The sequence below is a fragment of the Bradyrhizobium sp. 141 genome (genome assembly GCF_023074055.1).
Classification (GTDB): domain Bacteria; phylum Pseudomonadota; class Alphaproteobacteria; order Rhizobiales; family Xanthobacteraceae; genus Bradyrhizobium.
Genome location: NZ_JADPKR010000016.1, coordinates 1 through 87385, shown reverse-complemented (window position 1 = coordinate 87385; position 87385 = coordinate 1). Strand labels below are relative to the sequence as shown.

Genomic DNA, 87385 nt, shown 5'->3' with positions numbered 1-87385 from the left:
CCTCCATCGACCTTTGAAAGCAGAGAATCATTCGGCTCACCGTTCGGCAAACGGAAACGCGCCAAATCACATAGATTCACAGCCTCTGAGGTGCGAGGCATGGGACGCATCGCGTCCCATGGGGAGCCTCGAGGGATGAGCGGCCGGGATGCAGCGGGGCCGCTCATCCTTCGAGGCTCGCTTCGCTCGCACCTCAGGATGACGGTTGGAGCGCACTGCTTGTGGCTTGACAGATGCTGCTGTTCCATCGCTGGTGAACCTGCCGGACCACAGAACTGAGGACACTCCATGCGCACCACATCGGTCGGCGTCTTCAAGCTCGCCACCAAGGGCCCCGGCGACGTCTCCAGCCTCATGGCTATGATCGGCTCCGGCGCGATCGATCCCAAATCGATCCTCGCCATCCTGGGCAAGACCGAGGGCAATGGCGGTGTCAATGATTTCACCCGGGAGTACGCCGTTGCCGCGCTGTGCACGGCGCTGGCGCCGCAACTCGGCCTGACGGCGCACGAGGTCGAGCAGCGGATCGCCTTCGTGATGTCAGGCGGTACCGAGGGCGTGCTCAGCCCGCACATCACCGTGTTCACACGCCAGGATGTCCCGCAACGGCCGGCGGGCATCGCAGGCAAGCGCCTGAGCATCGGCATGGCGCACACCCGCGATTTCCTTCCCGAAGAGCTCGGCCGCTCCGCGCAGATCACGGAGACGGCGAGGGCCGTGAAAGCCGCGATGGTGGATGCCGGCCTCACCGATCCCGCCGACGTCCATTTCGTGCAGATCAAGTGCCCGCTGCTGACCAGCGATCGCGTCGCGGCGGCAAACGTGCGCGGCAACAAGACGGTGACGACGAGCGCCTACAGGTCGATGGCCTATTCGCGCGGTGCGTCCGCGCTCGGCGTTGCCGTTGCGCTCGGCGAGATCGCACCAGCGGTAAGCGACGAAGACGTGCTGCGGCGCTACGATCTGTTCTCGAAGGTGGCTTCGACCTCGTCCGGGATCGAGCTGATGCACAACGTCGTCATCGCGCTCGGCAACTCGGCGGCGTCGGTGAGCGAGTTCGAGATCGGCCATGCCGTGATGGACGATGCGATCGACGCCTCGGCGGTGATGTCGGCATTGACGAGCGTTGGACTTGGCGTGGCGCCGCAAGCGAACGCAGGCCGCGAGCTCGTCAACATCTTTGCCAAGGCGGAGGCCTCGCCTGATGGCAGCGTGCGCAGCTTCCGCCACACCATGCTGGAGGATACCGACATCAGCTCGACCCGCCACGCGCGCGCCGCGGTCGGCGGCCTGATTGCAGGTCTCGCCGGCACCGGGGCGATCTATGTTTCCGGCGGCGCCGAGCATCAGGGGCCGGCGGGCGGCGGCCCGGTTGCGGTCATCGCACGGCTCTCCGATTGAGCGGCCACCCCTCCGCCCCGCGCAACCCTGCCCCTCGCGCCGCCTCGGTTGATTAAGGCGGCCCCTTGCGAAAAAGGTGGCCCGCTATTCAAGGGGATTTGGACGTCATGACTTTGCCGATGAGCTGGACGGAATGGGCGCAGCACGACGGCGTCGCGCTGGCGGGGCGCGTCCGCAAGGGCGAACTGACGGCGAAGGAGCTGGCGCGCCAGGCTGCCGCGGGTGTCGCCAAGGTCAATCCGGCGCTGTCCGGCGTGGTCGAGCTGTTCGAGGACGTGATCGCCGATCCCGCCAAGGACGGCGCCAATCTCGCAGGCCCCTTCGCCGGCCTGCCCTTCCTGATGAAGGATTTGGGGCCGACCATGAAGGGCCGGCTGCAGGAAATGGGCTCGCTGTTGATGCGCGGCAATCGCCCCAGTGCCGACACGTTCCTGACCGGCAAATTCCGCCAGGCCGGGCTCAACCTGATCGGGCGCACCACGACGCCGGAATTCGGCGTGTGCTCTTCGGCCGACAATCCCGCCGTCTACGTCACCCGCAATCCCTGGAATACCGACTACACCACCTGCGGCTCGTCCGCGGGCAGCGCTGCGATGGTCGCCGCCGGCGTGGTGCCGATCGCGCATGCGACCGACGGCGGCGGCTCGATCCGCATTCCCGCCGGCGTCAACGGCAATATCGGACTGAAGGTCTCGCGCGGCGTGTTCTCGCTGGCACCGCACATGTCCGACCTCACCGGCCTCGTCTCGATCCAGGGCTGCCAGTCGCGCTCGGTGCGCGACACCGCAGCGTTCGTCGATCATGCGAGGGGACCCGCGCCCGGTGAGTTCATGCCGTTCTGGACCACGGCGCAGCCTTATTCCGAGATGATCAAGCGCGATCCGTCAAAGCTGCGCATCGCGCTGTCGCACACATGGGGCGATTACACGGCAACGCCGCAGCTCGCAGCCGAGCTGGAAAAGACCGGCCGCTTCCTCGAAGGCCTCGGCCATCACGTCGACTACGCCCTGCCCGAGCTCGATTTCCGCGCCGCCTTCGCCGCGCAGACCACCTGCTACATCTCGAACTTCGCGGTGGTGATCTCCAACATGCTCGCCGCGCGCGGACTGGACAAGCCGCCGGAAGACCTGATCGAGCCCATGAACATCCGGATCTGGGAAGCCGGCCGCCACACCACCTTTGCCGAGCGGGCGAAGATGCAGGGCGTGTTCAATACGACGTCACGCGGCTTCGGCGCCTTCTTCGAGCAGTGGGACGTGATCCTGACGCCGATCACCGCGCTGCCGACGCCGAAGGTCGGCACCAGGGAATATCTCACCATCTCCGACAATCCCGACGTGCTGGACTGGTTCGGTAATCTCTGGCGCTTCTTCGCCTTCACGCCGCTCGCCAACCTGTGCGGCATGCCCGCGATCTCGATGCCGATGGCGACCCAGGAGCACGGCCTGCCACTCGGCATCCAGGCCATCGCCAAGCAGGCCAATGACGGCCTCCTGCTGCAGCTCGCCGCCCAGATCGAGCGCGCGCTCGACGGCAAGTGGAACGGCGGCCGGAAGCCGAAGGTGCATGTGGGCTGAGAAGCTAGCGATCGCAGTGACATGCGATCGCACAATCAGCCTCAGTTCTTCACCGCCGGAATCTCCTCGTTCGGCTGTTGCTGCCCCTGCTTGAACATCGCCAGAGCCTTGTCGAGCGCTTCGCGCAGTGCCAGCGCTGCGGCCACGCTGCAACGTAAGTGCGCGGTCTGGATCACGTCGACCCTGACGGCGGCGCCGATCGGCATCAAGAGGTTCGCGGCGAGTTCGATCTGGATCGCGCCGTTGTGATGGCCGAAGCAGGACGCGCCGTCGAAATAGATGATCGGCGCCCGCTCCGAGCTGGAGCTCGAAATGGTGACGGGCCCCTGATTGGCGGTGGGCGTTTCGGGGTCGGCCATGGGCGCTCCTTGCAGCTAAACGACGAACGAAGCGCCCACCATCGGTGCTTTGGCCCGCTCTGTCGAGGCCCCTTCGGGGATTTTGCGCAGCGCCCGACACTGGTCTAGAACGTCATCATGAGCACCATTCCGACCATGCTTCCCTTCGAGGAACTCGCCGAGGCGATCAAGGGCCGCCGCTCCGATTACGGCCATATCAGCGGGCTCCAGCTCGACCGTTTCGCGCCGGGTGAGGCATGGTCGAGCCTGCCCTACCGGCCCGTCTTCGTCGGCGACACCGAGACCGGCGTGCTGCACGGCGGCGTCGTCACCGCCATGCTGGACGAGAGCTGCGGCATGGCGGTGCAGCTCGCGCTCGACGGCACGCGCGCGATCGCGACGCTCGATCTGCGCATCGACTACCAGAAGCCGGCGACCCCGGGCCTCGACATCAAGGCGCATTCGGTCTGCTACCGTACCACACGCTCAATCGCCTTCGTGCGCTCCACCGCCTATCAGGAGTCCGAGGACGATCCGGTGGCGACCGCGACCGCCTGCTTCATGATCGGCGCCAACCGCACCAACATGCTCGCGGACCGCAGGATGGGTGCACTGAGCATCCCGACGCTGGAGGCGCCGGAGGATCCGGACGGGCCGTTCGCGAGCAGCCCGTTTGCGCGCTGCCTCGGCATCCGCGCCAACGATGACGGCACGCTGACGATGCCGTTTTCGCCTGTGATCATCGGCAACCCGATCCTGCCCGCAATCCATGGCGGCATGACCGGGGCCTTCCTCGAGACCACCGCGATCGTCGGCGTGGCGCGCGAGCTCGGCATCGCCGCGCCGCCCAAGCCGATCGGCCTCACCGTCAATTATTTGCGTTCCGGCCGCGCCCTCGACACGTTCGCCGATGTCTCGATCGTGAAGCAGGGACGGCGCATCGTCGCCTTCGAGGCGCGCGCCTGGCAGGACGATGCGGAGAAGCCGATCGCCACGGCTTTCGGTCATTTCATGCTGCGCCCGACGCCGGGAAGTGACGAGGAATAAGCGCCTTTTGACTTGACGGCCGCAGTTCCGGCCACAACGATAGCGCGTCACTGCGAGAGGTATTGGATTGCGGCATCCGCTCGACATCGTCGCCATGTTCGCCGCACTCTGGCTGCTGGCCTCGATGATGCTCGACGCGCTGACGCCGAAGGAGCTGACCGCGATCATGATCGGCGTTGCGATCGGCCCCGCGATCGTCATCACTGCCGTGTTCTACTATTTGCGCTGCCCGCGAACCGACTTTGCAGTGATGTTCGCAGCGCTCTGGCTGATCTCGGACATCGCCATCGCCTTCGTCTCACCGACGCAGCTGCCGCTTTTCCTGATCGTGCTCGGCTTCCTGCCGGCCCTGCTGATCGGCACCGTGCTGCGCTGGCAACGCTTCCAGCGCCGCGACGAGCGGCTGCCTGCGCCCTCGGTGAAGCGGGGTTAGCCGCGCACGAAGGGCTCTTTCATCTCTCCCACGTGCGGGAGAGGGAGCGCACCTGCGTCGTTGCAGCGATTAAGCCTCATCTCATCACGCTTTAGCGCGGCAAGAGGTTCGTCTTCGCGAGATCCAAGACCTCGTCGCCGCGGCCGTTCATCACCGCGCGCAGCACCCAGAGGCTGAAGCCCTTGATTTGCTCGGTGGTGATGGTCGGCGGCATCGACAGTTCCTGCTTGGCGGTGACGACGTCGAGCAGCGCTGGCCCGTTATGCGCGAGCATCTCCTTCACCGCACCCGGAAGCTCGCCGGGATCCTCGACGCGTTTGGCAAAGATGCCCATCGCGCGCGCCATCGCCGCGAAATCGGGATTCTCCAGGTCGACATTGGTGTCGACGAAGCCGGCCGCCTTCATCTCCAGCGCGACGAAGCCGAGCACGCCGTTGTTGAAGACGACGACCTTCACCGGCAGCTTCATCTGCGTCAGCGTGATCAGATCGCCCATCAGCATCGTGAAGCCGCCGTCGCCCGAGAGCGAGATCACTTGCCGGCCGGGCTGGGCGGCCTGCGCGCCGATCGCCTGCGGCATCGCGTTGGCCATCGAGCCGTGCACGAAGGAGCCGATCAGCCGGCGGCGGCCGTTCATGTCGAGATAGCGCGCGGCCCACACCGTCGGCGTGCCGACATCGGCGGTGAACACGGCATCGTCCGCCGCGTGGTCGCTGAGGACTTTTGCGAGATATTGCGGGTGGATCGGCTTGCTTCCCGGCGTACCCTTGGCGAGCGAATCGAGCCCTTCGCGCGCCTTCTTGTAATGCGCGACCGCATCGTCGAGATGCTTGCGCTGCGTCTTGGCCTTGAGCAACGGCAGCAGAGCTTCGATGGTGAGCTTGACGTCGCCGACGAGGCCGAGATCGATCTTGCAGCGCCGCCCGAGATTTTCCGGGCGGATGTCGATCTGCGCGATCTGGCAGTCGGTCGGGAAGAACTGCTTGTAGGGAAAGTCGGTGCCGAGCATCACCAGCGCGTCGCAGGCGTGCATGGCCGCGTAGCCCGAAGAGAAGCCGATGAAGCCGGTCATGCCGACGTCGTAAGGGTTATCGTATTCGACATGCTCCTTGCCGCCGAGGGCATGCACGATCGGGCTCTTCAGCGCTTCCGCGAGCTGCATCAAGGGGGCGTGCGCGCCGGCGCAGCCGCGGCCGCAGAACAGCGTGATGCGCTCGGCACCGTTGAGGAGGTCGGCGAGCGCCTGCAGCTCATCCGCCTGCGGCACAATTTTCGGCGCCGGCACGTTGAGGCCGCGCGTCGTCGACAGCGCGCGCTTTGGGGGACTGCGGAACGCGACGTCGCCGGGCATGGCGACGACGGCGACGCCGCGCAGGCCCACTGCTGCGCGAATGGCGTTCTCCAGCACGAAGGGAAGCTGGCTCGGGTCGGAGACCAGCTCGCAATAATGGCTGCATTCGCGGAACAGGTTTTGCGGATGCGTCTCCTGGAAATATCCGCCGCCGATCTCGGCCGTAGGGATCTGCGCGGCGATCGCCAGCACGGGAACGCGGCTGCGATGCGCGTCGAACAGCCCGTTGATCAGATGCAGATTGCCGGGGCCGCAGGAGCCCGCGCACACCGCAAGGCTCCCGGTCATCTCCGCTTCGCCGGCGGCGGCGAACGCGGCGACCTCCTCGTGGCGGACATGGATCCATTCGATCGTGCCGCGGCGGCGCAGCGCCTCGGTCAGCGCGTTCAGGCTGTCGCCGACGATGCCATAGATGCGCTTGACGCCGGCCTGTTCGAGCGTTGCCACGAACAGATCGGCCACGTTGTTGATCGCCATGTCGGTCTCCTGATCTCGCTGCTGCAGCAAGATAGGATAACGCGCGACCGTGACGGCATCACGGCTTGTTTATTGCCGGCTCAGTCTTTCGCAATCGCCCGATCATAAGCCGCGATCGTCAACTTTGCGCGAGCGGCCACATCACTTGCCGTCATGCCGGGCTTGTAGAGGCTTGAGCCGAGCCCGAAGGCGGTCACGCCGCCCTTGATGTACTCGGCAAAGTTCTGGTCGGAGACGCCGCCGACAGCGGCGATCATCACGCCTGATGGCAGCACCGCCTTGATCGCGGCAATGCCGGCGGCGCCGAGCACGCTCGCGGGAAAGAACTTCAGTCCCGATGCGCCGGAGCGCGCGGCAAGCAGCGCCTCGGTCGGCGAAAACACGCCGGGCAGCGTGACCATGGCGTACTGATGGGCACGCACGAGCACCTGCGTATCCACGTTCGGCGAGACCATCAGCTTGCCGCCGACGTCATTGAGGCGATCGACATCCGCGGTGGTCAGCACCGTGCCGGCGCCGATCAGCACGCCTGAAGGCGCCTGCTTCACCGCCATTGCGATGGAGCGGAATGGATCGGGCGAGTTCAGGGGGATCTCGATCACGGTCATACCGGCTTCGATCAGCACGCCGACGATGGCCTCGGTCTCCTCGGGCTTGATGCCGCGCAGGATCGCGACCAGCGGCCGCTTCATCGGCGGAAAGGGAACGGTCATCTCAAAGATCCTTCTATTTCGTCCAGATCGCCGCAGCCGCCATCGACAGGCCGCGGCGGACGGCTTCATCCGCATCGACCGGCTTCGCGTTGACCGACAGCGCTTCGAACGCCAGCCGGTACAGCATCGCGAGCCGCCCCGAGGCAAGCAACACGACGCCCGCTTGCGGCACGGTGCCGGAGAGCCCGGCCGCCAGTTCGACACCGATCAACGTGCCCGACAGCGTCTCGCGCGCCGCGGCCGGCGTGCCGCCGAACAACAGCTGGCGCGACCGCGCACCGAACAACAGATTGGCGGCGAAGGCCGGCTTCGCGTACGCGGCCTTGACCGCCGCCTTGAAGCTCGCGACATCCTCGGCCTCGTCGGCGCCCGCGACCGCGAACGACAGGATGGTCTCGCGCGAGACCACGCTGAAGAGCTCGCCGGTCATGAAGGTGGAGAAGCGTTCGACAATGCCGCCCTTGACGCGCACCCATTTCGAATGCGTGCCGGGCATGCAGACCAGCGCATCGCCGGCGGCATCGAGGCCGAGCGCGCCGAGCAGCTGCGTTTCCTCGCCGCGCATGACGTCCGGCGCGGTTGCGTCGCGCTGCGCGATGCCCGGCAGGATCCGGATGTCGCGCGCCTGCCCGGGGACGCGCACGGCCTGTTTCAGGACCGCCGAGAGCGGCGCCGGCGTGTCGACATAGCCGGCTTCGACCCAGCCGGTCTTCGCACCGGCCATGCCGCAGACGAGAACCGGTAGATGATCCGGCGCTTCGACCGCCGCAAGATGCGCTTGCAGCACGGCGGGAAAGCCGGTCTTCGCCGCCGCCAGCATACCCTCGTCGCTGCGTCGTTCGGCCAGCATCTGGCCGGCAAGATCGACCAACCACAGGCGAAAACTGCTGGTGCCCCAGTCCACCGCGACATAAGCGGGTTCGGTCATCTCAACGCGTATCCTCGTCTCAACGCCAAGACACCGTCTCGCGACAATGAGACGACGCTTAGCAAATCTGCCCCGAGATATCGGCTATTGCCGCCGCAAACCAGCCTTTTCTCGCGGGCCCGAGATGCTGCCCGCGCTGGCACACCGCTTGCTCATGGATCGGCACTTCACATCCGTCAACGCGCGACAAGACGCGTCAACACCAGATGAGGAAACCCATGGAGATCGGCTATTTCACGATGCCTTCGCATCCGCCGGAGTGCGGCCTGAAGGAAGGGAACGACTGGGACCTGCAGGTCATGCGCTGGCTCGACGAGCTCGGCTATCAGGAGGCCTGGGTCGGCGAGCACCACACCGCGCCCTGGGAACCCAACCCCACGCCGGACCTGTTGATCGCGCAGGCGCTGATGCAGACCAAGAAGCTTCGCATCGGGCCGGGCGGCTTCCTCTTGCCCTATCACCACCCGGCCGAGCTCGCCAACCGTGTCGCGATGCTCGACCATCTCTCCGAGGGCCGACTCAATTTCGGCGTCGCCGCATCTGGGCTGCCGAGCGATTGGGCGATGTTCAACGTCGACGGCATGAGCGGACAGAACCGCGACATGACCCGCGAGGCGCTGGAGATCATCCTGAAGCTCTGGTCTGATCCCGCACCCTTCACCTACAAGGGCAAGTTCTGGACGGTGACCAAGCCGGACACGATGTTCGACTTCCTCAAGCCCCACATCAAGCCGCTGCAGGCGCCGCATCCGCCGATCGGCGTTGCCGGATTGTCGAAGAACTCCGACACGCTGAAGCTCGCGGGCGAGCGCGGCTTCATCCCGATGAGCCTCAACCTCAACCCGGCCTATGTCGGCAGCCACTGGGATTCGGTCGAGATCGGCGCCGCCAAGACCGGGCGCAAGCCGAACCGCGCGGACTGGCGTCTCGTGCGCGAGGTGTTCGTCGCCGACACGGACGAAGAGGCATGGAGGCTCTCGACCGGCGACATGATGGGCCGGATGATGGGTGAGTACTTCCTGCCGCTGCTCGGCCATTTCGGCTTCAAGGACTATCTGAAGCACGCGCCCGACGTGCCGGACAGCGACGTCACCGTCGAATATTGCGCCAAGCGGAACTGGATCGTCGGCTCGCCTGCGACCGTCGCCGAGAAGATCGAGAAGATCTACGACGAGGTCGGCGGCTTCGGCGTGCTCTTGGTGTTCGGCTTCGACTACAAGCACAAGGCCGAAGCCTGGCATCACTCGCTCTCGCTGCTGAAGAACGAGGTGATGCCGCGCCTTGCGCATCTCGGCTCCGCGAAGAAGGCGGCTTGACCCGATGCGGGTGCGGCGCGATCGTGCCGCACCCGCAGCGATTTTCGGAGATTTCCGTGGACGCCAAACCTCTCGACGCCAAGGATTTCAAGCAGGCGATGCGCCAATGCGCCGGTGCCGTCGCGCTGGTCACTGTGGGCGCCGAGCACGGCAAGCGCACCGGCCTGACGGTGACGTCGGCCTGCTCGCTTTCCGACAATCCACCCTCGCTGATCGTCTGCGTCAACCGCAACGCCAGCGCGCATGCGCGCATCCGCGAGGAAGGCGCCTTCGCGATCAATTTCCTGCACGAGGACCACGCGCTGCTCGCGCTCACCTTCAGCGGCCAGAAGGGCGTCAATGGCGACGACCGCTTTGCTTTCGGCCAGTGGACGCGCGGTGCGACCGGTGCCCCGGTGCTGACGGATGCGGTCGCCGCGTTCGACTGCGTGCTGGCGCAGGAGTTCGAGACGACAACGCATTCGATCTTCGTCGGCGAGGTGCGTGGCGTGTCGCATGCGGATGCGGCGAGACCGCTGGTCTACCTGCGCAGCAGTTTTCACACGCCGCACGAGATGCGCGAGACGGTGACGGTCGGCGACCTCGATTCACGCCATCTGAGCTGGACGGATTTTTCGTAAGCCTTGCGCCGAGATTGTAGGGTGGGCAAAGGCGCACTTGCGCCGTGCCCACCATCGACATCGCAACAAAGGTGGTGGGCACGCTTCGCTTTGCCCACCCTACGATATCTGCGATCGCGGAAAGAGTCCCCTCTTCCACAAGGAGAAAGCGTGCCGCACGCGATTGAGCGCTACTGCGCTGTGTCGATCTTCAGCTGCTTGATCCTGCGATACAGCGTCGCGCGGCTCAGCTTCAGTGCGCGCGCTGCTTCCGTCACGCGGCCGCCATGCTTGCGCAGCGCCTCGACGATCGTGGCGCGCTCGGCCGCGCCGAGATCCGGCTCCGCCCTTCCGCCGAACGGCGGCAGATCGAGATCGGCATCGGTGATGACGCCGTTCTCCGCGGTGCAGCCGGCGAGCCGCAGCACGTGGCGGAGCTGGCGCATGTTGCCGGGATACGGATAGGCCGCAAGCTGCGACCATGCTTGGTCCGAAAGCCTGCAGCTAGGTGCTTCCTCGCGCGCAATCTGACGGATGATATCGTCCCGGTCGGCACGCTCGCGCAGGGCCGGCAGCCGCACCGCGAGGCCGCGCAGACGGAAATAGAGATCGGCGCGGAAGGTGCCTTCCTCCGCCATGCGGCCGAGGTCGCGGTGGGTGGCGCTGATCAGACGGATGTCGACGGCGACTGGCTTGAGCGCGCCGAGCGGCCAGACCTCGCGGTTTTCCAGCACGCGCAACAGGCGCGTCTGCAGCGCGATCGGCATGTCGCCGATCTCGTCGAGGAACAGCGTGCCGCCATCGGCCTGCACGATCAGGCCCTTCGAGCCGTCGCGGCGCGCGCCGGTGAAGGCGCCCGCCTCGTAGCCGAACAGTTCGGCGTCGATCAGGCTCTCGGGCATCGCGGCGCAATTCAGCGCGACATAATTGTTGCGCGCCCGGTTGCTCGCCGCGTGAATGGCGCGCGCGAACACGTCCTTGCCGACGCCGGTCTCGCCCTGCAGCAACACCGGCAGATTGTGGTCGCCGATGCGCTTGAGCCGTTTCACGCTTCTGACCAGGCCGGGATCGCCGCCGGCGAGCCGGTGCAGCGCATCGAAGCGATTGACGGGCGGATCGCGGCGCTTGGTGAGCGGCCGCGCGCGCTGCGGCGGCGCGATCTGACCCTGCCCCAACGGACTGCCATCGGCGCGGCGCAGCTGGACGATGTCGCCCTCGTCGCGCGCAGTGTGACGATCGAACTTGATGTAGCGCGACAGGTCGATGCCGGAAGCGATCAAGCCGTCGGTGAGGCCCAACAGTGCCCGCGCGGACCGGCATGCGCCGACGACGCGGCGATCATCGTCATAGGCGAGCAGGACGCTGCCGCCGTCCCCGGGCACGGTCGCGATCCAGGCGTTACGGAAATGGTCGCGGAAGATCGCGCCCTCGATGCGGCGCGTCGCCTGCATCGTGATCGCGAGCGCAAGCTGGTGCGCGGCGCGGCTGAGGTCATCACGACAAGAGGTGATGTTGACGGCGCCCGCGATGCGGCCGGCCTGGTCGAACAGCGGCGTCACCGCACAGGAGAAGATGCCCCACTGCTCGCGAAAATGCTCGTCGCGATGAACCAGGATCGGCTTTTGCTCCGCAAGGCACGTGCCGAGCCCGTTGGTGCCTTCATGGGCCTCCGAAAAATTCGAGCCGGTATAGACCTTCCAGCGCAGGAACATCTCGGTGTCGGCCTCGCCCGGCAAGCGGCTGAACAGCATGGTCGCGTTCGCATCAGCGAGATTGACGCAATAGCCGGCCTCCCGCAGCACGCGGGCGAGATCCTCGAGCTCGGACGTGGCGAGCCGGATCGTCTCCTCCATGGGCTGGCGACGTGGCGGATCTCGGCTGCGGTCAGCGTCTGCGGCGGTCCCCGACGGGCGGGATCGAGCTTGTGGCTGATCAGGGAGCGCCGCCAGGAATCGGCTATGCGCGAAGAGGCATCGACGTCGGCCACATGATTGGCGACGGACAAGACCCGGGCGACATGGTTCGAGGCCGACAGGCTGGCCATCGCGGACGTCTCCACCCTGTATTATTGTGCAAAGTCTGGCACCACAGGCGGGGATGTCAATCGGGAACCGGGACTAGAGGTGGAGTGACGTTCTCTCGCAACCTCGTCATGGCCGGGCTTCGTCCCGGCCATCCACGCCTTTGCCGCGCGTGCGAAAGGAACGTGGATGCCCGGGACGAGCCCGGGCGTGACGATGCAGGAGCAGATTGCCCTAAGCAGCGCTGAATTGCTGCACTGCCCTCACCACGTATCGATACACGGCCGCTTCTTTCCCGCCCTCACCGGCGGCTTCGGCACGGACCGCAGGCCCGCCATGATCCAGCGACGCGTCTCGGCGGGGTCGATGACGTTGTCGATCTCGAACACCGAGGCGATCGAGACCGCCTTGCCGTTGGCATAGAGCTCGGCGACCTTGTTGCGGTAATAGGTCTCGCGCTCCTCGGGATCGGCGATCGCCTCCATCTCCTTGCGGAAGCCGAGCCGGACGTAACCCTCCAGCCCCATGCCGCCGAACTCGCCGGTCGGCCAGGCCGCGGTGAAGAACGAGGCGTGGAAGCCGCCGCCGATCATCGACTGCGCCCCTAACCCATAGCCCTTACGCAGCACGATGCCAAACAGCGGCACGGTGAGGCTCGCGCCCGTTACGAACATGCGCGAGACGTGGCGCACGATCGCGGTCTTCTCGGCCTCCGGGCCGACCATGAAACCGGGCGTGTCGCAGAGCGAGACGATCGGCAGATCGAAGGCATCGCAAAGCTGGAGGAAGCGCGCGGCCTTGTCGCCGGCATCGGCGTCGATCGCGCCGCCGAGATGGCGCGGGTTGTTGGCGATCAGGCCGAACGGCTTGCCCTCGATGCGGATCAGCGCGGTGATCATGCCGACGCCGTAGTCGCGGCGCAGCTCCAGTACGCTGTCCTTGTCGGCGACGAGATCGATCACGCTGCGGATGTCGTAGACGCGGAGCCGGTTCTCAGGGATCGCGCGGCGGAGCAGGCGCTGGTCCGCGGCCTGCCACTCCGTGACCGCGCCCTGGAAATAGGACAGGTATTTTTGCGCGACGGATGTCGCTTCCTCCTCGTCCTCGACCAGGATGTCGATGACTCCGTTCGGCGACTGGAACGTCACAGGGCCGACCTCGGCCGGATGATAGACGCCGAGGCCGCCGCCCTCGATCATGGCGGGACCGCCCATGCCGATCGAGGCGTTCTTGGTCGCGATGATGACGTCGCAGCAGCCGAGCATCGCGGCGTTGCCGGCGAAGCAATAGCCGGAAACCACACCCACGACCGGGATGAGGCCGGAGAGCCTTGCGAACTGCACGAAGGACGGGCCGTCGAGCCCGGTCATGCCGAGCCGGTCGGTGTCGCCGGGCCGGCCGCCGCCGCCTTCGGCATAAAACACCAGCGGCACGCGCCAGTCTTCCGCAAGCGTCAGCATGCGGTCGATCTTCTTGTGGTTCATGTGGCCCTGCGTACCCGCGAGCACGGTGTAGTCGTAGGCCACGACGATGCAGCGCGCCCCTTCGGGTCCGAATTCCCCGGCATTCACCGTGGCAACGCCCATGACGAGGCCGTCGGCCGGCGTGTTCTTGATGAGATCGTCGAGCTTGCGCCGGCGCCGCTGCGCCGCGATAGCGAGGCTGCCATATTCCATGAACGAGCCGTCGTCGACGAGCTGGGCGACGTTCTCGCGCGCGGTGCGCTGGTTGGTGTTGCGGCGACGCTCGACCGAGGACGGGCGGTTCGCATCCAGCGTGTTGGCCTGACGCGCGATCAGCTCGGCGAGGTCCGGCCGGATGTGATCGAGATCGATATCGGCTTCCGCGGCCGTGCTGTCGGCCGCAACGTCGAGCGGCTCCAGATACATGATCGGCTCGCCATGCATCAGCGTGGCGCCGTCGCCGGCGCCGAGCTTCATGACCCGGCCGCCCTGCTCGGCCATCACGAGATGCTCCATCTTCATGGACTCGATCACGGCAAGCTGCTGGCCGGGGCGCACGATCTCGCCTTCCTTCACCTGGATGGTGACGATGGTTCCCTGCAAGGGCGCGGCGACCATCACCGCGCCTTCCGGCACGATTTGCGCAATTTGCGCCTCCGCGCTGTGGCCACCGCTTCGCTCGGTCGCGGCGAAGTAGAGCGGCTTGGCCGCGCCGTCGGCCGCGTCGACGAGCTTGGCAATATTGCGATCGACAAAGTCGGTCGCGATACGGTTGGTCCTGAAATCGGGATGCGCGAGCACGGCCTGGAGAAAGGCGATGTTGGTGACGACGCCGTCGATCCGGAACTCCCGCAAGGCGCGCGACGCCTTGGCGACGACGTCATGCCAGGCCTCGCCCGGCGTATGCACGATGACCTTTGCCAGCAGCGAATCGAAGGCCGCGCTGGTCTTGTAGCCGGCGTAACCAAAACTATCGACGCGCACGCCAGGCCCCGACGGCGGCTCGAACACGGCGAGCACGCCGCCGGTCGGATGCGTCGCGCCCGTCTCGTCCAACGTCTCCATGTTGACGCGAAGCTGCATGGCATGGCCGCGCGGTTTCGGGATCGAGGCTTGCGCAAGGCCGAGCGAGGCCAGCGTGCTGCCCGCAGCAACGGCGAGCTGGGCGCGGACGAGGTCGAGCCCGAGCACCTCTTCCGTGACGGTGTGCTCGACCTGAAGCCGCGGATTGGCCTCGATGAAGGCAAAGCTGTCCTCGGCGCTGCCGTCGACCAGGAACTCGAAGGTGCCGAGATTGTCGTACGACGCTGCCGTCGCGAGCTGCCTCGCCGCGTCGATGATGCGGCCGCGCAAGGGATCGCTCAGCGAGGGGCTGGGCGCCACCTCGATCAGCTTTTGGTGCCGGCGCTGGATGGTGCATTCGCGCTCCCAGAGATGAGAGATCGCGCCGTGATGGTCGCCAATGATCTGCACCTCGATATGGCGGGCCTGCCGGATCAGCCGCTCGGCATAGACCCCGTCGAAGCCGAACGCGGCCTTGGCCTCCGACTGGCAGCGCGCATAGGCTTCCGCAAGATCGGACGCGTTCTCCACCACGCGCATGCCGCGGCCGCCACCGCCGGCCATCGCCTTGATCACGATCGCCGCATTGCCACCGAGCGAGGTGAAGAACGCCGAAATCTCCTCCAGCGAGGACGGCCCGCTGGTTCCGGCGATGATGGGGACGCCGCAGCGTTTTGCCAGTTGCCGTGCCGCAACCTTGTCGCCGAACAGCTCCAGCGCCGCAGCCTTCGGCCCGACGAAAACGATGCCCGCATCGCCGCAAGTCTTGGCAAACGCCGCGTTCTCGCTGAGAAAGCCGTAGCCAGGATGTACGGCATCGCAGCCGACGCTCTTCGCCGCCTTCGCCACCGCATCGATATCGAGATAGGCCCGGGCGCCGCGGCCGGGGATTTGGACTGCTTCGTCGGCAACGCGCACGTGCAGCGACAGCGCATCGTCGGCGGGATGGATCGCAACCGTCGCGATGCCGGCATCGGCCGCCGCGCGCGCGATGCGGATGGCGATCTCGCCGCGATTGGCAATCAGGAGTTTCTTGAACGACATCGTCTCTCTCACTCAGACAGCAGCAGGCAGGTTTGGATCGAGGTCCTGCTTCTTCACCTTGCCCGTGGCCGTCAGAGGCAGGGCTTCAATGATGCGTATCTCCGGGACCTTGTACACGGCCATGCGCTCGGCGCACCAGGCGCGCAGGTCTTCCGCAGAGATGGCGCCGACCGCCTCCGGCTTGAGCTGGATATAGGCCACCGGCACCTGCCCTTTGTCAGGGTCGTCGCGCCCGACCACGCCCGAGCCCAGCACCTTCGGATGCTGCCCCAGCAGCGCCTCGATCTCCGGCGGAAACACGCTCATGCCCTTGACCTTCAGCATCTCCTTGCGGCGGCCGAGGAAGTGCAGGAAGCCGTCCTTGTCGATGTTGCCGATGTCGCCGGTGCGCAGCCAGCCGTCGACGAGCGACTCGGCGGTCGCCTCCGGCTTGTTCCAGTAGCTCTTGAGCAGCGATGGCGTGCGCACGCGGATCTCGCCTTCCGCGCCGAGCGGCAACAGCGCGCCGGTCTCGAAATCGGTGATCTTGAATTCGGCGCCGGGGACCGGCAGGCCGACGAAGATCGGCTGATTGTTGAGGTCGAAATCGTCGTCCTGGAAGCCCGCCGTGAAGGTGTTCGAGGTGTGGGTCTCCGTCATGCCCCAGGCGGCCTCCATCAGCACCGTCCCGGTGAGATCCTTCCAGCGTTTGCGATAGTCGGCGTTGAGCTTCTTGACGAAGGAGACGACGCGCACCTGGCTCAGCGAGGACAGATCGAACTCGCTCCAGCGCGGATGGTCCATCAATTCGACCGCGCCGTCGACCGGCATCGCGGTGATCGTGACCTTGTATTTGTCGATCGCCGCCATTGCACCGACGGCGTCCCAGCGCGCGAGCAGCACCAGCGTCGCGCCGGAGAACAGCGGGAAGATCAGGCCGAAATTCTCACCCGCAATCCAGAACTCGGGAAAGAAGGACAGGAACCCGCTGCTCTCGTCCGACAGCACCGAGATGCCGTAATTGGCCGCGGCCGTGTAGACCATGTCGCGATGGGTATGGACGCAGCCCTTGGGCATGCCGGTGGTGCCGCCGGTGTAGTTGAGCGCCGCGACATCATCGAGCCCGGGCGCCGGCAGCGGCGATGGTGCGGGCATCGCGGCAAGCGCGGGCAACAGATCGGTCGCGCCCGCGACCGCGACGCGCGGCGCACGGATCGAGTCCGGTGCGGGGAACGCGGGCGTTGCCGGCACGACGTCGGCGAAGCTGGTGACGATGATCTCGCGCAGCCGCACCTCGCCCTTCACCTGCTCGACGACGGGGTCGAGTTGATCGAGAGCGACGATCACCTCGGCCTGCGTGTCGTTGAGCTCATAGGTCAGCTCGAACGCGCGCGACAGCGGGCTGACGGGGACGTGGACCGCGCCGAGCTTCAAAATGCCGAAGAACACGATGTGGAATTGCGGGCAGTTCGGCAGGAACACGGCGACGCGGTCGCCCTTGCCGACGCCCTTGGCCTGCAACAGCGCCGCAAAGCGGTCGCTCTGCCGGTCAAGATCCGCGTAGGTCGTGACGTGACCGTAGAAGATCACCGCGGGGCGCTCCGGACTGCGCCTCGCCCAGGCGCGCAGATATTCCGTCAAGGGAACTTCGCCGTGCAGATAGTTCGGCGAACGCGGCATGCCCTTCGGCCAGGCCTTGTCCCACAGGCCGCGCAAGGTGGCGAGATAGTCCGTCTCGTTGAGGGGCGCGCTCCTGACGTCCTCCCGTGTTGCTTTTCTTGTCGTAAGGCACGCACGTGCCGTCACGCGACGTCGTTACACGTCGAGCACGGCAGAGGTCATGTCAAGAAAAACAGCATCCGCATCGCGGCCGATGCCGCGACGCGGAAAAATGCAGTCGTGTTGCAGCGCTTTACGCTACGCCGCGCGCACGCCCGCGACGAAGGTGCTGACCTCGTTTTCGAGGGATTGCAGCTTCTGTGTCAGCCGGCCGCTCGATTGCAGCACGAGGCCGGCGGCCTGGCCGGTCTCCGCGGTCGCATCGGTCACGCCGGAGATGTTTTGCGAGACCTGGTCGGTGCCGGAGGCCGCCTCCTGCACGCTGTGGGCGATCGCCTGCGTGGCTGCGCCCTGCTCCTCGACGGCGGCGGCGATCGAGGAGGAGATCTCGTTGACCTCCATGATGGTCTTGCGGATGCTCTCGATGTTGCCGACGACCTGATTGGTCTCGGCCTGGATCGCGGTGATCTGCGCGCCGATCTCGTCGGTCGCCTTTGCGGTCTGGCTCGCCAGCGACTTCACCTCGCTCGCGACCACTGCAAAGCCCTTGCCGGCTTCGCCGGCCCGCGCCGCCTCGATGGTGGCGTTGAGCGCGAGCAGATTGGTCTGCGAGGCGATCTGGTTGATGAGGTCGATGACCTCGCCGATCTTGTGCGCCGCCGCAGCCAGCCCCTGCACGGTGTCGTTGGTGCGCTGACCGTCGGCGGCGGCCTTGTCGGCCACCGTCGCGGCCTGCGCGACGCGCTGGCTGATCTCCGAGATCGAGGACGACAATTCGCCGGCGGCAGAGGCCACCGTTTGCACGTTGCTCGAGGCCTGCTGGCAGGCGGATGCGACGAAGCTCGCGCGGTCGCTCGCCCTGTTCGCGGTCTCCGACATGCCTTGCGCGGCCTGCTGCATCGCGCGCGCCTCGTTGAAGACGTCGCGGACGACGGCCTGGACACTCGCCTCGAACTTGCCGGCGAGATCGGCCATCGCCTTGCGCTTCTCTTCGTCGGCCCGCTGCTTCAGCTCCTGCTGCTCGGCATGCATCCGGCCGACCGCCGATGCATTGTCCTTGAATACGGCCAGTGCCTTGGCGAGCCCGCCGACCTCGTTGCTGCGATCGGTGTAGGGTACCTCGAAGGCGCGGTCGCCGGCGGCAAGTCGCTCGGTCAGCGCGGTGATTTTTGCGAGTGGCCGGGTCACGCTGCGACCGATCACGAACGACGCGCCGAGCACCAGGACCAGCACGGCCAGACAGACGTAGCCGAACGTCGTCGCGGCCTGGCGGAAGACGGCGTCGACGTCGTCGAGATAGATGCCCGTGCCGATGATCCAGCCCCAGGGCGCAAAGCCCTTCACATAGGAGATTTTCCCGACCGGCTGGTCGAAGCCGGGCTTCGGCCAGAGATAGCCGTAGAAGCCCGCGCCGTGCTTGTTGACGACGTCAACGAAGCCGGTGAACAGCGCGTTGCCGGCAGGATCCTTCATGCCGGAGAGATCCTTGCCGTCGAGCTCGGGCTTGATCGGATGCATGACCATCTTCGGGGTCATGTCGTTGATCCAGAAATACTCGACCTTGTCGTAACGCAGGCTCTTGATTTCAGCCATGGCCGCGGCCTGGGCCTGCTCGCGCGGGAGTTTCCCCTCGCTCTCGAGCTTCTGATAGTGCGCGAGGATGCCGTAGCCGACATCGACCATATGCTGCGTCTTGGCCTGGCGATCGGCGACCATCTGCGCGCGCAGGGTCGACAGCGCGATCGGCGCCAGCGCGATCATGCCGAGGAGGCTGATGCCGACAATCAGAACCAGCTTGAAACTGATGCGGGAGAAAATCATCGGGACTCGCAAAATTGGCGATACAGATATGCCAGTTTATCCTGATCCCCTTAGCAAAGCCTTAAGCATTCGGGTTCCCCCAAACGGCCGCCGAAGGCGCCCTGCTTTGGTCTTCCTCCGACGCGGCCTCGCATTCGAGATGCGAACTCTTCAAATCTAGAACACCTCGATATCGCCTTTCCGCGCGTTGACTTGGAGAGGGCTCTGGCAGAACGATCGATGCAGACAATCAGCGCCAGCTGTGGCGTGCGCGCAGCCAAGGGCCAGAGGCTTCATGCATTCATCGACATCACCGGGGTCTCTCGACCTTCCCGCCCTCAGCGCCGCGGAACGCCTCTTCATCTGGGGTTTCAGGGCCAAGGCGCGCAGCGGCGGCGCCGTTCCGACCGCTGCCGACATCCAGCAGGTGTACGACCATTTTCGCGTGGGCGATGCCGTGCTCTCGCTGGAAGCCCTCATCGAGATCTTCGCCTGCACGGCCCATACGGCCATCGAGGTGCACTGCCCGACTTGTCCGCGCATGTCGGACAGCGAGCACGGAATCTTGCACGCCATTGCCGCGGCACAACAGGATCGCATCGAAATCGTGCGCGAACGGTTCGAGAGCTGGCTGCCGCCGGTCGGCGCCGACTGGGCGCTCGCGCCGGTGCGGGGCCTGGCGACGATCTTCCGCATGGCAGGTCTCATCCTGCCCGACCGGCACGTGCGCTCCTTCGACCATGACCGGACCATGGCGATGAAGAGCTGGCTGGTCGGAAGCCCGACGTTGCATTGACGAGATCGTTCATGATCCCAGAAATTTGCGGTTCTGCGGCGATCCCGGACGCCGGCCCATCGCGGCTCTGTCCGCTCCAGGCCGCGCTTGCGGCGCGCCCCTGCGTCGACAGCTATGATGATTTCTGCCGCGTCGCGCTGTCGCTGTTCCGATTCATCGGAGCGGCTTATACGACCGGCGCATCCGATTGCTGGGAAGCGGCCTATCGCTTTGCCGACGAGGCGCCGGGCATTTCCGACAGTCCGCTGTTGGTGGCACGGGCGGCCGCGCTCGTCAGGATCCTGCGCAGCGGCCGGCCATGCGCGCTGTGCTTCATGCCGCCGTCCTGCCGCCGCCTGTCGAACGACGAAGCGGAGTTGATGCGATTGCTGGCGGTCGCGCGCCGCAAGCAGCCGGGCGAACTCGAATCCATCGTCTGCCAGCTCGTCGGCGCCGGCAAGGAAGACGCGACGACGCGGGCGGTCAACGCGCTCGCCTTGTGCTGACATCTAGCCACCTTTCCTGCCGAGCAGGAGATCGATCGTGTGCGCGGCGATCTTGCGCAACTGCGGCTCGTCGCCAAAGGCACGTTCGAGCACGGCGAGGCCGCGCGTCACGGTGATGATGTGCAGCGCCGCGGCCGCAGGATTGCCGTTGAACTCGCCCCGCTCCGCGCCTGCCGACAACGTGTCCTGAACCAGTGCGGTAATGCGCGAGATGAGGTCCGCGAAAGCCTGACGCGCTTCTTCATCAAGCCCCTCGCCTTCGGCGGCGCCGAGCTCCATCAAGCCGCGCGTGGTCGGACATCCGCGCGGCGGCGTGCCGGAGCGGAAGTTGGTAATGGTCAGATCGAAGAAAGCCGTGAGGCGTCTGCGCAATGAGCCGGCACCGAGCGCCTTTTGCAGGGCGAGGAGATAGTCCCCCGCATAGCGCTCATAGGCCTGCAGGAACAGCGCCTCCTTGCTGCCGAAGGCGTTGTAGAGGCTGCCGCGCTGGACGCCGGCATCGCGCCCGATGTCCGACAACGAGGTGCCGCGTACGCCCTTGCGCCAGAACTGGTCGAACGCAATGCGCAGGACCTCGTCGTGATCGAATTCGCGCGGCCTCAAGCCCTGCTCCTCTGGAAGGTATTTGACATGCTGTCAAAAACATGCTTTCTAGACATCGTGTCAAAAACTGATCGGAATTGATAGCCCCGTTCGACACCGGACCGAACAGTGGCCGGACCGCATGCAAAGGGACGCGCGATGCCTCTCCTCCACATCTCAATGCGTGCCGGCAAGTCCGAAGCCTACCGGCAGGCGATTCTCGACGGCCTCTACCGTGCCATGCGCGAGGCGCTGAACGTGCCCGAGGACGACGCGTTCATGGCCATCACCGAGCATGAGCCGGCGAACTTTCGCTGCGGCAACGCCTACGGCGTCGACCGCAGCGAGGATGCCGTGCTGATCCAGATCACCGTGTTCGCCTCGCGTACAGCAGAGCAGAAGAAAGCGCTGTATCGCCGGATCGCGGATCGTCTCGGCGAGAACCCGGGCATCCGGCCCGAGGATGTATTCGTGAACGTGCTCGATGCGCCCAAGGAGAACTGGTCCGTGGGAAACGGCATCGCGCAGTTTGCGTGAGGCGGATGCAGCTTCAATCCGCAACGCACGCCTCCATGATTTCATCGAGCTCCGCCTTCGACAGTACCCCGAGTTCGGCGATGAAGACGATGCGCGCGCGCGGCACGCCCGCTGCGGGCGCATCGCCCGGGGCCAGCGTGGCGCGGCCGGCGGCGAACTGAAACACCATCTGGCGGCCGGGCTGCTCGACGGTCTCGAACAGGCCTTTTGCGCGCGCAAGCTTTGGCGCAAGCTTGCCAATCGCCTGCTGCAGGCGCGGCAGTGAGAGCGGATGATCGGAGGTCCAGCTCAGCGTCTCGAAGCGGTCCTCTGCCGGCCGTTTCGGCCCCGGCTCGCGCGGCGCGGGCGCGCGATCGCGATGCGCGGGAAACAGTAGCGCGGACGGAATCTCGCCATGTGGCGCATCGACCACGACGGCGGGAACGCGCTGGGCGCGAATGGCCGCGCGCATCCGCACACCCGCGCCCTCGTCCGCCAGATCCAGCTTGCTCAGCGCCACGATATCGGCGACACGCAATTGCGAGCGCTGGAGCGCATTGTCCAACTCGGCCGGCGGTGTCGCCGCGTCCATCACGCAGAGCACCGTCTCCAACGGCGCCTCGCGCAGGATCACGGGGTCCATCAAATTGCGGACGATGTCGGCGGGATCGGCGACGCCGCTTGTCTCGATAACGATGTATTCGGGCTTCGGGTCGCGCCGCAGCAGGCTCGAGAGCGTGCGCAACAGATCGCCTTCGAGCGAGCAGCAGATGCAGCCATTGCTGAGGTTGACCACGCCGTCGCTGGCGCCCGCGATCAGCTCCGCATCGATGTTGATGGCGCCGAAATCGTTGACGACGGCAGCAATACGCCGTCCCTCCGCGTGTGCCAGCAGATAGTTCACGACCGTGGTCTTGCCCGCCCCCAGAAAGCCCGTCACCAGGAGAATGGGGACCGGCATGGGTCAGCGCTCGACGACGGGGCGGCGCACGGGTTTTCCGGGCCGCGCTGCAACATCGAGAATACCGTCGCTAATCAGCACCTGGCCGCTGACAACGAGGTGCCGCACGCCTTCCGACGGACGGTTCATCGCGGTGAAGGTGGCGCGGTCCGAGAGTTTTTCGTAGTCGAACACGACGATGTCGGCATCGGCGTCCTTGGTGAGCCTGCCCTTGGCGCGCATCGCGGGCGTGCTCTGCGAGAGGATTTCCGCCGGGATCAGCGCGCATTTGCGCACGCCTTCCAGCAGCGAGACCGCCTTGCGCTCGCGCACCCATTCGCGGATGAATTTCGTGAAGCAGCCGGCCGAGCGCGGATGCGAGGTGGCATCGTCAGGCAGCGGCCAGGCATCGCCGGTGTAGGTCTTGCCGTCAGACGTCGTCCACGGCATCGCGTCGGAGGCGATGGCGCCGCCGGGATAGAGCACCGACATGTCGAGCAGGTCGCGGTGATGCGCATTGTTCTCGGTGTCGAGGATGTGCCAGAGCACCAGCGAAGACGGCTCTTCGGCCTGCGCCTTCAACAGCTCCTCGCGGTCGTGGAAGCGATAGCCGTCGGTGACGCGCTGCACGGAATCGTAAGCAGTGCCGTTGCGCTCGACGAATTCCGGATCGCTGAAGAAGGCGGCGGCGAGCACGGTGGAGCCGGTGCCGTAGGGATAGGCCTCGACGGTGATCGGCAGGCCCTGCGCCTGCGCCTTCGCGATCAGCACGCGGCAACGCTCGACGTCGGTCTTGCTCGACGAGTTGAAATGGCAGATGTGCATGTGCGCACCGGTGGCGCCGGCATAGCCGATCAGGCGGATATAGGCTTCCACCGCGCTTTCAGGATCGATCCGCGACATGAAGGCGACATGGGTGAAGGTCGGCACGTCCTTGACTGCCGCGAGCTGGCAGACCGCGGTCAGCTCCTGCACGCCGGCCCCCGGCGCGTAGGCGTTCAAAATGCCGACGCCGATGCCGCCTTCGTCGAGGCCGCGCGAAAGGCGCTCGAGAATGCCGGCGACTTCCGCATCGCTCGCGACGTTGTCCATCCAGCGTCGGTCGCGCATGGCATTGCCGAACGCCTCCAGCGAGCTCTCCGCATTGGAGCCGGTCATCGCGCCGATGCGCGCAAAGGCCCAGTTGGTGGCGGCGCCGTAGTTCAGCACGCGACCTTTCCTGGCCTGACGATCATACCAGGACGCGACCGGCAGCACGCCGGCCTCGAGATCGAGCGTCGTCGTCACCCCGTCGAAGGCCTGCATGCGGTCGGCCGGAAGCGACTGGCCGTGTGCGTGCAGATCGATGAAGCCGGGCGCGACCACGAGCCCGGTCGCGTCGATCACCCGCTCGGCACCGCCGAGCGAGGCGCCGATTGCGGCGATCCTGCCATTCACCACCGCCACGTCGCCGATAGCGTCCATCCCGCTCGCGGGATCCACCACCCGGCCGTCAGAAATCACCAAGCCGCTCATCCGAAAACTCCTCCGCGCTGAATTCGCATTGAGGCAGATTCTGGGAGCAACGACCACCTCCACCGATGCCGATGCATCATGCTCGCAAGGGAGGTCAATTCGCGGGCAAATCGCGAACACGCGTTCGCGGCCTCGCGGCATCGTTTGCCCGAGTTTTGCTTTTCTCCTCGCCCTCCCGGAAAGAAAGGGCGCAGGGAAGGCCGGGCACCGGCTGGCACCCGTAAAGACCCCCGTGCTGAACAGATGCACACGCAATGCACAGGGGAGACACAGGGCAGCCGAAATCCGGCCTTCCCTGCGCGATGGTTTGACGGCCTATGCCGTGCTCTCCCCGGAGACGAGTTCCTTCTTGCCTCCGTCACCTCCGCGAAATGCACGGCAGCGCGCCGGTTGACGCGATGTCGCCTTCGCCAAGGCTTGGCCGTAGCAACGACGGCCAGGACCACACGGTTTCGCCGTACGCAGGGGCGCCGTTCGCCTTCACGGATCACGCCATGCTCACGAGATCATCTCGCCCTGCACGCGCAAGCTCCGCCCTTAACGCCGCCCGCGTCCACCGCAACTCCCAGCCCGCGCTCGAAACGACGTACGACCGCCCCTTTGGTGGGCTGGGATGTCCGACACATACGACAAATCCGAATTTCGGTAAAGTGGAATATTTTTTAGATAATGGCTTGACTCGGGTGGTTTGCCCGACGGCCGGGAGAGGGTAGATTAACAGGCGGAACCAACTCCCGTGAAATAACCTATAAATCGTTCGCAGATGGCAAGGAAACTTCCGCCGATTCATCCCGGCGAAATCCTCCGCGAGGAATTTCTCGTTCCACTCAAGCTGACGCCCTACGCGGTCGCTGCTGCTCTAAACGTGCCGCGCACGCGGATCGAGCGCATTGCGCGCGAAGAAAAACCGGTCACGGCCGATACCGCGCTGCGGCTGGGAAAATTCTTCAAGACAGGCGCGGCGTTCTGGATGAATATTCAGACTCGCTTCGACCTCGAAACGGCGGAAGACGTGCTCGCACCACAGATCAAGAAGATCGCGTCTTACGAGGCGGTTTGAGAGTGCTACAGTTGCGGTGATATGGCGCCAACCCCGATGCCCGTGAAGTTCCAAGACATCGCCACCGCGTTCGAGTTCGCCAACACCAATGGCGACACGGGGGAATTTCGCGCCTTCGTCTGCAAACAGACCGGAAGGATCTATTACCAGTTCGAGGATGTCGACCTCGAGGATTTGGAGGACGACAAGCTGCCTGACGACATCGAGGACGAGGACAAATACATCCCGCTCCCGGACAAGCGTGAGCTCGACCTCGGCAAGCCCCTAGTGCTCGATTTTGCCCGCGAGTTCCTGCCAGACGATTTCGACGACGTGCGCTATTTCTTCAGCAAGCGGGGCGCCTATCCGAAATTCAAGTCCCTGCTCGCCCGGCGAAGAGCGATCGACCGCTGGCATGCCTTCGAGAATGAGGCGACAAAGCGGGCCTTGCGCGATTGGTGCAAGCTCCACTCCATCGAAATCACCGACTGACCGGCGCGCGTTCGGACTCCGTGACTTGGACCAACGGTGACGCAGCTCCGCCGTCTTCTCGCCCCCATTGTCATTCAGGGGATAGGCGGGGCGGCGTTACGGTGGGCAAGTTCCCGAGGTTCCGTGTGATCGTCCGACATCTTCTGCAACGCGACTCCCGTCATTCTGTTTCGCGCCGCGCTTTCCTCGGCGGACTTGCGTCGGCAGGCAGCGCCCTCGCGCTCGGCGGATGCGCCGGCCTGGGTGCGACCGGCGCGCGCTTCGACGCCTCGTCGCTCTCCGTCGACCCCACATTGCTCGTCGTCACTACGCGCAAGCCCGTGAACGGCGCCCGCGCCAAGCCCTGGTTCGGGCCGGAGCGCGCGACCAGCATGACGGTCGCGCGGGCGAAGCTGGCGGCGCCGGACGAGAGCCGTCTGTCTCTCGCCTCGGTTGGACTTGGCGATTGGCGCCTCGATCGGGTCGAGCCGATGCCGGCCGACGCCGGCGATCTCGCTGCGCAGGCCGGCGCGGGAGACGTGCTGATCTATGTGCACGGCTTCAAGCAGACATTCGAGACGGCGGTGCTGGATGCCGCCCACCTCTCCGATGGGATCAAGTTCCGCGGCCGGACCATGGCGTTCTCCTGGCCCTCCAAGGCTGGACTGTTCGACTATGCCTATGACCGCGACAGCGCGATGTGGTCGCGCGACGATTTCGAGCGCGTGCTCTCCGCGCTGGTGTCGGCGCCAAGCGCCGGCCGCGTGCACATCGTGGCGCACAGCATGGGAACCATGCTGACGCTCGAAAGCCTGCGTCAACTCTATGCGCGCTACGGCGACACCGTGACGAGCAAGATCGGCAGCGTCGTGTTTGCCGCGCCCGACATCGACATGGACGTGTTTACGTCCGCGATCCACCGCATCGGTCCGCTCGCCGGCAAGATCACCGTGATCGCCGCGACCAACGATCGCGCGCTCGCGCTGTCCGGGCAAATCGCAGGCGGAATGACCAGGGTCGGCGCTGCCGAGAAGGCTGTTATCGCGCAGCTCGGCGTGCGCGTGGTCGACGCCTCCCAGGAAGGCTGGGGCATCATCAACCACGATCTGTTTCTGTCGAATGCGGAAGTGCAGCGGGTGATCCGCCGCTCGATCGACGGCACGACGGCGTAAGGGAGCGCCAGTCTCGACCCAAAAGGCGCTCCGCGCAGAATAAAACCGCGAACGCTGAATTGCAGCTTGCGGATGGAAGACCTATGTTGGGTCTCTAGTCAGGCAGCCGCCCATCGTATGGCGAGAGTCTGCAGGGGTCGACCTCACGGTGGATGGTTTGCATTCCGCATCGGAGGTGATGCCATGGCCATTGCTCCCACGCTCCAGAAATACCTCGCCGCTGAGAACATCCAGTACGAGGTGATCCCGCACGAACTCAGCATGACGTCCGCTCGAACGGCCGAGGCATGCCATATCTCGGGCGACCGCCTCGCCAAGGGCATCGTGTTGCGACGCGACGGCGGATACATGCTGGCCATCTTGCCCGCATCGCATCACCTCCGCCTGTCGGACCTGAGAACAAGCCTCGGCGACAATGTCCACATGGCCAATGAAACCGAGGTCAATCGGCTGTTCAGCGACTGCGCACACGGTGCGGTTCCCGCCGTCGGCAAATGCTACGGGTTGGACATGATCGTCGACGACAGCATCGAGGCACAGCCAGACGTCTATATGGAAGCCGGCGATCATGAGACACTGCTCCATATGGGTCACGCGCAGTTTGCGCGCCTGACGGCCAACACACCGCACGGGCGCTTCAGCGCGCATGACTGAGGGTTTTGTAGACCGCCCATTGCCGTTGCAATCTTGGGCGTGAACTCTGGCCGCGAGGTCGCCGTCATACTGTTTCGCAGGGTGGCGGCGAGAGTGTCTGCGCTTGTCTGGTCGGAGATCGGAAGATTGGGGGGCCGCATCGCATCAACGCACTTGAAACCCACGAACTTGAAACCCACGAACGGAGGCTCGCCATGAAAGTCAAAGACGTGATGCACAAGGGTGTCGACTGGGTCAGCCCCAACACCCCAATCACCGAGCTTGCCAAACTGATGCGGGCGCATGACATCGGCTGCATTCCGATTGGCGAGGACGACAAGCTGGTCGGAATGGTGACCGACCGCGATATCGTCTGCAAAGGGCTCGCAAGCCACAGCTTCGATGCCGGCCGCGCGACGGCGCGCGACGTGATGACCGAGGGCATCCATTGCTGCCGCGATGACGATGACCTCGCCAAGGCGATGCATCACATGGAGAAGCTGCAGGTCCGCAGGCTGCCGGTGATCAACAAGAGCAAGCGGATGGTCGGCATCATTAGCCTCGGCGACGTCGGCCATTCCGCGTCCGGTGATATGCTCACCGAGACCGTCAGGAGCATTTCGGCGCATCACTGAACTTGCGGCCAGGACTTGCGGTCAGGACTTATGGCTAGGGCTCCTCTCGCGATCGCCGCTCAAACGGGCGTTGAGGAAGCCCGAGCCACGCGCTCGTCATGCAACCATCGCGCGGCACAGAAGCGACTGCGCGATGCGACTTACTTTGCGCCGGAGTGAATGTCAGGGCGGGTTCACTCGATCGCTTCATCAGCATCAGCGTCGACGCTGCGGCGCGCAACCTATGACCGAGCGAGATCGCGCGGCCGGACGGGGACGCCGTCGGATGGGGTCGCAGAAAAAAGTCGAAGAATATCGCGGATTTGGCGCTCCCTAGGGGAATCGAACCCCTGTTTCAGCCTTGAGAGGGCCGCGTCCTAACCGCTAGACGAAGGGAGCGTGAGGGCTAGCCAATAGCCTCGAAATTTGTCCGCCGCAAGGACCCCGACGGGCCTTTTACGGCTCATTGGCGAATTTCAGCCGTCCGGCCGGCTTCAGGGTATGGGCGTCGAAGGTGCGGATCTCGATGACCCCGCCGAGATCCAGCGTGACCACGAGGCGGTCGCCGGCGACCCCGGTCGAGACGATTTTGGCGCCCTTGGGCAGCGTGGCGGTGATGTCGCCGACGGGCTCCGCCGCCCTTCCCTCCGACTTGAAAAGGCGGTAGCCCACCGCGATCAGCACGGCGCAGATCCCCAGCGCCGTGGTCAACCCCGCGATCAGCATCATCCGCCGCACCCGCGCGAACAGCGCGGCCTGCTCGGGGGTCGGTTCGGGAACAGCGGTATCAGACGTCGTCATGGAAAGCTCAGGCTCTGCGCAAAGGTTGGAGGTTGTCGTTGCCGGCGACGAGGGCTCGGCCCGGCTCGACCGCGTGCTGGCGGCGCGTCTGCCGGAGCTGTCGCGATCGAGGCTGAAAGCCCTGATCCTGGCGGGCGCAGTACACCTGAAGGCCTCCGCGGTCCGCGACCCCGCTTATCACGTCGCATCCGGCGATACGATCATAATCGACGTGCCGGAGGCGGCTCCGCCGGAGCCGAAGGGGGAGGATATCGCCCTCGACATCGTGTTCGAGGACGACGACATCGTCGTTCTCAACAAGCCGAAGGGGCTGGTGGTGCATCCCGCCGCCGGCCACGAGACCGGCACGCTGGTGAATGCGCTGATCGCCCATTGCGGCACCTCGCTCTCGGGCATCGGCGGGGTGCGCCGGCCCGGCATCGTGCACCGGCTCGACAAGGACACGACAGGGCTGATGGTGGTCGCCAAGAACGACCTCGCCCATGCCTCGCTGACCGCGCAATTCGCCGACCACGGCCGCACCGGCGAGATGCGCCGCGGCTACATGGCCTTCGCCTGGGGCGTGCCCGGCCGGCATCGCGGCACCGTTGATGCGCCGATCGACCGCCATCCGCATGCGCGCGAGAAGATGGCGGTGCGCCAGGGCGGCCGCGAGGCGGTGACGCATTGGGACATCCTGGAGAGCTTTGCCGGGCGCGACGGCAAGCCGATTGCGACGCTGCTCGCCTGCGAGCTCGAGACCGGGCGCACCCACCAGATCCGGGTCCACCTCGCCCATATCGGTCATCCCCTGATGGGCGATGCAGTCTATGGCCCGCATTTCAAGACCAAGGCGAACCAGCTTGGCCCCGAGTCGCAAGCGGCTCTGGCCGCGCTGGGGCGGCAGGCCTTGCATGCGTATTTGCTGGTATTGGAGCACCCGAGGACCGGAGAATTACTCCACTGGGAGGCGCCTTTGCCGGAGGATTTGCTTCTCCTTCAGGGCGCGCTGAAAGCGGCGCAATGACGCAGGAGCTTTAAGAAAAGCGTTACATTACAAAAGATTATAGCTGCCACACGGGGACGTGACGTCAGCAATCCTTCCCTTTTTGACCCCCCATAGGGTATATTGCGCCTGCGTTGGAAATGACCAACGCGGAACATCGCAGCTACGGCCGGCTTTAACACAGCGGTCGTCTGCCTGGCCCGCCGCTATCGGGGGCCTGAACCTTTGGAGGGCTTCAGTATGGCCCGTACCGCTGCTTTGCCGGTCCTCAATGGAGAATCCGGCCTTTCCCGTTACCTCGCTGAGATCCGCAAGTTCCCGATGCTGGAACCCCAGCAGGAATACATGCTCGCCAAGCGTTGGCGCGAGCATGACGATCGCGACGCGGCGCACCAACTCGTCACCAGCCATCTCCGGCTCGTGGCCAAGATCGCCATGGGCTATCGCGGCTACGGCTTGCCGATTTCCGAGGTCGTCTCGGAAGGCAATGTCGGCCTGATGCAGGCGGTCAAGCGCTTCGAGCCCGAGAAGGGCTTTCGTCTCGCCACCTACGCGATGTGGTGGATCAAGGCGTCGATTCAAGAGTACATCCTGCGTTCGTGGTCGCTCGTGAAGATGGGCACCACCGCGAACCAGAAGAAGCTGTTCTTCAACCTGCGCAAGGCGAAGAGCAAGATCAACGCGCTGGACGAAGGCGATCTGCGCCCCGACCAGGTCAAGATCATTGCCAAGCGCCTCGGCGTCACCGATCAGGACGTCATCGACATGAACCGCCGCCTCGGCGGCGACGCGTCGCTGAACGCACCGATCCGCGACGACGGCGAAGCCGGCGAATGGCAGGACTGGCTGGTCGACAATACGCCCAACCAGGAAGCCATGCTGGCCGAGCACGAGGAATATGACGAACGCCGTGACGCGCTGAACGGCGCCATGGGCGTGCTCAACCCGCGCGAACGCCGCATCTTCGAGGCCCGTCGCCTCGCCGATGAGCCGATGACGCTGGAAGACCTCGCGGCCGAGTTCGGCGTGTCGCGCGAGCGCGTCCGCCAGATCGAGGTCCGCGCCTTCGAGAAGGTGCAGTCCGCGGTCAAGGGCACGATCGCAAGGGCCGAACAGGCCGCGCTGGAAGCCGCGCATTAAGCGGGGCGTTTCCGCGGCAAGAGATTGGCGGATCGAGACAGAAAGCCGGCGGCAACGCCGGCTTTTTTGTTGGCTGGGTGATGTCCAGCATGTGCGCGGAGACGCGGGGCCAGGCATCTTGAACCCGCATCGCCGCTCAACCGACCCAAAAATGAGAGCGATCAGCATCAAGCCAACGGACACCCACCCGTGTCGATCATCCTGCAATCCACCGTCGGCGGCTTCGAAGCCCAGTTCATGCGCAAGCTGCCGCTGGTCGAGCAGGCGATGCGCGAGCACGGGCTCGAGCCGTCGGAGTTCGTGATCTCCAAGGACTATGCGGGCACGGCGACGATCCCGCTCATGGGTCCCTTCTTCTATAGTTACAGCGTGTTCTTCGGCGAGGAGCAATTCACCGTCACCGAGCCGAACGACATGGTGTTCCTGGATTACTTCTTCAAACGCGTGCTGGCCGTGGACGAACCGCCGGAGCTGCCGCGGCGGCCGGGATTGATGCAACGCTTCTTCGGCTGGATGTCGCAGGCGGTGTAACCGGCTCCCGTCATTCCCCCCACACCCGCGCCAGGGTCGCGAGCCAGCAGCCTTCGCAATAGCGCGCGTCCTTGTAGTCGATCCAGTTGTGCGCATAGACGCGGTCAGGCGGGATGCCGTAGCGCGCGCGCAGCAGCTTGACGAGGATCTTCCACGCCGCGACCTGCGCCTCCGTGGGGCCCGCCGTGACATCGGGATAATTGCCGGCGAACTCGACGCCGATCGAGTTGTCGCGCACGACCTGGCGATAGGTCGAGCTGTTGTCGATGTACTTGTTGTCGTTGCGGTTGGCGCCGTCGCCATGGGTCGGCACCAGATTCTCCGCCACCGCCCAATAGACCGTGCCGTCGGTCTCGACCCACACCGTGACGCCGCGTCGCGTCGGAGCCTTCGCTTGCGCTTGCGCGCCGCCACGCGCCGAGCCCGCCGGCCCTTCGGTCTGGTGCACGATGATGTTGCGCCAGGGGTTTGCGTCGCGGACGTCGCCCCATGGCGCCAACCAGACGATCTTCAAGCCGGGAATGTCGGGCGTGCCGGAGGCGCGCGCGAGTTTTGCCAGTTCGGCGTCCTCGGCAATGGCGGGGACGATCAGACAGAGAGCGGCGAGAACGGCTACGAGCAGGCGAGACATCATGATGCAAATCCCATCACGGACGCCGGTCTAGCACGGCTCTAGGCGAATTTTGCGCGCGCCCTCGTGAGGACCGACCGGCTCGGTCGAGAGCGGCGGCGCCGGATCGTAGACGGCAAAGTCGTTCTTGCCGTTCTTCTTGGCGGCGTAGAGCGCGTGGTCGGCGTTGGCCATCAGGCGGTCCGGGAATGCGCCGATGCCGCGATCCCACTGCGCAACGCCGATCGAGATCGCGATCGGGATCTCGTCGCCGGTGCAGGCCTCGGCATCCTGACGGCAGACCTCGAGCACGCGGCGGGCGATCGCGGCGGCCTCGCGCAAGGACGAGGACGGCAGCACGACGCAGAACTCGTCGCCGCCGGTGCGGGCAAGCATGTCGCCGGGCCGAAGGCGCGTCTGCGCCATCAGGGTGAAATGCTTCAGGCACGCATCGCCGGCGGCATGGCCGTGGGTGTCGTTGATGGTCTTGAAGCCGTCGAGATCGAGCACCAGCAGCGAGAACGGCGCACCGCTGCGCTCGGAGCGGGCGCATTCCTCGGTCAGGCGCTGCAGCAGATGCCGCCGGTTGGCGACGCCGGTGAGATCGTCGAGCAACGCGAGGTCGGCGACCTCGCCCCGCAGGCGGTCCATCGCCATCAGCAGGAAGCCGAAATTGAGCGTCATCGACAGAAACAGCAGCCCCAGCACCATGACGGCGTGGGTCTGGCCGCCGGCCTTCGCCGAGAGATCGTGGCCGAGCAGATTGCCCATCGTGCGGGCAACGAGGATCGCGATGATGGTGAGAATGACGATGCTGGACAGTCGCGCGCCCGGGCTGACGCGGCCCTCCGGCGGCAACAGCAGCAGACGCAGCGCCAGCACCAGCGGCAGGGCCTGACCGAGCGTGTAGCTGAGCATGCGCAGCTGCATGTGATCGACGCCGACCATGAAGACCACGACGCCGGCAAGGCTCAAGCCTCCCGTAGCCGTCATGAGGCGCCATGAGACCGGCCGGTCGTAGAAACGCTGAATGCCCATGGCGGCGAGGCAGCTCGCGGCGATCACACCGGCGGCGCCGAGCAGAAGCGGCAAGGGAGACGCGACGAACAGGCGGATGAGCGCCGTCATCGCCCCGATCGCGCCGACGAAGGACGACGCCATCCAGAACCGCGCGGCGGCGAATTTCGGATAGGACCGCGTCACGTAGGCCCAGATCACACCGAGCGCCAGGAAGTTGACGACGAAGACGGTCCACAATGTCGGTACGTTCAGCATGACGCGTGCGGCACGCGCAGCGTCGCGCTCCCCGTCCCTGGCAGCCGTCCGTCCATGACCCATCCCCGTTTTCTTGCGGAGAAGATGCGGCCGTCGCGCTTAACGGAGTCTCACCGCGATCTGCCAAAACACGCCTTTGGTTTTGGATTCATGAACGGCGAAGGGCGGTTGTCGGATCGTTAGGGATGTCGGCGGCGACGGTGCTTCGATGCCGCGATACGGATTCGCGCGCCAAAATCACCCGAAAATGCATCTGAGCTGTGGATAACGCGATGACACCGATGTGACAGCGCGGGGCAGAGACCTGCGAATCTGCTGAGTTTGTCGTCGAGGATGTTGCGAGGCTGGCCCTCCGCCGAGCATCCCTCGTGTCGCGTTCCACCATTAACCCTTAAGAGGATCCTATGGCTAAGAAAGCGAAGAAGGCGGCGAAGAAGAAGGCGAAGAAGGCCAAGAAGGCGAAGAAGAAGTAACGAGGCTTCTTTTTCTTTGCCCGGGTGGAGCCTCGCTCCGCCCGGGCGTCGGGAAGGATCGAACGAGTTTGAAGGTGGCGGGCGCGAGGCCCGCTTTTTTATTGGATGAAGTATCTTCCTCGGTCCCGTCATGGCCGGGCTTGTCCCGGCCATCCACGCCTTTCCCGCCGCACGAAGAACGTGCATGCCCGGGCCTTCGCCTCGCCGAAGCGGCTTCGGCCGCGCAGGCGGGACAAGCCCGGGCATGACGATTTTCGAGAGGTGAAGAAAAATTACCTTTCCGCAAACGCCAGCTTGGCGCCGAGCGCGGCAAAGCCGGCGGCGAAGCTGCGGCGCAGCCAGGCCATGACACCGGGGCGGGAGATGACGCGCTCGCGCACGGAGGCGGCGCAGAGGCCGTAGACGACGAACACCGCAAACGTCATCGCCATGAAGGCGCCGCTCAATTCCAGCATGCGCGCCAGCACATGGGCCTCGTCCGCGGCGATGAACTGCGGCAGGAAGGCAAGAAAGAAGATCGACAGCTTTGGATTGAGGATGTTGATCAGGAAGCCGGTGACGATGACGCGGTGGGCCGACCGTTCCCTGATCTCGCCGTCGACCGCCAGCGCACCTCGCTCGCGCAGCGCCTGCCAGGACATGTAGAGCAGATAGGCGACGCCGCACCATTTCAGCGCGGCGAAGGCGAGTGCGCTGGTGTGGAGCACCGCGGCAAGGCCGAGCATCGCAGCACACATGTGCGGCACGATCCCGAGCGTGCAGCCGAACGCCGCGGCGACGCTGGCGCGTGAGCCGCGGGTGAGCGCCGCGGCCAGCGTGTAGAGCACGCCGGTGCCGGGCGAGGCGACGACGATGAGCGAGGTGAGCAGGAAGGACCAGGACATCGGCGGACCTTATCAGCCCGCCTCGCGGTGAGAAAGCCAGGCCTCGGTCGGTCTTCAGTCTCTGACACCGTCATCCTGAGGCGCTCGCCTCTTCGGCGAGCCTCGAAAGGCGACGGCCCGGCTGCATCTCGGCCGTGCATCCTTCGAGGCTCCCACGCGACGCTTTGCGTCGCGCGGTTCGCGCCTCAGGATGACGGGCGGAGGAGCGGACTGCGTTGCAAACAAAGCAACTGCGTCCCCTCAGGACAGCTGCGCGAGCTCGGCCTCGCGCAGAACGTCGAGTGGCGCCCATGGTTTGGCCCAGAACTTGGCGCCCTCGGGCAAGGGCTGCATCAAGGGGCGGCCGGAGGTGACGACGATGTCGAGCCTGGGGTTGCGGTCCTTGGCGACATGCGCGAGCTCGACGCCGTTCATGCGGCCGGCGAGCTGGACGTCGGTCAGCATCAGGCAGAGCGCGCCGGCGTTCTTGTCGAGGACGCGCTCGGCGGCCTCGGCGCTCTCGCACTGGATGACCAGATAGCCGCTCTCTTCCAGCAGCAGGCTCAGCATCTCCCGCTGCATGATGTCGTCCTCGACGATCAGCGCGGTGGCACGAAATGGTTGTGCTTGTCCCATCAGCGTCTCCCAATGCTTGCTTGCGTAACCTATGTTAAGGAGCCAATCGGCCTTGGGTTCGGTTCCATTCTGAAAAAATGTAAATCATAGTTCCACGGCCAAGGCTTGACGGGGGGATCATGACTGCGATTCGCGGCGCTGCCGCCATCACGGGAGCCGCCAGCGGCATCGGCCGCGCGCTGGCCATCGAGCTTGCGCGGCGCGGCTGCGATCTCGCGCTGGCCGATCGCGACGAAGCCGGGCTGAAGACGCTCGCTGCGGAGATCGGACCAGGCCGCAAGGTCAGCCTGCACCGCGTCGACGTCGGCGAGGCGGGCGACATCACGCAGTTTGCGGGCGAGGCGATAGCGGCGCATCCGGCGCTCGGCATCGTCGTCAACAATGCCGGCGTGGCGCTGATGGGCTCGTTCGAGGAGATCGACCAGGCGCAGATGGACTGGCTGTTCGACATCAATTTCTGGGGCGTGGTGCACGGCACGCGCGCCTTCCTGCCGCACCTGAAGACGAGGCCGGAGGCGCATATCGTCAACCTCTCCTCGATCTTCGGTATCGTCGCGCCGCCGGGCCAATCGGCCTATGCGGCGGCGAAATTCGCGGTGCGCGGCTTTTCCGAGAGCGTGCGGCATGAGCTCGCGGTGGCGGGCCGCCCCGTCAGACTGTCGGTCGTGCATCCCGGCGGCGTCGCCACCGCGATCGCGCGCAACTCCCGCAGCGGCGTCGGCATCACCGACAATGCCCACCGCGCGCAATCGATCGAGCGGTTCGAGAACGCGGCGAAGACCACGCCGAAAGACGCCGCGCTGCGCATCATCAAGGGCATCGAAAAGAACGAGCCCCGTATCCTGATCGGCAATGACGCCCGCTTCATGGACCTGCTCCAGCGCTTCCGCCCGGGCAGTTATTGGGCGCCGTTGCAAAGGAAGCTGGAGAGGATGGCGAAGGGGACGTAGTTAGGGACTTGATGGCGTCGCCTCATCCCGGCTGTCGTAGGGTGGGCAAAGCGAAGCGTGCCCACCGCTTCCGACATCTCTGGGGAATGGTGGGCACGGCGCTTTGCGCCTTTGCCCACCTACGAGTTCAACGTCCTCCTCATTGCCCCGCCAGCCGGTCCGCGAAATAGCCGATCGTCTTGCGGTAGATCACCGCCCTGTTCCACTCGCGCATCGCCTCGAAATTCGGCGTGCCTTCGCCGTAGGGCTGGCCCATCTTGAAGCCGCTGGTGTGGAGCAGGTTCGCGGTCGAAGCGAGCACGTCGGGGACGCTGTGGCGGAGATCGACATGGCCGTCGCCGTCGAAATCGACGCCGTATTTGATGTAGGACGACGGCAGGAACTGGGTCTGACCGATCTCGCCGGCGAAGGCGCCGATGAGGTCGCGCAGCGGCAGGTCGCCGCGCTGCACGATCTTGAGGGCGGCAAGCAGCTCGCCCTGGAACAGCTCTGTGCGGCGGCAATCATGCGCGAGGGTTGCCAGCGTGCGGACCACCGGCATCTTTCCGATGTCGCCCTTGCCGAAATCGCTCTCCAGCCCCCAGATCGCGACCAGGATATAACGGGGCACGCCGAACTGCTGCTCGATGCGCGAGAGCAGCGCGGCGTGGCGCTGCAAGAGCGCGCGGCCGCCATTGATGCGGCCCGGGCCGACGCGGGTGGAGACATATTGCTCGAAGCTCTTGTTGAAGGTGTGGCGCTGACGCCGGTCGAAGGCGAGCACCGCACCGTCGGGAGTGACGCCGCTGAGCGCCGCGTTGGTCACGCTCGCCGAGACGCCGGCCGCTTGCGCTTCCTGCGCCATGGTGGCGACGAAGCTGTTGAAGTCGCCGCCGCAGCGCGCGGCCTGCGCCGTCCCGCCAGTCAGACCAGTGACGAACGCGGCAGCGAGAAGCAGTCTCAGCATGTGGAGCAATCCCTCAAAAAAAACCTTGCGCGAAGCAGCGCGCGGATCATGCCCGGGAAAGAAGCGAGCGTCAAAGCGGCAGGCTTGATCCGCATCAAACTGTCTCACGCAACGATCGGAGCTAAGTAATGGTTGAACACTCGCGCGACGCCCTCCTCTCGTCATTCCGGGGCGGGCGTAGCGCGAGCCCGGAATCCATCGAGCGGCAGAGACGGTGGACGAATGGATTCCGGGCTCGCGTTCATAGGACCGCGCTGCGCGCGATCCGATGAACGCGCCCCGGAATGACGGATGAGAGAGTTTCTGCTATGATATCGATGCCGGGGCCGCGCGATCGCGGCTTTTAGCCAGCACGAACCGATCAGCCATGTCGAACCAAGAGCCCCACGCGGGCCCCTCGCCCCGCCTAGCATTCCCCTGTTCCGCCTGCTCGCCATCAACCTTGCGATCGGCGCCTGTGCTGCTGGTCGGCGGACTCTCAACCCCGGACATCTGCGCGAGCTGATCTTCGCCGACCGCGCACCCGGCATTGCGCTGGTCTTGTTGCTCGCCTCCTTCCTCATCACCTTCGGCTCGGCTGCGATGGGCAGCGCGATCATGGCGCAGGGACGCAAGGAGGACAGCGGCGAAGGCGGCGGACACGGATCGCGGCTTGCTGCGCAGGAGGTGGCGCAGCGTACGCGCGCGCATTGAGATACGCGCCGCCACGGTGGAACCCGCTTGGCGCGCATCGATCACAGTGTCTGCACGCAGGCAGGAAGACGTGCAGGCTCGCGCACCTTCAGACACAGCGCGCACCACGCACGCTGCGTTGCGAGGCCGCGAAGATGAACAAAGTGATTTGACGATCCACACAATTGCTTCGATGGTTCCACACCGCAACCAACGCATATCAGATGCGTCCGCTGCGACATCGACGCCGCCGCGATTTGCCTTGCCATCGCAGGGCGTCTTCTATAGCATTCTATTTTAGGTTGTCGCCCCGCCAGCCCCGGGCGACACTGAAGACCAAAAATAAACGGCGGGCTTCGGCCCGCCGTTTATTGAGGGCCGCGCGAGTTGCGCAGGTCGACATCGAACTCAGCTGGACATCGAACTCACTTGGTCTGTTTCGCGATCCAGGATGCGTTCTCCGCCGCCAAAATGTTTTCGCAATCGTTGACGAAGTCCGACAACGGTTCTTTCGCGCCGTCCACGCGCCGCTGCAGCTGCAATGCAGTTGCCCGATAGGTCACCACGAGAAAGCTATAACGCTCCGCCTCGATATGGGCGATGACGGCGCCGCCGAGGGTCGTGAGCACGGCCGTCAACGCAGCGAGATCGAAGTGGATGCCCAGAATGATGGGCTTGGCAACCACACTGGCGAGGGCCGTGAGCAGCGTCGCGGCTGCCGCCAAAACCAGCTCCAGGGACCTGAGCCGCCAAGCCCTCGACTGGTACTCCTTGGCCCGGCCCTCATAGTATGCGATCTGCTTGTTGGCCCGCTTCGCCAGATACTCATCGATCCCAAGAGAAACGCGCGGCGATGATCCCTGGTCCTTGGCCGGGATTTGCTGCTCGAGCAATTCCTTGGCGTCTTCATCGATCTTCAGAAGCTCAGCACCGAGAACGACGTCCGCCTTGGCTGGATCGTCATAGGGCGCAGCTTTGGTCGCGTATCGATAGGCCTCACGTTTCAGGCGCTCCGAGATGGCGCGGGCGCGAACCCAGGCGGCGATACGCTCGGGACCGAGCAAGCGGTGCGTGAAGAAGGTCGCGAAAGCGAGGCATATCGCCGCCGTGATCGCGACAAAGGTGCGGGGATTGGCATTTCCTTCCTGCATCTGGCTCGCCACCGCCGCCAATACCGCGCCCAATGAAGACAATGCAAAGACGCACCACCGCGCGCGGTCGATGGTCGACTTCATCGCGTTCGCGGTGGTCGACCATTTGGCCTGACTATCCGCAACGGATTCCAAGATGGTCATCGTCGTCCCCCAAGATGCTTGCATTGAACACACGGGCATTGGCGTGATCGGCGTCGCGCTTCGGCTTTGAATGAGCGGGCGCGCTCGGTCACTCCGGCGGCAACGTCTTCTCCAGCTCTTCGAAGCCCGGCTTCAATCCGGGAAGCTCGCTCTCTGCGGATAGCAGCCCGCGCAAAGCTTCGATGAAGGTCTCGCGCTGCCAGTCGACCGTGTCGGGATCGCGCGCCGCCAAATGTAGCGGAGCAATTGAAAGCTTCATGCTCCTCCAAGATCAACCTCAGGTCAAGCGCGTCGCGCCGGCTTCAATCCGCCGACGGTACGCAAGCCGTAGCGCCTCTTCCCGGCCGGCGCCGGATCATCCCTCGAAGAAAAGCGTGGAGGCCTATCTGCCCCCTTGGGAGGAGCCCGCTGAGACTGGCCTCAAAGTCATTTGACTGCGGCGTGCTTATCGACGACAAGCCGCCATGGCCAAGAAACCCGGAACCAACCCCAAAGGCGAATTCGCCTTCTTCAACGTCGTCTATGAAGACGACACCCAACGCTCCAACCGCCGCGTCCCCGCCGAACTCCTCGGCGGCCTCGACGGCGACGAACCCGCGCGCGGCTTCATCATGGAGCAGGACCGCGAGATCGCGGAGAAGTCGGGCCGCCCGGCGCTCGAGATCAAGCGGATCGAGCGGGTGGGGGTGAAGAAGAAGTAGCGGCAGCGGATTACAATCGGCGTTTAAAGCCGTCAGTTTCCCGCGCTGGTAAACCGATGTAGCCAGTCAAGAATTTCTGTAACGTATGGTCGAAGAGCTGTGCCTGCTTTGCCCCACCCTTCGATCCCCCGATTTATGCGTTCGCCTTCTACGAAGACTTTCCACAAGCTATTGGCGGTGCCGGCAAAAGTATAGTCATGCGCCTTATCGGGATTCACCTCCCCTAATGGATCTGGTGGCGGCACAACTTGATTTTGGCTTAAGGGTGAGGTTCCATGCTTCTCTGAAGGAGCTTCGACCGGAGGCTCTGCAGCTCCATCGATAGCATCGTCGACCGATGTGTCGAATACATCCGGCGTGCTCTCTCTAACTACCTGAACAAATCCCTCGATCGCATCCAAAGAGAGCGGCTCATTTATACGTCCGGTCTGAACGTCGCGGTAGAAGGCTGTTAATTCCGGATAATAGACTCTCAAGCCAATATGATGTTCCAGGAACGTCTTGAGTTTCGAAGCGAACGGAGACGCCAGAGTGTCCACCTCGCTCGCAAATAGATTTCGTATCGTCCGAGCTTCTGCATCAGCCAGAAGTATGTTCCCGTCGTCCTTTGACCTCGGTAGCCGCTCGACATAACGTCTAAGGCCCTCAAGATATTCGGCGCGAGCTTGGATCCGATTTCGGCTTGAAAGCTCGGAAATCAGATCGCTCGCAAGCGTCCGGCTAGCATCTAACCTCTGCTTGAATTGAGCTTCGCTGCTTCGCTGGGGAAAGATCGGCTCGCTTGCCGATCGGTTCTGAAGGGCGACTTTTCCGCTCGACGAAAGCTCAAATAGGAACGGTGATGAGACGTCCGGAACAGGAGAAAGAGGATCACGCTGAGCGTTCTCGTCAGCAACGATCTCGTACGGCACCAACGACTGCTGCGTTCGGAGATAGTTGATCACTCTCCTAGTACGGTCAGAAGGCTTCAAATCCGAAAATGAAAGAATGATGGAATCCGCAATTGGAGAGCCCTTGAAGGAAACTCCGCCATAATACTCGGTCCGTCTGAACATAACCTCATAGTGAGAGATCGGAGAAAGATCTTTGACTAAGGTTCGTTCAACATACAATCCTCGAAGCTGTTCTAAACTCGCCAGTGCTGAAATATCAGAAACCTTGGTGTCATTCACGTTTATTTCGCGAATATCGGAAATCGTCGCGAGCGGCGACAAATCTTCGACACCGGCCCCAGCCGCAGCAACTCTTACGAGCGATTGGACGCCTGCGAGAGGCGAGAGATCGGAAATTGGAGTTTTCGAAATATCGATTGATCTCAAATATTCGCAATCACGTAAAACCTCGATGGACTCCACCCTCGTATCATCGATCGCTAAATTCTCGAGCCACTTAAAATTCGAGAGGATCGAAATATCCGCTACCGGCGTATTAGAAAGTCGCAGGGTGCGCAGATTTCTCAAACTTTGAAGAGGGCCCAAATCTGCTACGCTTGTCGCTTGCAGATTGAGTTCTGTGAGACTCTTTAGATCTTGGATGGGAGAGAGATCGACAACCGAGGTCGAACGCAGGACGAGAGTTCTAAGTCGGGTAAGAGGTCGCAACGCCGAGAGATCGTTGAGATCGGGATTGCCCCAAAGGTAAAGCTGCGTCAGAGATCTGAGTTGTTCTAAGCCCGACAAGTCAACAAGCTGACTACTAACAATAAAGAGGCGCCTCAAATTCTTCAATTGAGCTAGTGGAGCAACCGACCTGAGACTACTCCCATACACCGTGAACTGAGATAGGCTATCTAGCCCATTCAAATCGGGTAGTTTATTGAGCGCCGCGTAGGTGCTTAGCGACAAGCACTTTGCATTCCGATCCCGAGCTCTATTTACTCGTTCGCAGACGAGTAGGTAATCGGCATTCTGCGATATTTGCGCAGTATCGGAGTCAACGGCTGACATGGAAGCTCCACTTGTAATTCCGGCACGAAATTAGTGGATACCTCGGCCAGTCCCCAAAAAGGCGGCTTTCGCCGCCTTTTGCACCATTGCAAGAAGAGAACTTAGCAAGACCAACTGAGGCTAGTTATCCAAGAAGCTCCGCAGCTTCCGCGACCGCGACGGATGCTTCAGCTTCCGCAGCGCCTTCGCCTCGATCTGACGGATACGCTCTCTCGTCACCGAGAACTGCTGTCCCACTTCTTCCAGCGTGTGGTCGGTGTTCATGCCGATGCCGAAGCGCATGCGCAGGACGCGTTCTTCGCGTGGCGTCAGTGACGCCAGCACGCGCGTCGTGGTCTCGCGCAGGTTCGACTGGATCGCGGCGTCGATGGGGAGGATCGCGTTCTTGTCCTCGATGAAATCGCCGAGATGCGAATCCTCTTCGTCACCGACCGGCGTCTCCAGCGACAGCGGCTCCTTGGCAATCTTGAGGACCTTGCGGACCTTCTCCAAGGGCATGCCGAGCTTCTCGGCCAGCTCTTCCGGGGTCGGCTCACGGCCGATCTCGTTGAGCATCTGGCGCGAGGTGCGCACGATCTTGTTGATCGTCTCGATCATGTGCACGGGGATGCGGATGGTGCGGGCCTGGTCCGCGATGCTGCGGGTGATCGCCTGCCGGATCCACCACGTCGCGTAGGTCGAGAACTTGTAGCCGCGGCGATACTCGAACTTGTCGACCGCCTTCATCAGGCCGATGTTGCCTTCCTGGATCAGATCGAGGAATTGCAGGCCGCGGTTGGTGTACTTCTTGGCGATCGAGATCACGAGACGGAGGTTGGCTTCCACCATCTCCTTCTTGGCCTGGCGTGCCTCGCGCTCGCCCTTCTGCACGGAGTGCACGATCTTGCGGAATTCGACGATCTCGAGACCGGTCAGCGCGGCGAGCTGATGCACCTCGTGGCGCAGGTCCTTGATGCGGTCCTTCTCGTGGTGGACGAAGTTCTTCCAGCCCTTGGCCGAGAGTTTTGACACCCGGTTGAGCCAGCGCGGGTCCAATTCAGAACCCGTGTAGTTGCGCAAGAAGTCCTCGCGCGCGACGCCATGGCTGTCGGCGAGGCGCATCAGGCGGCCCTCATGCGAGACGAGGCGCTTGTTGATGTCGTAGAGCTGCTCGACAAGGCTGTCGATACGCGCCTGGTTGAGGCGCAGCGACTTCACCTCGACGATGATCTCGTCCTTGAGCTTGCGGTACTTGCGCTCCTGATGCGGCGACAGCGAGGGACCATGCGAGGTGCTCTCGAGCTGGTTCTGGATGTCCTGCTCTTGCAGCTTGCGCAGCTTCTTGTAGCTCTCGGCGATCTTGTCGAAGATCTCGACGACCTTCGGCTTGAGCTCGGCCTCGATCGCCGCCAGCGACATCTGGTTCTCGAACTCGTCGTCCTCGTCCATGTCGGCTTCGGCGGCGGATTCGCCCGGATCCTTCACGCCTTCACCGACATTGCCGGCGGCAGGCTGCGCAGCGCGGAACGGCGTCGGCGACGGCGGCGCGGCGGGAGGCGCGACATGCGCGGGGGCGCCGACTGCCGCGGCGGCCTGGCCACCCTCGGCGGGCGCTTCGCCGTTCTCGCCGGTGGGACCGGCGATCATCGCATTGTTCATGCCGGCCTTGGCGTCGGGGCCGGCATAGGTGGCTTCGAGATCGATGATGTCGCGGAGGAAGATCTTGCCTTCGTTGAGCTCGTCGCGCCAGATGATGATGGCCTGGAAGGTCAGCGGGCTTTCGCAGAGGCCTGCGATCATCGCCTCGCGGCCGGCCTCGATGCGCTTGGCGATCGCGATTTCGCCTTCGCGGGAGAGCAGCTCGACCGTGCCCATCTCGCGCAGATACATGCGCACGGGATCGTCGGTGCGCTCGCCCGGCTCGCTCTTCTTGACCTCGGTGACGGCCTTCTGGGTGACTTCGACGAGCTCGTTGTCGGTCTCGTCCTCGCCGCCCTCGTCCTTTTCCTCCTCGCCTTCGCTATCGTCGGCTTCGGTGACGTTGATGCCCATGTCCGAGAGCATCGACATGATGTCCTCGATCTGTTCGGGCGAGGTCTGGTCGGACGGCAAGACTTCGTTGAGCTGATCGAAGGTCACGAAGCCGCGCTTCTTGGCCTGCTTGATCATCTTCTTCACGGCCGCGTCGGACAGATCGAGCAACGGCGAGGGCGCGTCCTGGGAGTCCTTCTCCGGCGCATCCGCTGCCTTGTCGTCCTTTTCCTTGTCCTTCGCCTGCAGCGTCTTTGCCTTGGTGGCCATCCATTGCTCCTAAACGCGCTTCATGCAGACGGCTCGCCGCGTCCGCGTGAATTCACATGAACCTGTTGCCCGACGCTCTCGCTTCGGCAGCTCTCGACACGGAAAGGGCGGCGCGCATGTCTCTCGCCACCCCCAACTCTCTCTCGCCGGAATTGCCTAACGCTTCGTCAGCTTCTTTGTCGCAGCGGATGCAGGTGTAGTGCCAACAGATTGCGCGGATTCATTCCTGACGCGTCTGTTCTGCCTGCGGCCGCCTCTGGGCCAAAGTGCTACAAGACCGTTAAGCCTCGATTAACCCTGTTTTTGCCGCCAAACCTTGGATTTGGCGAGTCTTTTAGCGGTTCCGGCCCCGGCCGTCCGCATGATTCTTTCGTTACACGCTCTTCTGCAACCGGCCCGACAGCTCGCCAAAACCCTCGATCAGGGCTTCGGTGCCGTCGACCTCGGCCATCCGGGCCTTGACGTCACGCAGCCACGCCAAATTGGCCTCGCTGGGATCCTCTCCCAAGGCCAGCTCGGCGTCTTTCAGCTCTCTAAGTAGTGAATGCCATTGCCGATGCAAGGCAACCAGCTGATGCCAGGTGGCGAGAACGTCGTCCCTTGCTGCGCCTTCGCGGGCGCCCCACACCGCTGCGGTGGTGATACCGCTCTCAACCCTTTGAAGGACCTGCGAAAATCCGCCCTTATCGAGGTCGCCGCGCATCTTCTCGGCGAGCTCGCCGGGGTCCGGAGAGTGGTGATGGTCGTTGGCAAAGGCGGCGATGATGCCGGCCCTGAGCTTATGGGCCTCGGGGTGGGCCAGCTCCAGGGCCGCGACCTCCTCGAGATGGTCATGCAGCAGCCAGGGGTGGTTGATCAGGCTTTGCAGGATCAGGGCCTCCCGGCGGGAGATGGCGCTGCGCTGGCCCTTCATGATCGGGCTGGCCGCCAGCTGGGGGCTCGCCGCCTGGTAGGGGCCTGAAGGTAACATGGTGGGGCCGGGCGCACCGCGGCGCCCTCCGTATCCCTGGCCGCCGAATCCCTGGCCGCCGAATCGATTCGCGCCTCCCCCGCCCCGGGGCTGGAATTGGCGGCCGCCGCCACCCTGGCGGAAATTGCTCCGGCCGCCGAAGCCGCCGCGCCCGCCTTCCGGGGCAAAGGCGCGCTGTAGCCGCTCGACGAATTCGTCGCGGTAATAGCGCCGCACCACCTCGTCGCGGATGCCGTTGGTCAGCTCCTTGATGCGCGCCTCCAGCGCGGCCCGGCGTTCGGGCGTGGCGAAATTCCCGCCTTCGAGCTCGCGCGACCAGATCATGTCCGCGAGCGGACGGGCAGCTCCGATCACCTCCTCGATCGCGCCGCGCCCGCCGGAGCGCGCGAGATCGTCGGGGTCCTGCCCTTCCGGCAAGAGCGCAAAGCGCAGGCTCTTGCCGGGTGCGAGGAAGGGCAGCGCGAGATCGGCGGCGCGATACGCAGCTTTCTGGCCGGCGCGGTCGCCGTCGAAGCAGAGGATCGGCTCGTCCGCCATTTTCCAGAGCAGCGCGAGCTGGCTTTCAGTGAGCGCGGTGCCGAGTGGCGCGACGCTGCCTGCAAAGCCCGCGGTCACCATGGCGATGACGTCGACATAGCCCTCGACCACGACCAGCGCGCTGCCGTCATGGGTGGCTTTGCGCGCGGTCTGGTGGTTGTAGAGATTGTCGCCCTTGTGGAAGAGCGGCGTCTCCGGCGAGTTCAGATATTTGGCCGGAACGTCCTTCTCCAGCGCGCGCCCGCCGAAGGCGATGACGCGGCCGCGCAGGTCCGTGATCGGAAACATCACGCGGTCGCGGAAGCGGTCGTAGGGAACGGGAATGTCGTCGCCGGCCACCAGCAGCCCGGTCTCGACCATGTCCTCGACGGAGACGCCGAGCTTGCCGAGATGCTCCTTCAGCGCGAAGCGATCGGGCGAGGCATAGCCGAGGCGGAACTGCAATTGCGTCGCCGGCGAGATGGCGCGGTCGGCGAGATAGCCGCGCGCCTTGGCGCCGACGCGCGAGGCCAGTGTCTCCGCGAAATAGGTCGCGGCGAGATCCATGACGTCATGCAGCGTGCGGCGCCGCTGCTCCTGACGCGCCGCATCCGGCGTCACCGCCGGCAGCGGCAGGCCGGCCATGCTGGCGAGCCGCTCCACCGCCTCGGCGAACGGCAGGCCGTCGGTCTCCATCACGAAACTGATGATGTCGCCGTGCTTGCCGGAGGAGAAGTCGTGATAAAAGCCCTTCTGATCGTTGACGTAGAAGGACGGCGTCTTCTCCTGCTGGAACGGCGACAGCCCCTTCCACTCCCGCCCCGCCTTCTTCAACTTCACGCGCTTGCCCACGACCTCGGAAACCGAAAGCCGGGCACGAAGCTCGTCGAGGAATTGGGGCGTAAAGCGCATGGGACCTGTGTAGCGCGAAACCGTGTGAGTCGGGCTGGGGATCAGGGATATAGGTGCGGACTGGCTAAAGGCTAGGTTTGTCGGGCTTATGCGCGCTGTTCACAGGCCCCTTAGTCCCGTCACCCCCGCGCAATGGCGAAGCCATTGTCGCTGGAGGTGCTCGCCCCTTCGGCGAGCCTCGAAGGGCGACGGCCCGGCTCTTACCCCACCCGAAACAGCTCGGCCGTTCATCCTTCGAGGCTCCCCATGCGGCGCAACGCGCCGCATGCCTCGCGCCTCAGGATGACGGGACGGGGAGCGGAAAAGCTTGCCCCGCGCCCGGTTCCACGCTTCCATAGGCCATGTTCAGGACCTTTCGAGGCGGCCATAGCGGGGGTTGGCGCGTCACCTCGATGTCAGCAGTGACGGGCGAGCCCCTGCCCTTCATGCCGGCGCTGTCGGTGACCGACAGCGAGGCCGTCTCGTTGCCGCAGGTGCCCTCGCGCAATGCGTGGCGGCTGGTCGGCGTCGCCAGCAGCTTGCGCTACACCGAGCGGCCCGAGAAGCAGCAGCTCGTCGCCGTGCAGGCCGGGCTCGGCCGGACCGAGGCAACCAGCGCGGCGCTGATCCCGATCCGCAAGTCGCAGGCCTGGTGGGAGCTGACGCAGGAAGAGCGGCGCAAGATTTTCGAGGACAGATCGCACCACATCGCGAGCAGCATGCGCTACCTGCCCGCCATCGCGCGCCAGCTCTATCATTGCCGCGACCTCGGCGGCCCCTTCGACTTCCTGACCTGGTTCGAATTCGCCCCCGCGGACGCCTCGCTGTTCGAGGAGCTGGTCGCGATGCTCAGGCAGACCGAGGAGTGGAGTTACGTCGAGCACGAAGTCGACGTGCGCGTGGTGAAGGAAGTGCTGTCGGCTTAGAAGGTCTGCTCCCTCGCCCCGCGTTTGGACCGCCACAAGAGGTCGTCATGCCCGGGCTTGTCCCGGGCATCCACGTTCTCCGTGCCGAGTAGCAAGGCGTGGATGGCCGGGACAAGCCCGGCCATGACGATGTGGAGACTATCGCGCTCCAAAAGTGCAAAGCTCATATGCGATTGCCCTGCCGCAAGCGGGAAGAGATGAACATCGCGCCGGCTGCTAATGCTCGAGGAAGCGCCCCGACTTGATGTGCGGCAGGTCGGTGACGGGCCAGTTGTAGATATAAGTCCAGGCCTTCTCCGTGACGCCATCCGGCCGCGTCACATCGATCAGCCGGCGCAGATATTCGGTCGGCTCGGGAAAGCCTTCGCCGCAGGCCTCGTACATGTCGAGCTCGCCCAGGAGCTCGCCGGGCACGCGCATCTGAAAGAGCTCGCCATGGACGATGTCGGACGCCGCCTCCGACAGCAGCAATCCGGGATAATGCTTCACCAGAACGAGCCGGCCGCGGCAGGTCGCCTCGCCCAGAAAATCCGCATGCCCCGCCAGCAGCCGCGCCATCGGATGGTCGAAGCCGCGCATCAAGGTGCCGTAGACGAAGAGGCGATCGGAGGTCATGCTGTTCTAACGTTGCGACGACGGTGCGATATCGTTACTCCGTTTACACAGATTATCGTTTCATAGGCAATCAGCATGGACCAGCACACCGCCGAGGCGACCGATCAACTGCTCGGCGAGGGTGACATTCCGCCCGTGCATGAGGTGAATGCGGAAGGACAATCGCCCTTCCTGCTCATCTCGGATCATTACGGTCGGGTGCTGCCGCGTGCGCTCGGCGACCTCGGCGTCGCGGCAAGCGAGATGACGCGGCACATCGCCTGGGACATCGGCATCGCCGGCGTCGCCGAGCGGCTCGCCAAGCTGCTGGATGCACATCTGATCGCGCAGCGCTATTCGCGGCTCGTGATCGACTGCAACCGTCCGCCCGAAGCAGTAAGCTCGATCCCGGTCATCTCCGAGGCCACCGCGATCCCGGGCAACGAAGGGATTTCGGAATGGGAGCGCGAAGCGCGGCGGCGCGAGATTTTCGAACCCTATCATGATCGCATCGATGCCGCGATCAGCCGCCGCCTGCACGAGGAGCGGCCGACGGTGCTGGTGTCGCTGCACAGCTTCACGCCTGTTTATGCCGACGTCGCGCGGCCCTGGCACATCGGCGCGCTGTATAACCGCGACACCGTGCTGCCGCAGCTGCTGTTGAAACATCTTCGCATCGAGAGCGGTCTCGTCGTCGGCGACAACGAGCCCTATGCGGTGAACGACCTCACCGATTACACCATTCCCGTGCACGGCGAGGCGCGCGGCCTCGTCAACACCGGCATCGAGATCCGCCAGGATCTCATCGCCGACCAGTCCGGCCAGCAGCAATGGGCCGAACGGCTGGCAAGGATTTTTGCGGAGATCGAGACGGAGCTGACGGCGGAGAGCCTGGTCGATTAACCACCACGCGTCGCGACGAACGTTGCGAGCGCGGCGAAGATCGCGGCGATGCCCCACAGCAGCCAGGCGATGCGGCTGGCGCCGTTTGCATTGAGCGTTGCCTCGTCCGGGTTGTCGGGATTGACGCGCACCTCGACGGTCGCGCCGTCCCGGTAGCGCGACATGAGCTTCTTCAGCATCGCATCGGACGTCCCGGCCGCAACGCGCGCGCATTCATTGGTGTAGCTGACGTTCTGATAGCGATAGGTGTAGGTCACGCGTTTGCCGAACATCTCGGTACCGCGGCGCTCGCCCGGCTCGCTGGCCTCGTAATATTGCTCGAGTGCCGACAGCTTGATCGTGCCCCGCACCACCGGCCAGCGCGCCGCCATCGCCGCCTGCCGTCGCACCCCATACCCCATCAGCGCGATAACGAGGCCGAACGCGCCGAGGCCGACGACGAGGCCCGCGAGATCGGGCCGGGCGATGTGGTGCGCGAGGTATGCATAAGTCTGGTTGAGACCGAACGCCGAGCCGAACACGATGCCAAGCACGATCGCCGTGCCGATGCCGAGGCAGCCCCACAGCCCCTTGGGCAGGTCGCGCTCCAGCACGGCCTGATCGGGATGGCGCGGATTGTAGTAGACGGTGACGATGCTGCCGGCGGGATACTTTGCGAGCTTCTCGGCGACCTCGAAATTGCCGAGATCCTCGCCGATCGAGATGCGGTTACAGCGCAGCTTCCGGCTGCCGACCGCATATTCGTAAGTCACATTCGCAAAATTGCGTTTCTCGAGGCGATAGCCGTCCTCGCGGTCGCTGTCGGAGACCCTGACCTCGCGCACCTCTGCAACCGAGGTGACGACCTTGCCCGGCGCTTGCGGCCAGTTGCGCGCCTCGCGCACCTGCCAAGTCTTGACGATTGCGGCGATCAATAGCAGCCCGAGCGGCGCAAGCAGCATTGCATAGACGAACCAGGGCAGATCGGGCACGGCCAAATTCCTTCGTCAGCGGCAATGCCCGATTGGACGCATCGCCGCCGCGAAGGGTTCAAGGCCAACAGGCCCGATGGCGGTTATTTCGCCCGGGTCAGCGCCAGCCAGATGCCGCCGCCGATCATGAAGCCGCCGGAGATGCGCGACATCAGGCGCGTGCGGCGCGCCGAGAAGAATTTTCGCGCGCGCCCGGCGGCGATGGCGTAGAGCGCATCGGTCACCACAGCGGTGACCATGAAGGTCGCGCCCAGCAGCGCGACCTGCGGAAAGTGCGGCTGGTTCATGTCCATGAACTGCGGGATGAAGGCACCGAAGAACACCAGCACTTTCGGGTTCGACAGCAGCACCAGGAATCCTTGCAGGAAGAACCCGCCGCGCGGCGGCGGAGGCGGTGCGTCGACATCGACGCCCTCGACCGGCTGCCAGATCAGCTTGATGCCGAGCCAGACCAGATAAGCGGCGCCGGCAAAGCGCACCCAGTCGAACCAGTAGCCCATGGTCGCCATCAGCGAGGTCAGGCCGACCGCGACGATGCCGATGACGATGGCAAGCCCGGCTTGCGCACCGGCAACGTTGGTGAGCGCGGCACGCGTGCCGTGGCGCAGGCCGTTGGCGATGACGAGGGTGACGATTGGCCCCGGCAGCAGCGCCAGCGCGATGCAGGCGGCGAGGAAGGCAAGGTAGGCTTGCATGGACATGATGGGTGACTCGGCTGAAAGCGGTTCGGAGGTATTAATGCATGGGACGGGCGGGAACGGAAGACGGATGAGCGCAACGTCTACGCCCCACCACCGGTGTCATACCCCGCGAAAGCGGTGTATCCAGTACGCCCGCGGCCATTCCGTATGACACGACCGCCGCGGAGTACTGGATCACCCGCTTTCGCGGGTGATGACAGCGGAGAATGGGGAAGATCGGGGGCCGCGCGCCGCATCGTCAGCCCTTCGGCAGGCCGGCGGCCGCGCGCGCCGGTCCCGTCAGCTCGAGGATGTGCAGGCCGGTATTAGCGCGGTCGACGATGTAGATGTAGCCGCGATCATCCGTCTCGACATTGTTGGTCTGGATCGCAACCTTGCAGCGCTCGCCGCCCTCGATCGGAATGCAGCGCTTGTCGGTGGCAGCAGTGATCGACGGAATGAAGTAGCCGACCTCCTTGGGGTGATAGGGATCGCGGATGTCGAGCGCGCGCACCCCGGCATTGAAGAAGGCGATGAAGGCCATCTTCTTGTAATAAACCGGCGCCATGCTCTCGCTCGAGGAATGCGAGCCGAAGCGGCCGCCCCGCTGGCAGAACTGCCCGCTCGCTTCCGGCACCGTGTAGCTCGAGATCATCATCGGCCGCGTCTCGGTGGTGACGTCCGCGAACCAGACCATCTGCCGCGCCTCGCCGCATTCGTTGAGGATCGCTTCATTCACGATCATGACGATGTCGCGGGTCTTGCCGTCCTTGTCTTCGGCGAACTCGGCGATGGGCAGGTCGAGCATCGGAAACGTGGTGTGCGCGCCGTTGAAGGCGGACATCGGCATCCGCGCAATCTCGGGATAGCGCAGATTGTCCGGCGTCGGCTCCTTCGGCCCGTTCAAGAGCTTGTCGCGGTCGACGATCTGCAGGATGCCGCCCTTGTTGGTGCCGTAGCCGAAATAGACGCGGTTGCCATCGGGGCCGGTCGAGATCGGCCCGTGCAACTCGATCGGCACCGCCCCGGTCGAACCGGGCTCCTGACCCGCCAGGCCAAAGTCGCGGATCTTCTGCGGATGCGCGGGATCGGAGAGATCGTAGACCTGCGTCATGCGCCGCGTGCGCCAGTCCGGCGCGCCCGAGACGAGATAGGCAATGCCGGTGTCGCATTCCCACCAGCTCTTATGCGTGTCCTTCAAGCCGCCGATGCGCGTGATGAGCACCGGACTGGCGGGGTCGGTGACGTTCCAGATCTCATGCGCTTCGCTGCCGAAGGTCCTGAGCATGTAGACCGCGTTGGGATCCCCCTTCGGCAACGCCTTGCCGTCGCAGACCCGCACCATCTGCGCGCCGCCGGATTCGTACTTGCCCTCCTGCCCCGGCAGGTGCCGCAGATATTTCGGGCGCGCGGGATCGGTGACGTCGACGATGGACGTTCCGTTCGGCTCGGCGTTGCCCGTCATCGGGTTGACGGGCGCAGGCACGTCGTCGGTGCCGCCGTGATGGCCGATATAGGCGATCCAGCGATCGCCCTGGTGATGGATGGTCGGCTGATAGGCGCTGCGGGCCTGGAGGTCGCTCGTGCCGACGAGCTTCATGTTGGACGCTTCAGGCGGCGCGCCGATGGTTTGCTTCTGGGCCTGGGCCGCGGTGCTGCAAACAAAAAGGACGAGGGCGGCAGCAAGTGAAACGCGACGGAACATGAAAGTCCTCCCGGAACCAATCTGCGTTGGCTGAGATGAAAAGCTAGCACGGCCGATTGAGCGCGCCAAAGACACCATCTTGACATGCAACCATTTGGTTGCCTATTATCATTGCCATGGATGAGGTCTTCAAAGCGCTCGCCGATGCATCACGACGCTCGCTCCTGGATCGGCTTCACGCCAGGAACGGCCAGACGCTGAACGAGCTCTGCGAGGGCCTTGCGATGACGCGGCAGGCCGTGACCAAGCACCTTTCGATTCTGGAGGAGGCCAATCTGGTCACCGCCATCAGGCATGGCCGCGAGAAGCTGCACTACCTCAACCCGGTGCCGATCCATCAGATCGGTGATCGCTGGATCAAGAAATTCGAGCGCGGCAAGCTCGCCGCGCTCGGCGAGTTGAAACGTCAGTTGGAGAAGCGCGATGAGTAAGCCGCAATTCGTCTATGTGACCTATATCGAGACCACTCCGGAAAAACTGTGGGAGGCGCTGACGTCGAGCGAGTTCACCATGCAATACTGGTTCGGTGCCGAGGTCAGGTCGGACTGGAAGATCGGCTCGCCCTTCGCGCTCCTGCTGGACGGCGAGGTCACGGATGCCGGCGAGATCCTGGAAGCCGATCCGCCGCGGCGCCTGTCCTACAGCTTCAAGCACCACAAGTTCGAAGAGCTTCGGGGCGAGCCGATCTCGCGCGTCGTCTTCACCATCGAACCGTTCGGCTCGCTCGTGCGTTTGACCGTGCTGCATGACGGCTTCGTCGAGGGCGGCAAATATCTCGGCGCCGTCTCCAACGGCTGGCCGGCGATCCTGTCCCAGCTCAAGAGCCTGCTCGAGACCGGCAAGCTGCTCGGCATCCCCCGCGCGGCGCTCAACAAGGGATTCGATGCAAAATGAACCTCGATCAATTCAAGCCGCTCACGGTCTACACCATCTACATCGCCTCCACGCCGGAGAAGGTGTGGGACGCGCTGACTTTGGCGGAGCAAGCAGTACTTCTTCGGCAATGAAGTGGAGGTCGAGCCACGCCTTGGCGGCGCGTTCATCGTGCGCACGCCCGACGGCGCGCTGCACATCAGCGGCGAGGTTCTCGCCTACGATCCGCCGCGAAAGCTCGCGGTCACGTTCAACGTCAACTGGCCGGAACTGATCGAGAAGCTCGGTCCGACGCTCGTGACCTACGAGATCGAACAGGTCGGCGATGCAGTGCGGCTGACGATGAGCGAGGGCCACGATCGCCCGCTCAGCGACGACATCCTCGCCGGTGGCCGCTCGGGCTGGCCGGCGATCCTCTCCAGCCTCAAGAGCATGCTCGAGACCGGCAAGCCGCTGGTCGTGAAGCTGGGGCCGCCGCAGCGGATGCTGGACGCGCTGAAGGCGATGGGGATCAAGACGCCGTAGGGGCGCCGCGAGTTCGGTCTCGTAGGGTGGGCAAAGGCGCACTTGCGCCGTGCCCACGACCAACCCAACATCACAACAGAACCGTGGGCACGCTTCGCTTTGCCCACCCTACGGCACTGCCCAAGGGGCGAAGGGGACGCGCTAAACCGGCACCACCAGCCGCCGATAAAGATGCCACGTCGCATGCCCGAGCACCGGCAGCGTCACCACCAGCCCCAGAAAATACGGCAGCGCCGAGACGATCAGCAGCATCACGATCACCGCGGCCCACGAGATCATCGGCAGCGGGCTCGTCACCACCGCGCGCACGCTCGTCACCATCGCCGTGACGAAATCGACCTCACGGTCGAGCAGCAGCGGAAACGACACCACGGTCAGCGAGAACAGGATCAGCGACAGCACGGCACCGACGGCATTGCCGATGCCGAGGAACAGCAGGCCTTCATTCGTGGTCAGAACCACGGTCATGAATTCCTGAAGGCTGGAGAAGGAGGCGTTGAGGCCGAGCAGCAGCGCGATCAGGAGCCGCACCTGGTACATCCAGACCACGAACACGAACAGCGTGACGAACGCCATCCAGCCGATCTCGCTGCGCGAGCGCACGGCGGACCAGATCGCGCCGAAGGAGACCGGCTCGCCGCGCTCGCGGCGGCGGCTGACCTCGTAGAGGCCGATCGCCACGAACGGTCCGACCAGCGCAAAGCCGGCCGCCAGGGGATAGACCAGATAGACCATGCCGTAGGCGGTGAGGCACAGCATGATGGCGATGCCGCCGGCGGCGTAGAGCGCGCCGAAGCCGAGACCGTAAAGCGGCAGGGCCTGGAAATCACGCAGGCCCTCGACCAGCGCTTCGGCGATGTCGGTCGCCGCGACGGGACGCACCACCGGATCAACCTTGCCCGAGATGGACATCAGCTTCCTCCACGCATCGGCGCGATCTTTTCGTCGCGCACGGGTCGACCCCGATATTAGCGCCGCCGCGCGCAGGCGCAACTTGATGCCGGATGACGGGAAGGGAACGACGACGCCCGCCGTTCGAACGTCGCGAGGCGGCTCGAATTCTTTAATCTTGTGTGCGATTTTCGAGCGAATTCCTATGGACTGAGCAGACGATAATCCGCAAGTTTTACCTTCGAACAAACACACCCGCGATGACCAGAGCGGACCGCCCCACCGATGAGCCTGCGTACCCGGTTACTGATCCTCGTCATCGCGGCCATGCTGGTGCCGGCGACCCTCGTCGGGCTGCGCTTCGTGCAGAACAGGTCCAGCGAAATCAACGCGGCCCTGGCCAATCTGGCCGCGACCGCCGACGACATCGCAAGCGATCTGGACGGGAAGATCCAGGGCACCGCCCAGCTTCACTATGGTCTCGCCCGTGCCCGCGACCTCGACACGCGCGACAAGGCGGCGTGCTCGGCGTTTCTGTCGGAAGTGCGCGAAGAATACCCGCAGTTCACGGGCATATTGACCATTGATCCGAACGGCAGCCTGTTTTGCGACTCGCTTCGGACCAACCGCACCCTCGATCTGACGGATCGCGCCTATTTCAAGCAGGCGCTCGTCTCGCACGGCGTCGTCGCGCTGGAGCCTGTGTTCGGCCGCCTCACCGGAATATCAGTGCTCCAGATCGCATATCCCGTGCGATCGGAGGCGGGCGCGCTGAAGTTCATCCTGCTCGCCTCGTTCAACCTGAACAAGTTCGCAGAGTATCATCACAAGCGGCTGCTCGCCCAGAAAGAGATCCTGCTCATCGACAGCAAGGGGACGGTCCTCGCCGCCCCCAAGGGCGACGGCTGGAGCGAGCCCGTCGGCGCGTCGATCGCCCAGTCCGACCTGTTCCGCTTCGCCGCGACGCCCGATCGGGAGGCGTTTCAAGAGGTGACCGATCGCGAGGGCCGCACGCAAGTCTGGGCCGCTGCCCGATCACCGTCGATCCGCAAGGCCGGCCTCACCATCATGGTCGGACGGTCCAAGGACGGACTGGTCGCGGCGGCAAACCGCCGGCTCTACGAGGACATGGCAATTCTCGCGGTGGCCCTGCTGCTGCTCCTGGCCGGCTTATGGATCCTCACGACCGTGAGCGTCGGGCGACAGGTCAGGCGGCTCGCCGCCATGGCCAAGAGGCTCGGACGCGGCGATCTCAGCGCGCGCATTCCAGAGCCCCATCCGGGCGGCGAGCTTGGCGGATTGATGACGCTGCTCAACGGCACCGCCGAATCGCTCGAGCAGCAGCGCACCGCGATCGCGGACCTCAGCCACAAGCTCAGCCAATCCCAGAAGATGGAAGCCATGGGCCAGCTCACCGGCGGCGTGGCACATGATTTCAACAATCTGTTGACCGTCATTCTCGGCAATTCGGAGCATCTTGCCGACAGGCTGGCGGGAAACAAGGAATTGCACCGGATCGCCGGCGACATCGCGACCGCCGCGGAGCGCGGTTCCGACCTGACCAAGAGCCTGCTCGCCTTCGCGCGCAAGCAGCCGCTCCGGCCGCGCGAGATCGACATCGCCGAGAAAGTTCTCGGCATGGAGCAGCTCTTGCGTCGGACTTTGGGCGAGCACATCGAATGCCGCTTCGCGTTCGAACCGGATCTATGGCAGACCAGCGTCGATCCTGGCCAATTGACGACGGCCGTGCTCAACCTCGTGCTCAACGCGCGCGACGCCATGCCGGAAGGCGGCAAGCTGACGGTCGAGGTCCATAACAGCTCGCTCGGTGAATCCGACCTCGACGTCAACGGCGAGCCGCGGCCCGGCGACTACGTCATGTTGGCCGTGACGGATACTGGCAGCGGCATGAGCTCCGAAGTGGCGAGCCGCGCCTTCGAGCCGTTCTTCACAACCAAGGAGGTCGGCAAGGGGACCGGCCTCGGCCTGAGCATGGTCTACGGATTTGCACAACAGTCCGGCGGGCTTGTGCAAATGCAGTCCGAACCGGGACAGGGCAGCGTCGTCAGGCTCTTCTTTCCGCGTCTCGCAACACCGCCGAGCGAGGATCCGCCACCTGCGGAGCAGACCGTCACACAAGCCGGACACGAAACCATTCTTCTCGTCGAAGACGACGACATGGTACGAGCCTATGTCGAGAACGAGCTCAGGACGCTCGGCTACCGGGTCATCGCGACGTCGAACGGACCCGCAGCGCTGAACATGCTGCGCCAGCCCGGGGACATCCAGTTGCTGTTCACCGACGTCGTGATGCCCGGCGGCATGTTCGGGCCGGAGCTTGCGAGGCAGGCAAGCGAGCTGCGGCCCGGGCTCAAGGTGCTCTTCACCTCCGGCTACAGCCAAAATGCGGTCAAGACACCCGACGGGATCGGCGAAGCCCGCATTCTGACCAAGCCGTTCCGACGAAAAGATCTTGCCGCGATGCTGCGGGCTGCCCTGGCGGAGCCATCGTGGTAGATCAGGACGCGATCGCGAGCTGGAGAGCCACTGCGAGATTGGCCGCGAACAGACCTGCGTCAATGACGAAGATCCGGAGCATCGGGCCCTTCAGCACCGGCCAGTACGCCACACCGACCCGGCCTCCGCGCATCAGCACCGGAAGATTGTAGGCGAACTGGCTGAAATGGCAGGCAGCAAAGAACAGGAACAGCACGAGCTGGGCTTCGACCGGCTGGAAGAAGGACGGACGCGCCGCCAGAAGATAGAACGACAAGAGCCCGATGGGCAGGTTCATTGCGCCCAGAAATGCAACGCTGGCCGCCAGGGTCGGCGCGATCGGATTGCCGCGCTCTTCCCGCGGCAGCAATATCTTCAGCGTGTTGGCTTGCGCAATGCTGAACTGAACGAATGCGCCGACGAACCAGAGCGTGTTGAGGAGCAGAACGATATCCGAAAGGCGCATGGTTATTTTCCGTAAAAGGCTTCACTGCGCAGGACGCGGCCGGCATCGTCGAAGTCCATGAACTCGCTGGCCCGCGTGTCGCCCAGCTGCCACCACACCGTCAGGCGCCCTATCGCCTCGTCCCAGCTCCAGCTCAGGATCTGCAGGTCGGCGCTTTCGATGTGACCATAGGCCTTCCGCCAATAGGCGCGGATATTCTCGATGCCGGCGACGACAGGAGAGCCGGTCAGCGTCAGCGCCAGGGGACTGCGCATCTGCGCATTCTCGGCAAAATGCTCCACGACCGCGTCGATATCCACCTTGCACCAACTCGCGCGCCATGCCGCGACGAACCGATCGGCGGCTGCGCGATTCATTTTCTGTGCGCTCATGACAGGGCCCTCCCCTCGCTTGTCGGCGAGGAAAAGTGGCAAAGCCGGCCTCTCATGTCAACTATGTTGACTTGAGATTTGTTCAATTGTGGTCGGCGATCGCCTCCATGACCGCCATCCATGCCGCCGCACCCGATACCCCGGCGCGATCGAACGCCTCGCGCAGGACCTTGCGCTCGTGGTCCGAGGCCCGCTGCTCGATGCGCTGCCCAGCAGCCGTCAGACGCAGCAGCTTCGAGCGATGCTGCTCGGGTGAGCGCTTCGACGTCAGCAGCTTGCGCTCCAGCAGCAGATTAAGCGGCCGGTTGAGGGCTTGCTTGGAGATGCCTAGAACCTCGAGCAGCGAGCCGATCGCGATATCGGGCCGGCGCGCCACCACGTAGAGGATACGGTGGTGCGGGCGCGACAGGCCCTGCTTCGCAAGATATGCGTCGGCCTCCAGCGTCATGCCGCGCCAGCCGTAATACATGAGCTCGAGCGCCGCATCCAGATCGTGGAGCTTCGTCAATGAGGCGCGGTGAAGTCCCGCGGCTTGAGACGTCTTTGCCATCGCTAGGAAGTCAGCCCTTCGCCCGCAGCTCGCGCCGCAGCACCTTGCCCGTCGCCGTCATCGGCAGCGTCTCGGCGAATTCGACGAAGCGTGGATATTCGTGCGCTGCGAGCTGCACCTTGACGAACTCCTGGATCTCGCGCGCGAGCGCGTCGGTGCCGGTAAAGCCGGGACGCAGCACGATCCAGGCCTTGATCGATTCGGTGCGGATCGGATCGGGAATGCCGACCACCGCGGCCATGGCCACCGAGGGATGCTTCATCAGCGTATGCTCGATCTCGGACGGGCCGACGCGATAGCCGGCGGTGGTGATGACGTCGTCCTCGCGACTGACGTACCAGAAATAGCCGTCCTCGTCCTGCACGCCGAGATCGCCGGTGAGCAGGAATTCGCCGGCATATTTCTTCGCCGTCGCCTCCGGATTGCGCCAATATTCGAGCATAGTGACAGGGCAAGGCTGGCGCACGCCGATGATGCCGCGCTGTCCGCGTTTCTGCTCTTCGCCCTTGTCGTTGACGATGCGGACGTCGAAGCCTGGCGTCGCCTTGCCCATCGCGCCGGGGCGGATCGGAAACAGGTTGGAGTTGCTGCCGATCACGAGATTGCACTCGGTCTGGCCGAACACCTCGTGCGCGTCGATGCCGAAGGTCTCGCGCACCCAGCCCAGCAATTCGCCGCCGAGAGATTCGCCGCCGGTAAAGATACTGCGGAGCTTGACGCCCGGATGCTTCACGCCGGCCTGCCGCATCAACTTCAGCGCGGTCGGCGGCAGGAAGACGTTGCGGACACCGAGATCGGCCATCATCTGCATCGCCGCCTGCGGCTCGAATTTTCGCGCGCGGTGACCGACCAGCGGGATGCCGTGGTACCAGAACGCGAGCAGCCCGTTGACGAGGCCGCCGATCCAGGCCCAGTCCGCCGGCGTCCACATCAGATCGCCGGGGCGCGGCAGGAAGTTATGGCACATCTCCACGTTCGGGAGATGGCCGAGCACGACGCGGTGCGCGTGCAGTGCGCCCTTCGGGTTGCCTGTGGTGCCCGAGGTGTAGATGATCAGCGCGGGATCGTCGGCCGACGTGTCGACGGTCGCGAAGTCCTCGGACGCGGTTTCGATCGCCGACCAGAAAGGTTTTGCGCCGGCGTGGACGGCGCCGCTCGTGACATAGATGTCCTGCAGATAGGGCAGCCGATCGCGGATATTCGTGAGCTTCTCCCAGCCCACCTCATCGGTGATGATGGCCCTTGCCTGCGAATTCGACAGGCGGAATTCCAGCGCGTCCTCGCCAAACAGCGCGAACAGCGGGATCGAGATCAGGCCTGCGCGGAACGCGGCCATATGGGCGATCGGCAATTCCAGCGACTGCGACAGGAACACCGCGACGCGGTCGCCGCGCGAAAGCCCATCCGTCGTCAGCACATTGGCGAAGCGGCGCGACATCTCGGCGATCTCGTCGAAGGAGGTGCGGCTCGTCGCACCGTTCTCGTCGACATAGATCAGCGCGAGCCGGCCGGTGCCGTCGGCATGGCGGTCGCAGCACGCCTCCGCCATGTTGAAGCGCGCCGGGATGTCCCAGCGGAAATTGCGATAGAGCTCGTCGTAGGTAGCGGCTTCGGTGAGCATGGGCCTGGTCGTCTTCCCGATGTCTTGTTGTTGCCGCCCAGTCTAAGGCCGCGAACGCACGCGACAAGCCCTTCGACGTCATTCCGGGGCGATGCGGAGCATCGAACCCGGAATCTCGAGATTCCGGGTTCGCCCTTCGGGCGCCCCGGAATGACAGCAACATTACCGCACCGTCGCAAAGAACTTCCTGACATCGCGCACAAACAGTTCCGGCTGCTCGAACGCGGCGAAATGGCCGCCCTTCTCCATCTCGCTCCAATGCGTGATGTTGTGGAAGTTCGGCTCCATCCAGCGCCGCACCGGCGTGATGATCTCCTTGGGGAAGGCGGCGACACCCGTCGGCACCTTGACCACCGGCGTGGTGCGGCGCTTGCCAAAGCTCTCCCAGTAAAGCCGCGCCGAGGAGGTCGCCGTCGCCGTCGCCCAGTAGAGCATGACGTTGTCGAGCAGCTCGTCGCGGGCGAAGATATTTTCCGGATGACCGTTGCAATCGGTCCAGGCCCAGAATTTTTCCAGGATCCAGGCCGCCTGCCCGCTCGGCGAATCCGTCAGGCCATAGCCGAGCGTCTGCGGCCGTGTCGCCTGCTGCTTGGAGTAACCGGAGTCGAGATCGACATAGTGCTTGAGGCCGGCAAGCGCGCGCTTCTCTTCCACCGTCGGCTCGCCCTCGACCTTTGGTGCCGCGTTGAAGGCGAGCGTGATGTGGATGCCGGCGCAGTGCGCCGCATCCTGCGCGCCGAGCGACGTCGTCACCGCCGAACCCCAATCGCCGCCTTGCGCGCCGTAACTGATATAGCCGAGCCGGTCCATCAGCTTGGCCCAGGTCGCGGCGATGCGATCGACGCCCCAGCCGGTCGCCTTGGGTTTGGCCGAAAAGCCGAAGCCCGGCAGCGAGGGACAGATGACATGAAACGCATCCGCGGCATTGCCGCCATGCGCGGCGGGATCGACCAATGGCGCGATCACCTTCTGGAATTCGACGATCGAGCCGGGCCAGCCATGGGTGATGATCAGCGGCAGCGCGGACGGCTCTTTCGAACGGACGTGGATGAAGTGGATGTCGAGCCCGTCGATCTCGGTCGTGAACTGCTCGAAGCGGTTGAGCTTTGCCTCGCGCGCACGCCAGTCGTAGCCATCAGCCCAGAACGTGCAGATCTCCCGGATCCATTTCAGCGGCGTGCCCTGGCTCCAGTCGTCAACCAGCTCCGCCTCCGGCCAGCGCGTGCGGGCGAGACGTGATTTGAGGTCGGAGAGGATGTCGTCGCTGATGGCGATACGGAACGGTTTGATGGCGCCGGTCATCGGTTGCCTCCCGATTGTTTCTGTCGGGAGAGAGTAGACTGGATCGTAGCCGCGACAAAGGTGCCATCCTCCCCTGGAGGGGGAGGATCGGTTCGCATGAAGCGAAGCGCAATGCGAACCGAGGTGGGGTGACAGTCTCTCCACACGATCGGTGCCCGAGTGGAGGGATCACCCCACCCCGCTCGCGCTCCGCGCGATCGACCCTCCCCCTCCAGGGCAGGGCAATCGCATATGGTGTGCAGGATGCGGCGGCATTGGCAGTCGGCTCCCTCTCCCGCTTGCGGGGGAGGGCTGGGGTGGGGGCTGTCTCCGCATTGGGATTGTTGAGAATTGCGGAGGATGTCCCCGAGTGGTGAGAACCCTCACCCGCCGCGCTCTGCGAGCGCGTCGGCCTCTCCCGCAAGCGGGAGAGGCGGAGCAAGCCCGCGGTCCTCGTGAAATCCATATGCGATAGCCCTGCCCTCCAGGGGAGGGTAACACAGCGCTAGCCAGACAGTGCGGCCTTCACGAGGCCGCTGGCCTTGCCGAAATCCATCTGGCCCGCGTACTTCGCGCGCAGCACCGCGATCACCTTGCCCATGTCCTTCATGCCGGCCGCGCCGGTCTCGCCGATCGCGTCCGCGATCGCCTTCTTGACCTCGTCGTCGGCCATCTGCTTCGGCAAATAAGCCGAGATCACCGCGATCTCCTCGCGCTCCTGGGCGGCGAGCTCGGCGCGGCCGCCTTTTTCGTAGAGCTCGACCGACTCCTGGCGCTGCTTGATCATCTTTTGAAAGACGCCGAGCAGGTCGGCGTCCGACAGCGGCGGCTTGCCGTTGCCGCGGGCGTCGATGTCGGCGTTCTTGATGGTCGAGTTGACCATGCGCAGCGTGGACAGCTTGCGCTCGTCCTTGGCCTTCATGGCCTCCTTGACCGCATTGTTGATGTCGTCGCGCAGCATGATCGTGATCCCTTCGAATATCCGACGCCTGATCTAGGCCGTCCGCGCCCCCGAGACAACCTCGGTTCCGAGCCATTCGGACAGCGCGCGCAGTGTCGCTTCCGGCTGCTCGGCTTGCGGCAGGTGTCCGCAGCGCTCGAGGACCACGAGCCTCGCGCCGGCGATGCCCTCGGCCATCTCCTTCGAGAACGCATTCGGAATGGTGTTGTCGGCATCGGCCGTCAGCACCAGTGTCGGGCACTTGATGGCCGACAGCGTCGGGCGCGAATCCACCCGTGCGATGATTGCGGTCTGCTGCCGCAGATAGCCCTCGACGCCGACATCCTCATCCTGCGCATGCACGAGCTTGAGAATATCGGCATCATCCCGCCGCGACGGATGCACGAGCTCCGGAAAACCTTCCTCGCGGACGGCGCGGAGCTCGCCGCGTCGGGCGCGCTCCATCAGGCCGCGGCGGCGCGCGGTCGTCTCGGCCGTATCGGGCCGGGCCTGGGTGTTGATCAGCGCGAGCCTTGCCACCCGCTCGGGCGCCTGGCGCATGATCTCGAGCGCGATGTAGCCGCCCATCGAATGGCCGGCGAGCGCGAAGCGCGGCGGCGCCTCGGCCAGCACCCGGCGGGCGATCGCCGCCATGCTGTCGTCGCGGATATGGTTGGCAATCATCACCGGGCCGAACCGCCATAGCGCCGGAATCACAGGAATATAGATCCGAGCCGAGGAGGCCAGCCCCGGAACCAGCACAATCGGGATGGTCTGGTCCATTATTGCCTCGCAAGCCCAGGAAATTGCCGGAAATTGTGCGGTCGAGCTTAAGTGCCGGAGACGGGCTGTCAAATATGCAAAAACGCATGTGAATCGCGCTTCTCCCGCTTTGACGGCGGCGTCCGCGGGGACTATGAAACGCGCTCATGACACAACATGACAACGATCCCGCCTGGCCGGACCACAAACCGACCGCGCTCCTCGTGCTTGCCGACGGCACGGTGCTCGAAGGCTTTGGTCTCGGCGCCGAAGGCCACGCCGTCGGTGAAGTCTGCTTCAACACCGCGATGACCGGCTATGAGGAAATCCTCACCGATCCCTCCTATGCCGGCCAGCTCATCACCTTCACTTTCCCGCATATCGGCAATGTCGGCACCAACGAGGACGACATCGAGACGGTGAACATGGCGGCGACGCCGGGTGCGCGCGGCGTGATCCTGCGCACCGCGATGACCGATCCCTCGAACTACCGCGCCACCAAGCATCTCGACCAGTGGCTGAAGGCGCGCGGCATCATCGGCCTCTCCGGCATCGACACCCGCGCCCTGACCGCGCTGATCCGCAGCAAGGGCATGCCCAACGCCGTGATCGCGCACGCGAAGCACGGCGAGTTCGACCTGCATGGGCTGAAGGAAGAAGCGCGCGAATGGCCGGGCCTCGAGGGCATGGACCTCGTGCCGATGGTCACCTCGGGCCAGCGTTTCACCTGGGACGAGACGCCCTGGCTGTGGGACAAGGGCTTTGGCCGTCAGGACAAGCCGGAATTCAACGTCGTCGCCATCGACTACGGCATCAAGCGCAACATTTTGCGCCTGCTCGCCGGCGTCGGCTGCAAGGTGACGGTGGTGCCGGCAACGACCTCGTCCGAAGACATCTTGGCGATGAAGCCGGACGGCGTGTTCCTGTCGAACGGTCCGGGCGATCCGGCTGCGACCGGAAAATATGCCGTGCCTGTGATCCGGGACGTGATCAAGTCGGGCACGCCGACCTTCGGCATCTGCCTCGGCCACCAGATGCTTGGCCTTGCCGTCGGCGCCAAGACCAAGAAGATGCATCAGGGCCATCACGGCGCCAACCACCCGGTGAAGGACGAGACCACCGGCAAGGTCGAGATCACCTCGATGAACCACGGCTTTGCCGTGGACGAAGCGACGCTGCCGAAGGGCGCGACGCAGACCCACATCTCGCTGTTCGACGGCTCCAATTGCGGCATCCAGCTCGACGGCAAGCCGGTGTTCTCGGTGCAGTACCACCCCGAGGCCTCACCCGGCCCGCGCGACTCGCACTATCTGTTCCAGCGCTTCGCCGATCTGATGCGGCAGAAGAAGAGCGCGTAAGACGCGCGCTCTCGTGCCCCGGGCGCAGTGCAGCGCGCCGCGCTTCGCGTCGTGATGCACTGCTGAACCGGGGCCTAGCCTGCGGCTCTCTCTGGCTCCCGGCTCTGCGCGGTAGCGTTGCACGCTGCAGCGCGTCCGGGACACGAGACCCGTCGAGGAACACCTCCGCAAGATAGAATGTTGTCCCGCTGTCGTTTTGCAGCCGGAGCCCCATCATGTCCGTCGTCCGCGACAATGCCGAGCCGCTTGCCATCGTGTTCGAGGATGACGGGCTCGTGCCGAACAACATCCGTCCGTTTCTGGTCTACCAGGGCGCGGTGAAGCTCGATCCGAAGCAGCCGGAAGCGACCATCGAAAATCTGTTCGAAGCGAATGGCTGGGGCGGCACCTGGCGCAACGGCGTGTTCGACTATCTGCATTATCACGCGACGGTGCATGAGGTGCTTGGCGTCGCGCGCGGAAGTGCACGGGTTCGCTTCGGCGGCGATCACGGCCAGGAGCTACAGATCAAGGCCGGCGACGTCGCGATCCTGCCCGCCGGCACAGGGCATCAATGCATCCAGGCGAGCGATGATTTCTGCGTGATCGGGGCCTATCCGCCGGGCGCGAAGATGGAGATCACAAGGGCAACGCCGGACAACCATGCCAAGGCGCTGAAGACGATTCCGCAAGTGGCGCTGCCGCCGGCCGATCCGGTGACGGGGAAGCACGGGGCGATGATGAGGCTGTGGCGGTAGACAAAAGCGCAGGTGCGTAGGGTGGGCAAAGGCGCGCTCTTGCGCGCCGTGCCCACCACTCCCAGTTGGTGGGCACGCTTCGCTTTGCCCACCCTACAAGAATTACCGGGCTACGCCTCGTTGCCGCCTTCCTGGCGGGTGGCTTCGAACAGGAACCAGGTGCGGCGCTCGGTCTCGTCGATGAAATTTTCCAGGATGCTGGCGCTGGCGACATCGCCGGCGTCGTCGCAAACGTCGTGCGCTTTGCGCATCGCAGCGGCGACGTGCTTGTTGTCCTGCATCAGCTCGCGCAACATCTCGCGGGGCGGGACATAGTCCTCGTTGTTGTCCTTGATGGTCTGGAGCTTTGCGACCTGGCCGATCGACTTCAGCGTGGTGCCGCCGATCTTGCGCACGCGCTCGGCAAGCTGGTCGGTGGTGGCGAAGATCTGGTCCGACTGCTCGTCGAGCAGCAGATGGTAGTCCCGGAAGTGCCGCCCGCTGATGTGCCAATGGAAATTCTTGGTCTTCAGATACAGCGCGAAGGCGTCGGCCAGAAGCACGTTGAGCGCCTCCGAAATCTTCTTCACCCCGTCGGGCGCCAGATCGGTGGGTGTATCGAGCTCGGGGGAGACCTTGTTGTTGGTTTTGCTCACGGGAGACCTTCCTGTTAGGACGCGGACATTGACGGCGCGCCGTCGCACCCCTAACGCAAGGCGGACAGCGCCGGTTCCTTTGGCGGAACCGTTGGGCCGGGACCCTCGAATACCATGGACGATTGGATCGATTATTACGACTCCACGCATACGATCTATGTCAGCAAGCTGCATCGCGACTTGCACTTCCAGATCATCGCGCGGGACATCGTCGGCTACATCTCCTCGCCGGACGCGACGGTGCTGGACTATGCCTGCGGCGAGGCCCTGTCGGCGAGCCAGGTGGCCGCTGGTTGCGGCAAGCTGATCCTTGCCGAGCCTGCGCCTGGCGTGCGCGGCCGACTGATCGCGCGGTTTGCTCCGAACACCAAGATCCGCGTCCGCTCGCTCGACGACGTTCGCAACATGCAGGACCAGTCGATCGATCTCGTCGTGATGAACTCGGTCGCGCAATACATGGCGCCGGACGAGCTCGATGCCGCGCTCCTCAACATCCACCGCATCCTGAAGCCCTCGGGCAAGCTGGTGCTGGGAGACATCCTCCAGCCCAATGTCGGCATGTTCAGGGACGTCATGGCGCTGCTCGGCTTCGGCCTGCGCCACGGCTTCCTGAAGGACGCGCTGATCGGGCTGATCAGCACCGCGCTGTCGGATTACCGTCACCTGCGGACGCGCATCGGACTGCAGCGCTACAGCGAGGACGAGATCACCGCCAAGCTGAGGGCGGCCGGATTCGCGGTCCAGCGCGCCCACACCAATATCGGCCACAATCGCTGGCGCATGACCTTCGTCGCGCGGCCGCCTCTGGTTCGTTAAGCATAACAATTAGCCGTTGTAGCTTGCCGCACTGCAATCGGTCATGATCGCCGCGGCCCGGTGGCGGAAGCGTCTACGCGAGGGCGGTGCAACGCTCTACATCCTGGTTCAAATCCAGGCCGGGTCTCCAGCCTTCGCTGGCTTCGCCAGCTTCGGCTAGGCAAGCCGTATCGTGCGAAGGCTGCCTCGGCGAAGCCCGAAGGGCGAAGCCGGGCGTGGCGCAGCCACGCAAGACCCGAAGGGGCGAAGCGTGTCCGGCGTAGCTGGAGCGCAGCGGAAGCGTAGACGGACGTCCCGGACGGACCGCCCCCCGAAGCAGCCCACCCCTCCCCTAACCGGTCAAAATTGCCGGTTGATGGGCGTTTTTCGGGGTTTCGCCGCCCCAAAAACTGGTCTAAGACCCACCCGCGCGCGAGGGCGACCACCGCGCTCTCGGCCACAGGGACGCGCAGCTGCGCGCCCTTTTTTTGTGCCCAAATTCCAGTCCGGCGAGAGTTGATGCCCAAACGTACAGACATCACCACCATCCTGATCATCGGCGCCGGTCCCATCGTGATCGGCCAGGCCTGCGAGTTCGATTATTCGGGCACCCAGGCGGTGAAGACGCTGAAGGAAGAGGGCTATCGCATCGTCCTCGTCAATTCCAACCCGGCCACCATCATGACCGACCCGGAATTGGCCGATGCGACCTATATCGAGCCGATCACGCCCGAGATCGTCGCCAAGATCATCGAGAAGGAACGTCACGTCATTCCCGGCGGCTTCGCGCTGCTGCCGACCATGGGCGGGCAGACCGCGCTGAACTGCGCGCTGTCGCTACGCCTGCAAGGCACGCTCGACAAGTTTGACGTCGAGATGATCGGCGCCACCGCGGACGCGATCGACAAGGCGGAGGACCGCCAGCTGTTCCGCGAGGCCATGACCAAGATCGGGCTCGAGACGCCGAAGTCGCGGCTCGCCAACGCCTCCGCCCTGAAGAAGTCCTTCCGCGACAAACGCCAGGCCGAACGCGAGAAGCTCTCGGGTGCGGCCCTCGAAGAACACGATCGGCAGTGGACGCTGGGCGAGAGCGACCGCCGCAAGCGCTATCAGGAATACGCTCTCGGCCAGGCGCTGATGGCGCTGTCCGAGATCGGCCTGCCCGCGATCATCCGCCCCTCCTTCACGATGGGCGGCACCGGCGGCGGCATCGCCTACAACAAGGAAGAGTTCCTCGACATCATCGAGCGTGGCCTCGATGCGTCTCCCACCAACGAAGTGCTGATCGAAGAATCCGTGCTCGGCTGGAAGGAGTACGAGATGGAGGTGGTGCGCGACAAGAAAGACAATTGCATCATCGTCTGCTCGATCGAGAACCTCGATCCGATGGGCGTGCACACCGGCGATTCCATCACGGTGGCGCCGGCGCTGACGCTGACCGACAAGGAATATCAGATCATGCGCGACGCCTCGCTGGCGGTGCTGCGCGAGATCGGCGTCGAGACCGGCGGCTCCAACGTGCAGTTCGGCGTCAATCCCGAGGACGGCCGCATGGTCGTCATCGAGATGAATCCGCGCGTGTCGCGCTCCTCCGCGCTGGCTTCCAAGGCCACCGGCTTTCCGATCGCCAAGGTCGCCGCCAAGCTCGCGGTCGGCTACACCCTGGACGAGATCGCCAACGACATCACCGGCGGCGCCACGCCGGCCTCGTTCGAGCCGACCATCGACTACGTCGTCACCAAGGTACCGCGCTTCGCCTTCGAGAAATTCCCGGGCGCCTCGACCACGCTGACGACCTCGATGAAGTCGGTCGGCGAAGTCATGGCGATCGGCCGCACCTTCCAGGAAAGCCTGCAGAAGGCGTTGCGCGGACTCGAGACCGGATTGACCGGCCTCGACGAGATCGAGATCGAGGGCCTCGGCCGCGACGACGACAAGAACGCGATCCGTGCCGCGCTCGGCACGCCGACGCCGAACCGGCTGCTGCAGGTCGCCCAGGCCATGCGGCTCGGCTGGTCGAACGAGGACATCTTCAACTCCTGCAAGATCGACCCGTGGTTCCTCGGCGAGATGCGCGGCATCGTCGACATGGAGGACAAGGTCAGGAAGAACGGCCTGCCCGGCAACGCCTTCGGCATGCGCACGCTCAAGGCCATGGGCTTCTCCGACGCGCGGCTCGCGGTGCTTGCCGAGACGACGGAAGCCGAGGTGACCGCGAAGCGCCACGCGCTCGGCGTTCGCCCCGTCTACAAGCGCATCGACACCTGTGCGGCCGAGTTCGCCTCGCCCACCGCCTATATGTATTCGACCTATGAGGCGCCGTTTGCGGGCTCGCTCGCGGACGAGAGCACCCCGTCCGACAAGAAGAAGGTCATCATTCTCGGCGGCGGGCCGAACCGCATCGGCCAGGGCATCGAGTTCGACTATTGTTGCTGTCACGCCTGCTTCGCGCTGCACGACGCCGGCTACGAATCCATCATGGTCAACTGCAACCCGGAGACGGTGTCCACCGACTACGACACCGCCGACCGGCTCTATTTTGAGCCGCTCACCGCCGAGGACGTGCTGGAGATCATCGCGACGGAGCGCTCGAACGGCACGCTGCACGGCGTGATCGTGCAGTTCGGCGGCCAGACACCGCTGAAGTTGGCACGCGCGCTGGAGGCTGCCGAGGTGCCGATCCTCGGCACCTCGCCTGATGCCATCGACCTTGCGGAAGACCGCGACCGCTTCAAGCGCGTGCTCGACAAGCTGCGGCTGAAGCAGCCGAAGAACGGCATCGCCTATTCGGTCGAGCAGGCGCGCCTGGTCGCAACCGATCTCGGCCTGCCGCTGGTGGTGCGCCCCTCCTACGTGCTCGGCGGCCGCGCGATGCAGATCATCCGCGAGGAGAACCAGCTCAGCGATTACCTGCTCGGCACGCTGCCGGAGCTGGTGCCGGCCGACGTCAAGGCCCGCTATCCGAACGACAAGACCGGGCAGATCAACACCGTTCTCGGCAAGAACCCGCTGCTGTTCGACCGTTATCTGTCGGATGCCACCGAGATCGACGTCGACTGCCTCTGCGACGGCAAGGACACGTTCATCGTCGGCATCATGGAGCACATCGAGGAAGCCGGCATCCATTCCGGCGACAGCGCCTGCTCGCTGCCGCCGCACTCGCTCGATGGGAAAATGATCGAGGAGCTGGAGCGGCAGACCCGCGAGCTCGCGCTCGGCCTCGACGTCGTCGGCCTGATGAACGTGCAATACGCCATCAAGGACGGCGAGATCTACGTGCTCGAGGTCAATCCGCGCGCCTCGCGCACCGTGCCCTTCGTCGCCAAGGTGGTCGGCACGCCGGTCGCGAAGATCGCCGCGCGCGTCATGGCGGGCGAGAAGCTCGCCGATTTCAAGCTGAAGAAGGCGCAGCTCAAGCATGTCGGTGTCAAGGAATCGGTGTTTCCGTTCGCGCGCTTCCCTGGCGTCGACACGGTGCTCGGCCCCGAGATGCGCTCGACCGGCGAGGTCATGGGCATCGACCGCTCGTTTGCAGTGGCGTTCGCCAAGAGCCAGCTCGGCGGCGGCACGCGAGTACCGCGCAAGGGCACGGTGTTCGTCTCGGTGCGTGAGAGCGACAAGACGCGTATTGCCGAAGCGGTTCGCGAATTGCATTCACTCGGCTTCAAGGTGCTGGCGACCTCGGGCACCCAGCGCTTCCTGACCGATCAGGGCATCCCGACCGAGAAGGTGAACAAGGTGCTGGAGGGACGGCCGCACATCGTCGATGCCATCACCAATGGCGACGTCCAGCTCGTCTTCAACACCACCGAAGGCCCGCAGGCGCTGGCCGACAGCCGTTCGCTGCGGCGCGCGGCCCTCTTGCATAAAGTGCCGTATTACACCACTCTTTCCGGGGCCGTGGCGGCCGCGCAGGGCATCCGCGCCTATCTTGGCGGGGACCTTGAGGTTCGGACCCTGCAGAGCTACTTTTCGGAAACCTGATCGCTAGCGGCGGCGACGCTTCCGCTAAGTGATTGGCAATGAAGCCACAATGGCCGGAGGAACTGATCCGGCCAGGTGGTGGTTCTGTTCCGGCGCCAGACCCACATAACTCCCGGTGGGCGCGTGTTCAGCCCCGGGAATACCGACGAATCAAGGTTGCCGCGCCCTCGGTCTTTGGGGGGCGCGCAGCTGAAGGACGAGAGAAGAGATGGAAAAGGTTCCGATGACCCAGGCCGGCTTTGTCGCGCTCGGGGAAGAATTGAAGAAGCGCCAGTCGGAAGACCGTCCGCGGATCATCGAGCATATCGCCGAGGCGCGCTCGCACGGAGACCTGTCGGAGAACGCGGAATATCATGCCGCGAAGGAAGAGCAGTCCCACAATGAAGGCCGCATCGCCGAGCTCGAGGACAAGCTCGCGCGCGCCGACATCATCGACATCTCGAAACTGTCCGGCGACACCATCAAGTTCGGCGCTACCGTGACCTTGGTCGACGAGGACACCGAGAAGAAGACGGTGTGGCAGATTGTCGGCGAGGTCGAGGCCGACGCCAAGAAGGGCCGCATCTCCATCACCTCACCGCTCGCGCGCGCGCTGATCGGCAAGAAGAAGGGCTCGACCGTCGAGGTCAATGCACCCGGCGGCGCCAAGGCGTATGAGATCACCAAGGTGGAGTGGCGGTAAAGATTTGCCGCTGCACGTGATGAGGTTTCGAAAGGCCGCGCGCACTGCGCGGCCTTTTTTGTTTCGACGTCTTGCTGGGGCATGAGTGCCGCACGCTCTCCACGCGTCATTGCGAGCGGAGCGAAGCAATCCAGACTGTCTCCGCGGAAAGATTCTGGATTGCTTCGCTACGCTCGCAATGACGGAATGTGGCGCAGCTGCGCCCCTCCCTCTCGTGTCCCGGACGCGCTGCAACGCGTAGCGTTGCGGCGCAGAGCCGGGACCCAGAAGGCAACACGGTACGCGGTGAGATGGGCCCGGCTCTGCGGCGCACCGCTCCGGACGATGCTTCGCATCGCCGGGAGCGCTGCGCCGCGTCCTGGGCACGAGAGGACGAATCTACCGCCGCCCCTTCACATCCAGCGGCACGGCGGCTTCATACTTCGAGTTATGCAGCACCAGCGAGGTCCGCACGTTGCGTACATGGGGGGCGGCAGTGAGATGCGTGACGAAATCCTGGAAGGTCGCCATATCAGGGGCGACGCATTTGAGGATGAAATCGACCTCGCCCGACAGCATCCAGCATTCCCGCACCAAGGGCTCGGCGCGGACGAACTCCTCGAAGGCGCGCAAATCCGCCTCGGCCTGGCTGGACAGGTGCACGGCGGCGAACACGGTGACGTCGAAGCCGAGCTTGCGGGCGTCCAGCAGGCCTCGATAGCCGTGGATGTAGCCCTCCTCCTCCAGCGCGCGAACGCGACGCAGGCAGGGCGGCGGCGAGATGCCGACGCGCTTGGCCAGCTCGACATTCGTGATTCGACCGTCGGCCTGAATCTCGGTGAGAATTTTCAGGTCGATCTCGTCTAGGTTCCGCGACACGTGATTGGAACTCCTGGCCTTTGCGGCTGTATTGGTGGGCTTATCGCAATCCTCATACCCAGTCCGCACGACCAGCGCAATTTTATTGCGCGCGCAGTGCAAGAGACTTTTGTTCCCTGTTGGAAAAATCCGCCGACAGGGAATGCAATTCTTGCATAGCTCACCAGAAGGCTTAGATTAGCTCTGATATTTCAGCGCTTCCGCGAGGCCTCCCGGCATGTTCCGCGCCCGCGCTGCAAAATCCCCCGTGAAAGGCGTCCATCGAAATGTCCGCTCCTGTTCATGCAAAGGTCGTCATTATCGGCTCCGGTCCCGCCGGCTACACGGCGGCGATCTACGCCGCGCGGGCCATGCTGGAGCCGATTCTGATCCAGGGCATCCAGGCGGGCGGCCAGCTCACCATTACCACCGACGTCGAGAACTATCCGGGCTTCGCCGACGTGATCCAGGGCCCCTGGCTGATGGAGCAGATGGAGAAGCAGGCGGTCCATGTCGGCACCAGGATCGTCTCCGACCTCGTCACCAAGCTGGAGACTGCGCAGCGGCCGTTCCGCCTCACCTGCGATAGCGGCGACGTCTATCTCGCCGACACCGTGATCCTCGCCACGGGCGCGCAAGCGCGCTGGCTCGGGCTGCCGTCCGAAGGCAAGTTCCAGGGCGGCGGCGTATCGGCCTGCGCCACCTGCGATGGCTTCTTCTATCGGAACAAGGAGGTCGTGGTGGTCGGCGGCGGCAATACCGCGGTCGAGGAAGCCCTGTACCTCACCAACCACGCCTCGCAGGTCACCATCGTGCATCGTCGCGATCACTTCCGCGCCGAGCGCATCCTGCAGGAGCGGCTGTTCAAGCACCCGAAGATCAAGGTGATCTGGGACTCGGCGGTCCACGAGATTTGCGGCACCGAAAACCCGAACAAGGTCACTCATCTCCGCCTGAAGAACGTCAAGACAGGCGTACTTACGGACGTGAAGACCGACGGCGTCTTCATCGCCATCGGCCATGCGCCGGCGACCGAGCTCGTCAAGGACCAGATCAAGCTGAAACCCTCGGGCTATGTCGAGGTCGCTCCGAACTCGACCGCGACCTCGGTGCCCGGCCTGTTCGCCGCCGGCGACGTCGCCGACGAGACCTATCGCCAGGCCGTGACGGCCGCAGGCCTCGGCTGCATGGCAGCGCTCGAGGCCGAACGTTTCTTGGCCCTGCGCGCCAGCGAGCGCGCGGCAGCGGAATAAAGATCATGCCTCGAACACGCGACGGATTTACGGATATGGACTGGGACAAGCTGAAGGTGTTTCACGCAGCGGCGGAAGCTGGCAGCTTCACGCATGCGGGCGAGCAGCTCGGCCTGTCGCAATCGGCGGTGTCGCGCCAGGTCTCGGCGTTGGAGCAGGAGCTTTCGGTCTCGCTGTTCCACCGCCACGCCCGCGGCCTGATCCTCACCGAGCAGGGCGACCTCCTGTTCCGCACTGCGCATGACGTCTTCATGCAGCTCCAGGCGGCGCGCGCCAAGCTGACCGACAGCCGCGAGCGGCCGAGCGGCGACCTCAAGATCACCACCACGCCGGGCGTCGGCATCAACTGGCTGATCCCGCGGCTCGGCGAGTTCACCGCGCTCTATCCGGAGATCCGCATCTCGCTGATCGTCACCGACGAGGAGCTCGATCTGTCGATGCGCGAGGCGGACGTCGCGATCCGCACCCGCAAGCCGACGCAGCCGGATCTGATCCAGCGCAAGCTGTTCGCGATGGGCTTCCACGCCTATTGCTCGCCGGAATACATCAAGCGCTTCGGCACGCCGCGCACGCTGGAGGAGCTCGACTCCCACCGCATCATCACGCTCGCCGACGGCAACTTCGCGCCGCATCTGCAGAACCGCAACTGGCTGGTCGAAGCCGGGCGCAACGGCTCGGGTCCGCGCGAAGCCTATTTCAGGGTGAACAACATCCTCGGTCTCGTGCGCGCCTGTCAGCAGGGCCTCGGCATCGCCGCGCTGCCCGACTACCTCGTCGAGGAACAAAGCAAACTCGTGCAGCTGTTCGGCGAGTCGGATTCGATCCAGCTCGATACGTATTTTGTCTATCCCGAGGAGTTGAAGACGGTCGCGCGCGTGCAGGTGTTCCGCGACTTCGTTGTCAGCAAGGCGCAGCGTTGGCCGTCCTGATTTCCGCATGACTGACATGCGGCCTCGGCTGTTGCTGCAGAGCGCTCGTCAAGCTCATACTGTTTGCACGCTGAGCCTTCGCGTTGCGCATTTGTCCCCCTCCTCCAGTGGCGCGGGAGTTCAGTAATCCCTCTTGGAAGGTGATTGTGTCGGCCTCACGTGGCCAATACCTTAAGCCGGGCTCTTTGGGCCCGGCTTTTTTTTGTTCAATTCGGCCTTCGCCTTCCGCGTGTATTGACAGTTCCAGGCATACCCCGCATCATTTGCAAATGATCACGAAGTCGTGCGCAGCAATCTCGAAAAAAGGCCCCCATCCCGGGGCCTCGGATTTTTGCGCGCACTAGCTAAGCTTCGTCATCGCTGCAAATCCCGAAAACCCCGCCGCCTGGACGGGGTTTTTTCATGTGCCCTCCGTCTCAGGTTTTTTTCCCGAGAAGGAGATGGAAACATGACCGGACTTGAAGATCATTTGCACGGGCTGTGGCTGCCGCTGGTGACGCCGTTTCAGGGCGGCGCGCTCGACGAGCGGTCGTTGCGGCGGCTGACGCGGCACTACGGCGCGCAAGGCATCGACGGCTTCATCCTGGGGGCGACCTCCGGTGAAGGCATGACGCTGCGCGAGGCCGAGCTCGAACGTCTCGTTGCCATCGTGCGCGACGAGATTGCGGCGGGCCGCCGCAACGTTCCGGTCTGCCTCGGGCTGTCCGGCGCCGACACATCGCGGCTGAAGGAACGTCTCGACGAGACTGCGGACTGGCCGATCGACGGTTATCTGATCGCGAGCCCTTATTATGTGCGGCCCTCGCAGCGCGGGCTGCTGGCGCATTTCGAGACGCTCGCCGATCACGCCGCCTGGCCGCTCGCGCTCTACAACATTCCCTATCGCACCGCGGTGAACATCACCAACCAGACCATGCTGCGGCTCGCCGAGCACAAGAACATCGTGGGCTTGAAGGATTGCGGCGCGAGCCGCGAGCAATCGATCGCGCTGCTGCGCGACAGGCCGAGGGAATTTCGCGTGCTCACCGGCGAGGACGCGAACTATTTCGAGGCGCTCGGTGACGGCGCCGACGGCGGCATCGTGCTGTCGGCCCATGTCGAGACAGCAACGTTTGCGGCCGTGTATGCGGAAGCCAAGCGCGGCAACCACGACGCGGCGCTGGCACGCTGGCAGGAGGTCGCTGACCTGACGCGCCTGTTGTTCACGGAGCCGAGCCCGGCGCCGACGAAGTACTGGCTGTGGCGATGCGGCCTCATCGACAGCCCCGAAGTGCGCCTGCCGATGGTGGAAGTCAGCAGCGAGCTCGCGGCCACGATCGATCGCGAGATCGAGCGACGGACGAGGGTGGCGGCGTAGTTTGCTCTTCCTTCTCCCCTTGCGGGAGAAGGTGGCGCGAAGCGCCGGATGAGGGGTTTCTATCCGCGAACTCAGATCGTAAGAGGTGCTCTCGCGGAGAGAACCCCTCACCCGTCTCGCCGCTACGCGGCGAGCCACCCTCTCCCGCAAGGGGAGAGGGGAAGACAGGCCCCTTGGTTAACCGCGCCCCAACGCCCTTCGCAACCGCCGCATGGTGCATCCACGCCTCGTTTACGCTCTGGTGCCTATCGTTGTCCTGCAAAGCCTTCTCATAGGGGGAATGACCATGGGACATCGCACCCGGCCTACGGCCGCGAGCCAGTTCGCGCCGACCGATCTCTTGCAGGGAATTATCGTCGTATCGTCGTTCGGGTTCTGGGCGGTGATGCTCGGCCTGATGCCGGTGCTGCTGTTTCGGGTCTGGCTCGCCTGAGGCGGCTGCTCGCGCGGATGGTTAAAGGGCGGTCGCAAATGCGCTCAAAATGCGAGCGGGATTGCAAGCCGGAATTTTAAAACATCCCGCGTATCGTTCACGCCCATAAGCGAAGAAATCGCGGGGGCATTTGTGAATAGTCATAGTGAGATGGCGTCGCATTACGACGCCGGACAGCAGAGCTTTACCACCGAGGACATTCTCTGGGCCGTCGGGATCTGGTCGGTGATCCTGACTTTGTCGCCGGTCATCGTGTTCTACATGCTGATGGTGGCGTAACTCGTCGCCACCGATCCCGGAAACGCAAAACGCGCGGACTTCCGCGCGTTTTTCGTCCGGGGAATGAATTATAAAAAAATTAAGCAGCCTGCTTGTGCATTGCGCCGGACGCCGACGCCGTACCGCGAATGGCCTTCACTGAACGCTCGATCGCCGCCCACAGCCTTGCGATTTCCTGAGCCGCACGACTCTCGGCCTGGTACTCACGCGCGCCTTCGCCATGGCTCAGCGCCATCAGCAGATCCGAACGGTTGGTGATCTGGCCGCCCCACACCGGAGCACGGAATTTCGCCAACGCTTCCCGGGCAATGGTGACGATCGGGCTTTCCGCTTCGTCGCGCTTGGCCGGCGCACCGTTGAGCACGACCGCATAGGGCTTGCGCGCCGCGCGGCACATCTGGATCGTCTCCTGCACCGCGTTGACGTCGAACACGCCGGGACGGGCGGGAATCACGACCATGGTGGCGTTGCGGATCGCGTCGTCGACGACGGCCGAGAGGTTCGGCGGCGTGTCGATCAACACCCATTCATAACCGTCGCGCTTGGCAGCGGAGACGATGCCGCTGACGGAGTTCACGGCCGCCTTGATCGGCGGTTCGTTGGTGCCACGCAGCTTGTGCCACAGCGTGAGCGAGCCCTGCGGGTCCGCGTCCACGAGCATGACCTGCTTGCTCGCCTTGATCTGCGCGGCGAGATGCGCGGCGAGGGTACTCTTGCCCGAGCCGCCTTTACGCGATGCAAAAACAATAACGTTCATACCTTCGGCCTCCAGATTGACCCTAGGCTACGAAAATGAATCACCGCGCTGATTCGTGAAAGATAAATTTATCGAGAGTTGCGCTGGGGTCACGAAATAACAAGGCGTGCTGGCTTTTGAGTCACACTGCGATGTGCGAGGCGCGACAAGAACCGCAATCGAGCGCTGTGCGCGAGCGTGGATGCGTTTTTTGAGCAGTCCTTTCGGGACAAAGCGGAATGCAACCTCGCCGCGCAAACCCGCATCCGACTCTTTTCCAACGTGCTTGCGTCGCAAGCTCACGCCAGCCGCGCGAACAAAAGGAGTCCGTTACCTTACGAAGTTTCGCAAAAAGGAAGGCGGGTGCCGCTCAGCCGTCGCTGGTCTTTTTCTTCTTGGCCGCCGGCTTGCTGCTCTTCTTCGCGGTTTTGGGCGCGATGTTGGTCGGCCTGCCGGCACGGGCCTCGCCCGGCTCCGGCCCGCGGCGGAAGAACACCGCGCATTGTGGCGAGAGCTGCGCCTTCTTCTTGATCATGCAGGCCGTGATAGCATCGACGTTCGGCACGAACTCGCCGCACAGCCGCATCGCATCCGGCGTGCAGGCCTGCTGCTCCTCCGGCGTGTAGGCGAAGCCGGCACCGGGCTGGATCAGCACGGCCAGCGCCATCCCGAGGGTGGCAGCGGCCAAGGATGTCTTGAAGCGAAGCGCCGGCATCGATTCCCCCACATGTCGAACAGGAGGGAATAGTGGGTGAACGGCGGTTCGTTGGCAACCGAGGGGGATGCGAAAGCCGCGACGTGTGCGGTCTCGGCAACAGGCGGGCGGCCGGCCATCTTCACCGCCGTCGTCGCCTGGCCGGGCGCCCCGCAGTCATCCAGAAAGCGTTTGAGACGCGACCTATCCACGACGTCATGGCCGGGCTTGTCCCGGCCATCCACGCCTTGCCACGCAGCGTTCAGAACGTGGATGCCCGGGACAAGCCCGGGCATGACGACCACACGAACGTGGGGGATGACAGCCGTGCGCAAGGAAAGAGTGCCACCCAACACAAAACTGCGAAAACAACCCCATGCACAGTAGCCAAGCCACGGTAACCCCTCAGCATTTCATTTCTTAGGATTAAGCGAAATCAAATTTGACACGTCGGGCAAAACAGGGGCATCATGTCATCCTCAAAAAAGATGCGCGTGGAGTGGTCGGCTTGTCTCCTGCGCTGGTCGAAAAGCGCAAGGCGAGGAGGAAGGTCGCATGGAAGGGAATGAGGCGGAGCTGCCGCTGTCGGGCGTCACGGTGATCTCGCTCGAGCAGGCGATCGCAGCGCCGCTGGCCAGCCGGCACCTGGCGGACTGGGGCGCGCGGGTCATCAAGATCGAGCGGCCGGGCACTGGGGATTTCTGCCGGGACTACGACCACGTGATGAACGGCATGTCGAGCCAGTTCGTCTGGACCAACCGGTCCAAGGAAAGCCTCGCCATCGACATCAAGAGCGAGGGCGGCCGCGAGGTGCTCGACGCGTTGCTGCCGCAGGCGGACGTGTTCATCCAGAATCTCGCGCCTGGCGCGGCGGAGCGGCTCGGCCTCGATGCCGCATCGCTGCTGCAAAAGTATCCGCGCATCATCGCCTGCGACGTCTCGGGCTATGGCACTGGCGGCCCCTACAGCGACAAGAAGGCCTATGATCTGCTGGTGCAGTGCGAGGCCGGCGTTCTCGCCGTCAACGGCACCGAGGCGGAGCCGGCCAAGGTCGGGCTGTCGGTCGTCGATATCGCCACCGGCATGTACATCCTCAACGGCGTGCTGATGGCGCTGTACCGCCGGGAGCGGACCGGCAAGGGCACGGCCTTCCAGGCCTCGCTGTTCGACAGCATCACGGACTGGATGAGCTATCCCGCCTTCTACACCCAAAGCACGGGCCGGCCGCTGCCGCGAACCGGGGCGAAGCACGCGACCATCGCGCCGTACGGTCCGTTCCGGGTCGGCGACGGCAACACCATCTTCTTCGGCATCCAGAACGACCGGGAATGGCGATCGCTCTGCAGCAATGTCCTTGGCGATGCCGGCTTTGCCGATCATCCAAGCTTCCGCACCAATCCGCTGCGCATGCAGAACCGCGACGATCTGCAGGCCCATATCGAGCGGCGCTTTGCATCGATGACCAGCGAGGAGGTGCTGCGGCTGCTCGACGACGCCTCGATCGCCAACGCGCATCTGAACTCGGTCGAGGCCTTCCTGGCGCATGAGCAGCTTCATGCGCGGTCCCGCGTGCAGAGCGTCGGTTCGCCGTGCGGGCCGCTGATGAGCTTCCTGCCCGCGCTGACCATTCCGGGCCTGATGCCGCGGATGGATCCGGTGCCCGATGTGGGACAGCATAATCAAGCCATCCTCAGCGAACTCGGCCTCGGCCAGGAGACGTGACGATGACCTCGCTGCGGCCAACGCGGGCCTACCTCGCCGTCCCCGCGCATCGCACCCGCCTCGTCGCCAAGGCGGCGACCTCAGTTGCCGATGCCGTGTTCATGGATCTCGAGGACGCGGTGCCGCCGTCCGAGAAGAGCCTTGCACTGAACGAGGCCGTCCAATCCCTCTCCGCGCTCGATTGGGGCAACAAGCGCGTCACTGTGAGGATCAACGCCGTCGACAGCGCCTTCATCGCGCAGGAGATCCGCGCGCTGGCGGCACTTCCGAGGCTGGATGCGGTGATCGTGCCGAAGGCGGAGCGCGCTGGCGATATCGCTGCGATCGCCGAGCAGTTGCGGGCCGCGGGCTCCGATCGCCCCGCCCCGGTCGCGCTGGAATTGCTGATCGAGACGGCGCTCGGCCTCGTCAATGTCGACACGCTCGCCGCGTGTCACGACAGCGTCGCCGCGCTGCATCTTGGCGTCGGCGATTTCGCGGCGTCGATCGGCGCCCGCTCCTCCGACATCGGGGTGTCGCCGGACGGCTACCGCCATGTGGGATCGGCGCAAAGCGGCTACGCGTCCGCTCCCCTGGACCTGTTCGCCTATCCCATGATGCGCCTGCTGGTGGCCGCGCGCGCGTTCGGCCTCATCGCCATCGACGGCCCCTGCGGTGCGTTCCGCGATTCCAGGCTGACCGAAAGCAGCGCGCAGAAAGCGGCGGCGATGGGGTTTGACGGCAAGCAAGTCATTCACCCCGACCAGATCGAGCCGACGCTGCGCGCGTTCATGCCGTCGGACCAGGAGCTGGCCCAGGCGCGGCTGATCGTCGAGGCGATGGAGCAGGCGGAGGCGAAAGGACAGGGCGCGGTGACTCTCGACGGCAAGATGATCGACTACGCCAATGTGCGGATGGCACGCCGGATCATCGGACTGGGGTCGTAGCGGCGCTTACAAGCCATTCCCGACGCGCATCCTTCGCTCCCGATTTTCCTCCCGATAACATCCGCTCATTGCCTGAGGGTTGGTGGGTGCGCCAGGATGCAAGGCCGATGATTCAAGGCCTTCGCAACACGAGCCGGCCGAGCAGCGCCGCGAGCTCGCTTTGCCTGGATATGCCGAGCTTCTGAAATACGCGCTTCAGCACATTGCGCGCCGTGTCTTCCGCAATCCCGAGCCGGCCCGCAGCTTGTTTCGGCGGAACGCCCGAACCCACCAGCGAGGCGATCCTGGCCTCCCCGAGCGTCAAGCCCAAGATGTCCCGCACGATGGCGGGATCCGGCGGCTCGGCAGATTTCTGCTCGATCGCGAGCACGATCGCTCGCGTGCGGGTCAGAAAATGGCTGTCTGAAAGTGCGCCGGCGGTGATCGGGAGCAGGTAGATGACGAAACGCCGGCCTGTTGCACTCGACTCAACGAGAATGGGTCTCGGCTCGGCCAGCAGATCGCGCGCCTCGGCGCGAAGCGTTTGCGTCATAGCGGCCTCGAACGGCGCCCGGCTCGCCGCCATGCGAACACGCAGACGATCGTTCACGAGGTCGAACACCTCGCCGAGAAGGCTTTCCCCAACCGGATTGGCGAACAGCACACGCGCCGACGAGTCCAGCGCAAACACGCCGATGCCGATCCGCGCAAGGGCGTCGCCAAGGCCGAGATTGGCCAGTTCGGTATCAAGCAGCCTGATCGACAGGCGCAACGATTTCTCGGCGTGGCGCCCGAGCGTCCCTATCAGGTCCAGTTCGGCCTCGGAGAATTGCGGCTTGGCGAAGGCTCGCTGCACGCTGAGCGCCACGAGGATCCGTGGGTCGGGTGATACCCCGATCGATCCGAACCAGCCCAAACCGTGCCTTGCAAGGAATTCCCTGCTGAACGGATGGTTGAGGTAGGCGTCGTCGATCGGGCCGATGTGTCGATCGGTGAAGGGCTCGCCGCTGACATAAAGGCCGGACGAGACGCAACGTTCGGCCTTGAAATCGTGCTGCGCCCAACGCGTCCCATAGTCGGCGAGCGCGGGCGCGAGGCTTTCGGAGGCGAGGGCTCCGAAAGCCCCGTCGTCCCTTCGCCATTGCAGGATCGCGCCGGCGTCATCGAAGCAGTCTGCGATCTTGCCAAGAGCGGATGGCCAGAATGACGGGCTCGCTGCCGTATCGTAGATCGCTTCGACGGCAGCGAGGAGGCGGTCGGCGGCAAGGGCCATGGGGTCCCGATCAATAAAAAGAATGCATTCAGGTTACACGAGATTGCCGTCCGGCAATTGCCGTCCGGCCGCTTTCCCCGGACTTCTACCGGATTTCCACGTAAACTCGTCCATGGGCTGCAGGTTGCAGGCAAGAGCGGCCGGGACGGCCTCTGATTTCGTCGTCGACAGGACAATGGAGCACTTTGCGCAGGCGGAGCGGCGTGATCGCTCTCAACATCAACCTGTTGGTGGTGGCGGGAAGAGGTCGTCACGGCGTCCTCAGTCCTCAGAATCAGTTACGGTGGCGGTGCACAAATTGTCTTTGATCAGCGTTGCGGCTAACGTGCGCTCTGCGGTGCGGAAGTTTTTGTGCACTGTCACCGTAATCAGAATCAAGCACTGCCACCGTCATCAGGAGCGGTGACGCTGGAAGGCAAGATGATCGACTATGCCAATGTGCGGATGGCGCACAGGATCATCGGGCTGGGGGCGTAGGGCGCATGGCCACGTTGCTGATCGTCGCGCCGGTGTTTGCGCTGATCGCGGCCGGCTATGCCGCGGTGCTGTTTCGCTTCGTCTCGGAGGGCGCGCACAAGGGCATCAGCGAATTCGCCTTCAGCATCGCGATCCCTGCCCTTCTGTTCCGCACCATCGTCGTCTCGGAATTCCCCGATGTCAGCCCTTTCAGAATGTGGGGTGCCTATTACGGCGCGCTCGCCATCATCTGGATCGCGGCGCTGGCGATCTCGGCGCTGCTGCGCCAGCGGCGCGAAGAGCGCGAGGCCGGTGTCGTGTTCGCGATCGGCTCGGTCTACGGCAACATCGTGATGCTCGGCATTCCCTTGACGCTATCGGCGCTCGGCAATGAGGCCGCGGGGCCGATGGCGCTGATCCTGTCGGTGAACACGCCGCTGCTCTGGCTCTGCGGCATCCTGCAGATGGAGCTGGTCAGCCGCAAGCGGACCGGCTCGGCGCTGTCGGTGATATGGCCGGTGCTCACAGATCTCGCACGCAATCCGCTGATGCTGGCGATCGGCCTCTGCGTGGTCTGGCGCTTCACCGGCCTCGGCCTCACGCCCGTCATCGACCGCACCATCGAGCTGCTGGCGCAGGCAGGCTCGCCAACAGCGCTGATCGCGCTCGGCATCAATTTGTTTCGCTTCGAAGTGAAGGGCGAGAAGCTGAGCATTTTGGTGATGTGCGCGCTGAAGCTTGCAGCGATGCCCGCGGCGGCGTTCGTGCTGGCAAAGCTGCTCGATCTGCCGCCATTAGCCGCCGGCGTCATCGTGCTGTTCGCGGCGATGCCGACCGGCGCCAACGCGTATATCTTCGCGGTGCAGTATCAGCGGCTCGTGAACCCGGTGTCGGGCGCGGTCGCGCTAGGGACGTTGCTGGCGGCGGTGACGCTGCCGGTGGTGGTGTGGGTGGTGGCGAGGTGAGGTGTCGGCGCTTAGCGCGCGACGCTGCGCCGCCTCACCGGGCTTAACAGCTAATCAGCGCAGGCCCAGGAACGAGAGCACCGCAGCAATCACGACGACGAGGCCGACCAGATAGATAATTCCGTTCATGTCTCAGCTCCCTCAGCGTTGTTCGTCCTGCCGCAGCTACAAACACCCAAGGCCTTGAAAAGGTTCGCCGCTGTTGACTGCGGTTTTCTCCTGAACCCGGGGAACGAAAGTCAACGATCCTGCTTCGTGGCGCGCCGAGCGCTCGCCCCCCATTTCGATGATTTTGCCTTTACACGCAAAGGTCGCTAGGCTGCCCTGATACGTGTGCAGGGAGGGTGACATGGGACAGCGCGAAGACATGCTCGCATTGATCAGGGCCGCCTACGCCGCGCGCGGCGACGGCGACGTCGAGGGCCTGGTGTCGGCTTTTCATCCCGAGGGCGCATTCACCTTGATGGGTGACAAGAGCGCGCTCGAATTGACGGGGAGTATGCAGGGCCACCCGACCCTGCGTGGGGCTTTCAGTCAATTGATCGCCGACTTCGGCTTCGAAGGCCGCGAGATCCTGGCCGAGCTGGTCGACGGCGATCGCGTCGCCGTCCATTCGCGCGTCAACGTGCGACACCACCCGACCGGAAAGACTTTCAGCACCGAGATCCTGGACCTGTTCAGATTTCAGGACGGCAAGATCGCGGAGTTGATTGAGTTTGCGGATACGGCGCAGATCAAGGCGATGATTGCGTGAGGGGCGTGCCTGCGTAAGATTCGTGCATTGTCACCGCAATTCTGATGACTGCCGAAAGGGCTATTGAACGCGCTGGCCCGCGCGCCAGGACATCTCCCAGAAGTCTGCCTCGAGCCGCGTGGCTTCCTTGAAGATCGCGATCAGCTCCGCCTCGCGGGCCGGCGTGGCGTAGAGATCGGCGAGATGCTCCAGGTGCGCCCGCGCCTTGGCAGCGACCTCCTGGTACGGTACGCTGGCGTACTCGGCGATCCAGACGCGATAGGCGTTCGTCGCAGCGCCAGCATCGGGTCGCGAGAAAAGCCGCGTTGCGATCTCCGCGTACCCGATCACGCAGGGGGCAAGCGCCACCTTGAGCGCCAGCAGATCGCCGCGCATTCCCGCGTCGAGCACGTAGCGTGTATAGGCCAGCATCTCGGCCGCCGGAGGGGCCTGTTCAAGGTCGGCCGGGGATAGACCCCAATCGGCACAGAGCTTCACATGCAGGTTCATCTCGACATCGAGGATGGCCGACAGGCCGGCCGCTGCCTCACGCATGTCGGCAAGCCTGGGCGACTTGTAGACCGCGAGCGCGTAGGCGCGAGCAAACTCGATGAGAAACAGGTAGTCCTGAACGAGGTAGTGACGAAACGCCGCTTCGGGGAGCGAGCCGTCTGCCAATCCCTTCGTGAAGGGATGTTCGGTGTAGGCCCGCCATTCAACGGATGCTTCTGTCTTGAGACGCTCGAAGAAACTCACGATCTTTTCCGCTTGGCTTGCTTGTCCATGAACGTCTTGGCTCATTACCGATAGCGCATTGCGAACCGAGGAGCTACGGTGACCGCGCACAAAGCTGGTTTTGAGCAGCGTTGCCGATGGGGTCATCTACGAAAGTTTGGTGCACTGTCACCGTAATTCCCGGCTATAATCTTTCTGCTCCTGCTGTGGCCAATGCTTGTTGTCTGAAGCAACAGCATGGGCGGTAGCCTCGGCTCTAGCATCACTGTAATTCGCTTGGCACCATTTTCAGCTTTGCGGCCCATCACGACTACTCACTACAAGCAACCATCAGAGCAATCCCCGTGTGCGTAAGGTCAATCAGCGCATGATCGTGCGTGACAGGGACCATTTGACTGGGAATTACGATCCCACCAACTTCATCGTCATGTCGCGGCACATAGTCGAAAATCAAGCCGAGCCTTTCAAGATTTTCGAGAGAGAGAGAGAGAGAGAGAGAGAGAGAGAGAGAGAGAGCGAAACTGCTTTTCGGAACGTCACGATTCTCTTCCAAAGTTGCGATGTTTGGCCACTTGGAGCGGAGCGCCTCTAATTGATAGTCATCTAATCCGCCTGATGGAATTGCAGTGTCTCTGTCCGAATGAGCTTCTCGCCACCTCTGCACTTCCCTGAGGACCAAGGCGTCCAACGGCTCTAGCGAGCTCAAAAGGCCGCAGTACGACCTTCGAGCTTCGGTCATCCTGATAGGATCAGTAGCATTGGCAATCAGCGTCGACCACATGCTGACCAGAACGTCGTCATTTCTAATGTGGCCTGCTGAAGTAAGGGAATGCCGAGACGCGGCGGGATGGAGACGGTGCGCCCCTCGGCGCTTGTGTATGCGCTTGACGCGGTGCGCAAGTTCAACGGCACGCTCATACCTGTAGACTGCAGCCCAGTCTGCGAATGCACCACCTAGCTCAGCAAAACCCGGGCCTAATATGAGCTTGACGAATGCTCCCAACTCACGCCCGGCTTCAGTGGCCTTCTGGACAGCCTTGGCACTTTCTTCGATGGCCTTTTCGTACGGCGCACTTGGCGGCTTTGCTTCCGTGCTCATTGCTCGCTCAGGTAGCGTTGGAGCGAAACACAAGTCCGGTCTCGTCCTGCCGCTCTCCCCGCCGTCATTGGCTTGCCCTCCCCTGGCCCCGACGTTAGCCGAATAGGTTGTGCTCTTTACGGGAAGTAGGTGGCGCTATGGCATATCACGTCAAGGTCATTCCCCCGAGCGGTCGGGCGCGAATTCACGAGGCGAGTTGCAAGTTCTGCCGGGACGGACAAGGCATGGAGAATCAAGACAAAGGGACCGGGCCAACTTATTGGCAGCCGCCGTATCCTGTGCCTGGCTTTCCGACCATTGCCGAGGCGAAGCGATATGTCCTCAGTCTAGGTTCGCGCTACATCGATACACAGGGCAGTGTCCATACTGCATGAAGGGCCTTAGTCGACGCGTAAAGGCACCTACGCGGCCAACTCTGCAGGGCGATTCGCGGTCGCTACTGCAGCCGCATTGCATTGCCGACGAACACTTGAATTATTGGTACAGTTGGGTGGGCTCGAACCACCGACCTCCTGTTCCACAGACAGGCGCTCTAACCAACTGAGCTACAACTGCATCCTGGCGAGCCGCCCTTAGGCTACCTGAAAAGGCCGTCGACCGAGGGGGGCTGGACGGGGCGGAAACTAGGTGTAACGGCCCGGTTTGGCAAGGCCGCAGTGGGGTGAAAAACCAGCCGAAATCACGTTCGGACGCTTCAAGCTCTTCCACATCGTCATGGCCGGGCTTGTCCCGGCCATCCACGCCTTTGCCCGCGGCACTGAGAACGTGGATGCCCGGGACAAGCCCGGACATGACGACCTTCCTGGATTTCCACGTGTGCAAGCGGGAGAGGCAAAGAAAAACCCGGGCCTTTCAGCCCGGGTTTCTGATCGACAACCAGCCGGCCAGATCAGGCGGCGGGCTTGTAGAACTTCGAGGCGCTGGCCTTGATCGGCTCGGCGGTCTCGGCGGCGACGCGCTGGGTGAGCTCGACCAGCTCCTTGGCCTGGGACTGGAAGGTCTCAAGCTGGGTGCGGGTGTGGCCGGTCCACAGCTCCATCGCTTCGGCCGGCGACTTCAGGCCGAACAGCTGCTGGGCGAAGTCGAGCTGGGCGTTGCTGTTGGCCTTCATGAACTCGACCAGCTTGGCGGTGTACTCGCTCGCGCCCTTGGAGGCCGAGGTGAACACGGCCTCGACGGTGCCGTTGTGGGTCTCGGCCGCGTCCTTGAACTTGGCGTAGCTTTCGCGGGCCTGCGACACGCCCTTTTCGGCGAACGCACGCATCTGCTCGGGAACCTCGAACGGAATGATCGAGGCAGAAAACGGATCAGTCGCACCTGTCATGGTCGTCCCTCACGATAATGAAAAAATGGAGTGAGCCTTCTGGCGCGCCCGCCGGCCAACCGGGGCCATCTGATGGCGGGAACGAAGACTGGAAACGCGAAACAAACGATGTGGCTCGCCCAGTGCCCAGATTATGGCTGCCTATCGTGTCAACATTGTGCAACGCAACGCGCCAAGAGGGTGCGTTGCGAAATTTAATCTAGGTTAGGGCGAGGTTCCCCGGGTGGGGAACCGGGGGTTGAGCTATTGCACTCTGGCATTTCTGGGCCACGGGTTGGCGAAGGGCAGCACCCTCGCCGTTCCCTCTCCCCTTGTGGGGGAGGGTCAGGGAGGGGGG

General features: G+C 64.3%; 80 protein-coding genes, 3 tRNA genes and 2 pseudogenes. 41 read left to right on the top strand and 44 right to left on the bottom strand.

Annotated features, from left to right (window positions below; genetic code table 11):
• Window positions 1-288: 288 nt before the first annotated feature.
• Together IVA81_RS05925 and IVA81_RS05920 are read left to right on the top strand one after the other, a co-directional pair.
• Window positions 289-1401: a ring-opening amidohydrolase gene (locus tag IVA81_RS05925; RefSeq protein WP_247313631.1), complete on the top strand. Its 1113-nt coding sequence runs from the start codon at window positions 289-291 to the stop codon at window positions 1399-1401.
• 107 nt (window positions 1402-1508) lie between these two features.
• Complete coding sequence (locus IVA81_RS05920) at window positions 1509-2978, top strand: amidase (RefSeq protein WP_247313628.1); 1470 nt, start codon at window positions 1509-1511, stop codon at window positions 2976-2978.
• A 41-nt stretch (window positions 2979-3019) separates the two neighbouring features.
• Here IVA81_RS05920 and IVA81_RS05915 read toward each other — a convergent pair whose 3' ends face one another.
• Entirely contained in the window at window positions 3020-3337 is a 318-nt protein-coding gene (locus tag IVA81_RS05915; protein WP_247313625.1) for a hypothetical protein, read from the bottom strand.
• 117 nt (window positions 3338-3454) lie between these two features.
• On the opposite strand from IVA81_RS05915, the gene IVA81_RS05910 reads away from it, so the two are divergent.
• On the top strand, window positions 3455-4363 hold the full coding sequence (locus tag IVA81_RS05910; RefSeq protein ID WP_247313622.1) for a PaaI family thioesterase: 909 nt from the start codon (window positions 3455-3457) through the stop codon (window positions 4361-4363).
• 67 nt (window positions 4364-4430) lie between these two features.
• Window positions 4431-4796, top strand: coding sequence for a hypothetical protein (locus IVA81_RS05905; protein ID WP_247313619.1), 366 nt, complete (start codon window positions 4431-4433; stop codon window positions 4794-4796).
• 91 nt (window positions 4797-4887) lie between these two features.
• Here the strand turns inward: IVA81_RS05905 and poxB are convergent, their stop codons facing one another.
• From poxB to IVA81_RS05890, 3 genes are all read right to left on the bottom strand, one after another.
• Window positions 4888-6624, bottom strand: coding sequence for a ubiquinone-dependent pyruvate dehydrogenase (gene poxB / locus IVA81_RS05900; protein WP_247313616.1), 1737 nt, complete (start codon window positions 6622-6624; stop codon window positions 4888-4890).
• An 80-nt stretch (window positions 6625-6704) separates the two neighbouring features.
• A complete protein-coding gene (locus IVA81_RS05895; RefSeq protein ID WP_247313613.1) occupies window positions 6705-7337 on the bottom strand; it encodes a 2-dehydro-3-deoxy-6-phosphogalactonate aldolase in 633 nt (210 codons plus the stop codon).
• A gap of 13 nt (window positions 7338-7350) precedes the next feature.
• Window positions 7351-8265, bottom strand: coding sequence for a 2-dehydro-3-deoxygalactonokinase (locus IVA81_RS05890; protein ID WP_247313610.1), 915 nt, complete (start codon window positions 8263-8265; stop codon window positions 7351-7353).
• A 218-nt stretch (window positions 8266-8483) separates the two neighbouring features.
• Between IVA81_RS05890 and IVA81_RS05885 the strand changes: the two genes are divergently transcribed.
• Together IVA81_RS05885 and IVA81_RS05880 are read left to right on the top strand one after the other, a co-directional pair.
• On the top strand, window positions 8484-9581 hold the full coding sequence (locus IVA81_RS05885) for an LLM class flavin-dependent oxidoreductase (protein WP_247313607.1): 1098 nt from the start codon (window positions 8484-8486) through the stop codon (window positions 9579-9581).
• Between the two features lie 50 nt (window positions 9582-9631).
• Window positions 9632-10201 (top strand): flavin reductase family protein, encoded by a 570-nt coding sequence (locus IVA81_RS05880; RefSeq protein ID WP_247313646.1) that lies wholly within the window; start codon window positions 9632-9634, stop codon window positions 10199-10201.
• Window positions 10202-10371: 170 nt separating this feature from the next.
• Here the strand turns inward: IVA81_RS05880 and IVA81_RS05875 are convergent.
• From IVA81_RS05875 to IVA81_RS05860, 4 genes and pseudogenes are all read right to left on the bottom strand, one after another.
• Window positions 10372-12224, bottom strand: a pseudogene (locus IVA81_RS05875) (sigma-54-dependent Fis family transcriptional regulator).
• Window positions 12225-12464: 240 nt separating this feature from the next.
• Window positions 12465-15770 carry a carboxyl transferase domain-containing protein gene (locus tag IVA81_RS05870; RefSeq protein ID WP_247313604.1) on the bottom strand — a complete coding sequence of 1102 codons (3306 nt, stop codon included), beginning with the start codon at window positions 15768-15770 and terminating at the stop codon, window positions 12465-12467.
• A gap of 12 nt (window positions 15771-15782) precedes the next feature.
• Window positions 15783-17555, bottom strand: a complete 1773-nt coding sequence (locus IVA81_RS05865) for an AMP-binding protein (protein WP_346659365.1) — start codon at window positions 17553-17555, stop codon at window positions 15783-15785.
• A 111-nt stretch (window positions 17556-17666) separates the two neighbouring features.
• Entirely contained in the window at window positions 17667-19349 is a 1683-nt protein-coding gene (locus tag IVA81_RS05860) for a cache domain-containing protein (protein WP_247313601.1), read from the bottom strand.
• A gap of 274 nt (window positions 19350-19623) precedes the next feature.
• Between IVA81_RS05860 and IVA81_RS05855 the strand changes: the two genes are divergently transcribed.
• Both IVA81_RS05855 and IVA81_RS05850 read left to right on the top strand, forming a co-directional pair.
• On the top strand, window positions 19624-20124 hold the full coding sequence (locus tag IVA81_RS05855; protein ID WP_247313598.1) for a hypothetical protein: 501 nt from the start codon (window positions 19624-19626) through the stop codon (window positions 20122-20124).
• Between the two features lie 11 nt (window positions 20125-20135).
• Entirely contained in the window at window positions 20136-20609 is a 474-nt protein-coding gene (locus tag IVA81_RS05850) for a hypothetical protein (RefSeq protein ID WP_247313596.1), read from the top strand.
• 3 nt (window positions 20610-20612) lie between these two features.
• Here IVA81_RS05850 and IVA81_RS05845 read toward each other — a convergent pair whose 3' ends face one another.
• Window positions 20613-21212, bottom strand: a complete 600-nt coding sequence (locus IVA81_RS05845) for a TetR/AcrR family transcriptional regulator (RefSeq protein ID WP_247313591.1) — start codon at window positions 21210-21212, stop codon at window positions 20613-20615.
• A 138-nt stretch (window positions 21213-21350) separates the two neighbouring features.
• On the opposite strand from IVA81_RS05845, the gene IVA81_RS05840 reads away from it, so the two are divergent.
• The gene (locus IVA81_RS05840) at window positions 21351-21728 is read left to right on the top strand and encodes a tautomerase family protein (RefSeq protein WP_247313586.1); all 378 of its coding nucleotides are present in this window, start codon (window positions 21351-21353) and stop codon (window positions 21726-21728) included.
• Between the two features lie 13 nt (window positions 21729-21741).
• Here IVA81_RS05840 and IVA81_RS05835 read toward each other — a convergent pair whose 3' ends face one another.
• Both IVA81_RS05835 and IVA81_RS05830 read right to left on the bottom strand, forming a co-directional pair.
• Window positions 21742-22668 (bottom strand): GTP-binding protein, encoded by a 927-nt coding sequence (locus IVA81_RS05835; RefSeq protein ID WP_247313583.1) that lies wholly within the window; start codon window positions 22666-22668, stop codon window positions 21742-21744.
• Between the two features lie 3 nt (window positions 22669-22671).
• Complete coding sequence (locus tag IVA81_RS05830) at window positions 22672-24162, bottom strand: amidohydrolase family protein (protein ID WP_247313581.1); 1491 nt, start codon at window positions 24160-24162, stop codon at window positions 22672-22674.
• A 763-nt stretch (window positions 24163-24925) separates the two neighbouring features.
• On the opposite strand from IVA81_RS05830, the gene IVA81_RS05825 reads away from it, so the two are divergent.
• From IVA81_RS05825 to IVA81_RS05805, 5 genes are all read left to right on the top strand, one after another.
• Window positions 24926-25222, top strand: coding sequence for a HigA family addiction module antitoxin (locus IVA81_RS05825; RefSeq protein ID WP_247313578.1), 297 nt, complete (start codon window positions 24926-24928; stop codon window positions 25220-25222).
• A gap of 36 nt (window positions 25223-25258) precedes the next feature.
• Window positions 25259-25693: a hypothetical protein gene (locus IVA81_RS05820; protein WP_247313573.1), complete on the top strand. Its 435-nt coding sequence runs from the start codon at window positions 25259-25261 to the stop codon at window positions 25691-25693.
• Window positions 25694-25818: 125 nt separating this feature from the next.
• On the top strand, window positions 25819-26844 hold the full coding sequence (locus IVA81_RS05815; RefSeq protein ID WP_247313570.1) for an alpha/beta fold hydrolase: 1026 nt from the start codon (window positions 25819-25821) through the stop codon (window positions 26842-26844).
• A 183-nt stretch (window positions 26845-27027) separates the two neighbouring features.
• Window positions 27028-27498: a YbaK/EbsC family protein gene (locus IVA81_RS05810; RefSeq protein ID WP_247313567.1), complete on the top strand. Its 471-nt coding sequence runs from the start codon at window positions 27028-27030 to the stop codon at window positions 27496-27498.
• Between the two features lie 194 nt (window positions 27499-27692).
• Window positions 27693-28112: a CBS domain-containing protein gene (locus IVA81_RS05805; RefSeq protein WP_247313564.1), complete on the top strand. Its 420-nt coding sequence runs from the start codon at window positions 27693-27695 to the stop codon at window positions 28110-28112.
• A 303-nt stretch (window positions 28113-28415) separates the two neighbouring features.
• On the opposite strand, the gene IVA81_RS05800 is transcribed toward IVA81_RS05805, so the two are convergent.
• Window positions 28416-28490: transfer RNA gene (locus tag IVA81_RS05800), tRNA-Glu, on the bottom strand.
• Window positions 28491-28547: 57 nt separating this feature from the next.
• Entirely contained in the window at window positions 28548-28892 is a 345-nt protein-coding gene (locus IVA81_RS05795; RefSeq protein ID WP_247313561.1) for a hypothetical protein, read from the bottom strand.
• Here IVA81_RS05795 and IVA81_RS05790 point away from each other — a divergent pair.
• The 3 genes from IVA81_RS05790 to IVA81_RS05780 all read left to right on the top strand — a co-directional run bounded on the left by IVA81_RS05790 (window position 28891) and on the right by IVA81_RS05780 (window position 31548).
• On the top strand, window positions 28891-29898 hold the full coding sequence (locus IVA81_RS05790) for an RluA family pseudouridine synthase (RefSeq protein ID WP_247313558.1): 1008 nt from the start codon (window positions 28891-28893) through the stop codon (window positions 29896-29898). The genes IVA81_RS05795 and IVA81_RS05790 overlap by 2 nt on opposite strands.
• A 219-nt stretch (window positions 29899-30117) precedes the next feature.
• Complete coding sequence (rpoH, locus tag IVA81_RS05785) at window positions 30118-31017, top strand: RNA polymerase sigma factor RpoH (protein ID WP_018318222.1); 900 nt, start codon at window positions 30118-30120, stop codon at window positions 31015-31017.
• A gap of 189 nt (window positions 31018-31206) precedes the next feature.
• Window positions 31207-31548: a hypothetical protein gene (locus IVA81_RS05780; RefSeq protein ID WP_247313556.1), complete on the top strand. Its 342-nt coding sequence runs from the start codon at window positions 31207-31209 to the stop codon at window positions 31546-31548.
• Window positions 31549-31558: 10 nt separating this feature from the next.
• Here the strand turns inward: IVA81_RS05780 and IVA81_RS05775 are convergent, their stop codons facing one another.
• The 4 genes from IVA81_RS05775 to IVA81_RS05760 form a co-directional block, all read right to left on the bottom strand.
• Window positions 31559-32182, bottom strand: coding sequence for a peptidoglycan recognition family protein (locus IVA81_RS05775; RefSeq protein WP_247313553.1), 624 nt, complete (start codon window positions 32180-32182; stop codon window positions 31559-31561).
• A gap of 27 nt (window positions 32183-32209) precedes the next feature.
• Complete coding sequence (locus IVA81_RS05770) at window positions 32210-33433, bottom strand: GGDEF domain-containing protein (protein WP_247313640.1); 1224 nt, start codon at window positions 33431-33433, stop codon at window positions 32210-32212.
• A gap of 745 nt (window positions 33434-34178) precedes the next feature.
• Entirely contained in the window at window positions 34179-34790 is a 612-nt protein-coding gene (locus IVA81_RS05765; protein WP_247313550.1) for a LysE family translocator, read from the bottom strand.
• Window positions 34791-35030: 240 nt separating this feature from the next.
• The gene (locus IVA81_RS05760) at window positions 35031-35405 is read right to left on the bottom strand and encodes a response regulator (protein WP_247313547.1); all 375 of its coding nucleotides are present in this window, start codon (window positions 35403-35405) and stop codon (window positions 35031-35033) included.
• A gap of 119 nt (window positions 35406-35524) precedes the next feature.
• Here IVA81_RS05760 and IVA81_RS05755 point away from each other — a divergent pair, with 119 nt between their 5' ends.
• Window positions 35525-36355, top strand: a complete 831-nt coding sequence (locus IVA81_RS05755; protein ID WP_247313546.1) for an SDR family oxidoreductase — start codon at window positions 35525-35527, stop codon at window positions 36353-36355.
• Between the two features lie 139 nt (window positions 36356-36494).
• Here the strand turns inward: IVA81_RS05755 and IVA81_RS05750 are convergent, their stop codons facing one another.
• Window positions 36495-37301, bottom strand: a complete 807-nt coding sequence (locus IVA81_RS05750) for a lytic murein transglycosylase (protein WP_247313544.1) — start codon at window positions 37299-37301, stop codon at window positions 36495-36497.
• 411 nt (window positions 37302-37712) lie between these two features.
• Between IVA81_RS05750 and IVA81_RS05745 the strand changes: the two genes are divergently transcribed.
• Window positions 37713-37994 carry a hypothetical protein gene (locus IVA81_RS05745; protein WP_247313637.1) on the top strand — a complete coding sequence of 94 codons (282 nt, stop codon included), beginning with the start codon at window positions 37713-37715 and terminating at the stop codon, window positions 37992-37994.
• Between the two features lie 404 nt (window positions 37995-38398).
• Here IVA81_RS05745 and IVA81_RS05740 read toward each other — a convergent pair whose 3' ends face one another.
• Together IVA81_RS05740 and IVA81_RS05735 are read right to left on the bottom strand one after the other, a co-directional pair.
• Window positions 38399-39268, bottom strand: a complete 870-nt coding sequence (locus IVA81_RS05740) for a DUF4231 domain-containing protein (RefSeq protein ID WP_247313539.1) — start codon at window positions 39266-39268, stop codon at window positions 38399-38401.
• An 88-nt stretch (window positions 39269-39356) separates the two neighbouring features.
• Window positions 39357-39527 (bottom strand): hypothetical protein, encoded by a 171-nt coding sequence (locus IVA81_RS05735; RefSeq protein ID WP_247313536.1) that lies wholly within the window; start codon window positions 39525-39527, stop codon window positions 39357-39359.
• Between the two features lie 205 nt (window positions 39528-39732).
• Between IVA81_RS05735 and IVA81_RS05730 the strand changes: the two genes are divergently transcribed.
• A complete protein-coding gene (locus tag IVA81_RS05730; protein ID WP_247313533.1) occupies window positions 39733-39969 on the top strand; it encodes a hypothetical protein in 237 nt (78 codons plus the stop codon).
• A gap of 32 nt (window positions 39970-40001) precedes the next feature.
• Here the strand turns inward: IVA81_RS05730 and IVA81_RS05725 are convergent, their stop codons facing one another.
• The 3 genes from IVA81_RS05725 to dnaG all read right to left on the bottom strand — a co-directional run bounded on the left by IVA81_RS05725 (window position 40002) and on the right by dnaG (window position 46593).
• A complete protein-coding gene (locus tag IVA81_RS05725) occupies window positions 40002-41915 on the bottom strand; it encodes a hypothetical protein (protein ID WP_247313530.1) in 1914 nt (637 codons plus the stop codon).
• A gap of 120 nt (window positions 41916-42035) precedes the next feature.
• Window positions 42036-44195 (bottom strand): RNA polymerase sigma factor RpoD, encoded by a 2160-nt coding sequence (gene rpoD / locus IVA81_RS05720; protein WP_247313527.1) that lies wholly within the window; start codon window positions 44193-44195, stop codon window positions 42036-42038.
• Window positions 44196-44568: 373 nt separating this feature from the next.
• Window positions 44569-46593 carry a DNA primase gene (gene dnaG / locus IVA81_RS05715; protein ID WP_247313523.1) on the bottom strand — a complete coding sequence of 675 codons (2025 nt, stop codon included), beginning with the start codon at window positions 46591-46593 and terminating at the stop codon, window positions 44569-44571.
• 341 nt (window positions 46594-46934) lie between these two features.
• Here dnaG and IVA81_RS05710 point away from each other — a divergent pair, with 341 nt between their 5' ends.
• Complete coding sequence (locus IVA81_RS05710) at window positions 46935-47498, top strand: chlorite dismutase family protein (RefSeq protein WP_247313520.1); 564 nt, start codon at window positions 46935-46937, stop codon at window positions 47496-47498.
• A gap of 216 nt (window positions 47499-47714) precedes the next feature.
• On the opposite strand, the gene IVA81_RS05705 is transcribed toward IVA81_RS05710, so the two are convergent.
• Entirely contained in the window at window positions 47715-48113 is a 399-nt protein-coding gene (locus IVA81_RS05705) for a gamma-glutamylcyclotransferase family protein (protein WP_247313519.1), read from the bottom strand.
• Window positions 48114-48188: 75 nt separating this feature from the next.
• Between IVA81_RS05705 and IVA81_RS05700 the strand changes: the two genes are divergently transcribed.
• Window positions 48189-48995: an N-formylglutamate amidohydrolase gene (locus IVA81_RS05700; protein WP_247313516.1), complete on the top strand. Its 807-nt coding sequence runs from the start codon at window positions 48189-48191 to the stop codon at window positions 48993-48995.
• On the opposite strand, the gene IVA81_RS05695 is transcribed toward IVA81_RS05700, so the two are convergent.
• From IVA81_RS05695 to IVA81_RS05685, 3 genes are all read right to left on the bottom strand, one after another.
• A complete protein-coding gene (locus tag IVA81_RS05695) occupies window positions 48992-49966 on the bottom strand; it encodes a DUF3592 domain-containing protein (protein WP_247313514.1) in 975 nt (324 codons plus the stop codon). The two genes, IVA81_RS05700 and IVA81_RS05695, sit on opposite strands and share 4 nt — an antisense overlap.
• Window positions 49967-50049: 83 nt before the next feature.
• Window positions 50050-50667, bottom strand: coding sequence for a LysE family translocator (locus IVA81_RS05690; RefSeq protein ID WP_247313511.1), 618 nt, complete (start codon window positions 50665-50667; stop codon window positions 50050-50052).
• A gap of 238 nt (window positions 50668-50905) precedes the next feature.
• Window positions 50906-52351, bottom strand: coding sequence for a hypothetical protein (locus IVA81_RS05685; RefSeq protein WP_247313508.1), 1446 nt, complete (start codon window positions 52349-52351; stop codon window positions 50906-50908).
• A 116-nt stretch (window positions 52352-52467) separates the two neighbouring features.
• On the opposite strand from IVA81_RS05685, the gene IVA81_RS05680 reads away from it, so the two are divergent.
• The 3 genes and pseudogenes from IVA81_RS05680 (at window position 52468) to IVA81_RS05670 (ending at window position 53749) form a co-directional block, all read left to right on the top strand.
• Entirely contained in the window at window positions 52468-52782 is a 315-nt protein-coding gene (locus tag IVA81_RS05680; RefSeq protein ID WP_247313635.1) for a metalloregulator ArsR/SmtB family transcription factor, read from the top strand.
• Window positions 52775-53245 (top strand): SRPBCC family protein, encoded by a 471-nt coding sequence (locus tag IVA81_RS05675; protein WP_247313506.1) that lies wholly within the window; start codon window positions 52775-52777, stop codon window positions 53243-53245. Before IVA81_RS05680 ends, IVA81_RS05675 begins: the two co-directional genes overlap by 8 nt.
• Window positions 53242-53749 (top strand): annotated as a pseudogene (locus tag IVA81_RS05670) (SRPBCC family protein). The gene IVA81_RS05675 and the pseudogene IVA81_RS05670 overlap by 4 nt, the downstream one beginning before the upstream one ends.
• Window positions 53750-53890: 141 nt before the next feature.
• On the opposite strand, the gene IVA81_RS05665 reads toward IVA81_RS05670, so the two are convergent.
• Complete coding sequence (locus IVA81_RS05665; protein ID WP_247313502.1) at window positions 53891-54661, bottom strand: DUF2189 domain-containing protein; 771 nt, start codon at window positions 54659-54661, stop codon at window positions 53891-53893.
• Window positions 54662-54925: 264 nt separating this feature from the next.
• Here IVA81_RS05665 and IVA81_RS05660 point away from each other — a divergent pair, with 264 nt between their 5' ends.
• Window positions 54926-57157 (top strand): ATP-binding protein, encoded by a 2232-nt coding sequence (locus IVA81_RS05660; RefSeq protein ID WP_247313499.1) that lies wholly within the window; start codon window positions 54926-54928, stop codon window positions 57155-57157.
• A 1-nt stretch (window position 57158) separates the two neighbouring features.
• On the opposite strand, the gene IVA81_RS05655 is transcribed toward IVA81_RS05660, so the two are convergent.
• From IVA81_RS05655 to IVA81_RS05625, 7 genes are all read right to left on the bottom strand, one after another.
• Entirely contained in the window at window positions 57159-57602 is a 444-nt protein-coding gene (locus IVA81_RS05655) for a hypothetical protein (RefSeq protein WP_247313496.1), read from the bottom strand.
• 2 nt (window positions 57603-57604) lie between these two features.
• Window positions 57605-57973, bottom strand: a complete 369-nt coding sequence (locus IVA81_RS05650; protein ID WP_247313493.1) for a hypothetical protein — start codon at window positions 57971-57973, stop codon at window positions 57605-57607.
• 82 nt (window positions 57974-58055) lie between these two features.
• The gene (locus IVA81_RS05645; RefSeq protein WP_247313490.1) at window positions 58056-58523 is read right to left on the bottom strand and encodes a MarR family transcriptional regulator; all 468 of its coding nucleotides are present in this window, start codon (window positions 58521-58523) and stop codon (window positions 58056-58058) included.
• Between the two features lie 10 nt (window positions 58524-58533).
• Window positions 58534-60144, bottom strand: coding sequence for an acyl-CoA synthetase (locus tag IVA81_RS05640; RefSeq protein ID WP_247313487.1), 1611 nt, complete (start codon window positions 60142-60144; stop codon window positions 58534-58536).
• Between the two features lie 162 nt (window positions 60145-60306).
• Window positions 60307-61446: an epoxide hydrolase family protein gene (locus tag IVA81_RS05635; protein ID WP_247313485.1), complete on the bottom strand. Its 1140-nt coding sequence runs from the start codon at window positions 61444-61446 to the stop codon at window positions 60307-60309.
• Between the two features lie 484 nt (window positions 61447-61930).
• Complete coding sequence (locus IVA81_RS05630) at window positions 61931-62386, bottom strand: GatB/YqeY domain-containing protein (RefSeq protein ID WP_247313481.1); 456 nt, start codon at window positions 62384-62386, stop codon at window positions 61931-61933.
• Window positions 62387-62419: 33 nt separating this feature from the next.
• A complete protein-coding gene (locus IVA81_RS05625) occupies window positions 62420-63148 on the bottom strand; it encodes an alpha/beta fold hydrolase (protein WP_247313478.1) in 729 nt (242 codons plus the stop codon).
• Window positions 63149-63294: 146 nt separating this feature from the next.
• Here IVA81_RS05625 and carA point away from each other — a divergent pair, with 146 nt between their 5' ends.
• A complete protein-coding gene (carA, locus tag IVA81_RS05620; RefSeq protein ID WP_247313476.1) occupies window positions 63295-64485 on the top strand; it encodes a glutamine-hydrolyzing carbamoyl-phosphate synthase small subunit in 1191 nt (396 codons plus the stop codon).
• A 215-nt stretch (window positions 64486-64700) separates the two neighbouring features.
• Window positions 64701-65222 (top strand): cupin domain-containing protein, encoded by a 522-nt coding sequence (locus IVA81_RS05615; RefSeq protein ID WP_247313472.1) that lies wholly within the window; start codon window positions 64701-64703, stop codon window positions 65220-65222.
• 110 nt (window positions 65223-65332) lie between these two features.
• Here the strand turns inward: IVA81_RS05615 and IVA81_RS05610 are convergent, their stop codons facing one another.
• Window positions 65333-65857, bottom strand: a complete 525-nt coding sequence (locus IVA81_RS05610; RefSeq protein ID WP_247313470.1) for a DNA starvation/stationary phase protection protein — start codon at window positions 65855-65857, stop codon at window positions 65333-65335.
• Between the two features lie 114 nt (window positions 65858-65971).
• On the opposite strand from IVA81_RS05610, the gene IVA81_RS05605 reads away from it, so the two are divergent.
• The 4 genes from IVA81_RS05605 (at window position 65972) to greA (ending at window position 71318) form a co-directional block, all read left to right on the top strand.
• Window positions 65972-66673 carry a class I SAM-dependent methyltransferase gene (locus IVA81_RS05605; protein WP_247313467.1) on the top strand — a complete coding sequence of 234 codons (702 nt, stop codon included), beginning with the start codon at window positions 65972-65974 and terminating at the stop codon, window positions 66671-66673.
• A 54-nt stretch (window positions 66674-66727) separates the two neighbouring features.
• Window positions 66728-66803: transfer RNA gene (locus IVA81_RS05600), tRNA-OTHER, on the top strand.
• 368 nt (window positions 66804-67171) lie between these two features.
• Window positions 67172-70636, top strand: coding sequence for a carbamoyl-phosphate synthase large subunit (carB, locus tag IVA81_RS05595; RefSeq protein ID WP_247313464.1), 3465 nt, complete (start codon window positions 67172-67174; stop codon window positions 70634-70636).
• A gap of 208 nt (window positions 70637-70844) precedes the next feature.
• Window positions 70845-71318: a transcription elongation factor GreA gene (gene greA, locus IVA81_RS05590; RefSeq protein ID WP_018643807.1), complete on the top strand. Its 474-nt coding sequence runs from the start codon at window positions 70845-70847 to the stop codon at window positions 71316-71318.
• Window positions 71319-71696: 378 nt separating this feature from the next.
• Here greA and IVA81_RS05585 read toward each other — a convergent pair whose 3' ends face one another.
• Entirely contained in the window at window positions 71697-72176 is a 480-nt protein-coding gene (locus IVA81_RS05585) for an Lrp/AsnC family transcriptional regulator (RefSeq protein WP_027547667.1), read from the bottom strand.
• A gap of 266 nt (window positions 72177-72442) precedes the next feature.
• Here IVA81_RS05585 and trxB point away from each other — a divergent pair, with 266 nt between their 5' ends.
• From trxB to IVA81_RS05560, 5 genes are all read left to right on the top strand, one after another.
• The gene (gene trxB, locus IVA81_RS05580; protein ID WP_247313461.1) at window positions 72443-73408 is read left to right on the top strand and encodes a thioredoxin-disulfide reductase; all 966 of its coding nucleotides are present in this window, start codon (window positions 72443-72445) and stop codon (window positions 73406-73408) included.
• A 5-nt stretch (window positions 73409-73413) separates the two neighbouring features.
• Window positions 73414-74337, top strand: coding sequence for a LysR family transcriptional regulator (locus tag IVA81_RS05575; RefSeq protein WP_063197141.1), 924 nt, complete (start codon window positions 73414-73416; stop codon window positions 74335-74337).
• A 448-nt stretch (window positions 74338-74785) separates the two neighbouring features.
• Window positions 74786-75694, top strand: a complete 909-nt coding sequence (locus IVA81_RS05570; protein ID WP_247313458.1) for a 4-hydroxy-tetrahydrodipicolinate synthase — start codon at window positions 74786-74788, stop codon at window positions 75692-75694.
• 286 nt (window positions 75695-75980) lie between these two features.
• Window positions 75981-76127 carry a hypothetical protein gene (locus IVA81_RS05565; RefSeq protein ID WP_247313455.1) on the top strand — a complete coding sequence of 49 codons (147 nt, stop codon included), beginning with the start codon at window positions 75981-75983 and terminating at the stop codon, window positions 76125-76127.
• A 132-nt stretch (window positions 76128-76259) separates the two neighbouring features.
• Entirely contained in the window at window positions 76260-76406 is a 147-nt protein-coding gene (locus IVA81_RS05560; RefSeq protein WP_247313453.1) for a hypothetical protein, read from the top strand.
• 79 nt (window positions 76407-76485) lie between these two features.
• Here the strand turns inward: IVA81_RS05560 and IVA81_RS05555 are convergent, their stop codons facing one another.
• Both IVA81_RS05555 and IVA81_RS05550 read right to left on the bottom strand, forming a co-directional pair.
• Window positions 76486-77163, bottom strand: a complete 678-nt coding sequence (locus IVA81_RS05555) for a ParA family protein (RefSeq protein ID WP_200457091.1) — start codon at window positions 77161-77163, stop codon at window positions 76486-76488.
• 349 nt (window positions 77164-77512) lie between these two features.
• Complete coding sequence (locus IVA81_RS05550) at window positions 77513-77857, bottom strand: hypothetical protein (RefSeq protein WP_247313450.1); 345 nt, start codon at window positions 77855-77857, stop codon at window positions 77513-77515.
• Between the two features lie 534 nt (window positions 77858-78391).
• Between IVA81_RS05550 and IVA81_RS05545 the strand changes: the two genes are divergently transcribed.
• Together IVA81_RS05545 and IVA81_RS05540 are read left to right on the top strand one after the other, a co-directional pair.
• Window positions 78392-79558, top strand: a complete 1167-nt coding sequence (locus IVA81_RS05545) for a CaiB/BaiF CoA-transferase family protein (RefSeq protein ID WP_247313447.1) — start codon at window positions 78392-78394, stop codon at window positions 79556-79558.
• 2 nt (window positions 79559-79560) lie between these two features.
• Window positions 79561-80484: a CoA ester lyase gene (locus IVA81_RS05540; protein ID WP_247313444.1), complete on the top strand. Its 924-nt coding sequence runs from the start codon at window positions 79561-79563 to the stop codon at window positions 80482-80484.
• A 112-nt stretch (window positions 80485-80596) separates the two neighbouring features.
• Here the strand turns inward: IVA81_RS05540 and IVA81_RS05535 are convergent, their stop codons facing one another.
• Complete coding sequence (locus IVA81_RS05535) at window positions 80597-81736, bottom strand: helix-turn-helix transcriptional regulator (protein ID WP_247313442.1); 1140 nt, start codon at window positions 81734-81736, stop codon at window positions 80597-80599.
• A gap of 482 nt (window positions 81737-82218) precedes the next feature.
• On the opposite strand from IVA81_RS05535, the gene IVA81_RS05530 reads away from it, so the two are divergent.
• Together IVA81_RS05530 and IVA81_RS05525 are read left to right on the top strand one after the other, a co-directional pair.
• On the top strand, window positions 82219-83157 hold the full coding sequence (locus tag IVA81_RS05530) for an AEC family transporter (RefSeq protein ID WP_247313439.1): 939 nt from the start codon (window positions 82219-82221) through the stop codon (window positions 83155-83157).
• Between the two features lie 349 nt (window positions 83158-83506).
• Window positions 83507-83911, top strand: coding sequence for a nuclear transport factor 2 family protein (locus IVA81_RS05525; RefSeq protein WP_247313436.1), 405 nt, complete (start codon window positions 83507-83509; stop codon window positions 83909-83911).
• 60 nt (window positions 83912-83971) lie between these two features.
• On the opposite strand, the gene tenA is transcribed toward IVA81_RS05525, so the two are convergent.
• The 4 genes from tenA to IVA81_RS05505 all read right to left on the bottom strand — a co-directional run bounded on the left by tenA (window position 83972) and on the right by IVA81_RS05505 (window position 87048).
• Entirely contained in the window at window positions 83972-84646 is a 675-nt protein-coding gene (gene tenA / locus IVA81_RS05520) for a thiaminase II (protein WP_247313434.1), read from the bottom strand.
• Window positions 84647-84935: 289 nt separating this feature from the next.
• A complete protein-coding gene (locus IVA81_RS05515; RefSeq protein ID WP_247313431.1) occupies window positions 84936-85724 on the bottom strand; it encodes an Abi-alpha family protein in 789 nt (262 codons plus the stop codon).
• 478 nt (window positions 85725-86202) lie between these two features.
• Window positions 86203-86279: transfer RNA gene (locus IVA81_RS05510), tRNA-His, on the bottom strand.
• A 334-nt stretch (window positions 86280-86613) separates the two neighbouring features.
• Complete coding sequence (locus tag IVA81_RS05505; protein ID WP_091958388.1) at window positions 86614-87048, bottom strand: phasin; 435 nt, start codon at window positions 87046-87048, stop codon at window positions 86614-86616.
• Between the last annotated feature and the right edge of the window lie 337 nt (window positions 87049-87385).

Bases quoted from the DNA above. Each gene is read 5' to 3' on its own strand.
- IVA81_RS05770 (WP_247313640.1), bottom strand. From the start codon at position 33,433: ATGCTGAACGTACCGACATTGTGGACCGTCTTCGTCGTCAACTTCCTG.
- IVA81_RS05895 (WP_247313613.1), bottom strand. From the start codon at position 7,337: ATGACCGTTCCCTTTCCGCCGATGAAGCGGCCGCTGGTCGCGATCCTG.
- carA (WP_247313476.1), top strand. From the start codon at position 63,295: ATGACACAACATGACAACGATCCCGCCTGGCCGGACCACAAACCGACC.
- IVA81_RS05530 (WP_247313439.1), top strand. From the start codon at position 82,219: ATGGCCACGTTGCTGATCGTCGCGCCGGTGTTTGCGCTGATCGCGGCC.
- IVA81_RS05750 (WP_247313544.1), bottom strand. From the start codon at position 37,301: ATGCTGAGACTGCTTCTCGCTGCCGCGTTCGTCACTGGTCTGACTGGC.
- IVA81_RS05910 (WP_247313622.1), top strand. From the start codon at position 3,455: ATGAGCACCATTCCGACCATGCTTCCCTTCGAGGAACTCGCCGAGGCG.
- IVA81_RS05615 (WP_247313472.1), top strand. From the start codon at position 64,701: ATGTCCGTCGTCCGCGACAATGCCGAGCCGCTTGCCATCGTGTTCGAG.
- IVA81_RS05805 (WP_247313564.1), top strand. From the start codon at position 27,693: ATGAAAGTCAAAGACGTGATGCACAAGGGTGTCGACTGGGTCAGCCCC.
- rpoD (WP_247313527.1), bottom strand. From the start codon at position 44,195: ATGGCCACCAAGGCAAAGACGCTGCAGGCGAAGGACAAGGAAAAGGAC.
- IVA81_RS05605 (WP_247313467.1), top strand. From the start codon at position 65,972: ATGGACGATTGGATCGATTATTACGACTCCACGCATACGATCTATGTC.
- IVA81_RS05725 (WP_247313530.1), bottom strand. From the start codon at position 41,915: ATGTCAGCCGTTGACTCCGATACTGCGCAAATATCGCAGAATGCCGAT.
- IVA81_RS05735 (WP_247313536.1), bottom strand. From the start codon at position 39,527: ATGAAGCTTTCAATTGCTCCGCTACATTTGGCGGCGCGCGATCCCGAC.
- IVA81_RS05515 (WP_247313431.1), bottom strand. From the start codon at position 85,724: ATGAGCACGGAAGCAAAGCCGCCAAGTGCGCCGTACGAAAAGGCCATC.
- IVA81_RS05675 (WP_247313506.1), top strand. From the start codon at position 52,775: ATGAGTAAGCCGCAATTCGTCTATGTGACCTATATCGAGACCACTCCG.
- IVA81_RS05565 (WP_247313455.1), top strand. From the start codon at position 75,981: ATGGGACATCGCACCCGGCCTACGGCCGCGAGCCAGTTCGCGCCGACC.
- IVA81_RS05525 (WP_247313436.1), top strand. From the start codon at position 83,507: ATGGGACAGCGCGAAGACATGCTCGCATTGATCAGGGCCGCCTACGCC.
- trxB (WP_247313461.1), top strand. From the start codon at position 72,443: ATGTCCGCTCCTGTTCATGCAAAGGTCGTCATTATCGGCTCCGGTCCC.
- IVA81_RS05920 (WP_247313628.1), top strand. From the start codon at position 1,509: ATGACTTTGCCGATGAGCTGGACGGAATGGGCGCAGCACGACGGCGTC.
- IVA81_RS05885 (WP_247313607.1), top strand. From the start codon at position 8,484: ATGGAGATCGGCTATTTCACGATGCCTTCGCATCCGCCGGAGTGCGGC.
- IVA81_RS05650 (WP_247313493.1), bottom strand. From the start codon at position 57,973: ATGAGCGCACAGAAAATGAATCGCGCAGCCGCCGATCGGTTCGTCGCG.
- IVA81_RS05915 (WP_247313625.1), bottom strand. From the start codon at position 3,337: ATGGCCGACCCCGAAACGCCCACCGCCAATCAGGGGCCCGTCACCATT.
- IVA81_RS05545 (WP_247313447.1), top strand. From the start codon at position 78,392: ATGGAAGGGAATGAGGCGGAGCTGCCGCTGTCGGGCGTCACGGTGATC.
- IVA81_RS05790 (WP_247313558.1), top strand. From the start codon at position 28,891: ATGGAAAGCTCAGGCTCTGCGCAAAGGTTGGAGGTTGTCGTTGCCGGC.
- IVA81_RS05760 (WP_247313547.1), bottom strand. From the start codon at position 35,405: ATGGGACAAGCACAACCATTTCGTGCCACCGCGCTGATCGTCGAGGAC.
- IVA81_RS05855 (WP_247313598.1), top strand. From the start codon at position 19,624: ATGCATTCATCGACATCACCGGGGTCTCTCGACCTTCCCGCCCTCAGC.
- rpoH (WP_018318222.1), top strand. From the start codon at position 30,118: ATGGCCCGTACCGCTGCTTTGCCGGTCCTCAATGGAGAATCCGGCCTT.
- IVA81_RS05835 (WP_247313583.1), bottom strand. From the start codon at position 22,668: ATGCCGGTCCCCATTCTCCTGGTGACGGGCTTTCTGGGGGCGGGCAAG.
- IVA81_RS05645 (WP_247313490.1), bottom strand. From the start codon at position 58,523: ATGGCAAAGACGTCTCAAGCCGCGGGACTTCACCGCGCCTCATTGACG.
- IVA81_RS05570 (WP_247313458.1), top strand. From the start codon at position 74,786: ATGACCGGACTTGAAGATCATTTGCACGGGCTGTGGCTGCCGCTGGTG.
- carB (WP_247313464.1), top strand. From the start codon at position 67,172: ATGCCCAAACGTACAGACATCACCACCATCCTGATCATCGGCGCCGGT.
- IVA81_RS05925 (WP_247313631.1), top strand. From the start codon at position 289: ATGCGCACCACATCGGTCGGCGTCTTCAAGCTCGCCACCAAGGGCCCC.
- IVA81_RS05665 (WP_247313502.1), bottom strand. From the start codon at position 54,661: ATGTCCATCTCGGGCAAGGTTGATCCGGTGGTGCGTCCCGTCGCGGCG.
- IVA81_RS05535 (WP_247313442.1), bottom strand. From the start codon at position 81,736: ATGGCCCTTGCCGCCGACCGCCTCCTCGCTGCCGTCGAAGCGATCTAC.
- IVA81_RS05685 (WP_247313508.1), bottom strand. From the start codon at position 52,351: ATGTTCCGTCGCGTTTCACTTGCTGCCGCCCTCGTCCTTTTTGTTTGC.
- IVA81_RS05740 (WP_247313539.1), bottom strand. From the start codon at position 39,268: ATGACCATCTTGGAATCCGTTGCGGATAGTCAGGCCAAATGGTCGACC.
- IVA81_RS05890 (WP_247313610.1), bottom strand. From the start codon at position 8,265: ATGACCGAACCCGCTTATGTCGCGGTGGACTGGGGCACCAGCAGTTTT.
- IVA81_RS05680 (WP_247313635.1), top strand. From the start codon at position 52,468: ATGGATGAGGTCTTCAAAGCGCTCGCCGATGCATCACGACGCTCGCTC.
- IVA81_RS05825 (WP_247313578.1), top strand. From the start codon at position 24,926: ATGGCAAGGAAACTTCCGCCGATTCATCCCGGCGAAATCCTCCGCGAG.
- dnaG (WP_247313523.1), bottom strand. From the start codon at position 46,593: ATGCGCTTTACGCCCCAATTCCTCGACGAGCTTCGTGCCCGGCTTTCG.
- IVA81_RS05705 (WP_247313519.1), bottom strand. From the start codon at position 48,113: ATGACCTCCGATCGCCTCTTCGTCTACGGCACCTTGATGCGCGGCTTC.
- IVA81_RS05755 (WP_247313546.1), top strand. From the start codon at position 35,525: ATGACTGCGATTCGCGGCGCTGCCGCCATCACGGGAGCCGCCAGCGGC.
- greA (WP_018643807.1), top strand. From the start codon at position 70,845: ATGGAAAAGGTTCCGATGACCCAGGCCGGCTTTGTCGCGCTCGGGGAA.
- IVA81_RS05850 (WP_247313596.1), top strand. From the start codon at position 20,136: ATGATCCCAGAAATTTGCGGTTCTGCGGCGATCCCGGACGCCGGCCCA.
- IVA81_RS05765 (WP_247313550.1), bottom strand. From the start codon at position 34,790: ATGTCCTGGTCCTTCCTGCTCACCTCGCTCATCGTCGTCGCCTCGCCC.
- IVA81_RS05555 (WP_200457091.1), bottom strand. From the start codon at position 77,163: ATGAACGTTATTGTTTTTGCATCGCGTAAAGGCGGCTCGGGCAAGAGT.
- IVA81_RS05550 (WP_247313450.1), bottom strand. From the start codon at position 77,857: ATGCCGGCGCTTCGCTTCAAGACATCCTTGGCCGCTGCCACCCTCGGG.
- IVA81_RS05820 (WP_247313573.1), top strand. From the start codon at position 25,259: ATGCCCGTGAAGTTCCAAGACATCGCCACCGCGTTCGAGTTCGCCAAC.
- IVA81_RS05575 (WP_063197141.1), top strand. From the start codon at position 73,414: ATGCCTCGAACACGCGACGGATTTACGGATATGGACTGGGACAAGCTG.
- IVA81_RS05505 (WP_091958388.1), bottom strand. From the start codon at position 87,048: ATGACAGGTGCGACTGATCCGTTTTCTGCCTCGATCATTCCGTTCGAG.
- IVA81_RS05635 (WP_247313485.1), bottom strand. From the start codon at position 61,446: ATGACCGGCGCCATCAAACCGTTCCGTATCGCCATCAGCGACGACATC.
- IVA81_RS05870 (WP_247313604.1), bottom strand. From the start codon at position 15,770: ATGTCGTTCAAGAAACTCCTGATTGCCAATCGCGGCGAGATCGCCATC.
- IVA81_RS05660 (WP_247313499.1), top strand. From the start codon at position 54,926: ATGAGCCTGCGTACCCGGTTACTGATCCTCGTCATCGCGGCCATGCTG.
- IVA81_RS05860 (WP_247313601.1), bottom strand. From the start codon at position 19,349: ATGATTTTCTCCCGCATCAGTTTCAAGCTGGTTCTGATTGTCGGCATC.
- IVA81_RS05810 (WP_247313567.1), top strand. From the start codon at position 27,028: ATGGCCATTGCTCCCACGCTCCAGAAATACCTCGCCGCTGAGAACATC.
- IVA81_RS05795 (WP_247313561.1), bottom strand. From the start codon at position 28,892: ATGACGACGTCTGATACCGCTGTTCCCGAACCGACCCCCGAGCAGGCC.
- IVA81_RS05730 (WP_247313533.1), top strand. From the start codon at position 39,733: ATGGCCAAGAAACCCGGAACCAACCCCAAAGGCGAATTCGCCTTCTTC.
- IVA81_RS05700 (WP_247313516.1), top strand. From the start codon at position 48,189: ATGGACCAGCACACCGCCGAGGCGACCGATCAACTGCTCGGCGAGGGT.
- IVA81_RS05655 (WP_247313496.1), bottom strand. From the start codon at position 57,602: ATGCGCCTTTCGGATATCGTTCTGCTCCTCAACACGCTCTGGTTCGTC.
- IVA81_RS05710 (WP_247313520.1), top strand. From the start codon at position 46,935: ATGTTCAGGACCTTTCGAGGCGGCCATAGCGGGGGTTGGCGCGTCACC.
- IVA81_RS05690 (WP_247313511.1), bottom strand. From the start codon at position 50,667: ATGTCCATGCAAGCCTACCTTGCCTTCCTCGCCGCCTGCATCGCGCTG.
- poxB (WP_247313616.1), bottom strand. From the start codon at position 6,624: ATGGCGATCAACAACGTGGCCGATCTGTTCGTGGCAACGCTCGAACAG.
- IVA81_RS05625 (WP_247313478.1), bottom strand. From the start codon at position 63,148: ATGGACCAGACCATCCCGATTGTGCTGGTTCCGGGGCTGGCCTCCTCG.
- IVA81_RS05775 (WP_247313553.1), bottom strand. From the start codon at position 32,182: ATGATGTCTCGCCTGCTCGTAGCCGTTCTCGCCGCTCTCTGTCTGATC.
- IVA81_RS05540 (WP_247313444.1), top strand. From the start codon at position 79,561: ATGACCTCGCTGCGGCCAACGCGGGCCTACCTCGCCGTCCCCGCGCAT.
- IVA81_RS05630 (WP_247313481.1), bottom strand. From the start codon at position 62,386: ATGCTGCGCGACGACATCAACAATGCGGTCAAGGAGGCCATGAAGGCC.
- IVA81_RS05830 (WP_247313581.1), bottom strand. From the start codon at position 24,162: ATGAGCGGCTTGGTGATTTCTGACGGCCGGGTGGTGGATCCCGCGAGC.
- IVA81_RS05840 (WP_247313586.1), top strand. From the start codon at position 21,351: ATGCCTCTCCTCCACATCTCAATGCGTGCCGGCAAGTCCGAAGCCTAC.
- IVA81_RS05640 (WP_247313487.1), bottom strand. From the start codon at position 60,144: ATGCTCACCGAAGCCGCTACCTACGACGAGCTCTATCGCAATTTCCGC.